Annotated in this window: 102 protein-coding genes and 13 pseudogenes (1 of these 115 only partly in view); 55 read left to right on the top strand and 60 right to left on the bottom strand. The window is 68.5% G+C overall.

Translation table 11 applies throughout. From position 1 onward, the window contains the following. The 4 genes in view from K7C20_RS36850 to K7C20_RS36835 are tightly spaced (each overlapping or abutting the next) and all read left to right on the top strand, a layout consistent with a single transcriptional unit that may run on beyond the window. Positions 1-357 carry the final stretch of an ABC transporter permease gene (locus tag K7C20_RS36850; RefSeq protein ID WP_053209642.1) on the top strand. It extends 588 nt beyond the left edge of the window, so 357 of the gene's 945 nt are visible here — the last part of the coding sequence; its start codon lies off the left edge, out of view; its stop codon occupies positions 355-357. Further along, positions 354-1340, top strand: coding sequence for an ABC transporter permease (locus K7C20_RS36845; protein WP_053209641.1), 987 nt, complete (start codon positions 354-356; stop codon positions 1338-1340). Before K7C20_RS36850 ends, K7C20_RS36845 begins: the two co-directional genes overlap by 4 nt. Next, positions 1340-2344, top strand: coding sequence for an ABC transporter ATP-binding protein (locus K7C20_RS36840; protein ID WP_030075138.1), 1005 nt, complete (start codon positions 1340-1342; stop codon positions 2342-2344). Before K7C20_RS36845 ends, K7C20_RS36840 begins: the two co-directional genes overlap by 1 nt. Next, complete coding sequence (locus K7C20_RS36835) at positions 2341-3321, top strand: ABC transporter ATP-binding protein (protein ID WP_030075139.1); 981 nt, start codon at positions 2341-2343, stop codon at positions 3319-3321. The genes K7C20_RS36840 and K7C20_RS36835 overlap by 4 nt, the downstream gene beginning before the upstream one ends. A gap of 56 nt (positions 3322-3377) precedes the next feature. On the opposite strand, the gene K7C20_RS36830 is transcribed toward K7C20_RS36835, so the two are convergent. Then, positions 3378-4589 carry a M6 family metalloprotease domain-containing protein gene (locus tag K7C20_RS36830; RefSeq protein ID WP_053209683.1) on the bottom strand — a complete coding sequence of 404 codons (1212 nt, stop codon included), beginning with the start codon at positions 4587-4589 and terminating at the stop codon, positions 3378-3380. Between the two features lie 142 nt (positions 4590-4731). Here K7C20_RS36830 and K7C20_RS36825 point away from each other — a divergent pair, with 142 nt between their 5' ends. Next, the gene (locus K7C20_RS36825) at positions 4732-5706 is read left to right on the top strand and encodes a LysR family transcriptional regulator (RefSeq protein ID WP_030075141.1); all 975 of its coding nucleotides are present in this window, start codon (positions 4732-4734) and stop codon (positions 5704-5706) included. Positions 5707-6086: 380 nt separating this feature from the next. After that, positions 6087-8060 carry a collagenase gene (locus K7C20_RS36820; protein WP_030075142.1) on the top strand — a complete coding sequence of 658 codons (1974 nt, stop codon included), beginning with the start codon at positions 6087-6089 and terminating at the stop codon, positions 8058-8060. Between the two features lie 599 nt (positions 8061-8659). Here K7C20_RS36820 and K7C20_RS39725 read toward each other — a convergent pair. The 4 genes from K7C20_RS39725 to K7C20_RS36805 all read right to left on the bottom strand — a co-directional run bounded on the left by K7C20_RS39725 (position 8660) and on the right by K7C20_RS36805 (position 11629). After that, positions 8660-9094 carry a WYL domain-containing protein gene (locus K7C20_RS39725; protein WP_457852761.1) on the bottom strand — a complete coding sequence of 145 codons (435 nt, stop codon included), beginning with the start codon at positions 9092-9094 and terminating at the stop codon, positions 8660-8662. A gap of 5 nt (positions 9095-9099) precedes the next feature. Further along, positions 9100-9780, bottom strand: a complete 681-nt coding sequence (locus tag K7C20_RS36815; RefSeq protein WP_030075143.1) for a restriction endonuclease — start codon at positions 9778-9780, stop codon at positions 9100-9102. A 65-nt stretch (positions 9781-9845) separates the two neighbouring features. After that, a complete protein-coding gene (locus K7C20_RS36810; RefSeq protein ID WP_030075145.1) occupies positions 9846-10055 on the bottom strand; it encodes a hypothetical protein in 210 nt (69 codons plus the stop codon). A 608-nt stretch (positions 10056-10663) separates the two neighbouring features. Beyond that, positions 10664-11629, bottom strand: a complete 966-nt coding sequence (locus tag K7C20_RS36805) for a helix-turn-helix transcriptional regulator (RefSeq protein WP_030075147.1) — start codon at positions 11627-11629, stop codon at positions 10664-10666. A 63-nt stretch (positions 11630-11692) separates the two neighbouring features. Here K7C20_RS36805 and K7C20_RS36800 point away from each other — a divergent pair, with 63 nt between their 5' ends. The 7 genes from K7C20_RS36800 to K7C20_RS36770 all read left to right on the top strand — a co-directional run bounded on the left by K7C20_RS36800 (position 11693) and on the right by K7C20_RS36770 (position 17392). After that, positions 11693-12079: a VOC family protein gene (locus K7C20_RS36800; protein ID WP_030075148.1), complete on the top strand. Its 387-nt coding sequence runs from the start codon at positions 11693-11695 to the stop codon at positions 12077-12079. Between the two features lie 976 nt (positions 12080-13055). Next, on the top strand, positions 13056-13220 hold the full coding sequence (locus tag K7C20_RS36795) for a hypothetical protein (protein ID WP_160328742.1): 165 nt from the start codon (positions 13056-13058) through the stop codon (positions 13218-13220). After that, positions 13217-14569 (top strand): ice-binding family protein, encoded by a 1353-nt coding sequence (locus K7C20_RS36790; RefSeq protein WP_052414220.1) that lies wholly within the window; start codon positions 13217-13219, stop codon positions 14567-14569. The genes K7C20_RS36795 and K7C20_RS36790 overlap by 4 nt, the downstream gene beginning before the upstream one ends. A 540-nt stretch (positions 14570-15109) precedes the next feature. Beyond that, positions 15110-15286: a DUF7196 family protein gene (locus K7C20_RS36785; RefSeq protein ID WP_167352523.1), complete on the top strand. Its 177-nt coding sequence runs from the start codon at positions 15110-15112 to the stop codon at positions 15284-15286. A 99-nt stretch (positions 15287-15385) separates the two neighbouring features. Then, the gene (locus K7C20_RS36780; RefSeq protein WP_030075149.1) at positions 15386-15808 is read left to right on the top strand and encodes a YjbQ family protein; all 423 of its coding nucleotides are present in this window, start codon (positions 15386-15388) and stop codon (positions 15806-15808) included. A 233-nt stretch (positions 15809-16041) separates the two neighbouring features. Beyond that, positions 16042-16632 carry a DUF5994 family protein gene (locus K7C20_RS36775; protein ID WP_030075150.1) on the top strand — a complete coding sequence of 197 codons (591 nt, stop codon included), beginning with the start codon at positions 16042-16044 and terminating at the stop codon, positions 16630-16632. Between the two features lie 277 nt (positions 16633-16909). Next, positions 16910-17392: a hypothetical protein gene (locus tag K7C20_RS36770; protein WP_245171474.1), complete on the top strand. Its 483-nt coding sequence runs from the start codon at positions 16910-16912 to the stop codon at positions 17390-17392. Between the two features lie 554 nt (positions 17393-17946). Here the strand turns inward: K7C20_RS36770 and K7C20_RS36765 are convergent. The 8 genes from K7C20_RS36765 to K7C20_RS36730 form a co-directional block, all read right to left on the bottom strand. Beyond that, positions 17947-20562: a SpoIIE family protein phosphatase gene (locus tag K7C20_RS36765; RefSeq protein ID WP_063781288.1), complete on the bottom strand. Its 2616-nt coding sequence runs from the start codon at positions 20560-20562 to the stop codon at positions 17947-17949. 1344 nt (positions 20563-21906) lie between these two features. Next, the gene (locus K7C20_RS36760; RefSeq protein WP_030075154.1) at positions 21907-22971 is read right to left on the bottom strand and encodes a D-alanyl-D-alanine carboxypeptidase family protein; all 1065 of its coding nucleotides are present in this window, start codon (positions 22969-22971) and stop codon (positions 21907-21909) included. Positions 22972-23424: 453 nt separating this feature from the next. After that, positions 23425-24072: a class I SAM-dependent DNA methyltransferase gene (locus K7C20_RS36755; RefSeq protein WP_030075155.1), complete on the bottom strand. Its 648-nt coding sequence runs from the start codon at positions 24070-24072 to the stop codon at positions 23425-23427. Between the two features lie 646 nt (positions 24073-24718). Next, complete coding sequence (gene tpg / locus K7C20_RS36750; protein WP_030075157.1) at positions 24719-25276, bottom strand: telomere-protecting terminal protein Tpg; 558 nt, start codon at positions 25274-25276, stop codon at positions 24719-24721. 9 nt (positions 25277-25285) lie between these two features. After that, a complete protein-coding gene (gene tap, locus K7C20_RS36745) occupies positions 25286-27394 on the bottom strand; it encodes a telomere-associated protein Tap (RefSeq protein ID WP_030075158.1) in 2109 nt (702 codons plus the stop codon). A gap of 56 nt (positions 27395-27450) precedes the next feature. Further along, positions 27451-27891 (bottom strand): transposase, encoded by a 441-nt coding sequence (locus K7C20_RS39580; protein WP_078953350.1) that lies wholly within the window; start codon positions 27889-27891, stop codon positions 27451-27453. Between the two features lie 160 nt (positions 27892-28051). Continuing rightward, a complete protein-coding gene (locus K7C20_RS36735) occupies positions 28052-28825 on the bottom strand; it encodes a helix-turn-helix transcriptional regulator (RefSeq protein ID WP_030075159.1) in 774 nt (257 codons plus the stop codon). A 31-nt stretch (positions 28826-28856) separates the two neighbouring features. Continuing rightward, complete coding sequence (locus K7C20_RS36730; protein ID WP_053209639.1) at positions 28857-30560, bottom strand: amidohydrolase; 1704 nt, start codon at positions 30558-30560, stop codon at positions 28857-28859. Positions 30561-30777: 217 nt separating this feature from the next. Here K7C20_RS36730 and K7C20_RS36725 point away from each other — a divergent pair, with 217 nt between their 5' ends. Next, positions 30778-31518, top strand: a complete 741-nt coding sequence (locus tag K7C20_RS36725; protein ID WP_053209638.1) for a class I SAM-dependent DNA methyltransferase — start codon at positions 30778-30780, stop codon at positions 31516-31518. A gap of 26 nt (positions 31519-31544) precedes the next feature. Here K7C20_RS36725 and K7C20_RS36720 read toward each other — a convergent pair. Beyond that, a pseudogene (locus K7C20_RS36720) lies at positions 31545-31897 on the bottom strand (transposase); the annotation flags it as partial. On the opposite strand from K7C20_RS36720, the pseudogene K7C20_RS36715 reads away from it, so the two are divergent. After that, positions 31893-32139: pseudogene (locus K7C20_RS36715) on the top strand (IS5/IS1182 family transposase); the annotation flags it as partial. The pseudogenes K7C20_RS36720 and K7C20_RS36715 sit on opposite strands and share 5 nt — an antisense overlap. Before the next feature lie 43 nt (positions 32140-32182). Here K7C20_RS36715 and K7C20_RS36710 read toward each other — a convergent pair. From K7C20_RS36710 to K7C20_RS36700, 3 genes are all read right to left on the bottom strand, one after another. Next, on the bottom strand, positions 32183-32611 hold the full coding sequence (locus tag K7C20_RS36710) for a VOC family protein (RefSeq protein WP_030075162.1): 429 nt from the start codon (positions 32609-32611) through the stop codon (positions 32183-32185). Between the two features lie 523 nt (positions 32612-33134). After that, complete coding sequence (locus K7C20_RS36705) at positions 33135-33392, bottom strand: META domain-containing protein (protein ID WP_150127291.1); 258 nt, start codon at positions 33390-33392, stop codon at positions 33135-33137. 62 nt (positions 33393-33454) lie between these two features. Then, positions 33455-33793 (bottom strand): hypothetical protein, encoded by a 339-nt coding sequence (locus tag K7C20_RS36700; RefSeq protein WP_150127290.1) that lies wholly within the window; start codon positions 33791-33793, stop codon positions 33455-33457. 540 nt (positions 33794-34333) lie between these two features. Here K7C20_RS36700 and K7C20_RS36695 point away from each other — a divergent pair. After that, on the top strand, positions 34334-35038 hold the full coding sequence (locus K7C20_RS36695) for a Clp protease N-terminal domain-containing protein (protein WP_048828545.1): 705 nt from the start codon (positions 34334-34336) through the stop codon (positions 35036-35038). A 216-nt stretch (positions 35039-35254) separates the two neighbouring features. After that, a pseudogene (locus tag K7C20_RS39575) lies at positions 35255-35434 on the top strand (helix-turn-helix domain-containing protein); the annotation flags it as partial. Positions 35435-35568: 134 nt separating this feature from the next. Here the strand turns inward: K7C20_RS39575 and K7C20_RS36690 are convergent. Continuing rightward, positions 35569-36012: a MarR family winged helix-turn-helix transcriptional regulator gene (locus K7C20_RS36690; protein ID WP_030075165.1), complete on the bottom strand. Its 444-nt coding sequence runs from the start codon at positions 36010-36012 to the stop codon at positions 35569-35571. 112 nt (positions 36013-36124) lie between these two features. On the opposite strand from K7C20_RS36690, the gene K7C20_RS36685 reads away from it, so the two are divergent. Beyond that, positions 36125-36682: a quercetin 2,3-dioxygenase gene (locus tag K7C20_RS36685; protein WP_030075166.1), complete on the top strand. Its 558-nt coding sequence runs from the start codon at positions 36125-36127 to the stop codon at positions 36680-36682. Positions 36683-37342: 660 nt separating this feature from the next. Here K7C20_RS36685 and K7C20_RS36680 read toward each other — a convergent pair. Both K7C20_RS36680 and K7C20_RS38785 read right to left on the bottom strand, forming a co-directional pair. Beyond that, positions 37343-37575: pseudogene (locus K7C20_RS36680) on the bottom strand (trypsin); the annotation flags it as partial. A 141-nt stretch (positions 37576-37716) separates the two neighbouring features. Further along, positions 37717-37914 carry a hypothetical protein gene (locus K7C20_RS38785; protein WP_245171471.1) on the bottom strand — a complete coding sequence of 66 codons (198 nt, stop codon included), beginning with the start codon at positions 37912-37914 and terminating at the stop codon, positions 37717-37719. 456 nt (positions 37915-38370) lie between these two features. Here K7C20_RS38785 and K7C20_RS36670 point away from each other — a divergent pair, with 456 nt between their 5' ends. Further along, positions 38371-38925, top strand: a complete 555-nt coding sequence (locus K7C20_RS36670; protein WP_053209637.1) for a DUF6328 family protein — start codon at positions 38371-38373, stop codon at positions 38923-38925. A 227-nt stretch (positions 38926-39152) separates the two neighbouring features. Here the strand turns inward: K7C20_RS36670 and K7C20_RS39150 are convergent, their stop codons facing one another. The 3 genes and pseudogenes from K7C20_RS39150 to K7C20_RS36655 form a co-directional block, all read right to left on the bottom strand. Then, entirely contained in the window at positions 39153-39614 is a 462-nt protein-coding gene (locus tag K7C20_RS39150; protein WP_280922013.1) for a CGNR zinc finger domain-containing protein, read from the bottom strand. Between the two features lie 531 nt (positions 39615-40145). Then, positions 40146-40324: pseudogene (locus K7C20_RS39570) on the bottom strand (ATP-binding protein); the annotation flags it as partial. A 577-nt stretch (positions 40325-40901) separates the two neighbouring features. Beyond that, a complete protein-coding gene (locus K7C20_RS36655) occupies positions 40902-41675 on the bottom strand; it encodes a hypothetical protein (RefSeq protein ID WP_030075169.1) in 774 nt (257 codons plus the stop codon). Positions 41676-42194: 519 nt separating this feature from the next. On the opposite strand from K7C20_RS36655, the gene K7C20_RS38770 reads away from it, so the two are divergent. From K7C20_RS38770 to K7C20_RS36635, 4 genes are read left to right on the top strand one after another with little or no spacing between them, the layout of a single operon-like run. Further along, on the top strand, positions 42195-42458 hold the full coding sequence (locus tag K7C20_RS38770; RefSeq protein WP_078953347.1) for a hypothetical protein: 264 nt from the start codon (positions 42195-42197) through the stop codon (positions 42456-42458). 40 nt (positions 42459-42498) lie between these two features. After that, on the top strand, positions 42499-43449 hold the full coding sequence (locus tag K7C20_RS36645) for an alpha/beta fold hydrolase (RefSeq protein WP_222892707.1): 951 nt from the start codon (positions 42499-42501) through the stop codon (positions 43447-43449). Then, the gene (locus tag K7C20_RS36640) at positions 43389-45248 is read left to right on the top strand and encodes a class I adenylate-forming enzyme family protein (RefSeq protein ID WP_053209636.1); all 1860 of its coding nucleotides are present in this window, start codon (positions 43389-43391) and stop codon (positions 45246-45248) included. Before K7C20_RS36645 ends, K7C20_RS36640 begins: the two co-directional genes overlap by 61 nt. Then, the gene (locus tag K7C20_RS36635; RefSeq protein WP_245171468.1) at positions 45245-46015 is read left to right on the top strand and encodes a hypothetical protein; all 771 of its coding nucleotides are present in this window, start codon (positions 45245-45247) and stop codon (positions 46013-46015) included. The genes K7C20_RS36640 and K7C20_RS36635 overlap by 4 nt, the downstream gene beginning before the upstream one ends. 221 nt (positions 46016-46236) lie before the next feature. Here K7C20_RS36635 and K7C20_RS36630 read toward each other — a convergent pair whose 3' ends face one another. Continuing rightward, the gene (locus tag K7C20_RS36630; RefSeq protein ID WP_030075173.1) at positions 46237-46758 is read right to left on the bottom strand and encodes a MarR family winged helix-turn-helix transcriptional regulator; all 522 of its coding nucleotides are present in this window, start codon (positions 46756-46758) and stop codon (positions 46237-46239) included. 40 nt (positions 46759-46798) lie between these two features. Between K7C20_RS36630 and K7C20_RS36625 the strand changes: the two genes are divergently transcribed. From K7C20_RS36625 to K7C20_RS36615, 3 genes are all read left to right on the top strand, one after another. Next, positions 46799-47422, top strand: a complete 624-nt coding sequence (locus K7C20_RS36625; RefSeq protein WP_030075174.1) for a DsbA family protein — start codon at positions 46799-46801, stop codon at positions 47420-47422. A gap of 7 nt (positions 47423-47429) precedes the next feature. Further along, positions 47430-48659 carry an MFS transporter gene (locus tag K7C20_RS36620; protein WP_048828548.1) on the top strand — a complete coding sequence of 410 codons (1230 nt, stop codon included), beginning with the start codon at positions 47430-47432 and terminating at the stop codon, positions 48657-48659. Positions 48660-48860: 201 nt separating this feature from the next. Then, entirely contained in the window at positions 48861-49145 is a 285-nt protein-coding gene (locus K7C20_RS36615) for a hypothetical protein (protein WP_048828549.1), read from the top strand. Between the two features lie 396 nt (positions 49146-49541). Here K7C20_RS36615 and K7C20_RS36610 read toward each other — a convergent pair whose 3' ends face one another. From K7C20_RS36610 to K7C20_RS36585, 6 genes are read right to left on the bottom strand one after another with little or no spacing between them, the layout of a single operon-like run. Next, positions 49542-49853 carry an antibiotic biosynthesis monooxygenase family protein gene (locus K7C20_RS36610; RefSeq protein ID WP_030075177.1) on the bottom strand — a complete coding sequence of 104 codons (312 nt, stop codon included), beginning with the start codon at positions 49851-49853 and terminating at the stop codon, positions 49542-49544. A 33-nt stretch (positions 49854-49886) separates the two neighbouring features. After that, entirely contained in the window at positions 49887-51134 is a 1248-nt protein-coding gene (locus tag K7C20_RS36605) for an MFS transporter (RefSeq protein ID WP_048828550.1), read from the bottom strand. 13 nt (positions 51135-51147) lie between these two features. After that, positions 51148-52278 (bottom strand): transaldolase, encoded by a 1131-nt coding sequence (gene tal, locus K7C20_RS36600; protein ID WP_030075179.1) that lies wholly within the window; start codon positions 52276-52278, stop codon positions 51148-51150. Positions 52279-52308: 30 nt separating this feature from the next. Then, positions 52309-53142 carry a mycofactocin-coupled SDR family oxidoreductase gene (locus K7C20_RS36595; protein ID WP_030075180.1) on the bottom strand — a complete coding sequence of 278 codons (834 nt, stop codon included), beginning with the start codon at positions 53140-53142 and terminating at the stop codon, positions 52309-52311. Positions 53143-53179: 37 nt separating this feature from the next. Further along, positions 53180-53881, bottom strand: coding sequence for a ribulose-phosphate 3-epimerase (gene rpe, locus K7C20_RS36590; RefSeq protein ID WP_030075181.1), 702 nt, complete (start codon positions 53879-53881; stop codon positions 53180-53182). Next, positions 53878-54543 carry an HAD family hydrolase gene (locus K7C20_RS36585; RefSeq protein ID WP_030075182.1) on the bottom strand — a complete coding sequence of 222 codons (666 nt, stop codon included), beginning with the start codon at positions 54541-54543 and terminating at the stop codon, positions 53878-53880. Before K7C20_RS36585 ends, rpe begins: the two co-directional genes overlap by 4 nt. 832 nt (positions 54544-55375) lie before the next feature. Here K7C20_RS36585 and K7C20_RS36580 point away from each other — a divergent pair. Next, positions 55376-55744, top strand: coding sequence for a hypothetical protein (locus tag K7C20_RS36580; RefSeq protein ID WP_048828551.1), 369 nt, complete (start codon positions 55376-55378; stop codon positions 55742-55744). A gap of 764 nt (positions 55745-56508) precedes the next feature. On the opposite strand, the gene K7C20_RS36575 is transcribed toward K7C20_RS36580, so the two are convergent. Further along, positions 56509-57417, bottom strand: a complete 909-nt coding sequence (locus tag K7C20_RS36575) for a LysR family transcriptional regulator (protein WP_030075185.1) — start codon at positions 57415-57417, stop codon at positions 56509-56511. A gap of 87 nt (positions 57418-57504) precedes the next feature. Between K7C20_RS36575 and K7C20_RS36570 the strand changes: the two genes are divergently transcribed. The 3 genes from K7C20_RS36570 (at position 57505) to trxA (ending at position 59815) form a co-directional block, all read left to right on the top strand. Then, the gene (locus tag K7C20_RS36570) at positions 57505-58833 is read left to right on the top strand and encodes an aspartate aminotransferase family protein (protein ID WP_030075186.1); all 1329 of its coding nucleotides are present in this window, start codon (positions 57505-57507) and stop codon (positions 58831-58833) included. A 190-nt stretch (positions 58834-59023) separates the two neighbouring features. Next, positions 59024-59410 (top strand): MerR family transcriptional regulator, encoded by a 387-nt coding sequence (locus K7C20_RS36565; protein ID WP_030075187.1) that lies wholly within the window; start codon positions 59024-59026, stop codon positions 59408-59410. Between the two features lie 48 nt (positions 59411-59458). Further along, positions 59459-59815, top strand: coding sequence for a thioredoxin (gene trxA / locus K7C20_RS36560; protein WP_030075188.1), 357 nt, complete (start codon positions 59459-59461; stop codon positions 59813-59815). Between the two features lie 46 nt (positions 59816-59861). Here the strand turns inward: trxA and K7C20_RS36555 are convergent. The 6 genes and pseudogenes from K7C20_RS36555 to K7C20_RS36535 all read right to left on the bottom strand — a co-directional run. Continuing rightward, positions 59862-60379 (bottom strand): annotated as a pseudogene (locus K7C20_RS36555) (sigma-70 family RNA polymerase sigma factor); the annotation flags it as partial. A 356-nt stretch (positions 60380-60735) separates the two neighbouring features. Continuing rightward, the gene (locus K7C20_RS36550) at positions 60736-61086 is read right to left on the bottom strand and encodes a hypothetical protein (protein WP_030075189.1); all 351 of its coding nucleotides are present in this window, start codon (positions 61084-61086) and stop codon (positions 60736-60738) included. A gap of 332 nt (positions 61087-61418) precedes the next feature. Then, entirely contained in the window at positions 61419-61589 is a 171-nt protein-coding gene (locus K7C20_RS36545; protein WP_030075190.1) for a hypothetical protein, read from the bottom strand. A 479-nt stretch (positions 61590-62068) separates the two neighbouring features. Continuing rightward, a pseudogene (locus K7C20_RS38765) lies at positions 62069-62194 on the bottom strand (kinase); the annotation flags it as partial. Between the two features lie 171 nt (positions 62195-62365). Continuing rightward, a pseudogene (locus K7C20_RS36540) lies at positions 62366-62695 on the bottom strand (transposase); the annotation flags it as partial. 75 nt (positions 62696-62770) lie between these two features. Next, the gene (locus K7C20_RS36535; RefSeq protein WP_048828553.1) at positions 62771-63349 is read right to left on the bottom strand and encodes a TetR/AcrR family transcriptional regulator; all 579 of its coding nucleotides are present in this window, start codon (positions 63347-63349) and stop codon (positions 62771-62773) included. An 85-nt stretch (positions 63350-63434) separates the two neighbouring features. Between K7C20_RS36535 and K7C20_RS36530 the strand changes: the two genes are divergently transcribed. Beyond that, entirely contained in the window at positions 63435-63881 is a 447-nt protein-coding gene (locus tag K7C20_RS36530) for a DUF6463 family protein (protein WP_052414221.1), read from the top strand. Positions 63882-63909: 28 nt separating this feature from the next. Further along, positions 63910-64341, top strand: a complete 432-nt coding sequence (locus tag K7C20_RS36525) for a DUF3995 domain-containing protein (protein WP_030075195.1) — start codon at positions 63910-63912, stop codon at positions 64339-64341. 158 nt (positions 64342-64499) lie between these two features. Here the strand turns inward: K7C20_RS36525 and K7C20_RS36520 are convergent, their stop codons facing one another. Next, positions 64500-65096, bottom strand: a complete 597-nt coding sequence (locus K7C20_RS36520; protein WP_030075196.1) for a TetR/AcrR family transcriptional regulator — start codon at positions 65094-65096, stop codon at positions 64500-64502. Positions 65097-65198: 102 nt separating this feature from the next. Between K7C20_RS36520 and K7C20_RS36515 the strand changes: the two genes are divergently transcribed. After that, positions 65199-65888 (top strand): nitroreductase, encoded by a 690-nt coding sequence (locus K7C20_RS36515; protein ID WP_030075197.1) that lies wholly within the window; start codon positions 65199-65201, stop codon positions 65886-65888. A gap of 265 nt (positions 65889-66153) precedes the next feature. Beyond that, a complete protein-coding gene (locus K7C20_RS36510; protein ID WP_150127289.1) occupies positions 66154-67212 on the top strand; it encodes a Vgb family protein in 1059 nt (352 codons plus the stop codon). Positions 67213-67487: 275 nt separating this feature from the next. Here K7C20_RS36510 and K7C20_RS36505 read toward each other — a convergent pair. After that, positions 67488-67905, bottom strand: a pseudogene (locus K7C20_RS36505) (hypothetical protein); the annotation flags it as partial. Positions 67906-68380: 475 nt separating this feature from the next. Between K7C20_RS36505 and K7C20_RS36500 the strand changes: the two are divergent. Continuing rightward, on the top strand, positions 68381-69130 hold the full coding sequence (locus K7C20_RS36500; RefSeq protein WP_048828579.1) for a maleate cis-trans isomerase family protein: 750 nt from the start codon (positions 68381-68383) through the stop codon (positions 69128-69130). 337 nt (positions 69131-69467) lie between these two features. Here the strand turns inward: K7C20_RS36500 and K7C20_RS36495 are convergent, their stop codons facing one another. From K7C20_RS36495 to K7C20_RS36485, 3 genes are all read right to left on the bottom strand, one after another. Beyond that, entirely contained in the window at positions 69468-70664 is a 1197-nt protein-coding gene (locus tag K7C20_RS36495; protein WP_030075201.1) for an FUSC family protein, read from the bottom strand. Between the two features lie 569 nt (positions 70665-71233). Beyond that, a complete protein-coding gene (locus K7C20_RS36490) occupies positions 71234-73276 on the bottom strand; it encodes a CocE/NonD family hydrolase (protein WP_030075202.1) in 2043 nt (680 codons plus the stop codon). A 68-nt stretch (positions 73277-73344) separates the two neighbouring features. After that, positions 73345-74655, bottom strand: a complete 1311-nt coding sequence (locus tag K7C20_RS36485; protein WP_030075203.1) for an ATP-grasp domain-containing protein — start codon at positions 74653-74655, stop codon at positions 73345-73347. 412 nt (positions 74656-75067) lie between these two features. Here K7C20_RS36485 and K7C20_RS36480 point away from each other — a divergent pair, with 412 nt between their 5' ends. The 5 genes and pseudogenes from K7C20_RS36480 to K7C20_RS36460 all read left to right on the top strand — a co-directional run bounded on the left by K7C20_RS36480 (position 75068) and on the right by K7C20_RS36460 (position 78640). Further along, positions 75068-75295, top strand: a complete 228-nt coding sequence (locus K7C20_RS36480) for a DUF5133 domain-containing protein (protein WP_030075204.1) — start codon at positions 75068-75070, stop codon at positions 75293-75295. Positions 75296-75447: 152 nt separating this feature from the next. Beyond that, positions 75448-76121: pseudogene (locus K7C20_RS36475) on the top strand (alcohol dehydrogenase catalytic domain-containing protein); the annotation flags it as partial. 174 nt (positions 76122-76295) lie between these two features. Beyond that, positions 76296-76454, top strand: coding sequence for a hypothetical protein (locus K7C20_RS36470; RefSeq protein WP_409351336.1), 159 nt, complete (start codon positions 76296-76298; stop codon positions 76452-76454). Between the two features lie 132 nt (positions 76455-76586). After that, positions 76587-77477 (top strand): SDR family oxidoreductase, encoded by an 891-nt coding sequence (locus tag K7C20_RS36465; protein ID WP_030075207.1) that lies wholly within the window; start codon positions 76587-76589, stop codon positions 77475-77477. A gap of 200 nt (positions 77478-77677) precedes the next feature. Next, positions 77678-78640, top strand: a complete 963-nt coding sequence (locus tag K7C20_RS36460) for a phosphotransferase family protein (RefSeq protein ID WP_030075208.1) — start codon at positions 77678-77680, stop codon at positions 78638-78640. Positions 78641-78932: 292 nt separating this feature from the next. On the opposite strand, the gene K7C20_RS36455 is transcribed toward K7C20_RS36460, so the two are convergent. From K7C20_RS36455 to K7C20_RS36440, 5 genes are all read right to left on the bottom strand, one after another. Next, a complete protein-coding gene (locus tag K7C20_RS36455; protein WP_107083455.1) occupies positions 78933-79472 on the bottom strand; it encodes a cysteine hydrolase family protein in 540 nt (179 codons plus the stop codon). Between the two features lie 14 nt (positions 79473-79486). Next, positions 79487-80509, bottom strand: a complete 1023-nt coding sequence (gene ligD, locus K7C20_RS36450) for a non-homologous end-joining DNA ligase (protein ID WP_053209634.1) — start codon at positions 80507-80509, stop codon at positions 79487-79489. Further along, the gene (locus tag K7C20_RS36445; RefSeq protein WP_030075212.1) at positions 80509-81129 is read right to left on the bottom strand and encodes a DNA polymerase ligase N-terminal domain-containing protein; all 621 of its coding nucleotides are present in this window, start codon (positions 81127-81129) and stop codon (positions 80509-80511) included. The genes ligD and K7C20_RS36445 overlap by 1 nt, the downstream gene beginning before the upstream one ends. A gap of 480 nt (positions 81130-81609) precedes the next feature. After that, positions 81610-81738: an LPFR motif small protein gene (locus K7C20_RS39140; protein ID WP_280922010.1), complete on the bottom strand. Its 129-nt coding sequence runs from the start codon at positions 81736-81738 to the stop codon at positions 81610-81612. A 140-nt stretch (positions 81739-81878) separates the two neighbouring features. Then, complete coding sequence (locus tag K7C20_RS36440; RefSeq protein WP_030075213.1) at positions 81879-82223, bottom strand: STAS domain-containing protein; 345 nt, start codon at positions 82221-82223, stop codon at positions 81879-81881. A gap of 618 nt (positions 82224-82841) precedes the next feature. On the opposite strand from K7C20_RS36440, the gene K7C20_RS36435 reads away from it, so the two are divergent. The 4 genes and pseudogenes from K7C20_RS36435 (at position 82842) to K7C20_RS36420 (ending at position 85014) form a co-directional block, all read left to right on the top strand. Next, positions 82842-83273: a hypothetical protein gene (locus tag K7C20_RS36435; protein ID WP_209443972.1), complete on the top strand. Its 432-nt coding sequence runs from the start codon at positions 82842-82844 to the stop codon at positions 83271-83273. A gap of 541 nt (positions 83274-83814) precedes the next feature. Next, on the top strand, positions 83815-84372 hold the full coding sequence (locus K7C20_RS36430) for a hemerythrin domain-containing protein (protein ID WP_053209633.1): 558 nt from the start codon (positions 83815-83817) through the stop codon (positions 84370-84372). Between the two features lie 107 nt (positions 84373-84479). Next, positions 84480-84581 (top strand): annotated as a pseudogene (locus K7C20_RS36425) (CBS domain-containing protein); the annotation flags it as partial. Between the two features lie 106 nt (positions 84582-84687). Further along, complete coding sequence (locus tag K7C20_RS36420) at positions 84688-85014, top strand: plasmid stabilization protein (RefSeq protein WP_222892706.1); 327 nt, start codon at positions 84688-84690, stop codon at positions 85012-85014. Between the two features lie 434 nt (positions 85015-85448). Here K7C20_RS36420 and K7C20_RS36415 read toward each other — a convergent pair whose 3' ends face one another. After that, positions 85449-86543, bottom strand: a complete 1095-nt coding sequence (locus K7C20_RS36415) for an NAD-dependent epimerase/dehydratase family protein (protein WP_053209632.1) — start codon at positions 86541-86543, stop codon at positions 85449-85451. Between the two features lie 1204 nt (positions 86544-87747). Between K7C20_RS36415 and K7C20_RS36410 the strand changes: the two genes are divergently transcribed. Together K7C20_RS36410 and K7C20_RS36405 are read left to right on the top strand one after the other, a co-directional pair. Further along, positions 87748-88017 carry a DUF6343 family protein gene (locus tag K7C20_RS36410; protein ID WP_030075221.1) on the top strand — a complete coding sequence of 90 codons (270 nt, stop codon included), beginning with the start codon at positions 87748-87750 and terminating at the stop codon, positions 88015-88017. A gap of 406 nt (positions 88018-88423) precedes the next feature. Continuing rightward, the gene (locus K7C20_RS36405; RefSeq protein WP_053209631.1) at positions 88424-89023 is read left to right on the top strand and encodes a DUF488 domain-containing protein; all 600 of its coding nucleotides are present in this window, start codon (positions 88424-88426) and stop codon (positions 89021-89023) included. A 138-nt stretch (positions 89024-89161) separates the two neighbouring features. Here the strand turns inward: K7C20_RS36405 and K7C20_RS36400 are convergent, their stop codons facing one another. After that, entirely contained in the window at positions 89162-91420 is a 2259-nt protein-coding gene (locus K7C20_RS36400) for a catalase (protein ID WP_030075223.1), read from the bottom strand. Positions 91421-92154: 734 nt separating this feature from the next. After that, entirely contained in the window at positions 92155-92715 is a 561-nt protein-coding gene (locus K7C20_RS36395; RefSeq protein ID WP_030075224.1) for a hemerythrin domain-containing protein, read from the bottom strand. A gap of 412 nt (positions 92716-93127) precedes the next feature. Between K7C20_RS36395 and K7C20_RS36390 the strand changes: the two genes are divergently transcribed. The 3 genes from K7C20_RS36390 (at position 93128) to K7C20_RS36380 (ending at position 95046) form a co-directional block, all read left to right on the top strand. Further along, positions 93128-93658 (top strand): hypothetical protein, encoded by a 531-nt coding sequence (locus tag K7C20_RS36390; RefSeq protein ID WP_053209630.1) that lies wholly within the window; start codon positions 93128-93130, stop codon positions 93656-93658. A gap of 371 nt (positions 93659-94029) precedes the next feature. Then, entirely contained in the window at positions 94030-94599 is a 570-nt protein-coding gene (locus tag K7C20_RS36385; RefSeq protein WP_030075226.1) for a hemerythrin domain-containing protein, read from the top strand. A 30-nt stretch (positions 94600-94629) separates the two neighbouring features. Continuing rightward, positions 94630-95046 (top strand): CBS domain-containing protein, encoded by a 417-nt coding sequence (locus tag K7C20_RS36380; protein ID WP_030075228.1) that lies wholly within the window; start codon positions 94630-94632, stop codon positions 95044-95046. Between the two features lie 125 nt (positions 95047-95171). Here K7C20_RS36380 and K7C20_RS36375 read toward each other — a convergent pair whose 3' ends face one another. From K7C20_RS36375 to K7C20_RS36360, 4 genes are all read right to left on the bottom strand, one after another. Further along, positions 95172-95855 (bottom strand): UdgX family uracil-DNA binding protein, encoded by a 684-nt coding sequence (locus K7C20_RS36375; protein ID WP_030075229.1) that lies wholly within the window; start codon positions 95853-95855, stop codon positions 95172-95174. Positions 95856-96076: 221 nt separating this feature from the next. After that, the gene (locus K7C20_RS36370) at positions 96077-97693 is read right to left on the bottom strand and encodes a sodium/solute symporter (RefSeq protein ID WP_030075231.1); all 1617 of its coding nucleotides are present in this window, start codon (positions 97691-97693) and stop codon (positions 96077-96079) included. Beyond that, positions 97690-98139 carry a DUF485 domain-containing protein gene (locus K7C20_RS36365; RefSeq protein WP_030075232.1) on the bottom strand — a complete coding sequence of 150 codons (450 nt, stop codon included), beginning with the start codon at positions 98137-98139 and terminating at the stop codon, positions 97690-97692. The genes K7C20_RS36370 and K7C20_RS36365 overlap by 4 nt, the downstream gene beginning before the upstream one ends. A gap of 330 nt (positions 98140-98469) precedes the next feature. Beyond that, entirely contained in the window at positions 98470-99246 is a 777-nt protein-coding gene (locus tag K7C20_RS36360) for an Fpg/Nei family DNA glycosylase (RefSeq protein WP_030075233.1), read from the bottom strand. 882 nt (positions 99247-100128) lie between these two features. Between K7C20_RS36360 and K7C20_RS36355 the strand changes: the two genes are divergently transcribed. Next, positions 100129-101037: a universal stress protein gene (locus K7C20_RS36355; protein WP_030075234.1), complete on the top strand. Its 909-nt coding sequence runs from the start codon at positions 100129-100131 to the stop codon at positions 101035-101037. 312 nt (positions 101038-101349) lie between these two features. Continuing rightward, positions 101350-101754 carry a LysR family transcriptional regulator gene (locus tag K7C20_RS36350; RefSeq protein ID WP_030075235.1) on the top strand — a complete coding sequence of 135 codons (405 nt, stop codon included), beginning with the start codon at positions 101350-101352 and terminating at the stop codon, positions 101752-101754. Between the two features lie 51 nt (positions 101755-101805). On the opposite strand, the gene katG is transcribed toward K7C20_RS36350, so the two are convergent. The 3 genes from katG to K7C20_RS36335 form a co-directional block, all read right to left on the bottom strand. Further along, positions 101806-103995: a catalase/peroxidase HPI gene (katG, locus tag K7C20_RS36345; protein ID WP_053209629.1), complete on the bottom strand. Its 2190-nt coding sequence runs from the start codon at positions 103993-103995 to the stop codon at positions 101806-101808. A gap of 287 nt (positions 103996-104282) precedes the next feature. After that, positions 104283-104678 (bottom strand): hypothetical protein, encoded by a 396-nt coding sequence (locus K7C20_RS36340; RefSeq protein ID WP_150127288.1) that lies wholly within the window; start codon positions 104676-104678, stop codon positions 104283-104285. A 913-nt stretch (positions 104679-105591) separates the two neighbouring features. Further along, entirely contained in the window at positions 105592-105927 is a 336-nt protein-coding gene (locus tag K7C20_RS36335; RefSeq protein ID WP_150127287.1) for a hypothetical protein, read from the bottom strand. 142 nt (positions 105928-106069) lie between these two features. On the opposite strand from K7C20_RS36335, the pseudogene K7C20_RS36330 reads away from it, so the two are divergent. The 4 genes and pseudogenes from K7C20_RS36330 to K7C20_RS36315 all read left to right on the top strand — a co-directional run. Continuing rightward, positions 106070-106497, top strand: a pseudogene (locus K7C20_RS36330) (transposase); the annotation flags it as partial. A gap of 310 nt (positions 106498-106807) precedes the next feature. Further along, positions 106808-107047, top strand: a complete 240-nt coding sequence (locus tag K7C20_RS36325; RefSeq protein ID WP_342452584.1) for a polyprenyl synthetase — start codon at positions 106808-106810, stop codon at positions 107045-107047. After that, positions 107040-108092: a polyprenyl synthetase family protein gene (locus tag K7C20_RS36320; protein ID WP_030075240.1), complete on the top strand. Its 1053-nt coding sequence runs from the start codon at positions 107040-107042 to the stop codon at positions 108090-108092. Before K7C20_RS36325 ends, K7C20_RS36320 begins: the two co-directional genes overlap by 8 nt. A gap of 26 nt (positions 108093-108118) precedes the next feature. Further along, on the top strand, positions 108119-109282 hold the full coding sequence (locus tag K7C20_RS36315) for an oxygenase MpaB family protein (protein ID WP_030075241.1): 1164 nt from the start codon (positions 108119-108121) through the stop codon (positions 109280-109282). Between the two features lie 662 nt (positions 109283-109944). Here K7C20_RS36315 and K7C20_RS36310 read toward each other — a convergent pair. From K7C20_RS36310 to K7C20_RS36300, 3 genes and pseudogenes are all read right to left on the bottom strand, one after another. Further along, positions 109945-110517 carry a dihydrofolate reductase family protein gene (locus K7C20_RS36310; protein WP_030075242.1) on the bottom strand — a complete coding sequence of 191 codons (573 nt, stop codon included), beginning with the start codon at positions 110515-110517 and terminating at the stop codon, positions 109945-109947. A 462-nt stretch (positions 110518-110979) separates the two neighbouring features. Then, positions 110980-111462 carry a hypothetical protein gene (locus K7C20_RS36305; protein ID WP_052414222.1) on the bottom strand — a complete coding sequence of 161 codons (483 nt, stop codon included), beginning with the start codon at positions 111460-111462 and terminating at the stop codon, positions 110980-110982. Positions 111463-112184: 722 nt separating this feature from the next. Then, positions 112185-112944, bottom strand: a pseudogene (locus K7C20_RS36300) (GNAT family N-acetyltransferase). Between the last annotated feature and the right edge of the window lie 93 nt (positions 112945-113037).

Genomic DNA, 113037 nt, shown 5'->3' with positions numbered 1-113037 from the left:
ACGCTCTCGCTCAAGCATCGCGAGTATGTCGACGCCGCCCGTGTCGGCGGGGCCGGCCCCTGGCGGGTGCTCACCCGCGACATCCTCCCGGGCGTCGCCGGGCCCGTCATCGCCTACACCACCCTGATCATCCCCGGGATGATCGCCACCGAGGCGGCCCTGAGCTATCTGGGCGTGGGCGTTCGCCCGCCCACCCCCTCCTGGGGCCAGATGATCGCCGAGAGCGTCGCCTTCTACGACACCGACCCCATGTACTTCGTCATCCCCAGCGCCTGCCTCTTCCTCGCCGTGCTTGCGTTCACGCTGCTCGGCGACGCGCTGCGGGACGTCCTGGACCCGAGGGGAAGCCGCACATGACCCTCTACCTCGGGCGCCGGATACTCGGCGTCATCGGCGTCCTGATCGCCATCGCCGCCATCACCTTCACCATCTTCTACGTCCTGCCGTCCGACCCGGCGGCCGCGGCCTGCGGCAAGTCGTGCAGTACCGAGCGGCTGGCGGCGATCCGTGAGCACATGGGCCTCGACCAGCCCCTGTGGCGGCAGTTCGCCGACTTCGTCACCGGCATCTTCACCGGCCGCACCATGGGCACGGGCCAGTACGAGCTGCACTGCCGCTTCCCGTGCCTGGGCTACTCCTACGAGAACAGCGAAGCGGTCTGGGACCTGCTGATGGACCGTCTTCCGGTCTCCGCCTCGCTGGCCTTCGGCGCCGCGGTGATCTGGCTGGTCCTCGGGCTGTCCGCGGGGGTCGCCGCGGCCCTGCGCAAGGACACCCTCACCGACCGCGCCCTCATGGTCGGCGCGGTGGCCGCCGCTTCGCTGCCGGTCTACTTCACCTCGATGATGCTGATCTACGGGGTGATCCGGTTCGCGGGCCTGCTGCCCTACCCGCAGTACGTGCCGTTCGGCGACAACCCGCTCGACTGGGCGTCGAACCTGCTGCTGCCCTGGCTGGCGCTGGCCATCCTGTACGCGGCGATGTACGCACGGCAGAGCCGCAGTTCGATGATCGAGACGATGGCGGAGCCGTACATCCGCACCGCCCGTGCCAAGGGCCTGCCGCGCCGGACGGTCGTGGTCAAACACGGGCTGCGGGCCGGTATGACCCCGGTCCTGACCATCTTCGGCATGGATCTGGGCGGACTGCTCGCCGGCGCGGTGATCACCGAGTCCATCTTCGGGCTCCCCGGCATCGGGCGGCTCTTCTACGGAGCGCTCTCCAGCGGCGACCAGCCGGTGATCCTCGGAGTGACGCTGCTGGCCGCCACCTTCATCGTCGTCGCCAACCTGGCCGTCGACCTGCTCTACGCCGTCGTCGATCCCCGAGTGAGGTACTGATGAGCGCTCGCGAACCCGTGCTCTCGGTCAGGGAGTTGGCGGTCACCTTCCCCACCCCGCGCGGCCCGGTACGGGCCGTGGACGGCCTCGGCTTCGAGGTGCACCAGGGGCGAACCCTCGGCATCGTCGGCGAGTCAGGCTCCGGCAAGTCCGTCACCTCCCTGGCGGTGATGGGGCTGCACACCGGCGCTTCGGTCACCGGATCCATCACCCTGGGCGGCCGGGAGCTGACGGGCCTGCCGGAGCGCGACCTGAACCGGCTGCGCGGCCGGAAGATGGCGATGATCTTCCAGGACCCGCTCTCCAGCCTCCACCCGTACTACACCGTGGGCGAACAGATAGCCGAGCACCACCGCGTGCACTTCGGCAGCGGCAGAAGGGCCGCCCGCGAGCGGGCCGTGGAAGCGCTGGGCGAGGTCGGTATCCCCGAACCGCGGCGCCGGGCGCGGGAGTACCCGCATCAGTTCTCCGGCGGCATGCGCCAGCGTGTGATGATCGCGATGGCCCTGGCCTGCGAACCCGAACTGCTCATCGCGGACGAGCCGACCACCGCCCTGGACGTCACCGTCCAGGCGCAGATCCTGGAGCTCATCGCCCGGCTCCAGGAGGAGCGGGGACTGGCCGTCATCATGATCACACACGATCTGGGAGTGGTCGCCCGGGTCGCCCACGACGTTCTGGTGATGTACGGGGGAAGAGGCGTCGAACGGGCCCCGGTGGACACCCTGTTCGCGGAACCGGCCCACCCCTACACCCGCGCCCTCCTCGACTCCCTTCCCCGTCTCGACGACAGCGACGAGGAACCGCTGCGGGTGATCCCCGGCAGCCCGCCGTCCCTGCTCACCCCGGCCCCCGGCTGCGCGTTCGCGCCCCGCTGCCCCCGGCCGGCCGACGCCCCCGCCGAGGAGCGCTCCCGATGCGAGAGCGAAATCCCCCTCCTCGACGGCCCGACCGGGCATCCGGCCGCCTGTCACTTCCCCGCGTACGGAGGCATGGCTCCATGACCACCACGACCACCGAACCCCTGTTGTCCGTGCAGAACTTGACGGTGACGTTCGCCGGGAGGAAGCGATCCGCACCGGTCCGGGCCGTCGACGGCATCAGCTTCCACGTGGCGGAGGGCGAGACGCTGGGCCTCGTCGGCGAGTCCGGCTGTGGCAAGTCCACCACCGGACGCACGATCGTCCGGCTCCTGGAACCCACCGCCGGCTCCGTCACGTACGACGGACGGGACATCAGCCATCTGTCGCAGCGGGTACTCAAGCCGCTCCGCAAGGACCTGCAGATGGTCTTCCAGGACCCGCACTCCTCGCTCAATCCGCGCCAGACGGTGGCCCGGGTCATCTCCGATCCGCTGCTCGTCCAGGGCAGTTCGGCAGCGGGCGCCCGCAAGCGTGCCGCTGAGCTGATGGAGCTGGTGGGACTCATCCCCGAGCACATCGACCGCTATCCGCACGAGTTCTCCGGCGGCCAGGCCCAGCGCATCGGTATCGCCCGCGCCCTGGCCACCGGCCCCCGCCTCGTCGTCGCCGACGAGCCGGTCTCCGCGCTCGACGTCTCCGTCCAGGCCCAGATCGTCAACCTGATGGAGCGGCTCCAGCGCGAACTCGGCCTGGCCTACCTCTTCATCGCCCACGACCTGTCCGTCGTCAAGCGGGTGTGCGACCGGGTTGCCGTGATGTATCTGGGCCGGATCGTCGAGATCGGAGCGAAGGAACAGGTCTACACCGCCCCGACGCACCCCTACACATGCGCGCTGCTGTCCGCCGTCCCGCTGCCCGACCCGGCCGCCGAACGGGGCCGGGAGCGGATCACCCTGCTCGGGGACCCGCCCAGCCCGGCCGCTCCCCCACCCGGCTGCACCTTCCACCCTCGCTGCCCCAAGGCCCAGGAGATCTGCCGCACCGAGGCGCCCTCCCTGCGGAACACGGCACCGGGCCCGGCGCGGCAGGTGGCGTGCCATTTCCCCGAAACGGCCTGAGCACGGCCATGCCCCGGCTCCCGCCCGGGAACCGGGGCACGACCGCCCGCGTCACGCTACGACTTGGTGATCCGCACGGTCTCGCCGTTCCCGTCGGCGCTCAGCACCTCGATCCGGACGCCCGCGGCGGAGTCGGTGAACGTCTCCCCGGCCCGGAACGGGCCGTCGTCCAGGGGGCGACAGCCCGACGCCGGGGTGGCACTCGGCTTGGCGTCCATGACCCGGATCGGCCCTTCACCGGACTTCACGGAGGAGTCGACCTTGTAGACCAGCGCGCCGGCGGCGCACAGGCCGGTATCCGCCTGGACAGCCCGCCGCGACTCGACGACGTACGCAGTGGAGGGGCCGGTGGGTATCACCGCCATCTTGGTGCCGGACCCGTACTCGACGGCGGTGAGGTGCACGGTATCGCTGCCCGCCGAGGCCCGGCACACGACCTGGCTGTCATCGGTCCAGCCCAGCTTCCAGGAGTGCCAGGCGAAGTACTGCGGCCCGGCCCCGCCTATCAGACCCATCACGTCCCATCCGCCCACGAAGCGGTGGTCGTCGTCGCCCTTGTCGAAGGCGTACAGATCGGGCAGCCCGAAGGTATGACCGGTCTCGTGGGCCACCAGCTTCTTCCCCCAGTGCCACATGTCCTGGCCGAAGGTGACCGCCCACTTGACCCGCCTGCCATCGGCGACGACGCCCGCCGTTGCCGGCTCGTACACATAGGTGGGGGTGTAGGAGACCGCCGACGCGTTCTTCGTCGGTACGACATAGACCATGTCGTACCGCGAGAAGTCCACGTCCGGATCGGCCGCCGCGACCGCGTCCTTGAGGTACGCCTCGTGTTGCTCGTGCGTCATCCCACGCTCGTATCCGTAATCGGTGGAGTTGTGCGGCATCCTCGCCCAGCGCCGGTGCTGGGTGATGTCCAGCCATGCCTTGCCGTACGAGGCGTTCCACAGCCAGTCCGCCCCGGGCGTGACCTGTGCGGCGTCGTCGGCCGGGGACTCGGCGGAAGGGGCAGGGGCATCCGGGAAGTCCACGAAGACCATGGCTGCCTTGATTGTTCCCGCCGGGCGCTGGAACACGGAGAAGTCCGTGTCGTGCCCTTCGTCCGTCCAGCCGGTGGTGCCGCGCAGCGCACAGTCCGACGCGCTGTCGGCGGCCGGGGCGCCGACAGCGGCCGGGGCGCCGACAGCGGCCGGGGCGCCGAGGAGGAACGAAAGCGGGAGCAGGGCGGCGAGCAACACCAACAGAAACGCCGACCGTGTTCCTGGCACCCACCGTGCACCCGGCAAGAGATCTGGCCGTCTCACGTCATCACTACCTCTCCATAAATACCCATCGCGTGTGTCATGTCACATAAGACTGCGGACGCACGCCCCTGTCCGAAAGCTGTCGTCAGTCCATAACATCCGCGCCATGGACCTGGAGATACGGCATCTGCGGGTGGTGTGCGCGATCGCCGAGGCGGGGAGCCTCACCCGCGCCGCCGCCTCGCTCCGTATGACCCAACCAGGACTCAGCGCCCAGTTGCGCCGCATCGAGGCCGCTCTGGGCGGGCCCCTGTTCGACCGGCGGCAGTCGGGCACCGTCCCGACGCCCTTCGGCGAGCTGGTCATCGGACGGGCGCGCGCCATACTGCCGGGCATCGACGGAATGCTCTCCGACACGGCCCGTGCCGCCCGCCGCATGACAGCCGCGGACCGGATCCGCGTCGGCTCGGTCGGCGCCCCGCTTCTGGGGCACCTCCTCCTGGCCGTCCGAGCACTGCTGCCCGACGCCGACCGGACCTGCCGTTGCCAGTACTCCCCCGTCGCTCTGCTCGACGACCTCGCCGCGCGCCGCCTGGAAGCGGCGGTACTCGGCGACCACCCCGGCCAGGAGCTGCCGCAGCATGCGGGCGTGGCACTCCACACGATCGTCAGCGAACCGGTCTTCGCCCTCCTGCCGGCGGCCCACCCGCTCGCCACGCGGGACGAGGTCCCGTTGGCCGACCTTTTGCAGGAGGACTGGGCGGTCCCCCGGCCCGACAGCGACCGGACCCCCGAGTACTGGGCTTCCGTCTGCACCTCGGCCGGCCGCGCTCCCTTCGCCCCCTATGAAGCGGAGGGGCGGCAGCTGATCGAGATCGTGCGGGCAGGCCTGGCCGTCAGCCTCTGCCAGGCCACGTTCACCGAGGTACCGGGCGTCTCGGTCCGCCCCCTGGCCGAAAACCCCCTGTGGTACCGGCACATTCTGGCCTGGCACCACGACGGCCCGCTCGCACCGTACGGCACCGAAATCCTGCGCCGAGTCGCCGACGGCTATCTGGCCACCTGCAGCGACAGCCCGGTGTACGCGCGCTGGCGTGAACTGAACCCGCACGCGGCCCGGCCGGTGACGGTCGCGCCCTGACCCACCCGGGCCGGCGAACGGCGGCGGCGCTCGGGCGGCGGCCCCCCGCCACGGAGGGGCTCCCCGGACAGCACCGGCTTCACGGCAAGTCCCGAAAAGCCACCACGTCAAGGCCGTTGACGGGCCGGCCTCTCCGTCGAAACCAGCGCCGCGGCGCTCACCGAAGCCCGGCGAGACGGCACTGGAGGGACGAAAAAGGGGCTCGTTCTGTTACGTGCCACCCTCTTCTCACTAACACGTGAACTGTGACATTGTACGGTCACACTTTTCGCGGGCATGACAGCTCCGAGAGTGTTCAACTCCCGTTGCCAGCAAGGTCCGCACCCCCACACTTGCCGTGCCCCTCGCGCGGCTGCCGACCGGCCCTGGAGGCCATCGCTATGCGTAGACCCCCCACAGCGAAGAAACTCGCCCAACTGCTGATATCCACCGTGGCCGCCGCCGGCCTGGGGCTGACGATGCTCGCCCCCAACGGCGAGGCGGCACCGGCCGACGCCGGGGCACCCAAGCCCGCACCGAGGTCGGCCCCCGCCCCACAGCCCGCCTCCGCCACCGTGCTCGCCGCCGATCTCGCACCCGGACACGCCGCCGCCCCCTCGCGATCGGCCACGAAGCCCGCGAACTCCGCGCTGCACCCTCCGCTCCCCGCGGCCCAGAACGCCGCAGAACGCAAGAAGGCCCGCTCCGCGGCGAAGGCCGTGGCGGACTGCAACGTCAGCGACTTCACCTCGAAGACCGGCACCGAACTGGTCGAGCAGATCAAGCAGTCGGAAACCACCTGCATCAACACGCTGTTCAACGTGTCCGGTGAGGACTCCAAGGCCCTCTTCCGTGAGGAACAGATGGTCACGGTGGCGAACGCGTTCAAGGATGTCGCGGCCAACTACCCTGGGGACAACAGCACTTCCGCCGCCCAGGCGGTGCTGTACCTGCGGGCCGGCTACTACATCCAGTACAACCAGCCGGAGAACGTCGGCGAATACGGCCCGGCGCTGAAGAGCGCCATTCAGGGCGCCCTGGACGGCTTCTTCGGCTCGTCCCACGCCTTCGATGTCACCGAGGCCAACGGAGAGACCCTGGCCGAGACGGTCACCCTGATCGACAGCTCCGAAGAGAACGCCCGGTTCCTCGACGTGGTCAAGCGTCTGCAGAAGGACTACAACTCGTCGTACGACCAGTTCTACGGAATGCTCGCGGCGGTCAACAACACCTACACCGTGCTGTTCCGCGGCCACCAGCTGCCGGAATTCGTGGAAGCCGTGAAGGCCGACCCGAGCGTCCTCACCGGACTGCGTGACTTCGCCGTCGCCCACGACGATCTGCTCGGCACCGACAAGTCCTACCTGGCCAGCAACGCCGGACGGGAACTCAGCCGCTTCCTGCAGCACGCCGAACTCAAGGACACCGTGAAGCCGTTGGTCAAGGAGCTGCTCGGCCGCAGCGAGATCACTGGGCGCACCGCCCCGCTCTGGGTCGGCCTCGCCGAGATGACGAATGAGTTCGATAAGGCGAACTGCGCCGAGTACGACACCTGTGACCTGCAGAACCGCGTGCGCGACGCGGTTCTGACGATCAAGCACGAATGCGGTCCGAGCGCGAAGATCCTCGCGCAGGAGCTGAGCGCGTCCGAACTCTCGGCCACGTGCGACAGCATCCTCAAGCAGGACCCGGTCTTCCACGGCATCGTCAAGGACAACGGCCCGGTCAAGGACGACAAGAACACCAACATCGAGATCGTCGCCTTCAACTCCAGCACCGACTACAAGACCTACGCCGGTGTCGTCTTCGGTATCGACACCAACAACGGCGGCATGTACCTGGAGGGCGACCCGGCCGCTGAGGGCAACCAGCCGCGCTTCATCGCCTACGAGCAGCCGGCCCAGGACGGCGCCTTCCAGATCTGGAACCTCAACCACGAGTACACCCACTACCTCGACGGTCGCTTCGACATGCACGGCGACTTCGCAGCCGGTCAGACCACTCCGACCGTGATGTGGGTCGAGGGCTTCGCCGAGTACGTCTCCTACTCGTACCGCGGCATCACCTACGACCGGGCGATCGAGGAGGCGGGCAAGGGCACGTACCAGCTGAGCCAGCTCTTCGACACCACCTACGACAACGCCGACACCACCCGTATCTACCAGTGGGGCTACCTGGGCGTCCGGTACATGCTCCAGTCACACCCCGAGGATGTGGCCACCCTGCTCGGCCACTACCGCGCAGGCGAGTACGACGCCGCCCACAGCCTGCTCCGCGACACCATCGGCACCAGGTACGACGCCGACTTCACCGACTGGCTGAGCAAGTGCGCCGGCGGTGACTGCGGCCAACTGCCGGCCCGGAGTGCACGGTGACCGACACCTCGGTCACCGGCAAGAACTGAGCCAAGAGAACACCGAGCCATGAGAACCCGGTGTCCCGCGCACCGTGCGCGCGGGACACCGGCTGCACGACTGTCCAGCTCCTGCATCGCCCGCTCCCCAGCCGCGGGCACCGTGCTCTCCACCGACTGCGTTTCACGACGGACCGAGCCACGGACGGAACGGGGAGCTCGGAGGACACTTCCAGAGGCGCTGGGGTATTCGCGGGCCAAGGCCTACGACCTGGTCCAACGGCGCCCGAGCCGGATGCTGTGCACCGTCGCGGCCGTCCTACTTACCGAACCGCTGGTGCCGGCGCAGGGCGCCCAGGTTCTGCCACAGGGCGGGCTGTGGTCCGCGGTCATCACCCGGTAGGCCGGGCGCCATGAGGCTCCACGTACTTCCAGTCCCCGACCAGGAAGCCCGTTCTCTCCAGCTCTTGGATGACCGCACGGGGCTGCACTGTCCACAAACGCATGTCCTGATTCTGACGGGTCTTTCCCCTCACCCCCGCCCTGGGATCGGAAACAGGTACTCAACGGGGCATGCCCATGTCGGCCGGGGGTTCCATAGGGTCTTGCGCGCAGTCGCCGTCACTTCACCGCGCGTTCCCCCGATCGATTGCCTGCATGCGGTGCCGCACTTCGCTTCCAGCCGTTCGGCGACGCGCTACGGGCCTGTCTCTGCCCCCCTCCCGGTCGCCTAAGTGAAGTGCTGTCGGCGGGGGTTGATAGGCCATGGGGTCGAACTCTACGTGGAGCCGCACCCCGGCTCACAGCACTGCTCGATGGGGGCCTGCTGGTCTCGCTCAGCATCGCGTCGAGGACTTGGGTGCCCCGGTAGGTCCCGGTCCGACTCTCCGCAGCGGTCACGAGATACCAGATGCCGGACTTGAGTACCAGGCCATAGGGGCGAAGGCGGCGACGCACCGCCTTCGCAGCGCCACGGGCAACAGCACGGTCCGGGCCCGAAGGAGACCCACGGTCTTCATCAAACCGCCGACATCGACATGCCTGCACCCTGCCCATGGTGGTCAGGCTCCCCAGGGCGGACGGCCGCCGGAGACCCACCGGGCCAGGGCCCGGCCGTCGATGAGGCGCAGCGGATGATCGAGTTCGGCGTTGGCGCGTTGCGCGTCGGGAGTGAATGAGCTGGTGGTGACGATGACGGCTTGGTCGCAGCGATGGTAGGCGCGGTAGGTGCCGTTGACGGCGTAGATGACGGGAGCACCGACTCGGTTTTTCGGGGCATGGCGTTTGCATTGGATGGCGATGCGGCGGCCGTCGGTGAGCTGGACGAGGACGTCGAGGGCGCGGTCGTTGCTGCCGCCGGAAACGGTGGCGGTGCGGACTGTGGGGTCGCGGCGTGCGAGGTCGGCGATGGCGTGCTCGAACTGCGGGCCGGTCAGGTGCTGGTACGCGGCGATGGCGTGGGTGCAGTCCGCTCGACTGGTGGCGGGGCGCGTGAGGAGGCGGAGGTGCCCGGTGCTGACGAGGAAATAGACCGCGGCCGCGGCGAGGACGAGAGCGGTCAGGAGACTGCTGGTGACCGGGTATTCCCGGAAGGCCGCGATGGCAAGCGCCAGGGCGAAGGCGGCTGCGAGGAGGCGGTTGGTGGCCGCCTGACGCGCACGGCGCCGGACGGTCGGGCGGCGCGGTTTCCTTGCGGGGCGGCGGGTGCGGGCAGGACGACGTCGTCGTGCTGGTGCGGCCAAGGCTCCCCCTATGTGGTCGTGCGGCTCGGGGCCGGCGGTGTCCCGGCGCTGTCCCGTCTCCGGGTTCACGGGCCGGCGCGCGTAACGCCGTTGACCAACTGGGTGAGGAAGTCCAGGATTCCGTGCCCCACGGGCGTCGGGGCGATCAGCACGCCCAGCGCCAGCACAATCACCACGGTCAGCTTCTCATCGGCCCGGCTTCTGGCTTCGGTTCGGCGACGAAGCCGCAGGATGACGATGACAGTGAGCAGTACGACCACGTTGATCGTGAGCAAGCGTCCGGACCTCCCCCGAGAACCCTCACCGCGCCGGAATTCCGGCGCGGCATGCCAGCCTCATGTGTAGCCCGGTCACTGCCGCACTATGTGGAGGTCGGTGGCAATTGGCGATATAGCGATCTCCTGGCTGGATCCTGCGGTGAACGACCTGCGATTCCCGGCCACCGGCTCTCGCGAACGCCTCCTGGCTCCGCAGCAGCGTGGGATCTGGTTCGCACTGCGGGACAGAATCCGGGGGCTCTTCCCGGAGGGGTGGGGGCCGGCTCTTCCCTTCAGGCGCCCTGGCGCTGCGCAAGCGGCTTCTGGAGCCGACGAACGACCAGGAGTTAGCCGACCTCGCAGCTCAGGTCACGGCCGCCCACTTCGGCGGCATCCTGCGCACACTTCGCGTGACGCCCGAACTGGTCATCAGCCTGGTCAGGCACCCTGATCGGATCAACACTGCGATCAGTCTGCTGCCCTGCCTGTACGAGCATGTTCTCGAGTACGTTGCCACCCACTGGGACCTGCACCGACCGGGCACCGACGAACTGGGCAGCGTCTCTGCGATCAGTAGCTCGTTGCTCGCGTCATCTGGGTTCGGCGCTCGTTCTCATGCAACGTCGCTACCCTGGCTGACCATTTGCGTTGTCCTCGAAGAGTTCCTGGGTACGGCGCAGCAGGGCTTGCCGTACAGCCTCCGGTGACAGGACCCGCAGGGGTGTGGCCAGGCTGAGGAGATACCTGGCGAGCCCGTCTGCGTCGGGACCGCCGATGTCGACGATCGTGGCGTCGGGGCCTTCGGGATGGTGGGTACCGACTGTCGACGGGATCAGCCGCAGAGCTTGGTCCATGGACACCGGGAGGCGGATGGTCGCGGAGAGCGGGTAGGGGCCGGTCGCGACGGAGCGGGAGACGAGCAGCGCCGGGTCGGGCGGGTCGATGAGTTCCACCGGGTGCCCGGTTGGCTGTAGTTGGCCGACCCTGTCGGCCCGAAAGGTCCGCCATTGGCCCTGCGCCACATCTCGGGCGACGAAGTACCACCGGCGTCCGGTGTGGACGAGGCGGTACGGGTCAACGTCCCGGACCGTGGCCCTTCCTTCCCAGTCGCGGTACGACAGGCGGGCGCGCTCACCCTGGCGGCATGCGGAGGCCAGTTCCAGCAGCATGCCGGGCGTGATCTGCGGCTCGTCGGGTCTGGGGGTGTGCACGAAGGCGGCGTCCATCTCGCCCAGCCGGTCCGCGATCCGCTGCGGCAGAACCTGCCGCAGTTTCAGCAGCGCCGACAGTGCGGCTTGGTCGCCGCCGAGAGCACCGCTCAGCGCAGCCTCGCGCAGCCCGACGGCCACGGCGAGTGCTTCTTCGTCATCGAGGATCAGCGGTGGCACCCGGGAACCGGCACGGAGGCGATATCCGCCCCATGGCCCAGGCTCGGACTCGACGGCGTAGCCGAGTTCCCGGAGCTTGGCGATGTCCCGCCGCACCGTGCGGTCGGTGACCGCCATCCGGTCGGCCAGCTCACCGCAGGTCCACAACGGCCGGGCGACCAGCAAGGAGACCAATCGCAGCAGGCGGGCGGATGCGCTGATCACATGTTGAAGTGTTCCACATGACCAGGACTGAATCTGTCCTGGTCCCGCCGTAGCGTCTTCTCCATGCACACGGGAAACACCTCCGCACCCACGTTCCGCTACTCGGCCGTCACCTTCGATTGCCCGGACCCCGCCGAACTCGCCCGCTTCTACGGCGAGGCCCTCGGCCTGCCCACCGTCTTCTCCACTGACCACTTTGTCCTGCTCGGCCAGGAGGGCGCGGCCGGACTGGGATTCAACCGGCTGGCCGACTACCGCCGTCCCACCTGGCCGGACCCTTCCCAGGAAAAGCAGGCCCACATCGACCTGGGCGTCGATGACTTGGATGCTGCCCAAGCCCGGCTGCTCGCCCTGGGGGCCGTCAAGCCCGAATTCCAGCCGGACCCCGACCGGTGGCGGGTCCTGCTGGACCCCGCAGGCCACCCGTTCTGCATCTCCACCCTGGTCTGAGCATGAGCCGCAAACCAATGACGACGATCACGCACCCCGGCAGGCGCAGCGAACTCACGCTGTCCGGCCGGGGCCCGGAGAGGTTGCAGGGCGTCCCAGTCAGCCGACGTACCTGATCAGATAGCGCCAGTTGCTCCGGCCATGATCGCAGCCAGATATGGAGTGCGGCTGCGGAGACGGTGCCCAGGAAGACCTACCCGCGATTGCCATAGCGGGTGACGACGGCTCTGAACTGTTTAAGCAGCCGGTGATGCCTTAAATAGCAATAGTGAGTCCGAAGGTCGCCCATCCCTCTCGAGGACTCATGTGTTGCCGGTTGGCCGGTAGAGGTCAGCGGCGTTTCCTGATGGGTGCTCCTTGGACGGCTGGTCAGTTGCCCCTCCCAGCTGTTGGCTGACTGACGGTCAGCCTGTGAGGAGCCCCGAACTAGTTCCATACAGACCTAGATCGCGAGGGCTCGACATGGGCAAGGGCTTTCAGCCGAAAAGGCAGCAACTGCCGTAGTTCGTGGTGAGCGGAAAACAACTCACGCTGCCGACTCCGCTGCGTCCGACCGTACCGGAATTGGCGGATCCCATCTCCCACCGGGCTCCACCGACCGCTGGCACGCCCAAGCGACCGACTCGGGCGACAACTCCGCCGGTTTCCAGGCTCCCCCAGTTCTCTATCAGTCCTGGATCCCGGACACCCTCGGTGTCCGGCACAGGCGACGATCCGGCATCAGGGACCTCCGGTGCAGCGTCACCAGGAGCACGCGGTACGAGCGCCGACGGCTGAGTGCGCTCAGGCAGCTGTGGCGAGTGCGCACACCACGCTCGGTCGAAGCCTTTATGTTCATCCCGGCGCGCAGCACATGGCACACAGCTCACCCCGTATGCCCAAAGCGCCGGTCACAAGCGGTGCAAGCGCGCCGAACTCCCACAGTTCCAGGGCGGCATCAGGGTTGCCCCGGAAGCCCCAGAAAAGGAAATCCACGATGGCAACACTTGTACCTCTGGGTACCGCCTCCACCTACGGGGTGCTCGCCAACACGGCGATCACCAACACCGGCCTCACCGTGGTCAACGGCGACCTCGGAGTGAGCCCCGCCGGTGCGGTGCCGGGTTCCCTCCCGGAACGGTCACCGGAACCATCCACGTGAACGACGCTGCCGCGGCGCAGGCCCAGGCCGACCTGCTCATCGGGTACGGAAACGCACTTGTGCAACCGGTCACGGCCACTGTCGCGACGGAACTCGGCGGGACCACCCTGTTCCCCGGCGTGTACAACTCCGCCTCCGGCACGTTCACCCTCAACGGGACACTGACCCTGGACGCGCAGGGCAACCCCAACGCCGTCTTCATCTTCAAGACGAACACCACGCTCATCACCGGAGCCACCGGCAACGTCAACCTCGCCGGCCTCGCGCAGTCCAGCCACGTCTTCTGGCAGGTCGGCAGCTCCGCGACGCTCGGCGCCGGCTCCACCATCAGGGGCAGCATCCTCGCCAACACCTCGATCACCGCCACCACGGGGGCCATCGTGGACGGCCGGCTGCTGGCTCTCGGCGCCGCCGTCACCCTGGACACGAACGCGGTCACCGTCCCGGCCCTGTCCACCTGCCAGGTCGTGGTCCAGCCGGTGGTCGGACCTGTGGTTGCCGGCCAGCCGACCCCCATGTCCGCTGTAGTGACCTGCAACGGTCTGCCGGTCTCGGGTGCCTCCGTAACCTTCAACGGTGGAGCGGCCCCGGTAACCGCCACCACCAACGCGGCCGGTATCGCCACCGGATCGCTGACCTTCAACACCGCCGGAACCGCCACGGTCACTGCCACCGTCACCGCGGCCGACACCGCCTGTGCGTGCACCGGCGTCGTCTCCGCACCCCTCACCATCACCGTCACTCCGCAGCCGTCCTGCCAGGTGGTGATCCAGCCGGTGGCCGGACCGGTGGTGGTCGGGCAGCCGACTCCGGTCTCGGCTGTGGTGAGCTGTAACGGTCTGCCGGTCGTGGGTGGGTCGGTGACCTTCACCGGTGGTGCGGTCCCGGTGACCGTCACCACCAACCTGGCGGGTGTCGCCACCGGATCGCTGACCTTCAACAGCGCCGGGCCCGCCGTCATCACTGCCACCGTCACCGCGGCCGGCACCGGCTGCGCGTGCACCGGCGTGGCCTCCGCGCCCCTCACCACCACCGTCGTACAGCAGACGGGCCCGCTGAGTGCGTCGCCCGCCTGCTGGCGGGCCCACCTGCCCATCCCGATTCCGCACCTGTTCGTGGCGACGTTGACGGCCACCGTCAGGCCGGCGCAAGCGGGGGTCCCGGTCACCTTCTTCGTCTCGGGCCTGCCGGTCGGCACCGCGGTGACCAACGCCGCCGGTGTCGCCACCCTCAACGCCGGCCTGTCCATCCTGCAGATCAGCGCCAGCAGCTACACGGCGACCGCCACCGTCGGCGGCGTCCCGGTCCAGGCCACCAACACCCTGAGGCCCTGCTTCCCGCCGGCGTGACCGGCCTGCGCCCGATCGACCGGGGCGGCGTGACGGGTCCTGGTGCGGTACTGGCACACAGGTCTGGTCCACGCAGTGCCGCCCCTGACCTGAGGGCCTTCCGGTAAGCGGCCTGCCCCTCAAGGGCTGTCCCCCGTCGTGGAAGGACGGGGGACAGCCCCTCGAACTTACCCGTGAGCCGGCCGACTCCACGCCACCGGCAGGACAGAGACCGGGGGTGTGACAACCCCGGCTGTCGGTGCGCGGACGGCTCACAGGTGAGTGAGGACGGGGCCGGTGCTCCCCTCCGGCATCGGCCCCGGACAGCCGAGCGGCTCTCACAGCCCCAAGGCCCCGCGTGGAGCTGGCAGGGCCGCCTCCATGGTTCCAGCTGCGGCGACTGCCCCGACCATCTCCTACCTGGCGGGAGTCGCCTCACGGTGGCCGGCCTGACCAGCGCCTCCCTACCTGTTCGTTGCGCGGCACCTCCCGGAGAGACGCACACGGACCGCGGAGTCAGGCAACGACGCCCGGCCCAATCCGGCACTGAAGAACCGAAACGTGAAAGGACGGCAGCCATGCCATGCAATTGCGGCGGGGGGATCCCCTCAGACCGTCGTCGGCTACCGATGGGACCTGCCCGACGGCACCATTCGTCAGTACGTCACCTACCAGGAAGCCGAGGCCGCCAACCAACGAGCCGGCGGCACCGGATCGATCACCATCGTCATGCAGTGAGGCCTGGCAGGCGGTCCGCCCTCGGCCTTGCGGCGGAGTTCGGGGGAACAACCCATCCGGCCGTCAGTGCTCGGGCTGTGCGACGGGTACCGGTGAACCATGGCTGGAACCTTCACCACCCGCACGATCACCATCACCACCAGCTCCGCCGAGACGCTGCACGACCTCACGAACGCATGCTCCGCGTTCCTCCGGGAGGCCGCTCACGGGCACAACGGACTGCTGAACATCTTCACCCGCCACGCCACGTCCGGCCTGGCCATCATCGAGACCGGCGCAGGCAGCGACGATGACCTGTTGGCGGCCCTCCGCGACGTTCTTCCCATGGACGACCGCTCGCAAGACCGCCCCCGCAGTCCTGGTCACAGCATCGCTCGCATGCTCCCGGCTCTGGTCCCACCACACGCCACGCTGCCCGTGGTCGATGGTGAGCTCGAGCTGGGGGCCTCGCAGTCCGTCGTGCTGGTGAACACCGACCGGGACAACCCGGAACGCCAGGTCCGGCTGTCATTCCTCAGCTGACCACACGGCCCTACGCGTGGTCTTCGTCTCCCTGGCGAGGCCATGCTCAGACGGCCCACCCCAAGGTCTCCTGCGCCCTGCACTCGCTCGCTCCGGATCGGTCCGGCGGGCCTTAACGGGAGTAAGCTGGACCTACCGAGAGTAATTCGTACACCAGCTCCCAATGCTCGTGTCGTTTTCGGCGATTCACGACACCGGGCCGGTTCCGGTCGGCCCGGGGCAGGGTCCGCGTCATGACCACGACCATTCGGTATTCGCCAGCGGTCGAAGACCGGACCGCTTCGCTGCCCCTCCGACTCATGCTGGCGCCGGCCGGCACCGCTCCGTCGCTGCTTGACGGTGCGTGGTGGCCCCGCTCCCATGACCTCACGGCGGAACTTCCCGCGCTGACGGCCGCCCTCGACCCGCTGTGGGGGCGGATCACCCACGTCACGGTGAACCCCACGTTCTGGCCGGTCATCCCTCGGAAGGTGCCCGTCAACGGGCATGTGGTGGGTGTCGGCTGGTTCAACGCCGAGCAAGATCCCCACAAGCTGCTGCTGCTCTCCTACGGCGTCGGCCGTTGGGACCTGCTGGTGATCCCTCCGGAGACCACCCCCGCCGCAGCCGCCCGGCTCATGGCCGAGGCCGCCGACCCACTGGGCGCCCTCACCGCGAGCGCCCTGATGGACGAAGCGGAGCAACGCCGGATCGCGGAGGAGACGGAACTGTCCCTGGTTTCGGTCTGGGACTCAGAAGGCGGCCATGGCGCAAGCCTGCCGACCTCGCGTTCACCCGCCCAAGCAGTCGTTTCCCAGGCTCCGGATACGCCGGAAGGCAGCTGAGCATCGTGGCAGCCTTCGAGAGCGGGGTTCGGTTCCCCTCCCCACTCCGGAAGCGAGCCCCAGGCCAAGCACCCCATCGAGCACTTGCATCAGCACCACCTCGATGGACGCTTGTCCCCTTGGGCCCTTGTGCCCTTGTGCCCGTCCGCGCGCCCACGAGGGCAGCTCGGCGTCACATCAGCCGTCTCCGACCGGGCCATGCCCGCGGCATGCCCTGGCAAGCGGTGAACCGCGGTCAATGCGAGTGCCCAGTCCACGCAACTCACGATGATCAACGGTGGCCGCAGATGCCGTGCCGGCCTGCAACGCCATGCATTGGTTCGACATGACCGTCGCGGGATCCGAGATCGCCAGGGTCTTCGCACCCGGCGGCACCCTGGCCGGCCTGTGGAACGTCATGAACGACCGGGTCGAGTGGGTTTCCGGGCTCGCGCGGGTCAGCGGGAGCGCGGCCGTCGGCCCGCGCGACACGCCCATCAGCTGGCGTGCCGAGTCGGCAAACATGCACCTTCCGAAGGCTGGTGTGGCCGCCCGGCTCGGCTCACCGGAGCAGGCCGAGTTCCCCCACGGGCAGCGCCGCACCGCCGACTCCCTCGTCGCGACCATCGCGACGCGCGCGGGAGTGCTGGTCATGCCAGAACAGGAACAAGAAGCCACGCTGGGCCGGATCCGCGCTTTCCTGGCGAGTAGGCCGGAGACCGCCCACGGCGAATTCACCCTGCCGATGCTGACCGGCGTGTTGCGCGTCCGGCGGCTGTGAAGCATCACTCGACAATGATCGATGACACGCCGCACACAGTCCTACAACGGCTCATCCGCAGTCTTGTCCAGTGCTGACAGCCGGTCCGCATCGCTCGGAGAGCGGCAGCAATGACCAACGCCAACTCGCGTGCCCGCTCGCTCGCCACTTGAGGCGCCGAGATACAGATGGCAACCAGTCCTTGAAGTGCCATGCACCACTGGCACTCTCGCCCCACCAGCAAGATCACGATCTACAGCTGGAGTACTAGCTGCCACTGGGACACGTTGCACCGGCTGCCGCTGACGGAGCCGCACCGGGCGGAGCACCTGGACCACAGGCGGGCGCATGAAAGCGTCCTGCGGCCCACTCCAGGAACTCGCCCATCAGCCGGCCGCCGATACCTTGACCTTGACGCTTTCCGCATCGCCGTCGACAAGATCAAGACCGAAGCCCAGCGCAAGGCCCATGCCGAACCCGAGAAGTAGGCCGTCAAGGGCCCCGGGAAGATCGCCCGGGGCCAGTGCATGTGCTGATTTCCGGCGGGGCCTCTGAGGCGTTTGACTGCAAACGCCTCACGGCAACGTCAGCGGACGACGACTGCGGCGGGTGGGGCGTCGCAGGTCGGGCTGAGGGCGCCGCTCAGGGTGTCGAGGGGCTGGCGTTGGAGGCGGAGTCGGCGTTGGAGGCGGAGTCGGAGTCGGACGTGGGCGTGGGCGTGGATTCGGGAGCCACAACGCGTCTAGTCCGTATTCCTCCCCCCTGGCCGCCGGCTCCAACGGCTGCTCCGCCCAGATGGTCTTGCCGTTGCGTACGTAGCGGGTGCCCCAGCGTTCGGTGAGTTGGGCGACCAGGAAGAGGCCGCGGCCGCCTTCGTCGGTTGTGGCGGCGTGGCGCAGGTGCGGCGAGGTGCTGCTGGTGTCCGAGACCTCGCAGATGAGGTGGTGGTCCCGGATGAGCCGGAGGGTGGCCGGACCGCTGCTGTAGCGGTAGGCATTGGTGACCAGCTCACTGACGATCAGCTCGGTGGTGAGGGCCGTTTCCTCCAGGCCCCAGTCGTCGAGCTGGGTCGCCACGAGCTTCCGGGCCTCGGCGGCCGCGGTCGGTTCGGCCGGCAACTCCCAGGTGGCCACCTGGTGTTCGGCCAGGCAACGGGTGCGGGCTGCGAGCATCGCGATGTCATCGCTGGGGCTCTCGGGGAGCAGGGCGTCCTCCACCGCCTTGCAGGTGTCGTCCAGCGAGCGGGCGGGATCGCTCAGCGCTCCGCGCAAAAGAGCCAGACCCTCGTCGAGATCGCGGCGCCATGCCGCCAGGAGTCCATCGGTGTAGAGGACGAGCAGAGAGCCCTCGGGCAGTGGCAACTCGACGGTTTCGAACGGCAGCCCGCCCAGGCCGAGCGGCGGGCCGGCGGGCAGGTCGGGGAAGTCCACCCGTCCGTCCGGTGTCACCACCGCGGGCGGCGGGTGACCGGCACGGGCGAGGGCGCAGCGCCCGGAGACCGGGTCGTAGACCGCGTACAGGCAGGTCGCGCCGATCACCTGCGGGGAGCGCTCGCCGGTCGCTTCCTGCTCGGCAGCCAGCCGGTCCACGAGGTCGTCCAGGTGGGAGAGGACCTCGTCCGGTGGCAGGTCGAGGTTGGCGAGGGTGTGGACTGCGGTGCGCAGTCGACCCATGGTGGCCGCGGCGTGGATGCCGCGACCGACTACATCTCCGACGACGAGGGCGACCCGGAGCCCGGAGAGCGGGATGACGTCGAACCAGTCGCCACCGACGCCGGTGGTGGCGTCGGCGGGCCGATACCGGTGGGCGATCTCGACCGCATGGTGCTCGGGCACCTCGCGCGGGAGCAGACTGCGCTGCAGGGCGACCGCGGCCTGTTGCTGCTGGGTGTAGCGGCGGGCGTTGTCGATGCACACGGCGGCGCGGGCGGCGAACTCCTCGGCCAGCGTCAGGTCGTCCTCCTCGAACGGCTCGGGCCGGCGCCACCGCCACAGGCTCACCACGCCCAGCACGAGGCCGCGCGCGACCAACGGCACCGCGATGAGCGAGTGGACACCCAGGTCGCGGATCCGCTCGACCTTGTCCGTATCCAAGGACGACCAGGAGGGGGAGCACTCCAGCACCGCTTCGAGGACGGGACGACGCTCGGCCAGACATCTGGCCTGCGGTGCCTCCGGAGGGAAGTGCATCGTGTGGCCCACCGGGAACATCACCGGTGGCGCCTCGGGCGGGACGCTCCGGACGGCCGTCCTGCGCAGGGCTGCCGACGGCTCCTGACCAGGCTCCTCACCGCGGGCCACCGGTTCGAGCAGGTCTACGGAGGCACAGTCCGCGAGGTCGGGGACCGCCACCTCGGCCAGCTCGCGCGCCGTGACCTCCACGTCGAGGGTGGTGCCGATACGGGCACCGGCCTCATTGAGCAGCGCCAGTCTCCGGCGCGCCCGGTAACGGTCCGTGACGTCCTCGACGAGCTCGGTGACACCGAGGATCCGGCCGGCCGAGTCCTGCATACGGAAGGCCGAAACGGAGACGAACATTTCCCTGCCAGGGTCATGCCGCAGGTGGCAGGGCTGCTCGGTGAAGATCAGGGGTTCACCCGTGTCGACCACCCGCCGCAGCCCCGACTCCACCATGGCCGTGTCCCGGTCGGCGACGAAGTCTCCGATGCGCATCCCCGGGTAGTACTCGGCCGGAATGCCGCCGAACCGTGCGATCGCCCGGTTCACCCGTAGAAGGCTCAGGTCAGGGGCGAGGACGGCAAGACCGATCGGGGACCGGCGGAACATCCCGTCCAGGACCGACCGGTCCGTCTCCCACTGGATCACCTGCTCCGCGGGCGCGCTCACGAGGAGCCATTCGATGCTGGTGCCCGACCGCACCGCCGCCCGGGCCCGGCAGCCCAGCTCGACCCGTTTGCCACTCCGGTCCCTCACAGGAATGACCCCGAACCAGCCTCCGGCGCTCACACAGGCCGTCACCGCCGCCATGACGACGTCTTCATCGCACGGGTCCAGCAGGAGGTCGCGGGCCGTCCGGCCCAGTGCCTCCTCAGGCGAGTAGCCGAGCAGCGCCTCGGCACGCTCGCTCCAGCCGACGACCCGCCCTTGGCCGTCTAGCACCGCGGAAGCCGAGCGACGCACCGCGAACGGGTCGTCCGGGCTCTCACTGAACGTCGTCACCGGTGTGTCCATCACTACCACCCTCGTACCGTCCCGGCGAGATCGCGCGTCGGAGCCCGGAGCGCTGCTCGCTCCGCCCGGCAATCCGTCCGGTCTGCGGCGTGGCAGTGCGCGTTCCGGAGGGCAATTGCATTGCCTCGGGCAAGTTATCCACTGCGTAGGAGATGGTGAGTGAAGCGGCACATCTCATCCGCTTTTCGATCGCCCTTGGCCAAACGCTCCGGAACCCTCGAAGCGCCCCCGCCCCACACCATGCTCTCCCACGCCCTGTCCGGCGGCGTTTTTTTATGTGACTTGCTCCACCACAGGCTGCAGATCAAAGAAATGCCGGGCAAGGTTTGTCCTTCGAACTGACCGAAATCTCCTGGCACCTCATCCTGGAAGAGCCCTCAAAAGCCTTCGGTGTCCAGTTCGTTGGCGTACTGCTCGTGGGCGCGCCCAGCATGCCGTGGAAGTCCGGGTCGACAGTAGTCACGCCGGTCGGATAGGCGGCCTCCCGGTCATCAGGATGCCGACGCCTGCACCGTCGCCACGGCACGCAGAGCGATGATCGCGATAGCAGAGCCGGGCACAGGTTGCGGCCAAATCCGCCGGTAGCCGCGATGACCGCCAAAAAGGCCAAGCCGCTCGCCGGCAGAAGGGCACCTGGGAGGCAAAGCAGACATCGGCGGCCCGCCCAGAAGGGCGTACCCGGGCCAGCGCGACGAGGCACCCGGTTACCGCAGCAGCATGGCTCCTCACCGCACCGAGAACACGGTGCGCTGCCCATAGTGCCGTCAGGAACCGACGGATGCCCGCGCGATCTTCAGGTCCTCCGCGAGCGGCATCATGCACCAAGGTCCGGACCATGTGGATGGGGCCGGCTTCCGACGGTGCGTCCCGCTGCACGGACCATCCCTGGGGAGAATCTGGGGAGTTTGGGCGTCCGTGGGAAGCCCGGGGGGAATCGGCTGCGTAACGCGGCACGAGCCTGAAAGACGCTGAAGGAATCATCTCCGCAGGTCAGAGACATGCATGACCGCATCACCCCAGGTCAGGACAGCTAGGTAGAGGACTTCATGATGAACCTCGGCAGTTGGTCGTCGGTCAGCTCCAGGGCCTGAAGGTCGGGCGCAGCATGTCCCGGTCGACGGCAGGGCGGGGGGTGGCGGGCCGTGCACGGGCGGTGCGCGGCTCGGCGGGGAGGACGGGTGTTGCGCCCGACGCGGCGCGTCGGCTCACGGCCGATCCCGCAGACCCGCCGCACCCCACCTGACACGGGAGATAGGGGAGTGATACCGCGCGTCCCCCTGCGCGACGACTGCGCAGTCCTCGTCGGCACCGCGGTGCGCTCAGCGCCGGGAGGGCCCTGTCTGTTCAGTGGGCGAAGCCCCAGTCGAGCATCTTGGTGGCGTCGTCGAAGCGGCCGTTGTCATCCTTGAGGATCGCGCCGACCAGGATGCGGTTGTCCCGCTTGGCGGCGAAGACGAGGGAGTAGCCGGCCTCCGGGCCGCTGCCCGTCTTGATGCCCAGGGCACCGTCGTAGCTGCTCAGCAGCTTGTTGGTGTTGTCCCAGGTGTAGTACCGGGTGCGGCCGTTGGCCGCCGGGGCCTCGGTCTTGAACTGCTTGTTCTTCACGACATCGGCGAACACCGGCTGCAGCATGGCGCGCTGGCCGAGCCTGGCCAGGTCGCGGGCAGTGCTGTGGTTGTTGCCGTGAGAGATGCCGTCGAAGCTGTCGAAGTGCGTACCGGTCAAGCCCAGTTGTTGCGCCTCGGCGTTCATCTGGTTCACGAAGTCGGCGATCCGCGCGTCCTCGGTGTCCCCGGAACCGAGGTTGTCGGCCAGGGCCATTGCGGCGTCGTCGCCGGATGGGATCAGCATGGCGTGCAGCAGCTGCTCGACGGTCAGCGTATCGCCGGTCTGGAGGTCGGCCGTGCTGCCGCCGACCTTCTGGACGTAGTCCCGGTACTCCTGCTTCACCGTGATCTGCCGGTTCAGCCACTCCGGGTGCTTGAGCACCACAATGGCCGTCATGATCTTGGTGGTGCTGGCCATCGGCACGCTCTCGTCCGCCTTGGCCCCGCCCCACAGCTCCCGCTCCTGGCTGCCGTCGCGGGCGTCCAGCAGGAAGGCGTGGTCGGCGTTGACCTGGGGAGCGGCCTGGTCCTTCGCGTTCTGCGCATCGACTGCCTTGTCCTTGACAGCGTGCTGTGCCGCCTGGGCAGGCTGGAACTGCTGCTGCGTGCCCTGCTTCTGGCCGGCAGTTGTGGTGGCCTCACTACCCTGCTGGTCGTTCTCGTCTGCGGAGTGCGTGGCGCTGGGGGTGGCCGCCTCGGCGAGGCCGCCGGCAGTGATCGGCAGGGCGGTACCGACAAGTGCGACCATCGCGATCCGGACTCCGGTGCGGTGTATTCGGTTGGGTCGGGCGTGGGAACCCACGTGGCGTCCATCCTTCCGGCGAACGGACGCCGGTGCATAGTAGAACTCGGTTCACAGCGAACCTACTTGTGCGATGACGGCGACTCAACCCGGCTATGTCATAGCCGCGTAACGGGGTTCGTCTCTGTGGATGTGGTGTGCAGGTGACTGGCGGGGTCCCGTGAGGGCGCTCGCGCGCAGCGCCCGGCCATCTCCCCTGGGTTACGGGTTCGCTGCCGGTGCCCGCCCACCCCGCACGCCCGCCAACTCCGACGTGTCCGGTGTGTTTTGTCGGCCCGGCGACCCGATGCACCCTGCTGCCCGATCGGCAGCGCCCGGTGGGCGAGGAAGACCCGTGCGTCGGCCGCGGGTTCGGCGCGCGCCCGGCTCACTTCGTCTTCACGCCCTCGTTCCGGAGATCCCGCCCGATCCCCCGCCCATCGGTCCGAGCCGACGCCGTCACATGATCGAGGTCTACGCCTTGCAGGCGAGGAGCTGGACCTCTTGGAACTGCCGACGATCGGTGGGCTTCGGCTCGATCACCGTACGGGCTGCCTCAGCCAATCCGTGGTCGCGCAGGAGCGCGGCGAGACGGTCGGGGGACCAGCGGTAGGCCGTTGTCACCGCATGGTCGTAGGCCTGCGTCTCGTGGTGGGGGCCGTCGGTGGCGGGAAAGTCGATCAACAGGTGCCCGCCGGGAGCCAGGATCCGGGCGATTTCGGCCAAGACGGCGGGCACGTCCTGCGGCGGGGTATGGATGACGGACCACCGCGAGAGCACCCCGCCCAGCGCGCCGTCCTCGATGTCCAGCGCGGCCATCGAGCCGACCTCGAAGCGAAGTCCGGGGTTCGCCTCGCGAGCGAGCTCGACCATCACGGGGGAGGCATCGACACCGAAGACATTCAGGCCCAACTCGTGCAAGTGAGCTGTGACGTACCCCGGCCCACAGCCGAGGTCTGCGACTTCGCGGTCATCGTTCGCCCGCACCAGCTCCGCGAATGCCCTCAGGAGGGCGCGCTCCAGGGGACGGTCGCGCAGGGAGTCGTGGAACAACTGCGCGTAGGTGGGTGCGATGGCGTCGTAGGACTCACGGGTGGCTCGCAAGGTCTGAAGTTCGGTCACCCGGAGACCGTAGTGGGTGGAGCAGGCATGCGCTTCAAGAACGTTCGACGGAGGACCTGCGCGGCCGATGACGCGCGGAGCCAGATGACGAGGGGAGCTGCGGTGACGTACCGAGGAACTTGTAGCCGCGTTCGTCGTAGCGGGTGGCCACGGCCCCGTTTTCTTCAGCTTGTTGAGGGCCGGTTCGACGGTGTTGCGTTTTTGTAGCGGCCCTCGTCGAAGCCGGTGGCCGCCCACCTTGTGATCCCATGCGGAGGCGGGCGCCGCGGGGCGGTGTTGCCCCGTCCCGCCCTCGCGGTGATCCATCGCGTGGATCGTGGACGGCTCAGAGCCAGGCCGCGCCCGCGCTCTCCCGCCAGAGCTCTAGCCTGAGAAGGACTGGCCTGCGAGGGCCGGGCGAACGACTGGGACGTGCACGAGATGAGCGTCATCATCCAGCAGCCCGTCGGCGACTACCAGCCCGGCCAGTTCGCATCACCCGCCTGGCCGCCGGCCGCGAGCCGGCCGGAGCCCGCGGAGTACCCGCGGACCGTGCCGCGTCCGGCGCAGTGTCGTTGGGTGAGTGCGTCTTTATGCCCGTCCCCCGCGCAGACACGTATGAGGGCCTGGAAATCGTCGGTTCCAGGCCCTCACGCATGCCGCTGTTTCAGAAGTCCATCTCGACATAGTCGATGTCGGTGAACTCCACGAGAAGGCCGTCGGCGCGGCGCCCGCGGTCCTTGAAGTAGATCTCCTGCAGGCCTTCGGCGGCGATGTTCTGCAGCTGCTGCTCGGTGGCGCCGGTGGCCTGGGCGTCGAAGAGGCGGGCGGCGTAGGCGGGCGGGAGGTGCTGGGTGATCAGGCGGATGCGGCCGTCGTCCGTTGTTCCAGGGGCGGCGGTGAAGCCGAAACGGGCCCGGGTCTCGAGGGTGATGCCGCCGGTCTGCGCGGCGCGGCGCTGGGCTTTTTCGCGCACCTTGGGCTGCCAGCGGCGGCGGACCTCGCGCTCTATGCGGGCGGCGAGGTGTTTGCGGGGCCGCTTGATCTGGTCTTTGACATAGCGTTCCACGGTGCGCTGGGAGATGCCCAGGAGCTGGGCCACGGCTTTGGTGGAGCCCTTGTGCTGCTTGACCAGGAACCGCATCTGCGCGCCCGCGGACTTGGGGATGGGGCGGGTGGCGTTGGCGGCTGCGGCCTTCTCCAGGCTGTCGCCGAGGATGCCCACGTCGGTCTCCTACTCTCCGCTGTCGGGGGCGTCGTCGCCCTTGATGTGGCGGGCCGGGTTGATCCGGTCGTCCTCGATGGTCTGGGCGAGCCAGAGGAAGTCGCGGGTGCCTTCGTGCTTGACCATGCCGGGGCTGACGCCGAGGCGGAATCCTCCGGGCAGCGGCTTGCCGTCGGGGGTGCGGGGCATGAAGTCCAGCGGGCTCGGGCCGTGGGAGAGGTAGACGGCGCAGTCGGACAGGATCGCCACCGGGAACAGGCCCGCGCGTGCCCAGGCCGTGAGCTTACGGTGCTGGTTGGTGCGTGCCTTGGCGATCAGCTCGGCGCGGGCGTGGGGGCTCCAGGTCGGGCGCTGGAGGGCCGGCCACGGCTCGCCGAACTTGTGCCTGATGCCCTGGGGGCGTTCGCGCAGCTTGCCGATGCCGCCCTTGACCGTCGACTTGATGGCCGAGAGGACCGCTGCCTGCCCCGGGTCGATGTCCTTGTGCCGGGCCATGGCGGCGAGGAAGTCGGCCTCGCTCATGCCGGCTTCGACACCGAGGTCGGCCATGGTGGCCATGTAGGCGTTGCGCAGGTGGGTGTACCAGGCGTCGAAGTAGGCGCCGTGTTCGCGGCGGAGATATGCCTCGGACGGCTGGATGGGGGCGCCGAGTTCGACTGCGTAGGCGACGGTCGAGGTGGAGTACCAGGCCGGCCCGGTCGGGCGGGTGCCTGTCGGCGTGAACGGGCTGGGCAGGCGCGGGTCGGTCTCGATGTGGGAGAGGTCGACGAGCCAGGAGCCGGGCAGCTTCGCGTCGAACGCCGGATTCTTGACGTGGGTGGCGGGGCCGGTGCCGATGACGAGGCGGTTGGCGGCGGCGGCAAAGGCCATGTTGACGTCGATGCCGACGGCGTGAGTGTAGCCCTGGGTGCACTCCTCATCGGTCAGCGGGCGGAACCAGTCGTATGCCTCCTCGTCGATGACCTGGTCCGGGGTGCGGACGTGATGGCGGGGGTAGAGGGCAGCGACCAGTGGATGCTCGGCAGGCGCCTCAGGCGGCGCAGGGTCGACCGGCTCTGTCAGCGAGCCCGGATTCGGCCCGGACACCCATGAGCCCGTGACCGCATCCTTGACCGCACGAGTCGGCGGACGCAGCGCACTCATCAACTCCAGCCCGCACACAGCGGTCGAGCCACGCGGGGTCAGGACGCGAGTGGCGTAGGTGCCGAGCACGGCGGCGACGTCGGCCGGCGGGAGCTGTCCGGTGTCGCCCCAGGAGCGGGTGTCGAGCGCGCCCCACGGCAGGATCGCGAACTGTACGCACTGCCGCTGGCCGCCCTCGGCGGGGCGGTAGACCCGGGGCCAGGGGCCGAATCCGCGCTTGGTCAGTTTCCACTTGGCCTTGGTGAGCTGCTTGATGACCTTGTGGTCGTCGGGCAGGCGCAGGCCGCGCCGGTCTTCCAGGACGGGGGGGAGGCCGAGGTGTTCGGCGGCTTCGTCAGTGAGGACGATCAGCGGGTCGGCGTCCTTGCCGTTGCGGTTGAGTCTCGGGGCGCCCAGTTTCGCCTCGTTCAGGGCCCATTCGACCAGCGCCGGGAAGGTCTTGGCCGGGCAGTCCAGGACCAGGCCACCGACGCAGTACGCCGAGCCGTCCCCGTCCAGCACCGCGAGCGGGCCGTGCGCGAACCGCTCATCGACAGCGGCCTCAGCCGCAGGGGGCTTCGGGGCGGCCTTCTTCGCGGCCGGACGACGCGAGGCCGACGGCCTGACGGGACTCACCGCGCGCACGGGATCTGGAGCCGACGCCGCGGAGGGCTGGGCCGGTTCGTCCAGGGCCTGTGGCGCGGCCGGCTGCTCCACAGAGTCAGGGAGCGTCTCGGGTACCGGCGCGAGCGGGTACTTGGCCGCCCAGCCCTCCAGCAGGCGCTGATAAGCCTGCAGGCGAGGCGGCCGCGGTTCGCTGCGACCGTTCTCCCAGTTCTTCACCGTCTGCGTGGTGGACTTCAGAACCTGGGCCAGGCGTGCCTGGGTGACACCGGCTGCCTCCCGGAGCCGGGCCCGCTCCGCCGGCGACGGCAACTGCGGCTCGCCTTCCAGCAGCGCATCGACCGCCGTGAACAGCTCTTCCTCGGTGGGCATACTTCACCTCCACCCCAAACCCTAGCACCCCTTTAACCTCAGACTTATCTTTGGATTTAGCCAGTCAATCGAGGTCTGACAAGGGTGCTGCCCGAGAGATCCGGCCCCTGGCGTCGCGCGATGTGACTGAGCGTTCCACCGGGCGGATGGGTGCTTGAGTTGGCGGACTGAGCATGTGCGTTGGGGCAGGTGCGACTTTTCGAGATGGGTGACACCCCTGAGAAACGCCGAAGCCGTAACCGGATTTCTGCTGTACCCGTTCCCTCGGCCCGCAGAGCGCCGGCGCTGGGCCCGTGATCGTATGACATCGCGCCGGAAGCGTCTGCAGACCGTCTTCCGAGGCCGTAGCGCTCGGGCAGATCCCGCCATGCGATACCGGTGCGGCTCTTGAACACCACGCCGTTGAGGATGCGCCGGTCGTCCACCGGGGGCTCGGCCGATTCCGCCCCGGGGTACCAGGGGGGCGAGTAACTCCCGCTCCACGTCGCTGAGTTCATGTCGATGCGTCTGCCATGAGCACAAGAGCGTCCAGCCTGCCGGCGTTGGAACCACACTGGCCCTGCCTCGCCCCTCTGTTGTCGCCCCAGCAGGTGTGCAAACGGGGTGTCCCGCCCGGGCGCGCCCGCGGTCCAAGCGCTGTGCGTTGTGGGGCTCGCGTCAGCGGGCGAGTTCGATTCCCCAGACGGCGGCTCGGGCGGCGGCGGCCGCGCGGTTGGGGAGGCCGAGCTTGGCGAGGATGTGCTCGATGTGGGTCCCTACGGTGCGCGGCGTGATGTACAGGCGCTCGGCGATCTCCCGGTTGGTGCGGCCGGTGGTCAGTTCGGCCAGCACCTGGAGCTCCCGCGGCGAGAGTCCGCCCGGCCGCCGCGCGTTCGCGGCGGGGCCGGCCGCGGCGGTCTCCTCGGGCGGCGGGCCCGAGCGGGGGTCGACGGCCGCGGCGAGGGCCTCGGTGAGCAGGGTGACCACGGCGCGCGCCGGATCGGGCGCGCGCCGCGGCCGGCGGGTGCTGACGTTCAGCATGCCGACGTACCGGCCGTCGGCGGCGAACAGGCACTGGGCCACGCCGTCCTCGATACCGAGGGGACACAGCACCTCCTGGAATCCCGGGGATGTCGCCAGGAGCTGCCAGGGGACGTCCCTGAGCCAGAGACCGCCTCGGGCCGGGCTGCGGAGCACGGGAAACACCGGGTCGTGGTGGAGGCGGGTCTCGATGTAGGCCGTGGCGTCGTCCGGGTAGCTCCCGGCCAGGGTGGTGTGGCGCCTGCGCAGCGGATCCCAACGGGCCAGGGAGGCGTGGTCGTACTCCATCACCTCCGACAGCGCCGCCAGGACCGTGCCGACGCCGGTCGCGCCGCTCGTGGCGCTCCTGGCGGCCTCACGGACACGGACGGCCGCGTCCACGATGTCCGCCGTGCTCCGCTTCGCTGCCATCCCCCAAGGATGATCACGTGCCCGGAATACGTCAATCGCGAAGGGTGTCGTGCACGACCTGCCCGTCCACGACGGTGAGGACGACGGGCATCTCCGGGATGTCGTGAGGGTCGGCGGTGAGCAGGTCCCCGTCGAGCACACAGAGGTCGGCGACCTTGCCCGGCTCCAGGGAGCCCTTCCAGTCGTCGGCGAAGTCCTGCCAGGCCGCGTCGATCGTGTACGTACGGATCGCCTCGGCCAGGCCGATGCGCTGCTCGGGGCCGCTGACCCGGCCGGCTGCCTTCGACTCGCGCAGCACCATGGTGGCGACGCCCTGGCGCCAGTCCGGATACGTGACGGGGGCGTCGGACCCGCTCGCGACCCTTACGCCGGCGTCGATGGCATCGCGGTAGGGCCATGCGTACGCGGCCCGTCCGGCGCCGACGAACTCCTCCTCCATGTCGGCGACGGTCCACTTGATGGTGGGGTTCATGTTGACGCCGAAGCCGTGCGCGGCCAGCACCTTCATGCTGTGCGCGGTGAGGAAGTCGCCGTGGATGACGTAGTGGCGGGCATCGGGCCGCGGGTTCTCGGCCATGGCCGCGGCGAAGGCGTCCGCGACGGTGTCGCAGGCCCGGTCGCCGGTGACGTGGACGCCCAGTTGGTGCCCGGCGACGTGGGCGTGCCGGATGATGGCGTCGATCTCGGCGATCCGCTCGTCGTCGGTCTCGCCGCCGACGCACAAGGAGCCGCAGCCGCCGCCGACGTACGGCTCGTGCATCCAGGACGTCTTGTTGGGGACGATGCCGTCGGCGAAGATCTTGACTCCGTGGATCGCGAGGCGGCGCGGATCGGCGTCGCCAATCTCGCCGAGGGCAGTGAGGGTGCGGGCGAACTCTTCGGCGGTGCTCGCCATTCCGGTGGGCAGGAGCAGGACGCCGAGGCGGACGGTCAGTTCGCCGTCGGCCAGCAGCCGGCGGTAGATGTCGAGGGTTTCCGCGCCGAGCGCGCCGCGCATGATGCCGTCGCCGCCGGGGCCGAGACCCGGCTCGGTGTAGCTGGTCACGCCGAGCCGGGCGAGCGTGGCGAGGGTCGATCTGATCGCGTCGGTCCGCTCCTGCCGGCTGAGTGGCGGCAGCGCGTTCTGGACGAGGGCCTGGGCCCCCTCGTGAAGCAGCCCGGTCGGCTCCCCCGCTTCGTCGGCAACGATGGCCCCGCCGGGCGGCGCGACGGTGTGCCGGTCGATCCCGATGAGCTCCAGTGCCTTGGAGTTGACCCAGGTGGCGTGCCCGGAGAAGGAATAGAGGACGACGGGGTGGTCAGGACTCACCGCGTCGAGGTCGCACCGCGAGGGCAGCCGCGACGGATCGGAGACGCACTCGTCGAGGTAACCGGTGTCCCAGCCGTGCCCTGTGATCCACTGCCCGTCCGGAACCCGCCCGACGGCCTCCCGCACCGCCTCGACCACGTCCGCGAGGGAGGACACGGCGGGATGCCCGAGGTCGAGGGAGAGCGGCGGCGTCGCCATGCCGAAGGCGCAGCCGTGCAGATGGGAATCGTTGATACCGGGAAGAAGTGTGGCCCCCCGAAGATCGACGAGGCGGGTGCCGGGTCCGACGAGCGGCGCGACGTCGTCCTGCCCACCGACGGCACTGATGATCCCATCGGTCACCGCCAGGGCCGAGGCGACGGAGAACTCCGCATCGACCGTGACCACCCGTCCGCCGAGAAACACCAGATCCGCATACGTGCCCACAGAAGTTCCTTTCGAAAAACGGGTGCATCACGGCCACCCGCGAACGATCTCCCGAGGACTATGGCCAGGTCCCCACCTCCCGCACATCGGTCATCCCACCGATACGCGCTCGCGCAGTGGCACTGACGGCCGGCCGGCATCGCATCATGTGTGGTCGGAGCCGGTGGAAGGCAAATGCGTCGACAACGCCCTTCGTCACCCGGCAAAGTGGCCGCCCGTGACGAGCAGTGAGCTGTGGACCCGTGCGACCGCCGACCGCTACGACGCCGCGGAGACCGAGATGTCCTCGGCTGCCGTTCTCGGACCGGCTCTCGCCTTCCTCGCCGAACTCGCCGGGGAGGGCCGGGCACTGGAGTTCGCCATCGGCACCGGACGAGTGGGCGTCCCGCTCCGGGAACGCGGCGTGCCGGTAGTGGGCATCGAACTGTCCGAGCACATGGCAGCGGTACTGCGGTGCAAGACCGACGAGGGCACGCTCCCGGTAGCCATCGGGGACATGGCTACCACCGTCGTCCCCGGCGAGTTCACCCTGGTCTATCTCGTCTACAACACCATCACCAACCTGCTCACGCAGGACGAACAGGTCGAGTGCTTCCGCAACGCCGCACGTCATCTGGAGCCCGGCGGCCGATTCGTCATCGAGCTGGGCGTGCCGCCGCTGCGGTTCCTGCCGCCCGGCCAGGTAGCGGTGCCGTTCGACGTATCCGAGCAGCATCTCGGCTTCGACACCTTCGACCTGGTCGAGCAGATGCTCGTCTCGCACCACTTCACCCGCGACGGCGACGACGGCCGCTACCGTCGCGGAAACTCCCGGCACCGGTACGCCTGGCCGGCAGAGCTCGACCTGATGGCACGGATCGCCGGGCTCGAGCTGGAACGTCGCGTCGCGGACTGGGACGGGGCGCCCTTCACCCAGGACTCCGCGAAGCACATCTCCGTGTGGCGCAAGCCAACCTGAGGTCGGCCACCGGGCTGTCAACGTAAGCCGTGGGCGGTGCCCTTCCGGACGGCCTCCGGTGGGATGCCGCCGGCCCGGAGAAGTCGGCGGTCCTTGTTCGTAGTCGTAGCCGCGGTCGGCGAACAGTCGGCCTGGCCGGTGACGTGGCCGGCCACGTGGTCTACGAATGCGGGGAATCGCGTCCAGCAGGGGCATCAGTTGAGTGACATCGTGATGATTCCTGCTGGTCAGCGAAACGGCCAGAGGAGTGCCATGGCGGTCGACGATCAGATGGTGCTTGCTGCCGGGGCGGGCCCGGTCGACCGGCGAAGGTCCGGCGTGAGGCCCCCTTCAGCGCCCGGACGTGCGAGCCGTCGATCGCGGCGTCGTCCATGTCCAGCAACCACCAGGTCGTCATCGAGGCAGACACCCGACTCGTCGTCGCCGCCGTCGGCCGGCCGACCGGCCGACCGGCCCGTCACAGGCAACGGGAACGACTGCGCGGCGTGGGAACTGTCCGGTGCGAAGGCCGCCGTCGGCCGGGCCACGGCCAGCGCGGACGGCGGGTACCGGGGCACCGGCCTGCTCATCCCGCACCGCCGTGAACGCGGCCCGACCGAACTGCCAGCTTGGCAGGAGGAGGTCCAAGGGAGGCGGCTCCCCACCTCACCAGCTCGGAGAATGCTCAGTCGACACAGAACTCGTTGCCCTCGATGTCCAGCATCGGGATGCACGAATCATTTCCGTCGTACAGCGTTTGCACGTGTACCGCGCCGAGCGGGACCAGTCGTGCGCATTCGGCCTCAAGTGCGGCGAGGCGCTCTTCACCCACGAGTCCCGTACCGACCCGCACATCGAGATGCAGCCGGTTCTTGGCGGCCTTCCCTTCGGGGACGCGCTGGAAGTACAGTCGCGGGCCCACACCTGAGGGATCACTGCAGGCGAACCATGAATCCCGCTGCTCAGGTGGCTGCGAGCGCTTGAAATCGTCCCAAGTGGCAAACCCCTCCGGTGGTGGCGGCACGACGTACCCCAACACCTCACACCAGAAACGAGCGAGGCGCTCAGGTTCTGCGCAGTCAAAGGTGACTTGGAACTTCCTGATCTCTGACATCGGCGCACCATACCAGGGGCTCTCTGCCGCACCTGGCGACGGAGCCCACCGATGGCCCCCAGGATCCACTCCTGGCCAACTACCCTCATGCCAAAGGCCAGTTACGGGATCGCCCTCACCCGACGACGGGGTCCCGAGCGGTTGCTGGGCTCTATGCCCTTGCGTGCGATGCGAACGTCGACTGTCTTGCGCCCCAGCGCCCTGCGGCCGCACCTTCGACGGAGGAATCAGCGGCTTCGCGAACTCCCACAACCCCTCCGGAACAACCAAACTCCACCCACCCCGCCCCATGTTGATTCCAGCGAGCCTTCACCGCACAGGGCCCCGTCAAGCCGTTCGGCCAACCCGAGCGGACTGTCCCAGGACACCACCGTGAACACCAGCAGTATCTTCCGCGCAATATCGACGGCTAGTGCGGGCGTGTGGGGCGGTTGCAACCTACCGGGCTGCGACGGGCCGGAAGACAAGACCTGTGGCCAGATCCTCGCTGGTGTGGTCGTCCCTCATGTAGATCCCGCCACTGTCACCGGTATAGCGGTAGTTCAATGAACGCTGCAGCGTCTTGAAGGCGGATGCCTCGTCCTCCATGTTCTGTGCTGCGCAGGTGCGGTGAGTGGTGAGTGGTGAGTTGGGCGTCGCGGAAGAAGACGTGGGAGCCGTTGAAGAAGACTTTGGCGGTGAAGTCGTTGCAGCCAAGCTTGCCGGTGACGGTGCCGTCGCGGTGGAATGCGAAGGAAGTGTCCTTGGCGGACTTGACGTCATCGGAGCTGTCGTAGGCCATCCGCTCGTCAAGTTGGAACTTGGTGTCGAAGATGCCCGGGGATCTGACGAGGGTGAGGGTGGCTACGTCACCGTGCTTGTTCCGCAGTTGCGGCAACGAGCCGGGAGGCGGCCCTCAGGTTGCTGCTCCAGTTTCTTCTCGGTGATCTTCAGCGGGCCTCGGTGGAAGAACTTCTTGACCTTCGACTCGAAATCTGTCAGCTCCGAGTTCCGTGGTGTGAGGCCCTCCGCTTTCGGATTGTGCGCGTCCGGACCCGTGGAGCCCGCGAGGTCCTTCTGCCGCTTCTCCGGCGTCGGGCATGAGGCCGTCTCGTCGGGCGGAGCAGGCGTCGCCGAAGGAGGGGGCAGCACCGGAAGGTCTTCACCCAATGTCAGCGTGGTTGCCTCCAGTTCGGCTTTCACTCGAAACGGGGTGCAGCCGTAGTCCCCTGCGACTGTCCCGTCATCGCGGAACTCCACCCACGGACTGGCGGTCTGGGGCCCGTGCACCTCTTGTCCGTCCACCGTGAGCGTGAGGCCGTCGAAGGCCCAGATCCCACCGAACAGCCTGCCTCCGGAACCTCCTGGCCCCCTCTTCGTGGGGGAAGCGGATGCCGTACCATCCCCGCTCCGGCCGCCCTCATCACCTGAGGCCGCCCCACAGGCCGAGACCCCGCCGCACCCCATTGCTATGCCGGCGACGATCCCCGCAACACGTCTTAGAGAGATCCGCATGCCTACCTGAACGCCTTTCGTGGAGATCCAGTTCCACCGCCTGCGGTGACAACCCAGGCGTGTGCAGGTGTAGATGGCCGAGTCGCTCCACCCATGGGACACGGTCTTTGTGGGTCGCGATCGGGCCCGAGCTGCACCGGGCCATCGCGTACGAAGCCGCGGGAGCAGATCCAGAACTAGCGTCAATTACAAGTTGACGATGCGCGATCGTCAACTTAAGATTGACGCATGAGTCCACTCGACATCAGTCTCGCCGACCTGATCGCCCGTCTCGACGAGGAACTCCCCGACGCCAACGAACTGGCCCGCATCAGCGAGGCGCGACTGCGCGCTCAGACCCTGTCCGACCTCGGTGACCAGCTCATCGACCACTACGTCAGCAAGGCCAAGCAGACCGGCGCGTCGTGGACCGAGATCGGCGACGCCATCGGGGTGTCCAAGCAGGCCGCCCAGCAACGCCACGCACCCGGCCCTTTCGAGCGGTACACCGACCTGAACCGGCACAGCATCGTGCTGGCGCAGGAGGCCGCCCGAACGCACAAGCACGACTTCATCGGCACCGAACACCTCCTGCTCGGCCTGCTCGGCGAACCGCGGGGCCTGGCATACGAGGTGTTGATCGCGAAAACCGAGTCGGAGCAACGCATCCGCGACGCAATCGAGGAAGCGATGCCGCCGGCCGGCGCGAAGGCGCTGCGGGGTCACATCGCTTTCCGGCCGGAGAGCAAGGAGGCCATCGAGCAGGCACGCCGCGCGGCGGCCGACCTCGGCCACGACTGGGTCGGCACGGAACACGCACTGCTGGGCCTGATCCGCACCGAGGAGAGCCCAGCCGCGCAGATCCTGCGCAACCTCGGCTTCACGTCAGACGAGCTGCGCGAGACGATCAAGACCGAGATCACCAAACGGTCCGCCGCGCGCGACAAGCAGTAGCGAAACGATCAGTCGCCGCGGCGGACCGGGCAGGCACAGCCTTCCCACCCGACACGGGATGGTGCGCGGGCGGACACCTCGCCTAACCGCACGGGTGTCCGGGGAGCGAGTCGCACGGTTGCATCTGCCGGGTCAACATGGACGCATGACGCGGCAGTTGACGTCTGCAGACCGGCGACGAGGAGGAGGAAACCGGATGCAGAGGCCCAGCCGAACATGATGCTTCGGCGCCTGGGCGGTGCCCTCAAAACCCCGCGGCAACGCACCGGCATGAACCTCGACGATGCCGCCGCCCGGATCGGACTTCCCAGCGGAACCACCCTCGGCAAAGTCGAGAACGCCAAACGGCTCGTGTCCACCACCGCCCTGGACGCGTACTTCACCGCCTACTGCGTCGGCGAAAAGGACGCCCGCCGCGAAGAGATCCGCAAGCTCGCCACGCTCGCCGGCTCCACCCGCCCGCGCCAACCTCCTGCGCCGGTACGGCGATGCTGTACCCGATCCCTATCCGACGGGCAGCACCGGGCGCCTCACTCCGAGCTCGGGAAGGGCGGCCGCCCCCATGGCGTCTCCAGCACCGTGCGCAGGGCATCGACCTGCCCCCGACCGATCCGCTCGGCGAGCTGCTCCTCCAGCCGCTCAAGGATGTGGCAAGCCTGACGGTGTGCACGTTCCCCCTCCACGGTGCGCCGGATCAGCCGCCGGCGGGTGGCGGCGGGATCGGGGACCTGTGCGAGAAGCCCGGCGGTGACCAGGCCGTGCACGGCCTGATGCGCGGTCTGTCGGGTGACGCCCATGCGCCGGGCCAGCTCCGACACCGTGGTGCCCTGGTCGTCCAGCACCGCGAAGAGCTGCGCCTGTGCCGGGGATACTCGTGCGGCGCCACCTGCTTCCAGGGCTGCCAACAGCCCCTCCTCGAACCAGCGCCGGGCGTCACCGAGCAGCTGAGGGAGATTGCGGGGAGTGGACTGCATCTGTTCCTCACGATGGCGGAAAGGGGGCCGGGCCACTTCGACGGCTTGCTCGCCCGAACTTGTAATGTCAGGCTACCTGACATCCTGGCAGGGGTAGATCCGAGGAGAACGCATGACCATCGAGTACGCCACCCGCTACCGGGGGGCCTCACGCATACCCGCGGAACCAGGCACGCCCTACTTCATCGAGAAGGGCGAAGGGGACCGCGCACACCTGTTCGGCGATCTGATCACCATCTACGCCGGTGGCGAGCAGACCGAGAACACCTTCAACTTCTTCACCGTCGAAGGCCCCAAGGGCGATCTCATCCCGGCCCATCTGCACACCGACACCCACGAGATCTTCTACGTCACTGCCGGCGCCGTCCGGCTCTTTGTCGAGGACACCCGGGGCAAGCAGCAGGAGAAGCTGCTCACCCCCGGCGACTTCGGCTTCGTGCCCAAGAACTGCCCCCACGCCTACCGTATGGAGCGCCACCACAGCCAGGTCGTCGGCGTCGCCGCCGGTCCCGGCGGCACTTTCGAGCGGTTCTTCGACAGCCTCGGCGCGCCCGTTGAGCAGCTCGGCCTGCCCGCCGAGCCAGTCATCCCGGAGCCCGGCAGATTCGCAAGCGTTCCGGAGCAGTACGACGTGCGATTCCTTCCCGATCATCGGTGGCGGGCCCGCTGAGCGCCGGGAACGGCCATACGATCGGCGTGATCACCGCATACGGCAAGGGCATCCAAGTGGCATGCAGCGCTCAGTAACTGCATTGGGCTGTGGTCACGTTGCTGAAGGGCAGGAAGACGGCGCGTGCGCTAGATGGCGCGGCCTCCGGGTACGCACGAGCCACTCGTGCGCGGCCGGTGTCCGGTTGTGCCGCATGTCGTCGGAGATGAACCGGGGCCGGTGACCGCTGTCAGTGGCCGGGGGGGGACGATTCCGATCGTGACCACGACCTTGCCCTTGACGTTGCCCGCCTCCCTGATGGACACCCCTCGTGTCGACCCCATCGTCGACGGCTGGGCCTGCCGCTCGGGCAACCGTGGCCGAAGGCCCCCACGCACTTCGCCCTGCTGGACTGCACGCCCGCCGGCGAACTACTCCTGGCCCACCACAAGCAGCACCTGCTGCTCCGCGTGCGGTGCCCGGTCCCGTCGCGCAGCCGGCGACCCGTTCAGCTCGGTCGAGAGCAGCAGGTGCCCGTCCCGATCTCGACGATCACCACCCTTGCCGCGCCGCGGATCCGGTGATGCCGACGACGGGCGGATGGGGCGTCGTACGTCGAAGTGTCGAGCGTGGCTGCCGTACCCGGGCGTCGGCGGCATCCGCTCGTGCCCGCGCTCTGCGCTATCGCCGGGTGACTGAGCGGATCCAGGCGAGTTGCTGGGAGATCTCCCCTGCCTCGGCGATCTTCTCCCGGTCGGAGCCGTCAAAGACGCCGAGGAGGGTTTCGGTGCCAGGTGGGGCGATGCTCATCACCGGGCCTCCGGAGTCGCCGCCGGCGGGAATCCCGGACACCTTTTCCATGCAGAAGTCCGAGCGCCCGGTGCGGTGTGGCCGTCGCACCGGGGATCCAACGGCCAGGGCGCTTTTTTCGGCTCTTCGCAGACGTCATGGGAGGGGCGGGCCGGTGCCGAGGGGGCGCCCTTACCCGCTTGTTCAGGCCAGCTCCGGTGCCGGGCGCCGCCGGTGTGTGGAGGACCGTTGGCGCCCGGTTGTGGTCAGGAGCAAGGCTTGTAGAAGTGCTTCCAGCCGTCGCTGGGCATGGCCGGCGGCTCCGGCGTGGTCCCGAACTCGCCGTACTTCTGCTGCAGTTCGTAGTCGTAGTTCCCCGGGCCGCTGCCGGCAACGGTCAGGGGCAGGGTGACGGCCGCGACCGGCACGGCGATCAGGCGTACGAAGCATCTCGAACTCCTCATGTCGTTGCTGCGAGGGGAGATGCCGGCAGCGCCCTGGGCGTTGATGCCCGGATCGCTGCATTACACAGCCGTGACGTGCGAACGGGAGCACGGAGCACGGGACGATCCTGCTGCTCGGCGGAGCAGGCCGCCGGACGGGGACGGGCGACAGGCGACAGGCGACAGGCGAGCGTCGCCGACGGAACGGCCGGGCATCGGTGTTCATGCTGCTGCGACCGGGTCGCGGTAACGGCGGGAACCGAGCTGGCCGCTTCCGCCACTCCCGCACCACCAAGGCGGCGGCCCGGGGCCGCTTCGTTGAACGAGAAGCTAAGCACGCACCGGCGCGAGTCTGTCGCGGATCGCGACCGGCCTTCGCTGACAGGCCTGACGTGCGTTTTTTGGGGGCGCAGGGACGTGAATCCGCTGCGAGGGGGAACACGGGTTTCCTCAGTTTTTCTCAGTTGGGAGGATGTCATGACCGTGACGGGTCCGTCGATGCCATACACGTCGCAGCACGACTCTCTCTCCTGCCACGGGTCGGCTCCCCCGCCGGTCGAGGAACGGCAGGAGACTGCGCGGGAGCGGGTAAACCGAAGGTGGAACGAGATTCTGCAGGAGACGAGAGTCGCGCAGACCGGCGTACAGATCCTCTTTGGTTTCCTGCTGAGTGTGGCGTTCACTCCGTATTTCCACGAACTGGGGACCTTCGACCACGTCGTCTACGTGATCACCGTGATACTCGGGGCTTCCGGCACCGGAGCACTGATAGCGCCGGTGTCGATCCACCGTTTTCTGTCCGGCCAGCGCATGAAGGACGACGTCATCACGATCGCGGGCCGGCTGATGGTGTGCGGCATGGTCCTCCTCGCGTTGACAATCGGCGGCACACTCCTCCTGCTCCTTCACGTCGTCGTACCGAGCCTCCTCGCAGAACTGCTCGTCGGTGGTGTCATGATGTGGTTCGCCCTGTGCTGGTACGTACTGCCTGTATTGCTTCGTCGGCGCTCTGCCCGCCGAAACAAGGCGTAAGGCGGCGCACCTTGCCGCCACCTCCGCGGCGATGGCCGGCGTCGAGCCTGCAGCCGGATCAGTACCGCGTGGGCGCGCTCTGGATGGATTGATCACGAGCGGTGTTAACAGCCGCCAGGCGCAGTGCGGGCAGACCGCTCGCCCGACTACAGTCGTACAGTTGTGTCGGAAGGGACGTGAACACCCCCAACGACGCACGTCTGAAGGCCAGACGGTCGACGGGCCGATCAGGGCTTGAAGCGTGAGCGTCGGGAACGGTGTCGCATCACTGCTTCGGTGTTTCCGCAGCGTGCTGTGCAATATCGCCGTTGCCCGTTCCTGGACGTGTCCACATAGGCTCGGGAACACTCGGAGCGCATGCATCGCCCCAGCCGTGCTCCTCCTTCCCAGCACAGGACGAAGGCAAGGCCACCAGCGGTGACTGCCTTGACCCGGGAAAGTACGTCAGCCGAGTCGGGCACGAAGTGAAGATGGGGCTGAAGGCCGTCGTGGGTGCTCACCCAGGGGCGGATAGTTGCCTCCACCAGCAGGTCGTTCACCGCTGAGCACTGCTCAGCCGCATCCCTGCAACCAAATACCCGAGCCAGTTGATCTCGCCAGCGCGCAAAGCACTCCACATCGGCATCAGTGATTTCTGCGCGCCGGATCTCGTGTGTCTCGAGCAGCCTTTGGATGCTCGTAGCGCTCATCTCGGGCAGATTGATCAAATCTGCGGACAGTACCGCCCCAAGGCGGCCGTAATGATTTTGCTTCACGTGACCTTCTCGGACGTCACGAAACCCCACGCGCCGCGGTCTGGCGGTCTCCGCTCTGCTCGCTCACCTGGATCAGCTGAATGTCGGAGCAAGCGATCATCCATCCACTGGTGGCGCACCACAGGTACCGCACCATTCCTTCGGACGTGAAGTGTTCTGATACCGGTCGGCAGGATGCGGAGCAGAGCCCACATGAGGGGCACCACCACGATCCAGGCCGCACATCTGAAATTCGTGCCATGTCCGCCAGGGTGCGGTCACGGGTCAAATACATTCAACCATTACATCCACGGCGCGCGAAGGCGCTGGTCACCTCACGGCCAGAGATCGAAAACACCTACGGACAGCAGATGATCTCTCCTCCGGGCCGGGCGGCGGACTCGTGCAGCCAGTGGCGTTCTCTGGCGGCAGCGGGCCGGGCCCGGGTGCCGGCGAGCCGGTAGGGCTTTCCGGTCTCGTTGCTGTTGCCGCCGAAGGTGCGCTGTTCTTCTCCTCCCGCTCGGTCAGCACCTGGAGCAGCAACTCCGCGCCGCAACGGTCCAGTTTGATGTAGCCGACCTCGTCGATGCGCAAAAGATCGACGGGTCCGTAACTGGCGATGGTCTTGGTCAGCACCTTCTCGCGTCCGCGGCCTCGACCAGCTCGTACGGGCCTACGCGCGCATGAAGGCGCAACGGCGAGCCCTGGCGGGGGCCGCCCGTACCTTCCACGTCAACATGGATCTGCTCGATCCGCGCATGCCCGAGGTGTCGGACGGCGCAGCGCGGCGATCGGACGGCGCGGCGCTGCGAGCCGTCGCCGAGGGCCCGACGGGGTGGTCCGCCGGGGTGCTCGGCGGGGTGCCGCCAGGAGCCCATCTCCGAGATCAGCGAACCCGAGCAGGACGTGCGCGAACTCATCGCCCTCGCCAACGGCTCCGGCAGCCCGGCAACATCAAGGGCAGCCAGCACACATTGCGACCGGCGCCCCGGCGTCTGCTGGCTTGGCTCCGTAGGTTTCACACTCGTCGAAGCCTGGCCTTGGAGGCGGGGCTGTTGCGGCGGGCGCGGCGTCTCGGCGGAGAATTCACTCACGACTGGCCGCGCCCTGGCGGAGTTCTGCGGGCAGGAGGATGGCTCGGCGGAGGACGAAGGCCGCGCGGCGTGGTGCAGAACATGGCACGCATCGGCAGGCGGTTAGGGCTCGACCGTGACCGGATTCTCGGCACGCATCGGCAGGCGGTTACGGCTCGACCGTGACCGGCTTCTCGGCACGCAGATCGCTGACGAAGCCGCCGTTGACCACGCGCATCCAGTAGGAGTGCGTGCGGTCCGCGGGGGGAATGTCGGGGTGACGCTCCAGCTTGCGGTCCATCGACGTGGCGCCCGCCTGGACGTTCCGTTGGAACGTGTAGGGATGCCACAGGCCGAGCTCGCTGGAGTAGAAGGGCTTGCGCTCCATCAGGATGACCTGGTCCGGGTTGCCCTGCGCGGGCTTCCACGTGACGCGGACGGTGGCCGGGTCGAGGCGGTCGACGGACGTCGGCCCCGGCGCCTTCGGGATCACCGATGAGTCGGCGGGCTTGAGGTCATCGCTGTGGATCATCCGCGGTACGGAGGGATCGTAGTTCTCCGGATTGTCCAGCTTCCCCGTGACGCGGAGCGCGGTGGGGGCCTGGCCCCGCTCGCCCGCGCACGCGTCGACCTGGACGACCTTGCGCCAGTCGTCGGAGAACCTCACGTAGTCCTCCTTCTGGGGCGTCAGCTCGCGGGCGCCGCCGCCGAAGACGCCGCTCACGGAGTAGACGTAGCGGGAGTCGTGGGAGCGGACCACCTGGTAGCTGCACCGGTCCACGGCCGCGGCGCGCGCGTCGATCACCGGCCGGAGCGACCGCGCGTCACCGGCAGCTCCGGCGGCGGGGGCCGGCGGGGCCGCTGTGGCGACGCCTGCGCCCGCGGCGAGGGCACCGATACTCAGCGCGCACGTGGCGACGGCGGCAGCGATACGAGAGGTCATGCATCCTCCGGTGACATCCAATGGCTCACGGGGAGCCGGCGAGCAGATGACGTGCTGGGCCGGCCCGGCCCGCCTGCGTGGCCTGGCCCCTGGTCACGGATACGCCTGCGGGGCGGGACGCCTCGGACAGACGTTGTGTCGGCCCTGGTCGGGGATAGCGACCCGAGCTGGACGCTACCCCCAATTGATAGTCAAGAAAAAGCCAAGCCGCAGTAAAGCGTAGGTTTTGCGTCACCTTTCGGCTGACTCCGTTCACAGCCGGGGCGCCAACCAGCCCCGGTGTCGGCGTATTTGCGTATGTGCAGAGGTAGCTACGGATGAACCTGCAGAGCAAGTAGCCGCCGCATGCCGCTCATTGCCATGCGAGATGATGGGGCGGTGGATCTTCGTTAGTTCAATCGGACCGGCTGGACTGCCATCTTCAACGGCACCGAGACCGAGATCGGCCGCATGGTGCGGGTGGAGGCATGGGACCCCGCAACCGGAACGGCACTTGTCGTCGATCCCAAGCGAGGCGCCATGCGTCCCGTCACGGACTACGAAGACTTCTCCCACCTCGAGAAGGCCGACCAGGTCGTAGCCGCAGTCCCTGGCGGCGGGTGGCGGGCGCAATGGAATGACGAGGGCCCGGGAGATTCCCCGCTCACGGAACAGGTGCTCGCGTGGCTGATCACCTCGCAGGGCCGGGCGACCGCCATCACCATGGACGCTCACGGACATGTCGACGACGCCGATAGCGCCGACGTCTTCATCCCGCCGGGCGAGGAACTGGGCCGGGCTTGAGGCTCCGGATCAGGCGACTGCCATCTCGCGCTCGATGGCCTTGAGAGGTTTTTCAGCCGGGCTGGAGCCGACGATCCGGAACGTCTTCGAGGCGCCCTCCCCCGCCGCGCTGAGCCGACTGCTGGACCGGGACCCGTCCCCGAGCGCACCCGCACACCTCGTGCCGTTCCGGACCGGCGGCCCGGCAGCACCGGTGTTCTGCGTCCATCCGCTCAGTGGGATCAGCTGGCTGTACTCGGGACTGTTGCGGCACATCGACCCCGGCCACCCGGTGTACGGCATACAGGCCGAGGGGCCCGGCGGAGTGGCGGATCTGCCCGACACCGTCGAAGCGATGGCCGAGCGATACCTGGGCCTGCTGCGTGCGGTCCGCCCCAGCGGCCCCTACCACCTGGTCGGCTGGTCCTTCGGGGGACTCGTGGCGCATGCGATGGCGGTCCGACTGCACGAACTCGGCGAGCCGGCCGGATCGCTCTTCCTGGTGGACACGGTCGCCGATACCGAAGCCGGACCGGAACAGCCCATCGACGACCAGCGCATCTTCCGGCTGCTGCTGACGGCCGCGGGGCTCGACGGCGAGCGCTTCGCTTCCGCGGAACTCGACTTCGCCACCGTCTCGGCGCTGCTGCACCAGGAAGGCAGCGTGTTCGCCCGGTTCACCGAGGACGACATCGGCCGCGTCATCGCGGTGTCGCGCCACAACTACAGGCTCGCGCGGGCCTACCGGCCACCGCGCTACCCGGGGGATGCCACCTACATCGAAGCGGCGGCGAACGCACCGCGCCGGGTCCCGCACCATGACCTGTGGCGGCCACACGTCGGCGGCGAACTGACCGTCGGCCACACACCCGCTCCCCACCATCGGGTGCTCCAGCCGCAGCACGTGGCCGAAATCGGAGTCCAGCTCCGCGACTTGCTGAGGGGGCCGCGTTGCTCCGCACCGAGGCCGGCGGCACCCTTGCCGAGTTGCCCGCCGGTGCGCGGGTGGTGATCAGGCTGCCCAACGGCCGCGCACTGGCGGACGTGCTGCTCGCCTGCTTCGACCTGCATCTCGTCGCGGTCCCGCTGCACCCGCGCGCCACCGACCGGGCGGTCGCGGAGATCGCCGAGCGCGTCTCCACGGCGGCGCTGGTGGACATCCACGGCCTGCACCGCACCGCCCTGCCCGACATCCACGCGGCCCCCGACGACCTCGCCTTCATCATGTTCACCTCGGGCTCCACCGGCCCGCAGAAGGGGGTCATGCTCAGCCGCCGGGCGGTCTTGGGCAACGCGGCCAAGACCGCGGCACTGCACGGACTGGCACCGGAGCGCCCCCACGGGACCTGCCTCCCGCTGTACCACTGCAACGCGCTGGTCATGTCCCTGCTCGGCACGCACCTCACCGGCACGCCGCTGACCCAGCAGGCCGCCTTCGACCCGGCCGGCTACTTCGCCGCGCTGGACGCCGCCGGGGCCAGGACCGCCTCCATCGTGCCCGCCCTGCTGGCGGACCTGCTGGAGGTGGGCCCCGACTGGCCGGACGGCCTGGAGTACCTGATCACCGCGGCCGCCCCGCTGACCAGCGACCTCGCCCGCCGTTTCCACCGCCGCTACGGTCCGCGCCTGCGGCAGGGCTACGGCCTGACCGAGGCGGTCAACTTCAGTTTCACCATGCCCCGGCTCGACGACGCCGAGTTCCACGACCAGTACCTGGAACACGTACCCCCCGTCGGGGCGCCGCTGCCGGACACCGAACTGCGACTGGAGTCCGGTGAGGTGTGGATCAGAACGCCGGACCTGATGACCGGCTATTGGCAGGACGGTCGCACGACCGCCGCCACGGTCACCGACGACGGCTGGCTGCGCACCGGCGATCTGGGCGAACTGCGCGACGGCCTGCTCGTACTGCGCGGCCGCGCCGGTGAGCGCATCAACCGGGGCGGGGAGAAGCACTACCCGCTCGACATCGAACAGGGCTGGCGCCGAGCGGGCCTGTCCGGCCGGTTCGCGGCGGTCGCGGTGGACGAACCCGCACTCGGCCAGGACATCGGGCTGGTCGCCACGGAGCAGCCGGTCTCCGCCGTACGCGAACTGTACGAGCGGACGCCGCTGCGCCCGGCGGCCCTCCAGTTCGGCGGCCTCCTGGCGACGTCCACCGGCAAGCCCCGGCGCAAGGCCATGAGCCGGGTACTCGCCGCGCGCCGGCTGGCTCCCGCGCGGTACGAACGGTTGCTGCGCTACGCCGCGGCCACCGCGCACGACCTGCTGCGCTCAGGGGCCGAGCACTCCGGTCTGCGCGCGCTCGCCACGCAGGCGGAGGGCCGCCCGCACGCGCACGAGGAGGCAGTCTTCGGCGCCTTCGACTTCCTGCGCGAGCACTGGCACCACGAGGACGACGCGGAACTGTCCCGGGCCAAGGCCCACTGGCGCACGATACTGCTCACCGAGTGGCCTCTGGCCGTGCACGGCGAGCTCGCCGCGGAGGTGTCGGCCCGCCACGGGTTCGAGGGGCCGTCGGTGCCGTTCGACACCGAAGCCCGGTTCGGCGGCGGCACACTTCTCGTGCTCCCGCACGGGCCCCCGGCCGACGGCCCGGTGTGGCCGCTGGGCCCGCTGCTGTCCTTTCTGGACGGTTCTCCCGCGGACGGCGAGGCGGATCGCTGGACACGGCTGACCCGGCTGCGCGCCCGCGGATTCCCGACCACGGGCTGCTCGGTACTGCGCGCCGGGCGACACGACCTGGGCGGCGTGCTGTGGGCACGACAGCCGGATTCCGGACCGAACGAGCACGCGGGAGCGACTGGATGACACACGGCACCGAAACGACCGGGCGGATGAAGCAGTCCCCCGACCACGAGGACGAGATCCTCGACGTCCGGCGGCACCAGGACCCCGGCCGGAACCGGCTGACTCCGGTCGTACAGCTGCCACCGGACGTCGCCCTGAGCGTGGTCGACGCCCTCGCCGGTCTGGTCCGGGCGGCACACCGCACGGAACAGGCTCGCCCCACCCCCGACGGCGTGCTCGCACAGGCGCAGGAGTTCGAGGAGGGCGACGTCTTCATGCTGGAGCCCCCCTTCGAGGGGTTCTTCGCCGACCGTTACCTGATGGACTTCTACGACACCGCCGAACGCGACATCTGCTCGCGCATGCACCTGCACACCGGGCTGCGGTTCGTGCGGATGATGACCGGTCCGGAGACCACGATCCGGGTCTCCAGCCTGTCCCCGATCACCGTGCGCCCCGCGGCGGCGGGCTGGACCGGTCCGCTGCGAGCTTTCACCGACGCGTTGCCCGGTACGCCCACCGGGGTGCGCCGGGACCGGCACAACGTGATCGTGCCGCCGAACTCCTGGGTGGACATGCAGATCCCGCGCGGGGTGTCACACCAGTTCAACGCGGTGGGACCGAACGCGGTGATCGACTCGGTGCACCCGGAGGAATCCATCGAGACCCTGCGGGAGGGAATGTCGGGGTACCGGATGATGGCGCAGACCATCTTCCTCGCCAAGGACAAGAGCCCGGCCACCACCTGCGCCGACCTCACCGATCCGGACCACACCACCCGCCACTGACCACAACATCTGTCCGGTGCCACACGACATCTGTCCGGTGCCATTTGTCGCCGGGACGCGGCTGCCGGCGGCGCAGCTCCTTTCGCGTAGGCGGGACCGAAGGTTCCCTCCGGAGCTGGGGCCCGGCGGGAGGCGCTGGGGAGGCAGCTCCGCTCCGGACGGTCCGTGGCGCGCGAGGTCCACTTCGGGGGAGCTGGTCAGGGGCCGCAGGTGTGTCTACGTCACGTGACATCGTCTGCGGGTGACCGGTCACCTGCGTCCAGCGTTGAGGCGAATCGTTCGAGCAGGCCGGCAAGCTGAGTTTGCTCCTCCCCACTCAGCCCGGCGAGAAGCCGACGCTGGTTGTCCAGGTGGACGCCGATGAGCTCGTCGGTCAGTTTGACGCCACCGGCGGTGAGGGTGATGAGACGCCCCCGCGAATCGGTCTCGGCCACGGATCTGCTGACCAGGCCACGGGCTTCGAGCCGGTCGACCCGTTTGGTGATCGCGCCGGTGGTGACGAGGACGGTGCGGCTGAGCTCGCCTGCGGACAGGGCATGAGGCGCCCCTGAACGTCGAAGCGCCGCTAGGACGTCGAAGTCGCCGCTCCCCAAGTCTGCAGCGCCGAAGGGCGGGCGTAGCCGTTGGTCCAGTGCGTCGGTGAGCCGGAAAAGTCGGCCGATGACGAGCATCGGTGTCGCATCGAGATCGGGCCTCTCGCGTTTCCACTGTTCGACGATGGTGGCGATGGAGTCGGGCTGCATGCCTTCCACTATACCTTCCATGGAAGCTAATCTAGCTTCCATGGAAGATAATGTTGCTCCTCAAGCCGCCACGGCGGTTGTCTGTTACTTCGACCCCACCTGCCCCTTCGCCTGGGTCACCTCCCGGTGGCTGCTCGAAGTCGAACGGCTTCAGCCGATCGACCTGCGCTTCCGGATCATGAGCCTCTCGGTGCTCAACGAGCACCGCGAACTCGAACCTTGGTACCGCGAGTTCAATGACCGAGCCTGGGGCCCGGCCCGGGTGTGCGCCGCCGCCGAAGCTCTCCACGGAAATGCCGTCCTGCGCGACCTCTACACTGCGCTCGGCAGCCGCATCCACGGGGCGCGCAACAAGGACTACGACGTGGTCATCACCGAGTCCCTCGACGAACTGGGGCTGCCCGCGTCCCTTGCCAAGGCCGCTCACACCGACGCATTCGACGGGCCCCTGCGCGCCGGCCACCAGGCCGGACAGGAAGCAGTCGGCGAAGAGGCCGGAACACCCGTGGTCACCATGGATGGCGCCGGCTTCTTCGGCCCCGTCCTCACCTCCATACCGGAAGGCGAGGAGGCGATCCGGCTTTTCCAGGCGGCTCGGACCCTGGCCGGGATGGACGCGTTCGCCGAGCTGAAGCGGGGACGCGGTGCGCTCGACCTCCGCTGAACCCGGCATGCGCACCCGCCGCCGCCTCATCGCCGCAAGCCTGGTCAGCTCGATCGGTGACGGCATATACGTGCCCCTGACGATGCTGTTCGTCCACTCGCTCACCAACCTGTCGCTGACGTCGATCGGCGCGGGCCTGACCGTCGCCGGACTCTGCGCCCTGGCGTTCATGCCCGTCACGGGCGTCTTCATCGACCGGTTCGGCGGCCGACGGGTGCTCATCGCCGCGCTCGCGTTACGGGCCGCCGGTTTCGCCGCCTACCCGTTCGCCGACTCCTACCCCGCATTCCTGGCGATCGCCCTGGTGGTAGCGGTGGGGATGTGGGCCTCCTCGCCCAGCCAGCACGCTCTCATCGGTGAGATCGCCGAAGGCGCCGAGCGTGACCGGCTGTTGGCGTGGGACCGCAGTCTGCGCAACGCCGGCATGGGATGCGGCAGCCTGGCGGCGGCGGGCCTGCTGGCGTTGAACGGCAACGCCGGCTTCATCGGCGCCGCGGTGGTTCTGGCCACCGTCTTCGCCATCGGCGCGGTGCTGGTGGCCCGGATCTCGGCCGTCCACGGCGGCGACAGGCGGCCGGAGGGAGCACGGGAGGGGTACCGGCAGGTGCTCACCGACCGGCCCTACCTGCTCATCACCGCGGCCAATTTCCTGATCGCCTTCGGCTACACCACCCAGGCCATCGCCTTGCCGGTCTTCCTCACCCGCGACGTCGGCCTGCCCGATGCCCTGGCCGGGGCCGTATTCGCGGTCAACACGGCTCTGGTTGCCGCGCTCGGTGTTCCGGCCGCCCGCCTGACCGGACGCGGAAGGCGCACACGCGCGGCCGCGCTCGGCGCCGTCATCTTCGCGCTCTCCTTCGCCGCCTTCGCGGCCCTCCCCCACCTCATCAGCGGTGCCGACGCCCTCGTCGCCGTCCTGGCGGTCGCGGTCCTCTACACCGCCGGCGAGCTCGTCCACTCCGCACCCTCGCAGAGCCTGTCGGTCCAGGCCGCCCCCGATCACCTGCGGGGACGGTATCTGTCGAGCTACCAGCTCTCCTGGTCGGTCTGCCGCACCACCGCGCCCCTGCTACTGGGTTTCCTGCTCGACGCCGGGCAATGGCAACTGTGGACGGTTCTGGCACTGATGGGCCTGACCGGCGCTGCGGTCCTGTTGTACGCCGAGCGGGTGCTGCCGGCAGACGTGGTCCGTACCCGCGAAGCCACCACCACCGTCCCTCAGGAAGCGACGACCTGATGGCCGAAAGCTTGCGCGAGCTCTCCCCGGCCTTGCCGTTGTGCCACCGCGACGGCCCCCGGGCGAACCACACCATGATCGACCCGGACGTGGCCTGCTCCTGTGCCCCATGCCGGCCGGGAAAAGCTCTTCTGCCGGTCTCCTGGCCCATCGCATCGTGGGTGAATCGCAGTGTGCGGCCGGAGGTGTCACGATCCCCTCATGGCAAGCGCGCAACTACCGGCAAGGTGGACCCTTGAGGAGATCCGCAACGTCTCCGGCGATCAGGAGGCCCTACCTCTCGACACCGATCGCTCCGTCGAGTGGGTGGCCGGGCCAGAAGGCCATGCACGGATCCACCCCGAGATCGTCTTGGGGTTTCATGACCTGTGTCTGGTGAAGCCGGTCAGCGACGAGGACTGGTACATGGGCAGTCTGAACGACGACGGCAGTGTCGACTGCTGGACTGCCTACAGCGATCTCTACGAGGCGCTTCGCGGTCTCTAGCCCAACCGCGTCGCTCCAGGTCAGCACGGGACGTCCCGCCTCAGCTTCCGTCTCATTCAGCCATGTTCACGGCTGGCTCTTCGGACAGGTTCCGAAGCAGGGGCCACCCCATGGGTCTGTCGGCCATGAACGCAGGTGAACGGCGGCCCCGGACAACTCGTCACGCCCACCAACAGACCTGGAGAGCGTGTTGGGCCCCCACGAGTGCGAATCTCGTCTCCTCCGCACTCCCTGAACAGGAAAAACGAAGGGTCCGGCCGCTCAACAGCCGGCCCCTTCGCCATTCCGTGGTCTCAGTTCTGGTCTGAGTTGGGCCTGTCCGCCCGAGCCTTGGTCAGCCTTGGTGCCTTCGCCGGTGTTCCGGCGGTTGACCCCGAAAGCCAAGGCCATACTCGGCTAGCCGACGGGAGGCTGCCCCACGGGCCGGGAGTCGAAGTGCCGCAGGGTGGGCTCGCGGTCGAAGAACTGCTCGATTGCTGCGGCGAACCTCCCGGCCTGCTCGCTCTTGGGGAACTTTTCCAGGTGGTCGTCGAGGTGCGCCCAGCCCACGCGCAGCAGGTAGGACCCTGCGGTCTCCACGTCGCGGTGGAGGTCGACGGACTGGCAGCCCTCGGCGGACTTCAGGATGGGGCTCGCCGCGACGAGCGCCTGCTCGAACTCGTCCTCGCGGCCGGGGGTTATGTAGAGGTAGGCGTATTCGTAGATCACGGGCTCCTCCAGGTGGCCAGGTGATGCGGATGATCAGCGCACGGTCTTGATCCGGGTGACGGTGAGGGCTCCTATGAGCCCGACGACCATCGTGAACAGGTAGAGAGCGGTGTAGTTGTGTCCCGAGCCGACCGCCAGCAGCAGCGGCGCGAGGGCGGGGCCGATGGACTGTGGAAGGACGTCGGCGCTGTTGATGACGCCGAGGTCCTTGCCGACATCGGCGGAGTTGGGCAGTACCTCGGTCGCCAAGGCCATGTCCACGGCGAAGTAGAAGCCGGAGCCGACACCCAGGAGGGCCTGTGCGACATACACCCAGGGCAGTGTGGTCGCGGTCGCCAGGAGGCCGAGACCGATCGCGAGGACGAGCACGGCCGCGATCACGAAGGGCTTGCGGCGGCCGATCCGGTCGGAGAGCCAGCCGCACAGGACCGCGGTCAGGCCGCTGAGTCCGTAATTGATCGTGGTCAGCAGCGCGACCGTGGCGGCTACCTCGCCATCGGAGACCTGCATCTGGGAGGTGAGGTAGTAGGCGAGGTAGGGGACGGGTGCCACGGAGGCGAAAAACGTCAGAAACCGCGTCAGCCATACCCAGCCGAAGTCCGGGTGGCTGCGGGGATCGGTCCAGAAGCTGCCGAGGAACTCCCGCGCGGAGAAGGGAACCTGGTCAGCCGGCGCTCCGCGGTCGCGCAACGGCACGGCGAACAGGGCGATGAGCGCAACCGCCGCCGCTGCGGGGACAAGGAACCCGGCGGTGCCCGCCGAGAACAGCGCTGCCGCTCCCATGCCGATGGGTACGGCCAGGCGCTGGCTGAATCCCACGACGCCGGAGACCATGCCGCGCTGTGGTGCGGGTACCTGCTCGGGCACAGTGGCGGCCAGCGCGGCGATGGTCGCGTTGAAGCAGAGCTGTGCCAGGCACCATCCGGCGGCGACCGCCGCGATGGACGGGATCAGAGCCATGATCGCCAGGCCGAATGTACCGCCGAGCACACCTCCGATGAGCCACGGCCTGCGCCGTCCGAAACGGGACGTGGTGCGGTCCGACAGCCGACCCGCCAGAGGGTTGGCCAGCAGGGCGACCAGGGCCCCGAGGCTCGCCACCACCGCGAGACTGGTCTCCTTGTGCCGCGGATCGACATCCTCGATGCGCAGGGCGAGGGTGACCAGCGCGACGGACAGCACTGCGCTGTACAGGCCCAGGTAGCCGAGCCCGAGCCGGACCACGAATGCCCGCGACACCCGTGGCCCGCTCTCGGTCGCCGATACGCCGGTCGATGTCATCGTGAGCCCGCGCTCATCGCGCGGCCGGTCCGTCGCTCAGGCGCCGGAGAGAACTCTCGACGCTTTCGAGGAGAGCCAGCCACGAGTTCTCGAACGCCTTGACTCCCTCCTCCTCCAGCAGCTCGACGACCTCGTCGTAGTCGATGCCCACTCCGGCCACTCCGGCGAAGACCTCCGCCGCCTGCGCGTACCGGCCGCGGATCGTGTCGCCTAGGAGGTCGGCATGGTCCGCCACGGCGTCCAGAGTCTCTTCCGGCAGGGTGTTGACCGTTCCCGCCGTCACCAGGCCGGTGACATAGCAGGTGTCCGGGTAGGCGGGGTTCTTCGTACTGGTCGAGGTCCACAGCAGCCGCTGCGGATTCGCACCGGCGGCCCGCAGCGCCCGCCACCGCTGGGAGCTGGTGATCTCCTCGTACGCCTCGTGAGCCAGGCGGGAGTTGGCGAGTCCGGTCTGGCCCCGCAATGCCAGGGCTTTCTCGGTTCCCACCTGCTCCAGGCGCCGGTCGGTCTCGGTGTCCAGCCGGGAGACGAAGAAGGAGGCCACCGACTCGATGCCGGACAGGTCGAGGCCCGCTTCGAGAGCCGCTTCAAGCCCGCTGAGATAGGCGTCCGCCACTGCCCGGTACCGCTCGATCGAGAAGATCAACGTCACGTTCACACTGATGCCCTCGGCAATGGCCTGGGTGATCGCCGAGAGACCCGCCCGAGTGGCGGGGATCTTGATGAGCACGTTGGGTCGGTCCACCATCCACCACAGCTGCCGGGCTTCGGCGACGGTGCCCTCCGTCCGGTGGGCGAGCCGGGGATCCACCTCCAACGAGATGCGCCCGTCATGCCCTCCCGTGCGCTCGAACACCGGCCGCAGGATGTCGGCCGCCGCACGTACGTCGGCGGTCGTCAGGACACGCACCGCTTCCTCCGCGGTGACCCCGCGCAGGGCCAGATCCCGCAGTTGTGCCTCGTACGCGGATCCCGAGCCGCCGGCGATGGCCCGCTGGAAGATGGAAGGGTTGGTGGTGACGCCGACCACCGACTTGTCGCGGATGACGGCGTCGAGGTTGCCGGACCTGAGGCGCTCTCGGCTGAGATCGTCCAGCCAGATCGACACGCCTTGTTCGCTGAGCTGTTTTAATCGTTCCGCCATGAGAATGCTGACTCCTCGCTGGTGCCGGGTTCAGGCTTTGATCGCGGCGCCAGCGTCCACCGGCAGGGTCGCACCCGTGACATAGCGGGCCTCCTCGGAAGCCAGCCACAGCACGGCGTTGCTGACGTCGATGGATTCCACCCATGGCACCGGGATGACGCTGAGCGCGGCGGCGGCCTCCGCGAACTCCTCGCGGGTCGGCTTCTCCACGTCAGGCAGCAGCAGCTTGCGCCCGGTGTCGTTCTGCACCATGTCGGTGTCCACGTTGCCCGGGTGGATGCTGTTGACCCTGATGTAATAGGGCGCCAGCTCGTTGGCGAGCGACCGCATAAGACCCACGAGCCCGTGCTTGGATGCCGCGTAGTGCGCCATGTTGGGGCGTCCGAGGGTGCCGGCAACCGAGTTGGTGAAGATGATTGACCCGCCACGGCCGGCTTCGATCATGTGTGGGATCACGGCCCGCACGGTGTTCCACGCCCCCGTCAGGTTGACGTCGAGCATGTCACCCCACTGCTTGTCGGAGAGCTCCCAGGCCCGTCCCAGCGAGCCGATTCCGGCATTGGCGCACACGATGTCGATGTGCCCGAAGTCCGTCAGGCCGGCCTCGACAACCGCCGCCAACTGCTCCGGCACACGGACATCGGCGCTGATGGTGAGGACCTTCCCGCCCTCGTTCTCGACGAGCCGCCGGGTTTCGTCGAGATCGTTGCGCGTCGCCAGCGTGTAGTGCGTACTTCCGACTTCCTCGCATATGTCGGAAGCGATGATGTGCGCCCCTTCCTGTGCCAGCCGGACAGCGTGCGAACGCCCCTGTCCGCGAGCGGCGCCGGTGATGAGGGCGACCTTCCCCTGTACGCGTCCCATGTGATCGTTCCTTCCGAGTGAAGTGGATACAGGCGATTCAGGACGCTTCGGCGACGACGAACTTCGCGTCCTCGGCCTTCGCACGCAGCGCGCGCACAGCGGCTGCGGGGTCGTCAGCGGCGTACACGGCCGAGCCGGCCACGAACGAGTCCGCGCCCGCCTCTGAGCAGCGCGCGATGGTGCTCTCGTTGACGCCGCCGTCGACCTGGAGCCACAGGGGTACATCGCGGCCGCTCACGCGTCGCAGCGCGTCGATGGCCTCGCGTGCCTGCCGGACCTTCTCCAACGTGAACTCCAGGAACTTCTGGCTGCCGAAACCGGGTTCGACAGTCATCACCAGGAGCGTGTCGACCTCCTCAAGCAGCCCTTCGTACGGCGACAGAGAGGTGGCAGGGCTGAGCGCGAGTCCCGCCTGCGCCCCCGCCGCCCGTATCGCCCGCAGCGTGCGGACCGGGGAGTTGGCGGCCTCCGCGTGGATCGTCACGCTGCCCGCTCCCGCCTCGGCGTAGCCCGGAGCCCAGCGGTCGGGATCAGCAACACCAAGGTGGATGTCGAGAGGGAGCCGCACGTTCTTCACGAGGGACTCCACCACCGGAAGGCCCACCGTGAGGTTGGGAACGAAATGGTTGTCCATCACGTCGACATGCAGCATGTCGGCGTCGTTCGCGACCGCGTCCGCCTCGTCGGCGAGCCGGGTGAAGTCGGCCGCAAGGATGCTCGGCGATATGCGCAAGGTCATAACTCAACTCCAGGAATATGTAAGGACATTCCGCCGGGCCGTTCCTGGAACGTGATGGAGCCCACGCCATCCGCCACGGCGTGCGCTCCCTGTAGTGCGCTCTCCTCCTGCCGGAAACGCACCGCGATGGTTGTCATGCCGGCGGCCCTGGCCGCGGCGATTCCCATCGGGGAATCGTCGATCCCCACGGCGGACGCGGGGTCGACACCGATCTTCCGGGCGGCGAGCAGGAACCCTTCCGGATGGGGCTTGGGATGGACGACGTCGTCCGCGCTGACGATCACCTCAGGCGCCGGCAGCCCGGCGCTGCGCAGACGCGCCAGCGCGACCTCCGTGTCGTTCGACGTGACGATGCCCCAGCGATCGGGAGGGAGCGAGGCAAGCACCTCCGCCGCGCCGGGCAGCGCGACCACCTTCGCGACACAGGCGCGCTCGGCGAGCCTGACCCGCTCCGCGTGATCCACGATCTCCCGCTCGGACAGGTGCGGAAGGAGGGTCCGCACGATGTCGCTGCGCTTCTGCCCGTAGAACCTCGACAGGTCGAACACGTCACCTACACCGACGGACTCCGCCCAGTCGCCCCAGCAGTCCTCAGCGTCTGCGTAGGAGTCGACAAGTGTCCCATCCAGATCGAACAAGATCGCGCTGTGAACTTTGCTCATGCACGTGCCTTCCCGCGGGAGGGGGTCTATCAGCTGGCATATTCACCGTATGCAGTTGTTTGTTGACCTCTGCATGGGCGAATCGGCCCTTCCGCATCAGCCGGCAGGAAGCACTTGACCTGCGGAGTCAAGGCCCGCATCAGAAGATTCTGTACCTATGGCCGATTCGGGAACGGCCGGAAGTCCTTGGCCCGCGGTGAAAACGGCGCTGAAGCCGGATGCCGACGGCGGTGCACACACCAGGGTGAGCGACTACTTCTTCACCAGCACTTCGGGTCAGCCACAACTGTCAGACAACTGGTCGCCGAAATCGCCGTATGGTTCCCCCCGTTGTCGGACCCGGCGGTGATGCGGGTAGGCAGGATGCCGGCGGCCGAGTCCGGCTGAGGGCCTGCACATCGTCCCGGCACTGGTCTCACAGTCCCGGGTCGGGCAGTGTGAGCGCATCAGCCAGGCGAACGTCCGCTCCACCGGCCCTTGCTCGTGCAGCACCTGAACCCCGTGGCTTCGGGCGCGCGTTATGACCACGATCAGCGCAAAGCGCCAGACCTTCGGAGGCGTAGCGGCCGACCTACCGAGCGGTCCGCCCAACTCGCGGTCCGGTGCAAACCGCTTCTCACGCTGCAGGTCGCGAAGGGTGTTCGCCGCGCAGGCGGAGGTGGGCCGACGGTCTCCGCCGATAACTTGCTCACTGGCGAGCGCTCTCCGCGCAGACGGAGGTGAGCCGCACCGCGATGGCCAGGCAGGCACCTCAGGGATCTGACTCGTCAAGCCGGGGGCCTCAATGCCTGTGTAGCCTGTCGATCTGTTCGAACAGGATGAGGGCCTGAAGATGGACACCGAGCACCAGCACACGGCGATCCAGCTCCCTGAGGGGTCTTGGTGGGACTGGGAAGTCATTGCCTGGGACGTCGGCCGGCTTCGGTTGGCTGCCGGCCACGACCTCACCTATCACCACGGCTTGGAGCTGGTCTTCGGCGACCCGGCTCTCGTCAGCTATCCATCGTCGTTCCACGAGCCGGTCTTCCGCGCACCGACGGCCGACGAGTTGCTGCGGGTTACTCGTCAGCTCGGTGAAAGGCCCTCCGTTCTGATTGCCTTCGAAGCGGACGCGGACGGCCGGGAACCCGTCTCCTGTCTCATCGCGGCGGAACGGCTGGAGATCGTGCATGGGAAGGTTCTGACCCGCGGGAGGACGTAACCCCCGGTCAGCGCCTCGCTCCAGGGGCCGGCCTCAGGACCGTCAGAGAAAGCGCTCAACCGCGCAACCGGAGGATGCCCCGCGGTCGTAGGTGAGCCTGCAAGAGGACAGGCAGCCGGGTGGATTGAGGTGAGTGCACGGCCGGCGTTCGTTCGACCACGAATCGGAAAGCTGCGTACTACCGCCGCTCCACCGCCGGCCACGGGCTCCGGTCGATCGGCCCGAAGGTTCGCAGCCTGGGAGATCTTAGCCGGTCGGCGATCTCCGGGGGCGTCGCAGTGGACGGTGCCATGTGCTGTTCCCCCCTCGCGACCTGCACCGGAGGACGGCCTCCTCCTGTGCTCCAGGAGACGGGGCCCGAGCCACTTCCCTTCTTGGCGACCGGGCCCACGCCCCCTACCTTCCCCAGGCTGCCGGTCCACACCGGCGAGAACGTCGCCGCGATCGTCACCTCATACCTTGACGAGACTGCGTCGGAAGGGCCGCACGGGTCGGGCGAGTTGTGCGGCCACCTCGCCAGTGCGGCCGGTACCGTCCCGCCCGCGGCCCGGCGGGCGGCAGGCGGCGGGCGGCAGGCGGCAGGCGGCAGGCGGCAGGCGGCAGGCGGCAGGCGGCAGGCGGCAGGCGGCAGGCGGCAGGCGGCAGGCGGCAGGCGGCAGGCGGCAGGCGGCAGGCGGCAGGCGGCAGGCGAGGCACTCTCCGAGAGGGGTGCGCAACCGTGCCCGTCGCCGTGCCAGCGAACATCAGGGTTCGGACTCGCTCTGTCACTCACGACCCAGCAGCGGCAGTCCCGGATTGTGCCGCAGCGCGTCCAACACGACGCGCACCGCCGCGCGAGGTGGTGAGCCGCGGCGGATCGCCGCCGTGATCGTGCGCGTCACAGGGGCCGCGAGCTCCCGGGTGGCGACGCGATAGCGGTGGTCGACCGCCAGGCCGGGCAGCAGCGCGATCGACAGCCCGGCCTCGACGTGCTGAAGGGACATCATGTAGTTGCTGAACCGGCACACCACCCGCGGCTCGAACCCCGCATGTCGGCACAGTCGCAGCGCGAGGTTCGCCATGTAGGACTGTGGCATGTCGAAGGCCCACGGCTCGTCCGCGTAGGCCGCCAGGTCCACCGCGCCGCGCCCGGCCGCGGGATGCTCGGCCGGGACCACCAGCACGATCGAGTCCGTGGCCAGCGGTACGAGGTCGATGTCCGGCCCCAATGGCAGTTCGTCGAAGTCCGTGGTGGTGATGATGATGTCCACGTCCCCGACCCGCAGCGCGGGCATGCTCGCGTGCGGCTCCAGCTCGAGCAGCTCGACGTCCAGGTGTGGATGCTCACGCGCCAGCCGGGTCACCGCCGGCACGGCCATGGTGTGGATCGCGCTCTGGAACGCCCCCAGCCGCACCAGCCCGGCCGGTTCTTGGCCGAACCCGCGCAGCTCCGTCTCGACGGTGTCCATGTGATCGAGGATCGCCCGCGCCCGCCGCGCGAGGATCAGCCCCGCCGAGGTCAGCCGCACCCGGCGTCCCGTCCGTTCAAGGAGCTGTGTGCGCGTCTCGGCCTCGAGCACGGCGAGCTGCTGAGACACGCTCGACGGGCTCAGGTTGGCAGCTTGGGCGACTGCCCGGACGGTGCCCAGCGTGTCCAGCTGGCTCAGCAGCCGCAGCCTCCAGGGGTTCATCATGTCGTCATTGTTGTGCGGTTTTGCCGAACAGGACAGCCGGAATTGTGAGATGGACGTGCCACTCGAGGGCGACCTACGGTCGGGGACATGGCTGCTTCGACCACCACCCCGTCGTCCACCGCAACCTTCTGGGCCGATGCCGAGAGGCATCTCGTACGCTACGGCGGCGACTTCACCCACGAGATCATCGACCGCGCGGCCGGGAGTTTCCTGTACACCGCGGACGGCCGGAAGATTCTCGACTTCACCTCCGGACAGATGAGCGCGATCCTCGGCCACTCGCACCCGGAGATCGTCGCGACGGTCCAGCGGCAGGTCGCGACCCTCGACCACCTCTACAGCGGCATGCTGAGCCGGCCCGTGGTCGACCTCGCCCGGCGGCTGGCCGACACCTTGCCCGCGCCGCTGGAGAAGGCGCTGCTGCTGACGACCGGCGCCGAGTCGAACGAAGCCGCAATCCGGATGGCCAAGCTCGTCACCGGCAGGCACGAGATCGTCTCGTTCGCACGGTCCTGGCACGGCATGACGCAGGCCGCCGCGTCCGCCACCTACAGCGCGGGGCGCAAGGGCTACGGCCCGGGTGCGCCCGGCAACTTCGCCATCCCGGTGCCGAACGCGTACCGGCCCGACTTCACCACCGCCGACGGCTCGCTGGACTGGCGCCGCCAGCTGGACTTCGCCTTCGACCTGATCGATGCCCAGTCCACCGGCAGCCTGGCCGCGTGCCTGGTCGAACCGATACTCAGCTCGGGCGGAATCATCGAGCCACCGGCCGGGTATTTCGCAGCCCTGCAAGCCAAATGCCGGGAACGCGGCATGCTGCTGATCCTCGACGAGGCCCAGACCGGCCTCTGCCGTACCGGGACCTGGTACGCGTTCGAACGCGACGGTGTCGTCCCCGACATCCTCACCCTGTCCAAGACGCTCGGTGCCGGACTGCCCCTCGCGGCCGTGGTCACCAGCGCCGAGATCGAAGAGGAGGCGCACGAGCGCGGGTTCCTGTTCTTCACCACCCACGTCGCCGATCCACTGGTGGCAGCGGTCGGCAACACCGTCCTGGACGTCCTGATCGACGACAAACTCGACGAGCGCGCGCACTCGCTCGGCACGTTCCTCCGCCATGGTCTCGCGGACATCGCCGGCCGCCATGAGGTCGTCGGTGACATCCGTGGCCGGGGCCTGCTGGCCGGGCTCGAACTCGTCGTCGACCGCGAGACGAAGCAGAGCTCGGACGAACTGGGCGCGCGGGTCACCCGGCGCTGCTTCGAACTCGGTCTGCACATGAACATCGTCCAGCTCCCCGGCATGGGCGGAGTCTTCCGGATCGCGCCGCCGCTGACCGCCACCGAGGACGAGCTTTCGCTCGCCTTGACGATGTTGGATACGGCGATCGGCGACGCCTGCGCCGGACTCTGATCACGCTGCCGGCGCCGGTGCCGGCCAGGTGTGTGTCGTGGAAGCCCACGGATGGTCGTTCCCGAGGCGTGGGGCATGTTTGGCCTGCACCTCCTGTCACTTGGCTTGTCGTTCATGACGTGCGGCCCCGGCGCTGGCCTTGACGCCGGTGTCAAGGTCTAGCGTCTCGGGTGAACAGGGAGGAGCTGCCGTGCGGATTGGGGAACTGGCCGAGCTGGCAGGGGTGAGCACGCGGTCGCTGCGTTACTACGAGGCGCAGGGGCTGCTGAGGACCCGGCGGGCCGCCAACGGCTACCGCGAGTACGGGGACGAGGACCTGCGGATGGTGCGGGAGATCCGCTCGCTGCTGGAACTCGGCTTCGGGCTGGAGGAGACCCGGCCGTTCGTCGAGTGCCTGCGCGACGGGCACGAGACCGGCGACCGCTGTCCTGACTCGATCGCCGTCTACCAGCACAAGCTCGCCGAGCTGGACGCCTGTATGACCCGCCTCGGCGAGGTGCGCGAGCGCGTCGCCGGGCAACTGGAGCGGGCTGTTGTGGCCCGAGCGGCCGATCCGCGCTGCGAGTTCTCCCCTTGAGTTTCCGGATGATTCAGACCTGCCCGCCCGAGAGCAAGGGACGCCCTGATGACCACCACCGCCTCCGCCGTCGTCACCGTAACCGACGACACCTTCGACCAACTGGTGCTGCGCAGCGCGCGGCCCGTCCTCGTCGAGTTCTGGGCACCCTGGTGCGGTCCGTGCCGACAGCTGGCGCCGGTCCTGGACCAAATCGCCCATGAGGAGGCCGATCGCCTGACCGTCGCCAAGCTCAACACCGACGAGAACCCCGCCACAATGATCGCCCGCAACGTCCTTGCCGCCCCCACCCTTCAGCTCTACCGCGATGGCGAGCTGGTCAAGGAGATGGTCGGCGCGCGGCCGAAGCGGCGGCTGATGCAGGAACTGGAGGACGTCCTGCCGCACGTCGGTCAGCCGGAGTAACCGCAAGCCGGTCAGAGAAGAAGACCGCCTTACCCGTTGCCTCTCATTCGGATCGCGGACCAGGCCGGTCACGAGATCGAGCGCGATACGTTGGAGGCGACGACTCCCTCCGCCACCTCTGCTTCGTCCAGGTCGAGGTGGGTGGCGAGCTCGATGACGAACGGTTCGTGGACGCCCTGCCCTTCGAGCTGTTCGCGGGCTCGGGCGAGTTCGATAGGGAGTTCCTGCAGGCGCGCCGGGGCACGTGCACCGACCACGTGGTGTCGCGGAACAACCGCTTGATGTCCCCCTGGATGTAGTTGGACGGCCGGCGTGGTGAACTCCCCGCCACGTGAGACGTCATAGCGGCCAATGGCCTTGATCAGACCGATCGTGCCGACCTGCAGCACGTCCTCGGTGGAGTCCCTGCGGCCGGAGAAGCGCGCCGGGCGACGTAGCGCACCAGGGTCAGGTTCATCTCGATGAGCGTGTGGCGCACGTACTGGTACTCGTGCGTGCCCTCCTCCAGCACGTCAAGTCGCAACAGGAAAAGCTTCGTGAGTCACGCGCATCGGCGAGAGACATGTGCTGCGGGTCCTGGACCCGGGGCAGCAGCGTCGGGGCCGGAGCGGCACACACCCTGCGACGTGGTCTCCTGCGCTGTTCCTGCCGTCATGGGGCTGGCTGTTGCTCATGGCCGGTTCGGTTACTGAGCCCCCGCTAGGCAAGCCCCTACCCCTCACCACCAGGAGGACACCCTGCCAGTCGCGTCAGGCGCACATGAGCCCGCCGAAGCGATGCCGGGCGCCTGAGCAGGAAGGCAGTCAAGGCCCTGCCCCACGCACAGCATGCGCGTCGTGCACAGCAGCCGTCAGATCTGTCTGACGGCTGCGCAGAACAGGGAGGCGGTTGGCAAGGTTTCCTGCCAACCGCCCGGTGAGTCAGGCGCGGTGCTGACGCCCGTAGTAGATGCCTACCTGCTCGTGGTATCCGGCATCGCCGAGGTGCTTGTCCTTGTCGAACTCCGGCGCATCCTTGATCTCTGCCTTGGTGCGCTCGACGTAGATCTTCTCTTCCGCGTCATCGATGCGGCTCACTGTCCCGGCGGGCAGCAGTACATGCTTACCGAAGATCCACACTCCGGTATCCACGACCAGATACGAAGCGCCAACTTCGTCCGAATGCTTGTCGACCTTGCCGATGCTTCCGTCGGTGGCCTCGACCTTGTACCCCGTCAGGCTCGCACCCGCGGTGTAACCAGTGGTCGGCTGATAGCCCCAGATGTCGCTCATGAAAACGTCTCCTTCGTTGATGGCGATGAGGGAAACAGTGCTCTCATTGAGGGCGCTTCCTCGCTGTGCGCGTGCCCCGCCTTTGGGACTTAACCCGGTGCCCGTTGAATTTTTTGCATACGTTCGACAACCACCAACCACCGCGGCAGTCCTCACTGAGAGCTGTCTCGAATCCCTGTGGATCACCAAACGGCGTCAGGGTTTACAAACAGTGCCTGATGCGCCGGGAAAAACTCCTGCACCGGGCGTCTCAGAGCCTACGCAGAATTGCACGCACACGGGTGGCCCGACACGTTCGTGCCGGGCGACCCTCGGTATCGAATTGTCATTGCCTACCAGCGGTACCAGCGACCGCGCTTGCCTCCGGCTCCGGCGGAACGCAGTACGAATCCGAGCAGCCACACAGCAAGAACGATCACCGCCACGATCCACAGGGCCTTCAGAGCAAAACCGGCACCGAAGAGGAGCAGCGCGAGCAAAAGAACGAGAACCAGGGGAACCATCGTTATCGACCTCCAGAGCACCGCGTGCCCTCGACAACTCCTACCAAACGCTGCGCCCTTATCCGTTCCTTACCATTGCCGGGGCAGCGGGTTCCTTACCGTCCCCGGGCAGCGGCTTGCGGTTGTCATCGACTGGGTGTTCCGTGTGTTGTGGAAGGGCACGTGCCCCAGGGAGATCGCATTTCGGCCCCGTAACGTGCAACCGTCGCTCGCGATGCTGCCAGAGACCGAGCGTGGAGATTCGGTGGGCGGGGCCCGGCCAGGACCGTGGCGATTGGGCGGGGCACCGGCCAGGACCGTGGCGATCAGCCGCAAAGTCCGGATCCGCGTCCATCTCCGCCCGCCCGAAGCAGCGCTCGCAGTTCCTCCACCGCCGCCGGGCCTCCAGCCTCTCGTCGGCAGCGCGCATTGCTGAACGGCCGCCGTCGCTCCTCGTGAGCCGCTCACGCACTACGTCCGATATCACTTGCCCGACTCCGGCCGCGGTCCAACTCCTCACGCAGGCCGGCCGCGACGGGCGACTTACCCGAGGCGCTGTTGCCGCGCCGCACGACCAGCCGGGTTTCTTCGCGCCCCCAAGACGGCGTGACGTTAGCGGCGGTCAATGACGGCGCTGGGCTCCACGGAAAGCAAAGCCGCCTAGGGTCTGTTCTCAGTTGTGATCAGTGGGGTGGTAGGAGGCCGGCGCTCCAGATCGTCGCGACCCGGAGGTGGACTCTGGCGAGGTAGCTCTCGGAGGTCTTGTCCGTATGGAGCCACGATCATGCACGGCGGCAATGCCCCGAGCAGCGGGCCACCGTGGAATCGACGCTGACCAGGGACAGGTCCGCCTGCCCACGGCGGGCGGCCTCGGCGATCATCCCCTCCAGCAGGGCCTGGAAGACGCCGGCATTGCGCCACTGGGCGAAGCGGCTGTAGACCGTCTGCCAGGCCCCGAACTCGGGCGGCATCTCCCGCCACTGGCCGCCCGTACGAAACCGCCAGATCACCCCCTCGAACTGCTCCCGCAGATACTCCGGGAGGGGGCCGTACTGCCCGATCGGCAGGAACGGCAGAAACGGCTCAATCAACCCCCACTCACCATCGCTGAGTCCACGTCTTGCCACACGCGCGTTCTACCAGCTCGCAGCACCCCCAAGAGTCAGAACCCAACAACCACTGATCACGACTCCGAAGAGGCCCTAGCTCGGAGAGTCGAGCAACCACCTCGTTGTCAGTTCGTGGACGTCGGCACGGCTGCGATCGCCGTGGCCGGCGAATATGAACTGGTCGGCGATGTACAGCGAGAAGGTGATCAGGCAGCGTGCCTCGACTTCGCCCTCGTCGGCGCAGAAGGCGCGGAACAGCGAACGCAGGTAGTCCATGTGACGGTTGTCGACGCGCCGAACGCGTTCGGCGACCGCCGGATCGCGCCGGGCCCAGTCGCGAATCGCCAGGTCGGTCGTGATGTCTGTGTCGAGCCCGTCGCCGGTGTCAACGATCGCGAACAGGTAGCGCAGCCGGGCTTTCGCATCGCCGCCTTCCTTCTCGACGCGTGCTTCCACATCGTCGGTGATCTCGCGTTCCCAGCGATCGAGCATCTCCTCGAGCAGGGCGCGCCGGTTGGCGAAGTATCCGTAGAAGCCGCCCTTGGACACGCCGAGAGCCTTCGCCAACGCCTCGACCTGGACGGCATCCGGGCCGCCTGTCGCGAGCGCACGCAATCCTTCGTCGATCCATTTGTGACGCGGGGTGCGAGCCACCGCCATGATCTGCTCCATTCCGCTCCGAGCACCCATCTATACACCATCGTATAGATGGGTGCTAGGCTTCATTTATACGATGCCGTATAGATAGGGGGGAGCCATGACACTCCCACACGCCACGCGCACATCCCGTCTGAACAAGCCGAAGCTCACGCGCGCGGCCGGCTGGATAGCCGTGGCCTTCGGCGTGATTCACATCGTCGTGTCGCCGCTGGACAATCAGGACGTCTGGTCGGACATCTTTGACCAAGGGCCGTGGCAGACCATCTCGCTGGACGTCACCCCCGAGAACCTGGCCTACTCCGAGGCATTCTGGGTCGCGCCAGGCAGCTTCGGGGTGCCGGTGCTGCTGCTCGGCGCTTTCGTACTGTGGATGGCGAAGCGGGGCGAGCGGGTGCCCGCCCCGTTCGGCTGGGTCATGACCGCCTGGGGCGTGGTTCTGGTTGCCCTGCTTCCCGCCTCACCGGCATGGGCCCTGCTGCTGGTCGGGGTGCTGCTCGTGCTGGCCGCGCGTGGCCCCAGCGCAAGGGACGCCGAAGACCATTGAAAAGCCCACTGAGTCGGAGGAACTGGATATGGTCCGCACTGTGGTGCCTATGGTGTTGACGATTGTCCTCATGGCAATCGGCTTGTTGCACTTCATCTGGGCGTTCTCCCCCTGGCCGATGAAGGATGCAATGACGTTTACCAAGACGATTGGCGGCAGCGACGACGGCAAGATGCCGCCGGCACCGAGCACCGTGCTGGTGGGTCTGGCCCTGATCGGTGGCGCAGCGCTCACCCTCATGGTCAATGAGTCCATCCCGGCGATCGGCCCGGACTGGCTGCGGTTGGTGGGCATGTACGGCCTGACGGTGGTTCTGCTCGCCCGTGGCCTGGGTGGCTACTTCATGAACTCCGGAGCCGCCAGCGAATTCCAGCGGTTGAACACTGTCCTGTACTCGCCATTGTGTGTGGCACTCGCCGCCCTGAGCGGCATTGTCGCGGCAGCCGCGAGCAGGCGTTAGTCTCGATCTTGCATGAAGGCCCGTCAGTTAGCTGGCGGGTCCTTTTCATTCGTCGGTGGCTTGGGTTTCCGTGGGTGGGCAGGCTGGGCAGTTTCGTTTGGATCACCTGCTCGTCCTGGCCCCCATCGAGCAGACCCGTACTGACTACTCCTTCCTCGTCAGGTCGTGCCCGGCAGAGCCTGTTCGAGGAGAACCTCTGCTGCCGCCCGTGCGTGTCGGCCGTAGTCCGCCTCGCCCAGCACCATGGCGCGGCTGGCTGCCCCGTCCGCGAGCGTGGCTAGTTGTTCAGCGAGTGCGACGGGCTCGCGGCATCCCAGCTCCGTCACCAAGGCGGCGATCAGTTGCACCATGCGCAGTTTCTGTTCGCGGGCGTAGGAGTGCACCGCGCTCTCCGGGTCGGGGAACTCCGCGGCGGCATCGATGAACGGACATCCGCGCACCGGAGCCGTGTCCGCCGCCGGCCGGCCGAACAGCTTGAGGATCCGTTCGCGCGGAGGAATGTCCTCGCGGGTCAGCACGCTTTCCAGCGTGGCACCCGACAGTACGAGGCCCTGCAAGTGGGCGATGACCAGATCGTTCTTGGTCCGAAAGTGTGCGTAGAGCGTCCGCTTGGACACCGGCGCTTCCTCCGCGACCTGTTCCATGCCGGTCGCGTTGATGCCCTGGGTCGCGAACAGCCGGGCGGCAGCAGCCAGAATGCGCTCCCGACCTCCACGCCCTCGCCGTTGGGATGCCGTAGCTGCCGTCGTACCCATGAAGCAAGTATACGCATGCGTTTACTTCGGCCGAGGTGCCCTGCTAGGGTCACGCACGTAAGTAAACGGTCCCGTTTACATAAGGTGTTGCTGAGGAGTCCCATGAGCAGGTCGGTTCCCACTGAGCTGAGCGGCTGCGCGGAGAAGCTGATACGCGGCCGTCACGCGACCCGCGCGTTCCGTCCGGAAGCCGTGCCCGAGGACACGATGCGCACGATCTTCTCGCTGGCCGGCGCCGCGCCGTCCAACTCCAATGCACAGCCGTGGCAGGTGGAGGTAGTGAGCGGCGCGGCGCGTCGGCGCCTGGCGGATGCCTTGCAGACGGCCCACACCGGGAGGCACACCTCGGTGGACTTCCCGTATTCCGACGGGATGTACTCGCAGGTGCACCAGACACGCCGGGCGGCGTTCGGCGCCGAGCTGTACGGAGCACTGGGCATTGGCCCTGACGATCACACGGCACGCATGGCCTACGACTCAGAGAGCCTGCGCTTCTACGGCGCGCCACACGCCGCGTTCCTCTTCGTCAACGGTGACGGCGGGGCACGGCTGACCGCGGATGTCGGCGCCTACATGCAGACGCTGCTCCTGGCGATGACTGCGTACGGCGTGGACAGTTGCCCGCAGGGGCTGCTGAGCTTCTACGCCGACACCGTCCGCACCGAACTCGGCGTCATCGGAGGGAGGCTGCTCGTCGGCATCTCCTTCGGCTATGCCGACGAGGCCGCGCCGGTGAACCGGATCACGACCGAGCGGGCTCCGCTCGAGTCGACCACGGCCTTCCATGACTAGGCGGTTGGTTCGGAGCAACGGTCGGACCAAAGATCGGACCAAAGGAAGTTGCCCGCTACATGGAGTCCGGCCGTTCGCATTCGCGTGTACGTCGACAGGCGAACTTCCACCCGCCGAGTTAGCCTCAACCGGGATACGGGCAATTCCGGTCATTTCAAGGAATTCTGGTGGGGTGGGTGCGGCTCCTGGGTGTGCGGGTGTCTGTGGCTTCGCTGCGTTCTCCGATGCTCCCAGGGCTCCGCCTGCCGCGATGGAGGAGTTCACCATGCATCGTGTACTGCAGTTGCTGAGAGAGCGGCGGGTGTCTGTCCTGGCCGCAGCTCTGAGCGTGGCAGTTCTGGTGGTGACCCCCGGCGTGCCCGAAGCGGCGGCCGGGCCCGCGGATCGCACTGCTCCTCCGGTGGGCACTGTGCACGAGTACCGGATGCCCCTCCCCCGGCTGGGCAGCACACATGAGTTGGTCATCGGGCCGGACGGCAACCTATGGGTCTCCCAGCAACTCGAGGACCGCGTCCTTCGCGTATCCACGGCCGGCCAGGTGGTGGGAATCACCGAATTCCCCGGCAACAGCAGACCCCACGGCATCGACAAGGACCGGCGCGGCCATGTCTGGGTCACCGAGGAAGACACCAACGCGCTGGTGGAACTGTCCGCCACCGGCAAGCGCATCGCCCGCTACCCGCTCCCGCGGCCCGGCGCCGGGCCGCACGGCCTGCGCATCGGTTGCGACGGGCACACCGTGTGGTGGACGGGGAAAGCCGACGGAACCATCGGAAGTTTCGACCCCCGCACCCACAGGTGGACCGTGCACCACCTCGCCCCCGACAGTCAGCCGATCTATCTGGCGCGAGGACCCCGCTGCGCCATGTTCTTCACCGAGCTGACCGGCAGTCGCGTCGGCCGTGTCGACGCGAGGGGCGTCGTGCGCGAATACGCCACCCCCACCCCTGACAGCCGGCCCATCGCCATTGCTGCCGGCCGGCACGGCCACATGTGGTTCACCGAGGAGGCCGGCGCTGCCTACGCCGAACTCGACCCCCTCACCGGCCTCATCACCGAACACCGCACCAATGTCGAGGGCGCCGAGCTGGCCGGGCTGGCCTTCGACTGCTTCGGCAACCTGTGGGTGCAGTACAACCAGCCCGGGCTGATCGACCGCGTCCGCCCGGACCTGACCACCAGCCGCTACACACTGCCCACCACCGCCCCGGTCGGCCACCGCATCATTTCCGGCCCGGACGGCTCCATGTGGTTCAGCGAAATGGCTGTCGACATCGTCGGCTCCATCACCACCGGCTGCCCCACCCCCACGCCGGCGTCCTGAGCCGACAGCGTGAGCCGCGGGCAGACATCGAGGAACCGACGGAATCCGTTGACGGTCGTGTATCGATGAATCGCCCGGTGCGTCGCCCCGCCGCCGGCCGAGTAAACCCACTGCCCTTGCGCCGCTGCCATGTTGGACGGGTCTTCCAGGCCGCCGATTTCCGAACAGTCGGCTCTTTCAGCAGACCCTGGGCTGGGCCGGTCCGAAGCTCGGAGAGATCGTGCACCAACTCCAGGAGGAGGGCCGCGTCATCGATACCCAAGGACCTGGCCCACATCTCGCCGTATCACGATGTCGCCGCGCATGCGGGTGGCGTCGTTGAACTCCTCCTCCAGCAGTTCGCCGACCGCTGTCAGGGGCGTCTGGTAGCTGGTGCCGCCACCGAGGAAGGTTTCCGTGAAGTCGAGCACCTGGGTGATGCCGACCGGCCGGCCGGGAAGGGGAAGACCTGGATCTTGTCGGCGGCGGAGAACAGGATGCCGACGAAGTCACGTCCCGCGTGGCGGGCCTGATCCAGCAAGGGCCCAGGGCGCACGCCTTGGCCCACGCCTCCCGGGTGACTCCGCCGGGCCCTTCCATGTACATGGACGAGGTGTCGACGCACGCGATGATGGCGCCCTGGCCGGTGGGCTGCTCTCCCTGGCTGTCGTAGAGAATCAGCTCCCCGGCGGCGTATCGCGCGGCGAACACCGCATCGTGCGGACTCAATGCTGGTCAGGTGGAGCCGGGCTTGGTAATGGCGGCATTCTTGATGTGAGGCGTCGGCGAAATCCGTTGCCGTGACGGGTCCTTGGACATGGGCGATGGACGGCGGTATTGCGTCAAGGAACACGCCCGTGCAAGGCGGATGGCCCCTGATCGCGATCGACAAGATGACCGCGAAGACCGAGCAGCTTAGAGGAGCTGCGGTGGAGGCCTTGGGCCGTGTCGTGGGTAACGAGCGGATGACCGGCACGGCCGCTCCGAGCGCGCCGAGGGCCACCTGCGCGAGACCGCAAAGAAGGCCCGGCGCACGCTTCGTGGGTAGATGGCCGTGCTCGGGGACACCGCCATGGCGTGTTTCTCTTTCTCACGGTTGGACAGGGTGGTGGGCCGGAGGTCTGCTCCGGCCCCTCGCCCTACTGGGAGTGGATCAGCGGCACAACGTGTGGGAGTGACAATGGCGGATATGACAGACCCGGACAACGCGCAGGGTGCGCGCGGCTCGCACCCCCGGTCCAGGGTGGGGGTGGTCGCTTCGTTCGACTTCGACCGGGACCGGGAGATCTGGCGCTGGGCGCCGGAGTCGGCCTCGCTGTTCATCGCGCGTACCGACCCTGTGACGTTCTCCGACAACCTCGAACTGGTCTCGTCCCTCAACCGCCCTGGGTGCGTCGATCGGCCCACCCGTGAGGTCTGCGCGATCGGCTCCCAGGTCGTCACCTACCTTTGCACGGCGTGCAGTTTTGTGGGGGGCGCCGCCGGCGAACGGACACTTCGCAAGGCCATCCGCGCCGCAGGTGCCCCACAGGCGCTGACCTCGGCCGGGTCGGTGGTGGCAGCCTTGCGCGCATTGGAGGCTCGGCGCATCGCCGTGGTGCACCCCTACGAGCCACCTGTGGGCAGGCGGCTGCAGGAGTACCTGGCCGGCGAGGGACTGGAGGTGCTCTCCCTCACCGACCTCGGTCTGGGCTCCGTCCACGAGATCTACGATGTGTCCTATGAGCAGGTGACCGCGGCGGTCCGGGCCGGGGATCACCCGCGAGCGGACGCCGTGTTCATCAGCTGCACGGCGTTACCGACCTACGACCTCATCGCCCCATTGGAGGAGGAGCTCGGCAAGCCCGTCGTCACGGTCAACCAGGCCACGATCTGGGCGGCCCTGCGCGCGGTGGGCGAGCGCGCAGTCGGGCCTCGTCAACGATTGCTGACCGTGTGACTCCGTGGCATGTCGACGACCCAGCGCCGCTCGCTCGGACCAGACCGAGGGAAGGCCCTGCCTGATGGGTCACCTTATGAACTCCTTTGCTCCAGCCAGCAGTTGACGCCTGCGTCCGGCCTGGCCCGGCCCGGCCCGAGCCAGGATGCCGCAGCGTGCGGCCGATACGGTTCAGCGGTGATGCGGCACAGGCTGTGGCACTGACGGTGCAGGTCCGCGTCGGGAAGGTGACGTGGAGGAGCCGGCCAAGGAGGTTGTAGTGGTCGGCGGCTGATCACCAAGTGCCCGTCGAAGGAATTCTTCCTATGGGGCAGGCCGGGATCGCTGCTGTGCTGTCCTACTCGTCGGCGTAGCGCCGGAGTACGTCGCTGGTGTGCTGGAACTCTTCCATCAGCCGGGTGGCCTCCACGACGAGTACGCCGTACGGGCGGGTGGGGTCGGCGAGTGGCAGACCGTCGCTCTCTGCTTGTTCAGTTACCTGCCGGCGGTATCGCTGGGCCCGGTCCGTTAGTTGGCACAGTTCTTCGGCCTGGTCAGCCAAGTGGTCCTCGTCCAGGGAGCTGAGGAGCCGGGCGCTGTCGGCGATGGACGCCAGGAACGTGCTGTAGCGCTCGAGGAATGCGCGGTAGTTGTAGCTGGTCTCGGTGTCGCGCCACTGATCGAGGCTGCGGGTGAGGGAGGCAGCCTGATACAGCGTCCGCTCCAGCGCTTCCAGCACGGCCCCGTAGTTTTCGAAACCGGTGCGTCCGCGATGGCGGCGAAAGAGGCGGCGCGGGTTGTAGTAGAGGCTTTCCCGCGCCGTGCGCATGCCGGCCCGGGCCTGAGTGATCAGCTCACCGGTCTGAGCAGCCCGAGCGCGCCACTGCTCGGTCTGCTCCTCCTCCAGTTCGCCTGCGGACAGCACGGGATGGATGTCTCCGAGCAGATCACACAAGGCGTGCGCGAGGGCGCGGACGCTGTATTCGGCGCTTCGAAACCGCATCGGCGGGAAGACCGCGAGGTTCACCGCGAGGGCCACGACGGACCCGATGAGGACGAGGAGGACGATCTGTCCCAGCTGGGTGATCTTTTCCGGATACCCCGTGGCGGAGGTGTAGGTGGAGAAGGCGAAGAACGCCGCCGTGGGCACCTGACCGCCCTGCGCCCCCAAGGCCGGCCACCGCCCGATCATCAGGGCGACCAGAGCCACCAACGCGAATGTGACCACCTCAGGTCCCACCAGGAAGCCCAGGGCGATCTGTACGGCCACTCCGGCCACCACCGCACCGACATAACGTAGTGACTGCACCAGCGACTGGTAGATGGTGACCTGCATGATCAACACCGCGGAGAACGGTGCGAACGCCGGCGACTGCGCGTTCAACAGATTGTGGGAGATCACCCACGCGATCGTCGCGGCCAGCGTGCTCTTGCCGACCAACAACGCCGTATGACGTTCATAGCCGTCCGACCCCAGGGCCCGACTCCACCACCGACCGATCCGGGCGAACCGGCCTGCCTCCGACGGTTCCGCCTGGCCCGCGCAGCCAGCCATCCACACCCTCCCGCTCCTGCACCCGACCAGGTGCCAAGTCTCCCGCCCAGCTCGTGCCCCGCCACAGCAGACACACCCGTATCGGAAGGCCCAGCTCGTGCCCCGCCACAGCAGACACACCCGTATCGGAAGGTCTTGTCCTTCTCTGCGGGTCAGCTCGGTTGGGGCCCCGGGCGTCGGTGGCCGGGAACAGCGCACCAGCCGGGCCACGAGTGCGGGCCAGGGGTGACAGCTGATTTCCGGCGCTGCCATGCACAGGGCGCACGGCGTCACCGCGCCGCCCGGTGCCAGCGAAGCGGCGGTAACAGCGCGAGATCCCGAATGGGCTGGGCCTCACGTGCCGCCTGCGGCAAAGCGCTGAGGGGATGCGCCTCTCCGCTCCACGCCGAAACCCGGCCGGGCGTCACATGCGCGGGCAGCCGGGCAGCGGGCCGTGGAACGGAAGGGGCAGTCAGTTGACAGCGCTTCACGAAGGTCGCCGGCCTGCGGGGCAGGCAGGGCGCCGGGCGACGTCTCCCCGCGCCACCAAGCCCCCGAGGCGGTGGCCGAGAACGCGGGCGCCCGTCACGTCACAGATGGTCGCGCGGCAGGGTCTCGTTCCAGGTGCGGGAGAACACCCGGCGGTCGTTCTCGAAACCGTCCAAGGTGGCGTCTACGAAGAACTCCGACGCATTGCACCGCAGTACGGTACGGGTCTCGACCCGCACGTCCCAGTTGTCGCGCTGGAAACGCATGGTCCATGCCGCCTCGCCCGAGACGGAGGTGAAGTCATCGGCGACAGCCGAATACCGCTCGTAGGCACGGAGCCCCGTATCCAAGGCAATATCGTCCAGCCGGACCATGCCGCGATCCTTCACGATCTCCAGCTCGGAGTTGTAGCCGACCAGGTCACGCTTGACCTCCCAGCGCTGCTCCGGGGCCGTCAGCTGGGTGCTGGCGAGGGGAGGCGCGCCCTCGGGTTCACCGAAGGGGCGCTGCGGGAGGTGGTCGGGCTCCCGCGTGGGCCGCACCGGAAGTGTGAGGCTGCTGGATCCCTCGTGGACGGTGAGGAGGACCGGCTTGGGCGGCGGCCAGGCCAGCGGCCAATAGGACGTGGACAGCGACAGCCGGATGCGATGGCCGGGCGGAAAGGCCTGGGCGACGCCGTTGAGCTGGACCGTTGCCCGGTAGCGCGTTCCGGGCTCCAGTGTTTCGGGTGCCCCGGTGGCGTTGCGGTGGGTGAGGTTCAGGAGTCCGTAGGTGACGCGGGTGGCCTGGCCGTCGGGTGCGACGTCGGAGAGCCGGGCGGCCACCATCGCCACCGGTTCGCTGACCGACAGGTCCAGTTCGACGGTGGGGGAACCGAGGATCTCGACCGGGTCGGTGAGGACGTCGGTGTCGAAGACGAGTGAGCCGCCGTCCTCCTCGCGCTGGTCGTAGGGGAGGTCCGGTGGCGCGTTGTAGGAGGCCCACTTGCCGGCGAACTGCCCTACGGAGAGCGGCGATTGCACGGTCAGGCCATCACCTTCCTCAGCGTCGTCGCCGGAAGGTTCCGTGGCCGGAGCGCCGATGCGGTGCCGGCTGAGGGGGTGGGTGACGGGCTGGATGTGGGGGGAGGGCCAGGTCGGCTCGCCCACCCAACGGCCGGGCCGGTCTTCGTAGGACGTGGACGGCGGAACGCTGTCCTGCATCCATGTCTGCAGCATGGGGCCGTCCATGACGCCGTTGTCGACACCCTTGAGCCAGTGGTCCCACCAGGCCACGACTTCCTGTAGGTAGCCGATGGCGGGGCCGGGCTCGCCCAGGTGGGGGAACTTGTGCGACCACGGGCCGATCAGCCCCTTGCGCGGTACGTCCAAGTGGGACAGCAGCCGTGTCACGGCGTTGGAGTATCCGTCGGCCCAGCCGCTGGAGGCGAGAACCGGGCAGCGCACGTCCTGATAGTTCTCGCAGACGGAAGCGTGCTCCCAGTACGCGTCGCGGCGCTGGTGGCGCAGCCATTCCAGCGCCCAGGGCTTGGTGTTCTCCAGCCGCTCGTGCCACATCTCGCGCCAGCGCTCGCCGACAACGGCCGGGTCCGGCGGGCAGGTGGCGTAGGCGAACATGGTGCCCGCCTCGGCCAGATTGTCGGAAAGCAGGGCTCCGCCCATGTAGTGCATGTCGTCGGCGTACCGGTCATCGGTGAAGGAAGCGATGACGATGGCGCGCAGGCTCGGCGGCCGTCGCGCAGCGACCTGGAGCGCGGCGAAGGCGCCCCAGGAAATGCCCATCATGCCGGTGCTGCCGTCGCACCAGGGCTGGTCCGCCAGCCAGGCAAGGACCTCCTCGGCGTCGGCCTGTTCCTGCTCCAGGTACTCGTCCCGCAGCACCCCCTCGGACTCGCCGGTGCCGCGCAGGTCCACACGGACACAGGCATAGCCGTGGCCGGCGAGGTAGGGGTGGTGGATGGAGTCGCGGACGGCGGACAGGTCGCGCTTGCGGTAGGGGATGTACTCCAGTACCGCCGGGACCGGTTGCTGGTCCGAGGAGATCGGCCGCCAGATCCGTGCCGACAGGCGGGTGCCGTCGGACATGGGGATGGTGACGTGTTCTTCTTCCGTCGTCTTGTAGGGCAGGTTGCTCACGAAGCGCATGCGGCCTGCTGCCTCCTTCGTTCTCGCGTCAGCCACGAGCTCGTCTGGGCTCGCGGCCGTGGTCGGCGTCAGCCTGCGTTCTGCTCAAGCGCGTCGTCGGGAGCGGTCGCCGTCAGGACGTGACTGAGGGCGGCCACACAGCGGTCATACTTCTCCTGCATGTCTTCCTCACTGTCCCCTCCGGTGAAGATGTGGGCCAGTTCGAAGCTGTAGCTGTCCTGCTCCGGCATCCGTGACAGACGCTGGCCCTCGTCAGGGACCATGTGCAGCCGGACGCCGGGGATGTCCCGCTCGATGCGGTCGACTTCGTCCTGTGTGGGCACGCTGTGCACCAGACCGTCCGCGAACCACCGGAAATACCACTTGGCGGCATGCGTATAGGGGCCGCCGCCGTCGGGCAGACTGGGATCTTCGCCGAGGGCGAGGCTGAGCATGCAGTGGTGGTTGGGTACGCCGTCGACGTATGCGAAGAGTTCCGCGTGCGACTGGGAGTGGCGCGGGTTGATCTCCAGAAGGTTGATCTCGTCGGTCTGCGGGTCGTAGAAGTACTCGATGCTGAAGGTGGCCGAGTCCATGCCGATCTGCCGCATCACCCGCACGGAGACATCGCGCAGCCGCCGCACCACGGGGTCAGGAAGGGCGGAAGGGTACTGGTGGCGCAGGAAGGACGAGCTGTCCGGATAGTTGATGGAGTCCAGCGTCCCGTAGACGGTCACTTCGCCGTTGTGGACGTATCCCTCCACCGCGACCTGGATGCCGGATATCGCTTCTTCGGCCAGACACACCTGTCCGCCCACGCCCTCCATCTCCGGAGGTAGCTCGAGCTGGTCGAGGATGTACTCGAACGGCCGGCCGACGCGGCTGATGCCCTCACGAATCTCTGCCACTGCGGCGCGGAACTCTTCTTCGTTCTTCACGCCGAAGGCCAGCTCCGAGGAGTAGGACAGGGCCGGCTTCAGCCACATCGGGAAGCGGACCCCCTCCGGAGGCTTCGGGTCCTCGGAGTCCAGATCGACCCGGCCGAACCGGGGGTGTTCTGTGATGACCCTCTGCTGTTCCAGCCGGCTCCAGTACTTGTGCTCGCACTTGACCACCGACTCCAGGCCGGTGCTGCGCGTGCCGTAACGCTCGCTCAGGATGGGTACGAGTGTGCTGACGGGAAAGTCCCAGTAGCCGACGATCGCGTCGATACTGCCGTCGAAGCTGTCCAGCACGCCCTGCGCCTTATCCAGCAACCCAGGGACTGACACCTCGCCGACCTGCAACTCCTCCATGGTCAGCAGACCGTGAAAGCGGTACTTCCCCGCCCCGGGGACCTCTCGCAAGGTCGGCAGATTGGCATCGTTCAGGCCAATCACAAAAATGTTCTTCTCGTTCACCGGTACTCCTCTTACCTGCATTGGCCTGTGGTGTGGGCCGAGTACCCGCCGACCCGCAGCTAACACAGGGAGCCCGCCATCAAGGGTTTCCGGTTCCCGTCCACGTCAGAGGGCCGCTCCGGTAGTACCTGGAACGCGGAAGGGCATGCGCCGCACGGCAATCTGGCGCCCTGTGGTGCATTCCAGCCGCGCCCTTGCCTCTACACCACAGCCGCTGACCTGGCATCCCCGGGGGCGGAGACACACGGGGTCTTCCCCTGCCGCAGAGGTGCCCGCCGAAGTCTGGACCCGAGCCGTGCTCAGGAGCGGCCGCTGCGTCACCTCCGTGCGGCCACGAGACATGAGTCTTTGCTTGCCGGGTACCGGCGTGAGTGCCACCTGGAACCTGGAGCCCGAAGCTGAGGAGTCCGACATGCTGATGGCCCACCCTGTAGTGCTGCGCAAGCTCGTAGACGAGTACGAGGTCCTGCAGGCGGTACACGCGGAACGCGGCGACGCAGAGCCGCGTGGACGCATGACCGAGGTCGCCTGCGCCCTGTGCATATCCACCGGCACCTCCGACGTGGATGCGGCTCTGATCGCCGCACAGCACCAACTTCCTGGAGCTCAGGTGTATGACGACTCGCTCCTCGCCTCCTGAGCGCACAAAAACGCTCCCCGCAGTGGGGGCCCCACCACAGGAGGGCGACCGCCCCCTCCCACTGTCGCCGGCGTACTCTCCCGCCCGCCGGTACCAATAGGGGCAAACTGGGTAAAACGCTCTGGCGAGCGCAACGACTCGAAGGAGACGGCATGAGGGCTTTGACGTGGCACGGCAAGCGCGACGTTCGCATCGACACGGCCCCCGACCCCAAGATCGTGGACCCGACCGACATCATCGTCCCTATCACGTCCACGGGGATCTGTGGCTCTGACCTGCACCTTTACGAGGTGCAGGGGCCCTACCTCGATCCCGGTGACATTCTCGGGCACGAGCCGCTGGGTGTCGTCGAGGAGGTCGGGCCGGAGGTCACCGCCGTGGCGGTCGGGGACCGGGTCGTCGTGCCCTTCAACATCTCCTGCGGCACATGCTGGATGTGCACCCAAGGGCTTCACTCACAGTGCGAGACCACCCAAGTCACCGACCGGGGCATGGGCGCCGCACTCTTCGGCTTCTCCAAGCTCTACGGGCAAGTCCCCGGCGCGCCAAGCCGAGTTGCTACGCGTCCCCTTCGGCAACACTCTCCCTGTCAAAGTGCCCCACGGCCCGCCGGACCAGCGCTACGTCTACCTCTCCGACGTTCTCCCGACCGCGTGGCAGTCCGTCGCTTACGTCGGCATCCCGCAGGGCGGGACCGTCACGGTCCTGGGGCTGGGGCCCGATCGGCGACATGGCCGCCCGCATCGCCCTGCACCAGGGCGCCGGCAAGGTCATTGGCGTGGACCTCGTCCCCGAACGTCTGGCGCGGGCCCGGGCCCGGGGTGTGCCTTCGCCACCCACACGCTGCCGCTCGAAGAAGGGCCGCAGGCGTACAAGACCTTCCAGGCCAAGGAGGACGGCATGATCAAGACCGTCCTCACGCCCTGAACCGCCAGGTTCCAGCCGGAAGGGAAGCCGCACCCGGCCACGCAAGACACATCAATTCTCGAGGAGCCCTCTGATGACTCGCGCTTACTGGGTGGGCGAAGCCCACCAGGGGACGGATTACCAGGATCTCGAAGCGACACCGGAATCCGTCACCTCGACGAGTCAGACCCTCGCGGCCAACGCGGTGCACCTTGCCCGCCTCTTGAACGACAACCCCTGTCCGCCCAGCTGACCTAACGCCGGCCCGAGGAGCAGAACAGGCCCCAGGCGCCGAAGTGCTCCCGCCCGGACCGCGCCCGCCCTTGCTTCGATCAGGGGGGCGCCTCACCTATCTCATGGCAAGGAAGAATGAAGGAGGCCTGAAGTGGCACGCGACAACCGAGCCGAGCAGAACCCGGTCACCAAGCACCCTCAGCCGGAGTTCGAGCAGCAAGACCAGGCCCACCCTGGCTGGACGGGGCCCATGGACCCTCCGCCCGACCACGGGGAGGAGTCCTACCGGGGCAGCGGCCTCCTGGAAGGGCGCAAGGCCGTGGTGACCGGCGGGGACTCCGGCATCGGGCGGGCCGTCTGCCTGGCCTTCGCACGCGAGGGCGCGGACGTCCTGTTCACGTACCTCCCGGAAGAGGGCAAGGAAGCCGGTGAGACATCCCGCCACATCGAGGAGGCCGGGCGTACGCCAGTGGCGGTGCCCTGCGACGTCCGCGACGAAGTGCAGTGCGAACGCCTTGTCGAACGGGCGGTGACAGAGTTCGGCAGGATCGACATCCTCGTGAACAACGCCGCGTACCAGATGTCACAGCCCGACGGCATCAGTGCCATCACCACCGAACAGTTCGACCGCGTGGTCCGCACCAATCTTTACAGCATGTTCTGGCTTTCGAAGATGGCCCTGCCGCACATTCCTCAAGGCGGATCGATCATCAACTCCGCCTCTGTACAGGCATACAAGCCCAGCCCGCACCTGCTCGACTACGCGATGACCAAGGGCGCCATCGTCACCTTTACCCAGGGGCTCGCTCAGATGCTGGCCTCCGACGGCATTCGCGTCAACGCAGTCGCCCCCGGCCCGGTATGGACTCCCCTGATCCCGGCGACGCTCCCGGACACCACCACCTTCGGCAAGCAATCTCCCCTGGGGCGGCCGGCCCAGCCTGCGGAGATGGCACCCGCCTACGTCTTCCTCGCCTCACCGCAGGCCAGCTACATCACCGCTGAGATCCTCAATGCCACGGGCGGTACACCACTTCCTTAGGGAGCCGGTGCCCGCTCCGGACGCACTCGGCAACGGCTGACAGCCTTGCGCTCCGTCGCTCAACGGGACCTCTGTCCGGCGCGACTCGTCGCCCGGGATACTCGGTGCCGCTGGTGGATGATCCTGCTGTGCAGCGACTGTCGGGGCTCTCCCGCATAAAACTCTCGCGCGTGCCGCCCTCCGGATGATGAGGTGGCACGGTGACCGACCACGATGAGGCAGCGGCTGTCCGACCATTGACCCTGGCTTGGGTGAGCCGGCACCTGGAGGTCGGCGAACGGATCGTCAGGACCGAGGCGCTGCACGGCGGCATCACTGCCGAAATGCGGAGGCTGACCATCGGCACACGGGACGGATGCACCCGTGACCTGGTGCTGCGGAGCTTCGTCGACCCGTTCTCTGTGGGACACGCCGAGGACTGGCTGGGCAGGGAGGCCGGCGCCCTGTCCCTGCTCACGGGGACCGGCGTGCGGGCTCCTGGACTGGTCGCGGTTGATCCGACCGCCGCGCAATGCGAGTATCCATCGCTCCTGATGACACATCTGGAAGGCCGGACGGTCCTGGCCGATGAGGGATTGGAGACGCGCGTTCCTCTGCTGGCCCGTCAACTCGTGGCGATCCACGCGTTGCGGCCCGCCGAGCGGCCCCGGGAGTATGTGGCGTTGACGACCGCCGACACCGTCGTGACGCCGAAGGGCGCCGACGCGGCGGCATGGGCCGCGGCGATCGACGTGATCCGCCGGCCCGCGCCGCCCTATGAAGGGCGATTCCTGCACCGGGACTTCCAACCCGGCAATGTGCTGTTCGACGTGCCGCCCCCAAGGCCGTCAGGTGCCCGGATCACCGGCGTCGTCGACTGGGCAGCGACCTCCTGGGGCCCGGCGGATCTCGATGTGGCGCACTGCTCCACCAATCTCGCGCTGCTGCACGGCCCGGCGTGGGGTCTGCGGTTCGCAGAGGCGTATGAGGAGGCCGGCGGAGTGCTGGCCACGGCCGCGAGCGAGCGGCTGTACTGGCAGGTGCGGGACGCATTGGCGTGCTCAGAAGAAGTCCAGTTGGTGGCGCAGCCATGGCGGGAGGCAGGGAGGACAGAGCTGACGACGCGAGCCGTGGAGGAGCGGTTGGATGCCTATGTCACCGCCCTGATGGACGCGCTGGGCTGAGCCGAGGCGGTCCGGGACGCGGCCCGGAACTCATCGTTCACCGCTCAGCCAAGCGGAGAATCGAGGTTCGGCAGCGGCGACGTCACGATCGGCGGGCCATTGCAGGCTCAGCCCCCTCCTCGGCCGACGGAGCCAACGAGCCGTCGAAGCCGCCGACGGGCCGGGGGCGCCGTTCCGTTGGTCTTGGTCCGGTACGGGCCCCTGAGCACTGGAGAGACAGGGGAGGTACGCGGCCGGTAGGACGAGAGCAGAACCGTGCCCTGCGGCTCGACGGCGGAGTCTGCTGTCCCGCTCAGAAAATTTCTACGGCGGTGGATCTGACGATTCGGGCCTGCATATTGCGTTCCATCATGCGCAGGGCGGCTTCCGCGAGATCCCGGTGGATATGCGCACAGGCATCCTCGACGACGGTGACACCGACGTGCCGGATATGCGCGTCGAGCGCCGAGTAGAGCACGCATTGTTCGGTGACCTGGCCGCAGAGCACAATCGTGTCGATGCCATGCTGGCGCAGGAGATATTCCAGGGGCGTCTGGTAGAAGATCGAGTGCCGCGCCTTGACCACGAACAGGGAGTTCTCATCGGGCCGGACCGGTTCTACCAGGTCCGCGTGCGGTCCGCTGAGGACGGTGTCCAACAGCTCGTCATGGTGCGAGCGCCACAGCCCGAAATTGTCGTTGACGTAAATGACCTCGATATCGCTCCGCCGTGCACGTTCGATCAGTGAGGTGAGGCGCGGCAGGACCGTGCGCACCGAGGGCAGCAGCAGTTCGGCGTCCTCGTGGTCGTAGGAGTTGAGCATGTCGATCACGACGAGTGCGGTGTCGGACACGGCACGGCCCCCCATCAGCCCCGGACCGGACGTTCGCGGACCACGTCCTCGGGCCGCTTGTCGTCACGCAGCCCGAGGAAGCGCGGATGACGCAGCATGCCGTCCCGGGTCCACTCCGTGAAGCCGATCTCGGCGACGAGTTCGGGACGGACCCAGTGGGCGCCCCGCTCACGGACCGGCCCCGCGAACGGGGAGCATGTGCGGCTGCGGGCATCGAGCAGGGTACGGAGCCGGCGCAGGGTCTGCTGGTCGAAGCCGGTGCCGACCTTGCCCGCGTACCGAAGGGCGCCCTCCGCGTGGTAACCGAGAAGCAAGGCACCGAATCCGACTCGGCTGCCCGCCGGTTCGGTGAAGCCGCCGATGACGAGTTCCTGGCCCTGCGCGCACTTGAGTTTGAGCCAGTCCGAGGAGCGGCGGGGCAGGTAGCGGCCGCCTGCCCGCTTGGCGATCAGCCCCTCCCAGCCATGGGCGCACGCCTCGTCCAACTCGCGGGCGCCGCCGTGGTTGCGGTGCGGGGTGAAGCGCAGCGGCTGCTGGAAGCCGAGCGCCCGGCGCAGCAGGGATTTGCGGGTGCGCAGCGGCAGGCGGGTGAGGTCGCGGCCGTTCAACCGCAGCAGGTCGAAGACGTAGTACGTCACCGCGACACCGCTGGCGCGGGCCTGCTCGGCGTCGGTGAGTTGCATCCGCTGCTGGAGGCGGGCGAAGTCGGTGCGGCCGTGCGCGAAGGCGACGACCTCGCCGTCGACGGTGAAGTCCCGGCACCGCTGGTGGCCGAGGGCATCGACGATTTCCGGGTAGCTGGAGTTGACCTCGCGGCCGGTGCGAGACAGCAGCCGGATGCGGTCCGGCTCGCGGATGCCGAGCGTCCGCACCCCGTCGAGCTTACGTTCGAAGATCCAGCCGTCGTCGAACTCCCGGCGGTCGCTGAGCACGGCCAGCATCGGACGCACCGCGTACTCCTCGCCGGCCGGGGCGTCGTCCAGCAGCGCCCGCTCGGCCGGGGGCAGCGCGTCCAGCAAGTCGTCGGCCCTGCTCATCACGCACTCTCCTGCTCCCCGGCCTCCTCCTGGGTGACGCGACTGAGGGTTCGACCGCTGCGAACGGGCCGGGAGCGGCGGGCGTCGGGGGTGCCACGACGTCCAGCCCAGTGGCCCCCCTCTTTGGCCAGCAGCCAGGGCTCCCGCTCCCAGGGGCCGCCGCCGCGGAAGCGGGTCGGCGCATAGCCGCCGTGCAGCTTGCTGCCATCGAGCCAGAAGGACGCATGGCCCCGCTCCAGTGCCTCGCTGAACGTGCGGCTGGGGCCCTTCTTACCTGGCAGCGGGCGGTAGCTGCCCTCGTCCCAGACGATCACGGTGCCTGCGCCGCACTCCCCTGCCGCGATGGCTCCTTCACAATCCCGGTACTCCAGCGGGTGGTCCTCGGTGCGCATCGCCACTGGCTTGTCCTGCGGGTCGGCGGACGATCCCTTCGGCACGGACCATGACTTCCGTACGCCATCGACCTCCCACCGGAAGTCGAAGTGCAGGGTCCTGGCGTCATGGATCTGCAGCACGAAGCGGGGTGCGTCACCAGACGCGGCCCGCCGGCCCTGCGGCTCGCGGGTCCGGCCGAAGTGCCGCTTGCCACGATACGTAGTCAGTGGATTCCTGCTGGTCACGGATCTGCCCGCCTTTCTTCGGAGGCCGCATCTTTCACTGTGGCGCGCGGCGGACGGCGGCGCATGTGCACTGCGGGCTCGAGCCGCAGCCTTTCGCCTGCCCAGTCCTGCCCAGTTCAGTGGATGACAGGGCACTCGACGGCCGCGGAGAGTTACGGTCCGGACCATACGAGGCGCACTGCTTGAAGCACAGGGCCAGATGACGGCGGCGCGCACCCGCATGCGGCAGGCACCCGGCGACGAGCGCGCTGCGCGGCACCGGGCAACGAAGACAGGAACCAGGCAACGAGCCCCCTGACAACCCAGGGGACGGGCCTCACGGGCTGACTTAGCGCGTCGCTGCCTTCCGGGCAGGTCGGCAAGCGCGAGCCTGGCCGGCCGGGGGTACCAGCCAGGCAGGTCGGCAAGCGCGGGCCCGGCTGGTCGGGGGAACCAGCCGGGCAGTTCGGGGCGTCCGCGCGTCGATGCGCGACTGACCTGTCAGTGGTGTCCGTGAGCGGAGCTTGAGGCGCCGCCGAACAGCCGGGCCACAGCCCTGAACGGCAGGGTGACGACGGTAGCGATGGCCCCGCCGACAGACCGAAGAACATCTGCGATTGCCCTCAACACGGTGAACCTCCGTCCTCCTCCAGCACAGTGCGCCGGATCTGACTTGCCGCTGCACGGCCGATCACTGGTCAGGTGCCCGCCGGCTTGCCCCGCCGCCGCTCGACCGCAGCACCCGCCGTATCCGCCATATACCGGCTCCGCTACTCCCCTATGGTCACGACGGTGTCGAGACCAGCATGCCGCAGGGTGCGCTGAACGGCGCGGCGCGCCCCGCTGACTGTCACGGAGACGGTTTCCGGCGCACGTGTGACCGCGCGGAGCAGGGCGTAAGCGCATGCGAGACCGATCCGCTCAAGGCCGCTCATGTCCCATACCCAGGTGCCTGCTTGCCGCAGGCGCCGGTCACTGAGGAGCTCTTCCAGCTCGGGCAGAGCGTGCGCGTCCAGGACACCGGCGAACGTCAGGACAGCATGCTGTTCGTCAGCCTCGGTGAGCACTACAGGTGTGCGCTCCGACTGAGCGGGCTCAGGGGACTGAGAGGACATGGATGCCACGGCGACCTCCTAGCAACACGGCGCGAACGTACCTCCATATTCTCAACGAACGCAGCAGGTGGCCCGCTGGTCCACCGTGGCTTGGCCATGCTGGGCCAGTCGGCCGGGGCATGCGGGACCTTTCACGGCCCGGGCTCCGCCGGAGCGGCCTTCCGGGCGGGGAGAGAAGGGGTAGTTCTCGACGTAGGTGCTGGTCTTCCCTCGGCGGGAGTGTCAGTGTCCACAGGCGCACTCGGAGATGCCGCTCTTGGGGAAGGGTTTCGCCCGGGTTCGCTGATGGCTCCTGTCCATGGCCGGCAGCGTGGCCCCGCGACCGGAGCCATGCGCGGGAGGAATCCCACCCAGACTCAGCGATCACGAGGCGCGGCGATGTCGTCACTTTGAGCACTGACCCGGTAACTTTTTGTGTCCAGGCCGGTCGGTTTCGCGCGGTCAGTTAGTCCTCTCGGCGAGTGGCGGACGGCCTGGGTGCAGGCCCCCTGTATCTGGCAGCTGGGTTTGCGCGAGCCGTCCCCGCTTCTTCCATGAACCGGGGACGGCTTTCAGGTCTACCGGCTCCGGTCCGGTACCTGCTCCCGGCGCTGCGGCAGGCTGTGAAGGAGGAGAGCGGTGGACGACAGCGAGGAGCCACCAGTTGCTCCGGGGGTGTGCGACCTGTGCGGCATGCCCCTTCCGCCGACCACGCAGATCTACAGCCTGGTCCCCGATTCTTCCTTTATCCACCCGAACGACCCGGACCATGACGGCCTTCGCCGTCTGGCAGCCTGCGGCCCCGACCACCTCAGTGAACTGCAGCAGCAGTACCGCACGCGGCCCTTCGTCAAGGAAGAGCTGTGGGCGGGCAAGGTCGCCCGTGCCCTGCGCACGCAGCCGGACCTTGACGAGGAGGAACTCGCCGACATGACGGGGCTGAACTACCTCCAGATCGAGCGCAGCCTGACGTGGGAGAGCGAATGCTTCCTGCGGGACCGGAGTTTCCCGAACGATCACGACGGACCAACAGGAGAAGCCGGGACGCAGAACACCGAGGAGCCGAACTGAGCCCAGCCGCTGTGAGGGCGGCAGGGGCGGGTGGTGCGTGGCCGCAACTGACGAGCCACCCTGGTGGCCTGGAGCCAGGGTGGCCCTGTTCTCCACTACGGGCTCTGGCACGGCCCGTCTTCTCCGGCCCGCTTCCCGGGGGTCCACCTAGGATGGGCCGGTTGTACGGGCACCGCCCCGAGGCCCGAGGCCCGAGGCGAGCGGCGTTGAGCGCTTAGACGTGATTGACGGCGTATTCGCCTTTCAGCTCGCGCAGGAGTGGAAGCAGCCAGTAGCACGGCGTGGTGCCGTCAGCTCTGCGCCGGGCCGGGGCCCCTGGAGTCGGGCGCAGAGCCGCCGGCCGATGGAGGCCGGGACGAGGAGCGCGGTACGCCACGCACCCGGGTTGGTCTTCCTCGTTCGGGCGTCCTGCGTCTGGTCGCCCCGCCCATTCGTCCGGCAGGGGGCAATTGGGCGCACGACTGCGTTATGTCCCCAGAGGTTCGGGAACCCGTGGTGCGAGAGCCGGACGTGCCGGCTGCACAGCGAAAGGCGGCGTGCCGTGGGGCATGGCGGTGATGTGATCGCGGAGCTGACCACCGACCACCGGGAGGTCGATGAGCTCTTCAAACAATTCGAGGATGCTCCTCCCGGAAGTGAGGACCGCAGGCGCCTGGTGGATGCGTTGACGATCGAGCTGGTGCGGCACTCCGTCGCCGAGGAGGAGTACCTCTACCCGGCGGTGCGTGAGCACCTGGAGGAGGGCGACGCGCTGGCGGACAAGGAGCTCGCCGACCACGCCCGCGTCGAGCAGCTCCTCAATGACCTCCAGCAGCGCGAGGCCGATGATCTCGACTTCGACCGGCTGGTGCTGAAGCTGCGTACCGAGGTGACCGCGCACGTCGATGACGAGGAAAACCACCTCTTCACCCAGCTGCGCACCCACGTGCATCCCTACGTCCTCGAAGAGCTGGGCAACAAGGTCCGGCAGGCGAAGAAGACGGCTCCCACCCGCCCGCACCCCGGGGCCCCCAGCACACCCCCGGCCAACAAGCTGCTCGCCCCCGGCCTGGGAATGGTGGACCGAGTGCGCGATTACGTCTCCGGCCGCGGCAAGTAACCACCTCCATACACAAAGAAGGGCGCACGAGCATGTCTGAGGCACGCGACATCATGTCCGCTTCGGCGAGTGCACCGGCGCTGAGAACAGCGTCCTGGACGCCGCCCGACGGCCACCGCCTGGTCGGCATGGTCGCCGTCGCTGACGTCGCCCGCGCCCTGCCCGACCCACAGGTCGGTGACCTCCTCGCAGCCCTCTCCACCGACTGACGACGGCCGGCGCCGCCCAAGTGGCGGCGCACCCCCACCAGACGTGGACTGGTATTACCCGCAGCAGAGCCGCCAGGAAGGCCGACCGAAGAAAGGATGAACAGCCGTGCCTGCAGGATCAAGCAAAAAGCGTGAACGGCAGTACGAACACATCAAGGAACAGGCCGAGGAGCGCGGCACCTCCGACAAGCGCGCCAAGGAGATCGCCGCCCGCACGGTCAACAAGGAACGCGCCCGCTCCGGCGAAGCCAAAACCGCCAGCAAGACCTCCACCCGCGACCCGAAATCCGCAGCCCAGCGTGGCGGCGAACGCTCCCACCGCGGACCCGGCGGCCCGACCAGAGACCAGCTCTACGAAGAGGCCAAGAAGAAGAACATCGAAGGCCGCTCCACCATGAACAAGGACCAACTGCGCCGGGCCGTCGGCCGCTGAACCACTTGCCCCGCCAGGTCCACATGAAGACGCGCGTCGGGTGTGGCCTGCCGCTTCCCTCGGGAAGCGGCAGGCCACACCCGACAGCCGCACGATCATCAAGAACGGCACCGAGCCCTACCGGCTCGCCTCCACCCGGGCGCGAGTTGAGGAACCGGCAAGGCCGGCTGACCGCCCGAGGCGCAACTCGACGGCCCGCCTCAGGACAACCCCGGGAGGCAAAACAGCCAGACGGGGGCAGGGCCCTGAGGATCTGCCGGATACGGAGCGGCCCGCAACCGCTGAGCGGCGGGAGCTGTAGCCGTAGCCGTAGCCGGGCTGACGCCGGTCAGGTAGCGGCGGTTCGACGGAGCTCCAAGCCTTGTCGCCGCCCAGATGGTCCGGCCGGGCCCGGGGCAGCTCCCCAGCACCAACCGCTGGCGGTTGGCGCCGGGTCATGGGCGTCGGCCGACGCCTGTGACCAGTTCCCTGGCCCGCCCACCGGGCAGCCGGGCGGCCAGGGGGGCCGTGTCCGCTCCGGCGACCTCTTGCAGCCCGTGCAGGAACTCGGTGAGAGCCTCGATCGCGCTGTACTGCGGGGCCCAGTCCAGCTCGGTGCGAGCCCGTGTGGTGTCCAGCAGCGGCAGTCGCAGGACCGCGTCGAAAAGCTGCGGCGAGGCCGGCACGAGATGGAGGTGCCACGCCGCGGCGAGCGCATTTCGTAGCGGCGGCAGCGGGAGCCGCACGGTACGGGCATGGAAGAGACCGGCGAGTTCCTTGGCGTCGATGACCGGGTCGGCGGCGAGGTTGAACGCTCCGTGGACCGGGCGCAGTACCGCGCGGCGGTAGGCGTCGGCCGCGTCGTCGGTGTGCAACGCCTGGAACCGCAGTCCTGGGATATCCGGAAGGGCGGGGAGAAGTGAGGGGCGGGCCAGGCGTTGGGGTAGCAGGGGGCCGGCGAAAAGGCGGCGCTGCTCGGATGCCGATTCTCGTTTGAAGAGAAAGCCGGGTCGCATCCGTACCACCCGGACGAGGGGGTGCTGTTCTTCGAAGGCATCGAGCACCCGCTCCAGGTAGGCCTTCTCCCGGCAGTAGGCCGCCTCCGGCCAGCCGTGGGTGGGCCAGGATTCGTCGACGAACCGGTCTTTCGGCCCGGGTGAGTAGGCGCCCACCGAGGAGGCGTGGACGAGGGCGGGCACATCGGCGGCCGCCACTGCGTCGAAGACCCGCATGCTCCCCGTGACGTTCGTACGCCAGGTGGTGACCGGGTTGTGGGTGGGCTGGAAGAGCCAGGCCAAGTTGATGACGGCATCCGCGCCCCGGAAGTGGCTTTCGAGGTCGGCCTGCGGGTCGCCGACGTCCACACACGCCCAGCGGGTCTTGGCGACCGACAGGTGGCACGGCCGCCGGGCGAGACCGAGGATGGAGCCGACCGCGGACTCCGCGCTCAATGCCCGCACGACACTGGTGCCGACGTTGCCCGTGGCCCCGACGACGACCACCTTCAGGCCGGAGGCGCGGGTCTCGCTGCGGCTGTGGTCGTCCACCATGACGGACTCCTTTCGCGGCCGGCATCCGCCGAGGGCTCGTCGGTGCAAACCTGGCGTGCTCGCTCTCGGAGCCCACCCTTAACAACCCTGGTTCGATTTTCTCACTACCGCGTGCTATGTGGCATTTTCGCTGACGCTCCGGTGCAGCGGATGCGGACTCGGGCCGATGGCCGAGCGAAGGCGTGGGGCGACGGTGAAGCGGTCATCCATACGGGAGGCAGGCTGGAGCACAGCGCCCTGCAGCAGCCGTCCCGACAGCCTCGAAAGCACAAGGGCAGCCGCGCCCGGCACCTGATCGCACATGCGGCTACGCACCCCGAATTTCTCGCCCACCGGACTGCCTTTCTCGGTCGAAGTGACGGCCAAATGGCGCAGCAAGCCAGGTCGCCCGGCTCGAAGAATGAGGTGATGGTGTCCCGTTCACACCAACCGAGGAGTGAGGATGCGCGATAAGCACCGCGCCAAGGATCCCCATGAGACCGAGAAAGGTCAGGGGCCGAAGCGAGCGCCCTCGAAGGATGAGAGAGACCGAAGCGCCGAGGAGGTGAACGCCGACCAGCCGTCCATTCGCGACAGGAAACCGAAAAGAGCACCGAAGCGAGGGGACGACCACCCCGGTGCCGGAAAGTGACCCCTGCTGCACCTCCGGCCCAGCCTGTCCAGCTTCCTTGATCATCTGAGTGGCGATCCAGCCCCTCCTCTCGACCGGAGGCCGGGCCAGAGGAAACTGCGGCGAGCGGAGGTCCCCCGCTTCCGGCTGGAGTCCGTCCGCCGGCCCGGGTCGAAAGAAGCCGGCGTGCGGAGCAACGTCCCCCCGGTGACACTGCGTGACACGGTAGAACTGCCCCGGACGACGACAAGTCCAACTCAAGTCCCACCTGTCCTCTGACGTATGGACGACCGACGTCAACGGCAAGAGAAGCGTCGGCCGTGCCCGAGCGGTCCGCCTACCGGGCCGGGCCGGGACGCGTGTCCGCGTCGTTCTCGCCGCTCCGCGAGCGCCTCCGGTAGCGTTTCGTGTGCAGGCTGATCTGGCCTGGTGCAAGGTTCGGGCGGGCAGCCGGCGCTTTGCGCGAGGCCACCCTCGCCCACGTCCAGGGGATGCGGGGGTGGATTTCACTAGCCCGCATCCCACAGGCCCTGTGCAGGGCAGGAGCAGCATGCGACAGCCCCGGGTATCACCGGATCGGCGAGGAGCGCAGCCATGAGACGTCCACGCACTGGGACTGAGCCGGTAACGGCCCGTAGCCCTCTACGGCTGCGGCTCATCCTTGCTTCCGCCGCGCTTGTGGTCTTCACCGCGGCAACCGTGCGCCTCGCGATGGGAGCGCACTCCGCCGGACCGCACGACTCCCCCAGCGCCACCGTGCTCCTGGTGCTGGCGGTGGTGTGTGGCGTGCTCGCCCTCGCCGCGATTCTGGATCTCGTCGTACTCCGCCGACGCATGCGCAGTCAGAGGACCACGGGCGCGTAGGGCTTGCGCCGCTCGTGCCGAGCCGGTCTGGTGCTCTCGTGCCGCGCTGCCGGAAGGGCCGCTCAAGGGCTCAGGAGGTTGCGGCGGAGGTGGGGCAGGTTCGGAGAAGGGCGGTGGGGTCGGTCTGGAACGGTGGGAGGTGGTCCGGGCGTGGGAGACTCGGGTTCAGGGTGGCCGGGCCCGGGTGCCTGCGGGGCTGCGGGGAAGTGCGGCTGAACGACCCTGCGGTCAAGCGGCGCAAGGGTAGGCCCACGGGTTCGCCCGGCTCCACTGGTCTACCGGGGTGGCACGCCATTGGTGCGGGTGCGGGTGCGGGCGTCCCGAGGCAGTCTGGTGCCATGGGAACCGTGCTCCCCTCCATACCTGTCCCGACCTGTCCCGGCACGGCAACCATCCCGGGGGCAGGATGCCTGAATTAGAGCTGATCACCTTCGGCCACAGCACCGCGGACCGGCAGCAGTTGACGGAGTTGCTGCGCGCGGCGGGCGTGAGGTCTGTGGTCGACGTACGGATCGGGCCCGGCAGCCGTCGCAACCCCGACGTGCTCCGCAGCAGCCTCGCCCACTGGATGCCGCAGGCCGGCCTCCACTACCGCTGGGAAAGGGACCTGGGCGGCTTCCGCAAAGCACCAGCCGACTCCCCCGACGTCGTCTGGCGCAACGCCTCGTTCAGGGGATATGCCGCCTACATGCGTGAGCCCGCGTTCGTTGCCGCGATGGACCGCCTGCTCGACGAAGCTTCTGGTTCACGCACGGCGGTGATGTGCGGTGAGGCGGTCTGGTGGCGCTGTCACCGGCGCCTGATCGCCGACTTCGCCACCGTGGCGAGGAACACCGCCGTGCAACACCTGATGCACGACGGACGGCTTGTGCCTCATCCGCCGATGCCAGGACTGCGGCTGCGGCCGGACGGCTTGCTCGTCTACGACGACACCGCAACCGCAACCGCAACCGCAGCCGCAGCCGCAGCGCCTCGGCCCCGCCACCTCGGATCCGAACGCATATGACCCCGGTGACGGGCGGGTGCGGAATCCTCACGCAATCGAGCGGGATGCCGGACGTGCACGACCTGGGCGGGGGCCGGGCCCGGACCGGGTCGTGGCTCGGGCCCCACCACTATTTTCGTGGCTCGGGCCCCACCGCTACTAGGAGTTCGTGGCGAACCGTTCCCAGACGCGGTGCTTGCCGAGCAGCTGGGTGATCTGGTTCAGCGTGGCGGGGCCGTCGCTCCCAAGGGCCACGCCGGGGGCGGCGGTCGGCACGCCGGCGGCGTGGAAAACCTCCTCGGCTCCGGCCCAGCCGCCGAGTGCCTTGCCATGGCGGTACGCCTCGGACAGCATCAGCAGAACCCGGGGGTCGGTCTCGGTCCGGCCCGCCACGGCGGGGTCACCTGCCTTGGCATCGCGCGCGCCGTAAGCGTCCTTGCCGGGACCCGGAGTTCCGGCAAGCACGACAGCGTCGAATTCGATGGAGCGGGCGGTCGCGAAGGTGCGCTGCACGGTGATCGGGTCGCCCTCGCTGTCGAGCTTGCCGCCGGCCGGCGCGACGACCAGGGGGACCATGTCGTCCTCGAGCACTCTCCGGCGCAGGTCGCGGACCGCGTCCAGATCGCCGTTGTCGTCGGTGACGATGCCGATGATGCGTCCGTCCAGGGGCCAGCTCCGGCCGATCTGGGACAGCGCCGGGCTGGGATCGACGGAGGCGAGGGGGCGGTCGGCCTCGGGGGCCGGGAGCCCGAGCCCCGCGGCGACGCCTTCGCAGAGTTCGGGGTCGATGTTGGCGAGGACCCGCAGGGCCCGCTCCTTGATGGCTTGCTCGTAGCACTTGTTGAGCTCGAAGGTGTACGCGCCGATGATGTGCTCGCGTTCGACCGGGGTCATGCTGAGCCAGAAGCGACGGGGCTGGCTGAAGTGGTCGTCGAAGCTCGCGGGGGCTTCCCGGACCTTCTTCGAGGCCGGGATTTCCACGGGTACCTCGATGTAGGCGCCGGTGTCCGCTCCGGCGAGGAACGGGCAGCCGCCGTCGAGGGAGTTGGGCCGGTAGGGCGCCACCCCGGTATGGACCGCGTCCTGGTGGAAGCCGTCGCGCAGCATGTCGTTGACGGGGGCGTGGGTGCGGTTGACCGGGATCTGGGCGAAGTTGGGGCCGGCGAGCCGGGTGATCTGGGTGTCGAGATAGGAGAACAGCCGGCCGGCCAGCAGCGGGTCGTCGGTGACGTCGATGCCGGGCACGAGGTGGCCCGGGTGGAAAGCGACCTGCTCCGTTTCCGCGAAGAAGTTCGTCGGGTTCGCGTTGAGGGTGAGCAGTCCGATCGGCTGGACGGGTGCCAGCTCCTCGGGAACGATGTTGGTCGGGTCGAGCAGGTCGATGCCTTCGAAGGTCTGCTCGGGGTTGTCGGGGAAGGTCTGGACGGCCAGCTCCCACTGCGGGAACGCGCCGGCTTCGATGGCGTCGGCCAGGTCGCGGCGGTGGAAGTCGGGGTCCATGCCATTGGTGATCTGGGCTTCCTCCCAGACCAGGGAGTGGACGCCCAGCCGTGGCTTCCAGTGGAACTTCACCAAGGTGGTGCCGCCCTCGGCGTTGACCAGTCGGAAGGTGTGGACGCCGAAGCCCTCCATCATCCGGAACGAGCGCGGGATACCGCGGTCGGACATGTTCCACAGCGTGTGATGGGTCGCCTCGGTGTGCAGGGTGACGAAGTCCCAGAACGTGTCGTGGGCGCTCTGGGCCTGCGGAATCTCCCGGTCGGGGTGGGGCTTGCCGGCGTGGATGACGTCCGGGAACTTGATGGCGTCCTGGATGAAGAACACCGGAATGTTGTTGCCGACCAGGTCGAAGGTGCCCTCGGTCGTGTAGAACTTCGTGGCGAAGCCGCGCGTGTCGCGGACGGTGTCGGCGGACCCCCTCGATCCCAGGACCGTGGAGAAACGCACGAACACCGGCGTCTCGACGTCCGCCGCCAGGAACGCCGCCTTGGTGATCTTCGCCGCGGTGCCATAGGCCCGGAAGACACCGTGCGCGGCCGCGCCACGGGCATGGACGACCCGCTCGGGGATCCGTTCGTGATCGAAGTGAGTGATCTTCTCCCTCAAATGGTGGTCCTGCAGCAGGACCGGGCCGCGGGGGCCCGCCTTGAGGGAGTGGTTGGTGTCGTGGAGACGGTTGCCCTGGGCGGTGGTCAGGAAGGCGCCGCCCTGGGCCATCCTGGCCCGGTCCGCGCCGGTCGCCTGCCCGGTGGCGCTGACGGTCTGCGGCGCGTCCTGGTCCGGCTTGGGAGGCAGCGGGCCGTGCACCTCGGTGGGCTCCTCCACCGTCGGCGACTGCGGCGCGGGCTTGCCCGGAATCTCGTTCCCGGGATCGGCAGCCCGCTCCGCGGCGGCGTTCTCTCTGTCCCTACCAGCCATGACCTCTCCACATCGTCGGTGCCGCTCACACATGAGTAACCGGGTGGTCATTCCCCACCGATCGTGCCGACCCTTCTTGCCGAGTGCCCGTCGGGAGCAGGCTCAGTCCCCCGTCGGCGTAGTGACGAGAGGCGTCAGTCCCGAGGCCTTCTCGACACCGGCGTGCTGCTGTTTCTCGAAGCGGGCAGCCCGATGTTTCTCGAAGCGGGCAGCCCGATGGGCCTTCTCCCACGCTCTGCACAGCGCCTCTCGCGAAGACTCGTACTCTGGCCCGGTCGAGTGAGGGCGGCTTCGCCCGACGTTTCTTCGGCCATGGCATAGAGCGCCCCCAGCACCCCTCTGACAGCTGACCGCTTCGGCAGTGACAGGCCCAGCAGTATGTGACGCACCGTCTCCCTGCTCACCGGTCCTTCCCCATGGGCGCTGACGGCTGTTGCGATCTCCCTGAGGCTCGGTTGTCCTGCCTGCGCGTAATGCCGCCAGAGCTCCTCCACGAATGCCCGCGAAGGGCCCTCGGGTAGCGCCTCGACGCTGGGCATGCTCATCTTCTTCACCGGCGACCGCCTCCGGCCCACCGCGCGGCGGTGCGGGTGACGCACATGTGCGCCGAGGGGCAGTGGCATGGGGAGATCTTCGCGGCCCGGTGCCCTCCTGCCGCGGTGCCCGGCGAGCCGCTATCAGGAGCGGCCGGCCGGGCGATCAGGCGTCCCGCGGTTCGTCGAGTCGGCGGCCGCTCAGGACTTTCCACGGCCGGTGATGAAGTCCCGGGCCCGGTCCACTAGCCCGGCCCCCGGCGCAAGGATCTTGTTCGCCGGCGGTGTGACAGGGGCGGAGGGGTGCGGACGAGTGGGAGCCATCTTCTTCGCCGTACGGACCTTCTCACCGAGGGTGTCCAGGGCCTCCGCGGAGCAGGCCATGCGCAGCTGAGGGAAGAGGTTGGCCTCCTCGTCCTGCACGTGGCGGGTGACCGAGTCCTTGAGCGCCATGAACAGCCGATCAAGCTGGGGGTCCTCGGCGGAGCAGCCTTCGAGCTTCTTGAGGATCTTCTCCACTTCGGCGTGGTCCTTGAGCTCCTTGTCGGCCATGGCGTCGCCGTCGGCCACATGCTCGCGCACCGCCGGATAGAGGTACTGCTCCTCCGCGACGGAGTGCCGTACGAGCTCAATGGTGACCTCATCGATGAGGCGCTTACGATCCGGGGCACCGCTGGGCGAGGCCTCGATCCGCCCGAAGAGGTCCTCGACCTCGCGGTGGTCAGTGGTCAGTTCGTCGATGATGTTGCCGCCGTGCGTCATGTGCGCCTCCTGGATCGGTGGTTCGGAAGCCCGCGCAGCGGTGCGGCGGGCGTTCACACGTGTTCCCGTACACAGCGATCGGTAACGGGGGAAAAGCGACCCTTCTCCTGGTTGGTGCCGCGCTCTCACCCGTGCTGCGGCACGTCGGGGCGCGCCGCGTGACCGGAGGCGAGCCGGGCCCGGGACGGAGACACGGGGAGGGGGGAGACACGGGGAGGGGGGAGACACGGGGAGGGCCGGAGACGCGGGGAGGGCCGGACACGCATCTCGCAGCATTCTGCGTGAGCTGCGTCATTTCGCCCGGTAGCCCGTGCGTCTAGGCTTCCGGGCGCCCGGGGTCACGGATGTGACTGTCCGTGCCGATCCGCGACCCGCGGTTACCCTGGGGCGCCAGAGAAGGGACGCCCTGCCGTTGTCCGCCGATATCTCGCCAGTCATAGCCTCCACCGCGCAGTGGCTGCTGCGCTCCTACCCCGTCACCGGCGGCGCCCTCGATGTTGCCCTTGCCGAGGCCCAGGCCCGCCAGGCAGCCACGGCCGCCGCGTGGCTGCGTTACCCCACGGCGGCAGACGCCGCCGTAGTCGCTCTCGTCGGCCCTGGCGGTGCGACCCGACTGGACTGGGTCACCGGGGCCGACACGTCCGGGCCCGAGACATCCGGGGAGCCATGGCGCACCTGGGTCGACGAGGTCGTGGCGAGCTGGGCCGCGTGTCTGCTCACCGTGCCCGAGCTCGCCGACGACGCGGTGGCCGCCGTCACGAGGGGTGAGCATGCCGCCGGGGTGAGCCTCGACTTCCGCCGGCTGACCCGGCCCGACGACGGCGATCGCCGGGCGGCGGCGCTGCTGCGCCATCCGGACCTCCTCGGCCCCGTCGCCGACCTGCACCGCGCCGCGCTCGTACGACATCTGCAAAGCGACCAGCTCGACGCAGACCGCGTCTAGTACTGCCACTGGTTCGAGGTGACGCGGCCCCCGGCTCCACGGGCTGCCGCCTCGTCGTTATCGAGGGGCGGCGCGGGCCCTTCGTCCGGTGCGTGACCGCTGCTCCCGATGCCGCCGTGGCCCGCGATTCAGCAGAAGGGGCCGCGGCGGGGCAGGCGTGCGACGCTGGATGGGAGGGCCCGCCCTGCGGAGCGGTAGCTGTCGCGGACCTCATACCGTTCCCCGGCCCCGTGTGGAGACCGGATGACCGGCCGGAGCCGGATTGCCGCGACCCCGGATACGCGTCGGGACGAGCCGGCTGCCGGGGCGAAGCCATTGCGCCGGCGCGCCCGGGAACGGCAGCCGCAGCGCCCCGGAAAGGCAGGCAGATCATGGAGCACGAGGCCGACCTCATCGAGGAGCTGATCGCCGACCACCGGGAGATCGACGGGCTCTTCGAGCAGTTCGATGAGCGGCCGCCCGGATGCATCGAGCGCAAGCTGCTGCTGGAGGCTCTGACCATCGAACTGGTCCGCCACGCGGTCGCCGAGGAGATGCATCTCTACCCCGCCGTGCGCGAACACCTGGAGAACGGCGCCCCCCGGGCGGACTACGAGATCGCCGAACACAGCAGCATCGAAGAACGGCTCAAAGACCTCGAAGGGCGCGACGCTGAAGACCGTGACCTGGACCGGCTCGTACGAGAACTGCGCACCGAGGTCAGAGCGCACGTGGAGGACGAAGAGCGCCATCTCTTCCCCCAGTTGCGCGACGGCGCCCCTCCCTTCGTCCTGGCACAGCTCGGGCAGAAGGCCCGCACGGCGAAGAACGCCACTCTCCCCCGCGGTCACCCCCGGGCGCCCGGCATCGCGCCCCTGAACGAGATCCTGGCCCCCGGGGTGGGGCTGGTCGACCGCGTGCGCGAACAGGCCACGAACCGCGGCCACCCCGTCACCAGCTGATCGAGGCAACGCTCAGGAAAGGTGGGAGAGATGCCAGCGGCACGCGACATCATGACCTCCGGAGCCGAATTCATCGGGACAGAGGACAGTGCCCTCGACGCCGCCCGCAAGATGACCGAGCTCGGCGTCGGAGCCCTCCCGATATGCGGCACGGACAACACCCTCCAAGGTGTTCTGACGGACCGCGACATCGTGATCAAGGTTCTGGGCCAGGGCCGGGACCCACAGCAGACTTGCGCCAGTGACCTCGCGCAGGGTGAAGCCGTCACCATCGGCGCCGACGACAGTGCGGACGAAATCTTCGCGACCATGGCTCGCTACAAGGTCCGCCGCCTGCCAGTCGTCGACGGCAACCGGCTCGTTGGCATGGTCGCCCTTGCCGATGTCGCCCGCGCGCTGCCCGCCCCCCAGGTCGGGGGCCTCCTCGCCGCCCTCTCCGCCGACTGACGCGTGCCCCCGCCGCCTGCCGTAGGAAGGAGGCACCAGGAAAGGGAAGGGGATCGAGGGCCCGGGACCACGGCCTGCCCGCCGCGCTCCTACGCCCTGTACGTGAAAGGCGGTCCGCTCCCGTCTCAGTCCAGCGCGCCGGCAGCCACCCGGAGATCTGACACGAGCCCCGCGTATGCCGCTTCGCGCTCATCGGACCGAAGGATCGCCGAAGGATGAACAGTGGCGACAACCAGCCCCGGTTCTTTACCGGCTCCCCCGGCCGTGCCTTGCTCCTCTTGGGGCAGCGGAAGGAGAGCACCCCGGTCCTTTGTGACCCGGAACGACGAGCCGAGCAATGCCTTGCCCGCAGTCGCACCGAGGGCCACCACGACCTCAGGGTGCACGAGACGCAACTCGGCACTCAGCCAAGGGCGGCAGGCCCGCATCTCCCGCAGACTCGGCGGCTTGTGAATCCGTCGCTTCCCCCGCTCCGCCACCTCGAACTTGAAATGCTTGACCACATTGGTGAAGTACGCATGATCCTCGGCGATTCCCACCTCGCCCAGCGCAGTCCGGAGCAGGCGCCCGGCGGGCCCCACGAACGGCTCACCCGCCCGGTCCTCCTGATCTCCCGGCTGCTCGCCGACGAACATGATCCGCGCAGAGGATGCGCCCGCCCCGAAGACCGTCCCGGATGCGCGCTCGAACAGCGGGCAGCCCTGACAGCGCGCCGCAGCACGCCGATGCGCCGGGAGGCCACCCCGTCGCGGCAGAAAGGGAGTGGCGTCGTAATCGTCTCCTGCTTCCGGTGCTGCCCCTGTGACCATCGATCTCACCTCCTGCACACTCAAGTGCACTCCCTCGAGGCGCTCGGCGCCAACGGAAGAGCGGAGGCTCGGGCCGAGGCCCGCGCCTCCCGCCTGGCCATGCGACACGACAAACCCGCCATCCCGTACCAGGCCGCACTCCGCACTCCACCTCGCCGCCCTCCTCATCCGGACCCGGCGCTGACCAAGGAGACAGAACCAAGACGCCAACACGCCCGTGGTCATTCGGCTGAGGCGAGCAGCCGTGCCTCGCTCTCCTCGTACAGCCGCCGGGTCTCGCGGCTGTCAGCGGCGCGGCGCCGGTGGTCCAGACGGCTGCCCAGCCAGCCCGCCAGGTAACCGAACGGTACGGACACCAGGCCGGTGGAGCGCATGGGGAACAGGGCGAAGTCGGCGTCCGGGAAGACGGCGGACGGCGTGCCGGAAACGGCCTTCGAAAAGACCATCAGCAGCAGCGCGCAGGCCGTGCCGCCGTAGAGGGCGGCGAGCAGGCCGGTGCGTGTGAATCGTCGCCAGAACAGGGAGTAGGTGAGCGCGGGTGCCACCGCCGATGCCCCTATGCAGATTGCCAGAGTGGTCAGCACGCCGATGTCCCACTCCTGGACCAGGATGGAGAGCCCCATGGCAACGGTTCCCACGACCACACTCGTCCACACCGCCACCGTCATCTCCGTACGCGGCTCGGCCTGTCCCCGCCGCGCCACATGGGCGAACAGGTCGTGGGCGAGCGACGAGGCCGCGGCCAGGGTCATCCCCGCGACCGACGACAGGAGGGTGATGAACACCATGCCCGCCACCGCCGAGTAGAGAATCGTCGCGCCCGGCGAGGCGGCGTCGCCGCCGAGCGCCCGCGACAACATGAGCACCGACGTCCTGCCCTGCGGGTCGGCCGCGGTGATGTGTTGCGATCCCACCAGCGCCGCGGCGCCCGTGCCCATGATGATGACGAGCAGACAGAACGTGGTGACCGTGCCGACCGCCCACGACATGGAGCGACGCACGGCCGGCACATCCCGCGCGGAGTACAGGCGCATCGTGACGTGCGGCAGGCAGGCCACGCCAAGGACCACGGTGATTTGGAGACTGATGAAGTCCAGCCGGCCACCGGCCGAGGTGCCCAGTTGCAGACCCTGCTGGAGGAAAGCGGGGCCCGCTCCGCTGCCGTGCCGGGCGGCGCGGAGCAGCTCGCTGGAGCTCCAGTCGAAGCGGTTCAGGACCAGGGCGGCGACGGCGATGCTGGTGAGCAGCAGGAGCACGATCTTGATCATCTGGATGATCGCGGTGCCCCTCATGCCGCCGATCGCCGCATAAATGATCATCAGGCTGCCGACGAGGACGATGCATACCGTCCTGGCGCCCGCCAGGTGCGGCATGCCCAGGATGAAGGTGAGCAGCGACCCGGCCCCGGAGAGTTGAACGACCAGGAAGGGAAGGGTCGCCGAAAGCGTCACCACGCAGGAGGCGACACGGACGGCCCGCCCGGGCATGTTGCGGGCCAGGACGTCGCCCATGGTGAACTCGCCGACGCTGCGCAGGGGTTCGGCCAGCAGGAACATCAGCAGCACCAGCGACATGGTGGTGCTGACCGCCAGCACGTAGCCGTCGTATCCCGCGAGGGCGATGATGCCTGTGGTGCTCAGCACCGTGGCAGCGGAAATGTAGTCGCCCGCGATCGCCAGGCCGTTCTTGAGCGGCGTGAGCGAGAGGTAGCCGGTATAGAAGTTCGTCAGGTCGTCGCGATCCGGTCCCGCCATCACGCAGATCAGCAACGTGAGAGCGACCAGGGCGGAGAACAGGGGCAGGACGGCGGCCTGCGACCCGGCGCTGAAGTCGTTCATCTCGTCACTCCGGCTTCCCTAGCGGCCCGCTGCCTGACCACCCGCGCCAACGGGTCCACGGAGCGTTGTGCGCTGCGGCCGTACCAGAGGACCGCCGCGAAGGTGACGACGAGCTGGAGGACCCCCAGGACCATGCCCAGGCTCAGCTCCCCGGCGATCTTGGACCCCATCAGGCCCGGCGCATAGCAGGACAGCACCACGTACGCGACGAAGGAGCCGAGCGCGGTGAGCGTGGAGACCCGACGGAGTAAGCGGTAGGCCGAGCGGAGGGCGGCGAGGTCGGCACTGCGCCGAGGAGTCTCGTGCACGGACGGCTCGCGCCGAGGAGCTTGCCCGTACGAGTCGTGGGGAAAGGCTTCGTATCCGTACAACTGGGGCTCGGTGTGCGGCAGCGGCGATCCCGTTGCTGGTGGTGGCGGGTACCGGTTGTCGTCCGCGTATGTCATCGCCTGGCCTTCCCCTACGGCTCGGATCCGTGGAGCGGAACTGGGAGGAGTGCTCCGCCGGCGCACGATACCGACTGGTCGGAACGCTCGTAAGCCTGCTGTGCGTTACATTTCGGGGTCGATGCGGATCCCCGGGGCATCGTTCGGCCGACGGCTACGTTCAGGTTGGCGCTTGCGGGGCGACTGGTGAACTCCGAACGCCCCCCTTCAGTCGCCAACGTGAGGTGGTAACTGGTCGCAGGCGCCCGGGACTTCGCCTCGCAAAGGCCCAGGCTGCGGCATCGAGATCTGCACGGGCCGCACGCCCGGCCCGGCTCACAGGAAAGCCGTTCAGGGCTGGCATCGTGGACACCAGACGGTGCGGCGTCCGGCGATTCGACTGGAGCACAGCGGCCGGTTGCAGCGGGGGCACAGCGGCTCTCTGTCGTCCCTGCGCCCCGTGAGCCAGGAACGCCGCGGCGGCACGCATCCGGCGCGCACGGAGCTGCGGAGCACCCGGCCCATCTCCGTGTGGAGGCGCCGGTACGCCGTCCCGCTGAGGTCCCGCGCCGGCGTCCGGGGAGCGACGCAGGCCCTCCATAGGATCTCGTCACACAGAAGATTTCCGAGTCCCGCGATCACGGACTGGTCCATCAGCGCACTCTTGACGGCACCACGCCGCCCGGACAGCAGGTCAGCCAACTCCCCCCGGTCCACGGTCAAGGCGTCGGGCCCCAGCCGGTCCAGTATCCGGCCGACGCCCGCCTCGTCGACCAACTGCACTCCCTGGAGCTTGCGTTGATCGCGGAAGCGCAGGCTACGGGCGCCGTCGAGATTCAGCACGAGACGGTCATGCGCGGCGAACGGCTCGTCGCGGGAGCAGCACCACAGTGATCCCGTCATGCCGAAGTGGAAGACGAGGGTGGGACCACCGTCCAGGGGCGCGAACAACCACTTCCCGTGCCGCCAGGCCCTCCCGAGCCGCCTGCCCTCGCCTTCCTTCCGGAGCCGTTTCACGGTGACCCCCCGCAGCACCCCCGCGTCACGCACCTCGATGTCCGAGACATACCGCCGGCCGCAGGCGCTCAGCGCCCGACGGAATCCCTCGACATCCGGCAGCTCGGGCATCATTCCCCCGTGGCTCTACCCGGCGCGGGGGCGTGGCGCGCCCGGCCGGAGTGGGGGCGCGGCGTCACCCGACGTCCTTCAGCCGCCGGCATGCGGCCCGGACCGAGCAGCGGTCCGCAGTACACCCCCCAGGGCGGCCGCAGGCGCCGGGCGATCACATCGATGGTCAAGCTGCCGGTAGTACTCGGCCAAATCCCCAGGGTGATGTCGCGGGAGGGAAACAGCGCCTTGCCGGGCCGGCTGACCGGCACGCCTCGGCGGCCGACGCGGAGGTGGAGAGTATTGCTCATCACCGTCCTCCCTCTGGATCCCTCACGGACCACATTGCCAGGACGCCCGTGGTCACGCAGCCCCAAGAAGCGGAAACTCGATCGGCGCGGTCCGAACGGCGAAGCAAGCCGGGCCATCAGGCCTGGTACGCATGGCCATGTTGGTGGAGGCCGCCTCGATCCAACCGGGCCGCCACGCCGTCTGCGCCAACGGCCTGATGGCTGTCCCTCGGCCGTTGCGATGGCCTACTCCAGCCTTCAGGTAGCCGGCGTCAAGATCCGGACCAGGGCCACGCTCTGGCGCCGGCGTCACAGCAAGCCTTTCAGCAGGTCAGCGCCATAATCAGCGCTGCACCGCCGGCAGACGAAGAACAGGTCGGTGAGCGGACCTCGCTGCTCTGCCTAGTTGCCCGCCATGTTCCAGAACCGTCGGCCGCCGCTGCGGTGCCGCTGCCCCCACCACTTGTAGCGGTGTCCGCTCGCCGTGTCCGGGTCGAGGGCGGACGGAGCGCTACGCAAGGTGCTTAGAGCCGGCAGGCACGGGTACGCGGCTGGGCCAGGTGGCCAAGAGGCGGACCTGCTGCCGTAACCCATGAGGTGAGGAGCTCACTTGATGTCTGGGTCCAAAACATCAAGCCGCCCCGTTTTGGTGGGGGTTGAGGAGGAGAGCGACGCGGTGCGCGGCGTGGTGCGGCACGCGGCACGACAAGCAGAGCTGCACGGCAACCCACTGCACCTTCTTCACGTCTTCGGGGGGTCGCCCTCTGAGGGAGCGTCGGGCGAATCCAGCGGGCGGACACGTGCGAAGGCACAGGACGCGGCCGTCGTGGAACCGCTCGCGGCATGGGTCCACTCGGAGTTCCCGAACGTGGCGGTGACAGCGCAGACGACCCCCGGCCGGGCCGCCGAAGAACTCCTTGCACGCTCCGCCGAGGCGGCAACCCTGGTCCTGGGGCACCGCGGCACCGGCGGATTTGCTCGGCTGCCGCTGGGCTCTGTCAGTTGGCAGGTGGCCACGCACGCCGCGTGCCCGGTCGTCATCGTTCGGCCGGGAGAAACGGCTGAGAGGCCGGAGGCCAGGGTCGTCGTCGGGGTGGACATCAACGACGTTTCCGAGGAGGCCGTGGACGCGGCCTTCGCGGAGGCCGCACTCCGCGGGGCCCGCCTGGAGATGGTGCATGCGAACTTGCACCTCAGCGAGATGCCGGTCGGGCCGGGGATGGCCGCGCCGGACTTCAAGGCTCTCGACGACGCGGCTCGGCAGATCCTGAACGCCGAGGCGACCCGGCGCACCGAACGCTACCCCGGCGTCGAAGTACTTACCCGCGTGGAGCGGGTGCGCCCGTCGACCATTCTGGCGGAGGCCTCACGACGCGCCTCCTTGCTCGTGGTCGGCTCCCACGGCCGCACCGGGCTGCGCAGGCTGATGCTCGGCTCCGTGAGCGCCGAGGCCCTCCATACGGCCGCCTGCCCCGTCATGGTGGTCCCCACCGTGGACGACAACTGCCTCGGGGAGTCCTGAGCCGATCGGTTTCCCTCTTCGGCCACTGGTGGGATGGGCCGAGGAGTCGGAGGCGGCGTCGCCGGGTGGCGAGGCGGCTATCCCGGGTGGACCTGCGGTGGCGGAGGTGGGACTGCGCGGGCTTCTGGATCCAGGAATGGTGGGCTGCTGGCTCCAGGAATGGTGGGCTGCTGGCTCCAGGAATGGGGGCTGGAGTACGCAGGTCAGCGCTGATTTTCTCGGCCTCCCCACCGAGTCCTGACGGCGAACGGCACCGGACTCAGCAGTCGAGTAGGCGCAAGCTCCGGTGAGGTGAGCTGGTAGGCGGACGGGATGGAGATCCGCACGATCCGCTACTTCCTCACGGTGGTCGACACCGGGTCCATCTCGGCGGCGTCGCGAGCCCTGCACGTCGCCCAGCCCTCGCTGTCCCGGCAGATCCGTCAGCTCGAGACGTCCCTGGGTTCCGAGCTCTTCGTACGACACCGCGGAAGGCTGCACATCAGCCCGGCCGGAGCCCGCCTGCTGCCCGTCGCCCGCGATCCGGTGACCCGGCACGACCAGGCGGTGACGATGATGCGCGCCCTCGCCGAGGGACGCGAGCCGCGCCTGACGGTCGCCTGCACGGTGGTCGTGGCGGCTTCGGTGAAGATACGCGCGATCGAACCAGTGCGGGCACTGACCGCACGTCCCGGCACGGGCAGCTCGTCGTCGAGGCGAACGGCAATGCTGACCTGATCCCGCGGATGTCCCGGGTCGGCCGATGAGTGGCCGACCCGGACATCGGGCTCAGGCCAGATCGAACCGATCGAGGTTCATCACCTTGTCCCACGCTGCCACGAAGTCGCGCACGAACTTCTCTCCCGCGTCCGCGGACGCGTAGACCTCCGAGACGGCTCGGAGCTGAGAATGCGAACCGAAGATGAGGTCGACGGCGGTGGCGGTCCACTTGGCCTCGCCCGTGGCGCGATCCCGGCCTTCGAATACGTCCTCAGATGAGGCCGACGCCTTCCACTCCGTGCCCATGTCGAGCAGGTTGGCGAAGAAGTCGTTGGTCAGTGTCTCCGGCCGGTCCGTGAAGACGCCGTGCATGGACCCCGCGAAGCCGGTGTTCAAGGCGCGCATCCCGCCGAGCAGTACCGCCATCTCGGGAGCGGTGAGCGTCAACAGGGTGGCGCGGTCCAGCAGGAGCGTCTCCGGTGACAGCTTCTCTCCCGCCCGGAGGTAGTTACGGAACCCGTCCGCCCTGGGTTCGAGCACGGCGAACGACTCGACGTCGGTCTGCTCCTGCGAGGCGTCCGTGCGCCCCGGTGCGAACGGGACGGTGATGTCGTGCCCGGCGTTCTTCGCAGCCCGCTCGACGGCCGCGCAACCGCCCAGGACGATCAGGTCGGCGAGGGACACCTTCCTTCCGCCGGTCTGTGAGCCGTTGAAGTCCTGCCGGATCTGTTCGAGGGTCTGCAACACCTCGGCCACCTCGGGCAGGTCGTTGACCTCCCAGTCCCTTTGCGGCGCGAGGCGAATCCGGGCCCCGTTGGCCCCGCCACGTTTGTCGGTGCCACGGAAGCTTGCCGCCGACGCCCAAGCGGTGGTGACCAGCTGGGAGACGGACAGCCCCGAGGCGAGGATCCTGCCCTTGAGGGCGGCGATGTCCTCGTCCGCAACCAGTTCGTGATCGACCTCAGGTACGGGGTCCTGCCACAGCTGCGGCTCGGCGATCCACGGGCCGAGGTAGCGCGAGAGGGGTCCCATGTCGCGGTGCAGCAGCTTGTACCACGCCTTGGCGAACGCCACCGCGAGCTTGTCCGGGTTCTCGTGGAAGCTCTTCGTGATCGGCGCATAGACCGGATCCAGCTTCAGCGCGAGGTCCGTCGTCAGCATCATGGGAGCGTGCCTCTTCGACGGATCATGAGCGTCGGGCACGGTGTCCTTGGCCGACGGGTCCGTGGGAGTCCACTGCTTCGCGCCGGCCGGACTCGTCGTCAGCTCCCAGTCGTACCGGAACAGGTTGTCCAGGTACCCGTGGTCCCACGTCGTCGGCTTCGAGGTCCATGCGCCCTCGAGGCCACTGGTGAGCGCGTCGGCGCCCTTGCCGCTGCCGTGGGTGTTCCGCCAGCCGAGGCCCTGCTGCTCGAGGGGGCCCGCCTCGGGTTCCGGGCCGATGTACGAGGGATCGACCGCGCCATGGCACTTCCCGAACGTGTGGCCGCCGACGATGAGCGCAACCGTCTCCTCGTCATTCATCGCCATCCGACCGAAGGTCTCGCGGATGTCCCTGGCCGCAGCCATCGGATCCGGGTTGCCATTGGGCCCCTCCGGATTGACGTAGATCAGCCCCATCTGCACGGCACCGAAAGGGGTGGCGAGATCCCTGTCGCCGCTGTAGCGCTCGTCTCCGAGCCAGGTGTCCTCGGGCCCCCAGAAGATTTCCTCGGGTTCCCAGATGTCCTCTCGCCCGAAGCCAAATCCGAACGTCTTGAACCCCATCGATTCCATGGCACAGTTGCCGGCGAAGACCAGAAGATCGGCCCAGGAGATTTTCCGGCCGTACTTCTGCTTGACCGGCCAGAGCAAACGGCGTGCCTTGTCGAGGCTCGCGTTGTCCGGCCAACTGTTGAGAGGGGCAAAGCGCTGCGCGCCGGCGCCGCCACCGCCCCGGCCATCGGCGATGCGGTACGTTCCCGCGGCATGCCAACTCATCCGGATGAAGAGCGGCCCGTAGTGCCCGTAGTCGGCAGGCCACCATTCCTGAGATGTCGTCATCACCTCAAAGACGTCCTGCTTCAGCGCATCGAGATCGAGGGTCGCGAACTCTTCCGCGTAGGTGAAGTCCTCGTCCATCGGATTGGACCGGGATGAGTGCTGGTGGAGAATCTGAAGGTCCAGCTGATTCGGCCACCAGTCCCGGTTCGACCGGGGCCGAGTCGACGTGGGGGCCGGGGAGGGGATTACTGGGTTCTCGCTTTCGCTGCCGGACACGTCCGTCCTTCTTCCTGTCTCGGTGTTTCTGCTGGCTGCTTGCTCTTGCCCTCGGTTGCTTTGCTGGTGTCGAGCACTGCGGGCCCGCGCTCGTAGCGCGCCATGGCGCCCTCCGGCTGGAAACGCCTGACCAGACCGGCGGCAGTCGATGCGGGCCAGCGGCCAGCGAGAAACTTCCCTCATGCACGACGCCGATGATCGAGCCTGGGCCAGCGTCCGTATGGTCGCGCACCGCAGACCGCACTGCCACGAGAACACGCAGAGCACCACCGCGTAAGACTCGAAGATCAAATACGGTCCGGCCGGCTTGGCGGCACCATCGCCGTCGGCGAACGCGGCCTGGCCTGCTCGAGCGGCACGGCCGGCACGCCGAACGCTTCCCCCGCCATCATGGCCAGGCACCACACCCGGAAGAACGCCCTCGACCCCACGACCCTCTGCACCCCGGCAAGGTCATCGACGGCGCGCCCTGCCCCCTGAGCAACAGTCGCAATCGGCCCGCGGCGAAGGCCATGGTGGCTGCCGAACTCATCGGCATGGATGATGGGCACAACCCGCGAAATGACTCCCGAGGTCGTCGGCAAACGACTCGCGTTCTCGCGTACCCAGCCAACCGTCCCCGGCACGAAGAGGATGGCGCGGGGGTGGCATTCGGCTGCCGCCGGCCGCAGCACCCGCCGCACGCCTCCTCAATGGTCACCACGGTGCCGAGACCGGCATGCCGCACGGTGCACTCAACGGCACAGCGGGCCCCGCGGATGGTGACGGAGACCGCAAGTCTTCCTGGCGGACGGCGTGGAGTCATTCGGGTAGCCGTTCGCCCTGGCGCTCGCTTGGTGACCATCTGGGCGAAGAAGCGGACGTGACCGCCGCGCGGCAGGCCGCGTAGAGGGCCCCGAGCCGACGATCGGCTCGGGGCCCCGGCAACTGCTGGGATCTGCGTGATCAGTGTCTGTGGCACACCAGGTGGCTCCGGTGCCAGGTCCGGGTCCAGTGGCCCGGGTGGCGGTGGCCGTGCCGGTCCCGCCAGGCCGGGTGCCAGACGCGGACCCAGTGTCCATGAACCATGTGACACCGGCCCCTGTCGACGTGCCTCGTGGGGGAATGGTCGCCGTGGTGCGACGGCGTGGCCGAGGCGACTCCCACCGAGGAGAGGGCCGCACCTCCGAAGAGGGCCACGCTGGCGGCGCCGAGAGCGATGGCGCGCTTGAACCCGTCAATCATTGAGGATCATGCCTTCCTGCATTGCGGTGATGTTGGCTGCCCCGCCTATGGCCGGGCAGGAAGGACCATGCACCTGTGACGCTCTCTTCATCCCGTCAACGCCCATGGTTTTGCACGATGCAGACGAAAGCCTGAGAAAAGCAGAAATCCTACGAATAGGGCCGTCAAACGGGAACCCGCAGGAATACGAGCCGGTCCCGACCCCCTGGGCCGGGGCGCGAATTGAGTCTTGTGTGCCCCCGGGCCGGACCGCCTCAATCCGGCACGTACTCCTCCAGTCGCGCCACGATCGCGCCCTGCCCGCCCGCTCGGCGGCCTCCTCGAAGCCCTCTCCACCGACGGGACCGACGTGGCAGTTGACGTGACAGAGGGTCATCCGGGAGAGCCGACCGGCCTCCAGGATGACGCGAGCGTTCCTTCGGACGTGGAGTAGAGAGGCGCATCTGGCGCCCGGGAAGAGTGCCACCCCACAGCGCCGGGCGCGCCCAGCCAGCAAATACCGGAAGCGGCGGGATCAGACGTCGGGCCTGGGCGGGGGGTCCGCGTGGTGAGCAGGGTGGGAATGCCGATGATCGGCAGCACGTCCAGCCCCAGCATCATGCTCTCCAGGAACTTGTCTTCCTGCCGATCCGTCTGCGAGATAGCCACCCAGGCTGCGGTGTGGATGAGCACGTACATGAGCACGCACCACCCCATCCGGTCCAGCACGGGCCCCAGCCTCTGGGCGTCTCCCTGCTGCACTGCCATCCACCCCACGACCCAAGCCCCTGGATGTGAACGCATTCAACGTAGCCCATGGGTTCGCTTGCAAGGCGAACGCGTCTGGGTCCGCGACGGCCACTGAGAGGCGACCGACCGTGGCAAGCCGGGATCGAAAATCCACCTGGTCACGGACCGGAGCGGTCTACCGCTGCCGCTGGGCATCTCCGGCGCCAACATGCACGACAGCCTCGGCTGGAACCACTCGTGCGCGGGGTCCCGCCCCTCCGCTCCCGACGCGGACCGCGCCTCCGACGCCCGGCCAAGCTCCATGCCGACAAGAGCTACGACTACGACCACCTGCGCCGCTGGCTCCGCAAGAGTGGGAGCCGTCACCGGATCGCCCGCAAAGGCATCGCGTCCTCGACACAGCTGGGCCGCGACCGCTGGGTCGTCGAGAAGACAGTCCCCTGGCTCACCGGCCGCCGCCGCCCGCACCGCCACTACGAACGCAAGCCCGAGCACTTCCTTGCCTTCGTCGGCACAGCAGCCACCCTCATCAGCCACCGCGGACTCACCGAGAGAAACAGCGTCTTAGGCTCCCCGGCCCGCGTCGGCTGTTCCCGGACACGGGCCGGCGTCGAGGGCACTGCAGGCGACGCTGCCGGCCAACCCCATACCGGGTTTTAGGATCTTTCCGAAAGATCACTCGATAGTGCATAAGAGCCACACGGCTGTTGCTCGACGGTCACACTCGAATCGCATTCTGCCGAACGCCGCCTGAACTGCTCCGCGCCAACCGGCCGGAGTCGGGGCGGGCATTGCCCTGCAGAGGGGACACGCTGTGACACATCACGATGGCCGCGGGCCGGGCCTGACCGGGGATGCTGTGGCTCTGGTAACCGGCCTTGCCGACCTGGCCGTGTCGGGGCTGAGCAGCGCGCTGAGCGGAGTAAACGGCCTGCTGCGCCGAGCTGACCTCGGGGATCTGCTGGCTGAGGGACAGGAGGAGGCCACGGCGCGCGGCCGTCTGCTCCTGGACCGGTATGCGGCCGCGCCGCCGGCTCACCTGGAGGTGCTCGCGCACACTGTCACCGCTCGCGGCCAGGCGGAGAGCGGCAGTGACTGAACTGGATGAGCACGCCGTGCTGAAAAGCCGCATCGATCAAGTCCTCGACGAGTTCGTTACCGCCGAAGCGCAGGCGCTGGAGGACATCGACACTTCCTTGGCGCCGGTCGCCGATCAGCTGCGCGTGGCGACGGAGCACGGCAAACGGTTCCGGGCGGCGTTTTGTTACTGGGGCTGGCGCGGGGCGGGCCAACCCGACAGCGAGGCGCTGGTACGCGCCGCCGGCGCAATCGAGCTGGTGCACGCGGCAGCCGTCGTCCACGACGACCTGATCGACCGCAGCCGTACCCGCCACGGCCGACCCACCGCGCACATCGCCCTGCGCGACGTGTTCACCCGCCCTGCCCGGCGCAAGCCCAGTGCCCGGGCTCTGGCCCTGCTGACGGGGAACCTGCTGATATCGATGGCCGGCCAGCTGTTCACCACCTGCGGCCTGCCCAGCGCCTACCTGAGCAGGGCCCGGCCCGTGTGGGGAGTGCTGGCCCGTGAACTGGTGGCGGGGGAATGCCTGGAGATCCTGCGCACCGGCGCCGAGCCGGACCCGGAGGCCTCAGTGAAGGTGATCCGCTACAAGACCGCCAAGTACACCGTCGAACACCCCCTGCATATCGGCGCCCTCCTGGCCGGCGCACCACCGGGGCTGCTTGAGGCCTACAGCAGCTATGGCCTGCCGCTGGGCGAGGCATTCCAACTGCGCGACGACCTCATGGGCCTGTTCGGCGACCCGGCACGCACCGGAAAGAACCCAGCCGACGACCTGGCCGGCAACCGCCCCACCGCCCTGATGGCCCACGCCATGCAGTCCGCCGCCCCGGGAGAGCGCCGTGAACTGCACCATCTGCTGGGACACGGAAAACCGAGCGAGCAGCAGGTGGAGCGGGTACGGGCGATCGCTCACCGCACCGGAGCCGTCGCGCGCGTCGAAGACATGATCGCCGCCCGACTGCGTGAAGCACACGAGGTTCTGGCCGACGCTGACCTGACCGCCGAAGCACGCCGTGCCCTGTCCGGCCTGGCGACGTTCGCCACCGCCCGCCGCCACTGACCGCCGCCTCCCTGGGAGCGACACCGATGACGTACACCCAAGCATCCATGGACGCGCTGCGGCGGGCCGGTGACGAGCTGGCCGACGCGACCGTGGCAACCCTGTTCGAGCGCGGCGAGGTGGGCAAATTCAACTCCCTCATGCGTTACGTCTCCACCGCCGGCCAGGAACTGCCCGAGGGCCTGCCGGGAGTGGCCCGGGAGTACCTGCATGAGACCAGCGCTCCCCCTGCCTGGGTGGACTGGGACGAGATGGAGAGGGCCCGGCTGTTCTTCATCGACAACAACGTGCACATCTCCACCGCCTTGTCCTTCGCCTCCATGCCCGCCTGCTACGTCGTGCCGCACGTCGCGAAACTGCTGTCGGCCACCCATGCGCTGAAGTACCCCTCCAAACGGATGGCGGAGACCGGGCAATTCACCGTCTACCTCATGCAGCCCGACGCGTTCGAGGCCGGCAGCCGTTTCCTCCCCGCCGCCCAGAAGGTCCGCCTGCTGCACGCCTCCATCCGCCACCACCTCACACGCGAAAACCAGTGGGACACCGCCGGCCTGGGTACACCGATCTGCCAGGAGGACATGATCGGCGGGCAGATGATGTTTTCCCTCCAGGTCCTGGACGCCCTGCACCGACTCGGCATCCACATGAACACCGAAGGCGCCGACGCCTACTACTACGCCTGGCGGGTCGTCGGCGCCATGCTGGGCATCGACCAGAACCAGGTGCCCAAGGACCTCGAGGCCGCCCGCGAGTTCTCCGACCTGTACATGACCCGGCACATGGGGCCGTCCGAGGAAGGCGCTCAGCTCACCCGCCAGCTCATCGACCTCTATGAAGACGTCGTCCCCGGCACCTTCTTCGACCCCCTCGTCGGCGCCCTTATCCGCTATCTCATCGGCGACACCTGCGCCGACTGGCTCCAGGTTCCCCGGACCCCCTGGGACACCGCTGTCAAAGCCGCGCCCGCGCTGCTCAGTATCTTCGAGACGATCGAGGACAGATCCCCCTTCGGAGCCTGGGCCCTGGACCGCCTCGGCCACATCACCACCCTCTTCGAACTCAGCTCCCTCACCCGCGGCCGCGTCATGCACTACGCCATCCCCGAACAGCTCAAGAAGGACTTCGGTGTCAGCAGCACCGTGCCGGCCGCAAACCGCTGGACCCCGCCCCCGGCAACCGTCAGCGGGTAGGAACTGCAGCCGCAGGCGCCACGAACTGCCGTGCGCGGCACCGTCCGACCCCTGCAGCACTCCAGCGCCACCAACAACGAATTCGGGTGGGTGCAGGGTCGGCTTCGAGTGGATGCGCTGCCAGGGGTAGTTCGAGCCGGTGCCCGACGGCCGTATGCCGTGCGGTGCCACCCGGGCCGGCAATGTGCATGTGCCCCGGTGCTCCACCGGACACATCGAAGACCTGCCCCAGCAACATTCCGACATGACTGGCCCGCGCTACGCACCCTGGGCAAGGGCCAATGCTCCGTGGGCAAGGGCCAACGCTCCCGCTGGCCGCCCAGGCGCCGGGCAGCCGTGCCCAGCCTGGCGGGTGCGACCCCCGGCCGTACTACGTCCCGCTACGGAACCGGGGCGTATCCCGGCACTCCTTTCCGGCGCGGGCCGGGACGAGCCGAGCCCGTCCAAGCGAGTATCGGGCCGCGAGGGAGGCGTCCTGGCACGCGAGAACTCTGGCGTGCCGTCATGGAAGACGCCCGATGCGCGAGCCGCTGCTCCGCGTGGTCCACCAGCTCGCCTCCGCCGCTTGGCGCTCCTGCCTGTCGGCGCGCTGATAGGCAAGACAGAGGCAGTGGCGGCCAGTTGGGGAAAGGAAGCAGGTGAGGGCAAGTGCGGGAGCCGTGTCAGTGGACGACGTCGAAGACGTTCTTCTGCAGGCCGTTGGCGTAGACCTCGTGCTCGACGAGCTTCAGCTTCTGTGTGTCCTTGTCCGTGGCGCTGAAGAGCCGCTTGCCCGCACCGAGCAGCAGCGGGAAGACGATCAGGTGGTAACGGTCGATCAGGCCGGCATCCGAGAGGGCTTGGTTCAGGGAGGCGCTGCCATGGACGATGATCGGCCCGCCCTCCGTCTCCTTCAGCGCGGCGACCTCGTCGAGTGAGCGCAGAAGCGTCGTCTCGCCCCAGTTCGACACCAGGTCGTCCTTGGTAAGGGTGGTGGAGACGACGTACTTCGGCATCACCTTGTAATCGGCGAAGTCCTCCATGCCGGGCCACACCGGGCTGAACGCCTCGTAGCTGGTCCGGCCCATCAGCATCGCGGTGGCTTCCTTCTGCTCCCGGCCCTTGAGGTCGAATGCCTGGGGGAGGAACTCGACCTCCTTGAAGGTCCACCCCGAGTTTCGGTAACCGGGCTCGCCGCCCGGGGCCTCCACGACACCGTCGAGCGATATGAAGGCGGTGCTGATCAGAGTGCGCATCTAAGTTTCCTCGGTGTCTCGTGTCTGGTTCTCAGCAGATCCAGTCGGTGCGCGATTGGACCACACTCGCGGCTGCAGCGCACCAACCGTGTTCTCTGACTGCGGATCACGGAGAAACTCATCGGTCGTCGCCCGCTCTTCCCAGCGGCCTCGCACCTGGGAGAGCCACCCACGTGCCTCACCCCGAGACCTAACAGCAGCGCAACAACACCGAGCGCAACAACACCGAGCGGTGCATCACCGCCTCAACGGGTGGCGCCGGCGCCTTGATGTAGTCGGGGCTTCGTGATCTCAACGAAACTGCACAAGTCACCACCACCCACCCAAGCCGAGGGCTAGGAGGGCCGGGCAGGCCACTGACGGGACCGGCGGATCTGCAGAACAGATCGAGGTCGGCGCAGGCTGGCGGGTAGCCGGCGTACGCCGCGGCGGTCGACAGACGTCCGCGCCAGGTTGCCGCCTTCAAGCGCGACTGGCCTCGACCTCCAGGTAGCGGCGGCCGCCGGGACCACGGACCTCCAGCGCCTCGAAACCCCAGCTGCGCAGTACTTCCTGGCACCGCCGAAGGTGCTCTTGATCCTGGTAACGCGTGCCGCTCCCCCTCGGCCCCACCCAGCACACCAACACCGTTGCAAGCCGGTCCCCTTCGCATGTGCGGTAGCCAGTCCGCACCGGATCGCCGCTCTCACCGGCGGCTGAGGGGGGTATGCCTTCGGCTTCCAGCAGCAGGCTTACCGTGCGCAGCAACCGGCGCCGCTCCCACTCGGCAGGGCGCGCCTCCGGATTGGCACCAAGGTTGGTGAGGTGACGGATGCTGCGGATGCTGTCGAGCGCGGCCCGCAGCTCAGCTGTCCGCGCGCTGGTGTCCGTCGCTTCTGCCTCGGTGGACGGTTCAGCACCGGTGCGTACGCGCAGGCGGTCTGGCTCACTGCCCGGTTCCTTCATCGTCCTGGTCCTTCATCGCCACCCAGACTGGTTCGGCTTCCTCTGGCACGACGGTACGCCCGCTGGGACCGGCATGGTGGTGCCGGCGAGGCCGTGCCGTTCCGGTCTCTTGGGCCCCTACGTAGCGACCGGGCAAAGGTGCAGCTCAGTGCGCCGGTCGGCGTGAGTCATCGAGAGTCTGTTTCTCGTCGCTTCGCTTCTGGGTGCCGTTGCCGACGGCGAGCTCACCAGGCGAGATATCCCTCGGAGCCGCCTGGCCGCCCCGAAGAGGGCGCCCCCCGGGGCTCCTGGACCACGCAGAGAGCGAGGTGTCTCTGCACGCCCGGGTGCGGCCCTCAATCGTCCGCATCAGGGCGGGACGAGACGGCCCCCTCCTCCGTCGGCACCCACACCATCCCCAGGGGGAATGGGGTCGTTTCCTGTCACGGTACGCCCCAGGGGGACCAGCAGCGGCTGCAGCCGTAGTTCAGCACCTCGGAGATGTCGACCTCAGCGTTGGCCGAGCTCGGGACCGTCAGCCCGGATGGGCTTCATGGACGGATAGCCGGCGTCCTGCGCAGGTGTCTTCGGCCTCAAAGTTGACGAATTGCCCGCCACGACAGCGCAGTTCGCCGGTTCGGGCACCATCGACCAGGTCCCGCAGAACGCGTGGAGGGCAACGAGGACGTCACCGTGCTGCTAGTCCGGCTGACGAGACTTGTGCACGATCGGCGAGCGCGCGGTCAGAACCAGTGCAGGCAGTGCGGGGGGCGCTCGGCGCGGAAGAGGACGTCAGCGAGGGTGGCCGCGCCCGGGCGGTGGGCCCGGATGTGTCCGGCACGTACAAGTGTGCTCGGGGCGGTGCCGCCCAGGTAGACCGAGCCCAGGTCGCGCACGTCCAGGGACAGGTCGGGCTCCCGGTCCGTCGGGACGCAGTCGGCCTTGCTGTCCCGGACGGTCAGCAGGTAGCGGCCGTGCTCGCCGAGGAACGGGTCCTCGACGTCGAGGACGAGCTCGCCGTCCATGAACCAGCCGCGCGCGGTCAGAGCACGCGGGACATCCAGCAGCCGCACCCAGAGCCAGTCGGTGTCCCCACTCACCTCACCGGCGCGGAAGTCCGCGAACTGCCAGCGCAGCGGGTGCTCGGGCGGGACGTGCTTGAACAGAGAGGAACTCCCCGCGGGCCCGCAGCTCGGCGAGCTGCTGCCGCATCATCGCGCTGAGCACGCCCTGGCGCCGATGCGAGGGCAGGACGCCGACGGCGGTCACCCCGGCGGCCGGGACGAGGGTCTCACCGGGCAGGGTGAGCTCGAAGGAGTGCGCGGCGGCGGTGCCGACGGGCCGCCCGTCCGCCGTCAGGGCGAGCAGGCCGCGGTCCATTTCGAGCGCCGACCACCAGAGCCCGCCGCCCTCGATCGGGGCTTCCGGGAAGCGCCCGAACGCGGCATGGACTGTGTCGACGAAGACGTCAAGGTCCTCATCGGTCGTGGAACGTATCGCCATCGCCGCCGCTGCCTCCTCGAAATGCCGGGCACCACGACTCGTGGTGTCTGGCCACAGTGCAACGTTGGCCCGGGGCCAGGACAAGCGAATTAC

The sequence above is a fragment of the Streptomyces decoyicus genome (assembly GCF_019880305.1).
GTDB lineage: Bacteria > Actinomycetota > Actinomycetes > Streptomycetales > Streptomycetaceae > Streptomyces > Streptomyces decoyicus.
This window is presented reverse-complemented; position numbering and strand designations above follow the sequence as displayed.

Bases quoted from the DNA above. Each gene is read 5' to 3' on its own strand.
- K7C20_RS39150 (WP_280922013.1), bottom strand. From the start codon at position 39,614: ATGAGCGCTACGAGCATCCAAAGGCTGCTCGAGACACACGAGATCCGG.
- K7C20_RS36595 (WP_030075180.1), bottom strand. From the start codon at position 53,142: ATGGGACGCGTACAGGGGAAGGTCGCCCTCATCACCGGCGCCGCTCGC.
- K7C20_RS36365 (WP_030075232.1), bottom strand. From the start codon at position 98,139: ATGACATACGCGGACGACAACCGGTACCCGCCACCACCAGCAACGGGA.
- K7C20_RS36825 (WP_030075141.1), top strand. From the start codon at position 4,732: ATGGACCTGGAGATACGGCATCTGCGGGTGGTGTGCGCGATCGCCGAG.
- K7C20_RS38770 (WP_078953347.1), top strand. From the start codon at position 42,195: ATGCGTCCCGTCACGGACTACGAAGACTTCTCCCACCTCGAGAAGGCC.
- K7C20_RS36695 (WP_048828545.1), top strand. From the start codon at position 34,334: ATGAGTCCACTCGACATCAGTCTCGCCGACCTGATCGCCCGTCTCGAC.
- K7C20_RS36535 (WP_048828553.1), bottom strand. From the start codon at position 63,349: ATGGAGCAGATCATGGCGGTGGCTCGCACCCCGCGTCACAAATGGATC.
- K7C20_RS36490 (WP_030075202.1), bottom strand. From the start codon at position 73,276: ATGCGCTTCGTGAGCAACCTGCCCTACAAGACGACGGAAGAAGAACAC.
- K7C20_RS36520 (WP_030075196.1), bottom strand. From the start codon at position 65,096: ATGGGTACGACGGCAGCTACGGCATCCCAACGGCGAGGGCGTGGAGGT.
- K7C20_RS36515 (WP_030075197.1), top strand. From the start codon at position 65,199: ATGAGCAGGTCGGTTCCCACTGAGCTGAGCGGCTGCGCGGAGAAGCTG.
- K7C20_RS36630 (WP_030075173.1), bottom strand. From the start codon at position 46,758: ATGCAGCCCGACTCCATCGCCACCATCGTCGAACAGTGGAAACGCGAG.
- K7C20_RS36795 (WP_160328742.1), top strand. From the start codon at position 13,056: ATGGCAACACTTGTACCTCTGGGTACCGCCTCCACCTACGGGGTGCTC.
- K7C20_RS36635 (WP_245171468.1), top strand. From the start codon at position 45,245: ATGACACACGGCACCGAAACGACCGGGCGGATGAAGCAGTCCCCCGAC.
- K7C20_RS36375 (WP_030075229.1), bottom strand. From the start codon at position 95,855: ATGGTCACAGGGGCAGCACCGGAAGCAGGAGACGATTACGACGCCACT.
- K7C20_RS36710 (WP_030075162.1), bottom strand. From the start codon at position 32,611: ATGTCAGAGATCAGGAAGTTCCAAGTCACCTTTGACTGCGCAGAACCT.
- K7C20_RS36525 (WP_030075195.1), top strand. From the start codon at position 63,910: ATGGTCCGCACTGTGGTGCCTATGGTGTTGACGATTGTCCTCATGGCA.
- K7C20_RS36620 (WP_048828548.1), top strand. From the start codon at position 47,430: ATGCGCACCCGCCGCCGCCTCATCGCCGCAAGCCTGGTCAGCTCGATC.
- K7C20_RS36585 (WP_030075182.1), bottom strand. From the start codon at position 54,543: ATGAGCAAAGTTCACAGCGCGATCTTGTTCGATCTGGATGGGACACTT.
- K7C20_RS36545 (WP_030075190.1), bottom strand. From the start codon at position 61,589: ATGGTTCCCCTGGTTCTCGTTCTTTTGCTCGCGCTGCTCCTCTTCGGT.
- K7C20_RS36835 (WP_030075139.1), top strand. From the start codon at position 2,341: ATGACCACCACGACCACCGAACCCCTGTTGTCCGTGCAGAACTTGACG.
- K7C20_RS36840 (WP_030075138.1), top strand. From the start codon at position 1,340: ATGAGCGCTCGCGAACCCGTGCTCTCGGTCAGGGAGTTGGCGGTCACC.
- K7C20_RS36685 (WP_030075166.1), top strand. From the start codon at position 36,125: ATGACCATCGAGTACGCCACCCGCTACCGGGGGGCCTCACGCATACCC.
- K7C20_RS36440 (WP_030075213.1), bottom strand. From the start codon at position 82,223: ATGTCCTCTCAGTCCCCTGAGCCCGCTCAGTCGGAGCGCACACCTGTA.
- K7C20_RS36530 (WP_052414221.1), top strand. From the start codon at position 63,435: ATGACACTCCCACACGCCACGCGCACATCCCGTCTGAACAAGCCGAAG.
- K7C20_RS36495 (WP_030075201.1), bottom strand. From the start codon at position 70,664: ATGGCTGGCTGCGCGGGCCAGGCGGAACCGTCGGAGGCAGGCCGGTTC.
- K7C20_RS36735 (WP_030075159.1), bottom strand. From the start codon at position 28,825: ATGGCAGCGAAGCGGAGCACGGCGGACATCGTGGACGCGGCCGTCCGT.
- K7C20_RS36370 (WP_030075231.1), bottom strand. From the start codon at position 97,693: ATGAACGACTTCAGCGCCGGGTCGCAGGCCGCCGTCCTGCCCCTGTTC.
- K7C20_RS36550 (WP_030075189.1), bottom strand. From the start codon at position 61,086: ATGAGCGACATCTGGGGCTATCAGCCGACCACTGGTTACACCGCGGGT.
- K7C20_RS36615 (WP_048828549.1), top strand. From the start codon at position 48,861: ATGGCAAGCGCGCAACTACCGGCAAGGTGGACCCTTGAGGAGATCCGC.
- K7C20_RS39725 (WP_457852761.1), bottom strand. From the start codon at position 9,094: ATGGGCAGGGTGCAGGCATGTCGATGTCGGCGGTTTGATGAAGACCGT.
- K7C20_RS38785 (WP_245171471.1), bottom strand. From the start codon at position 37,914: ATGAGGAGTTCGAGATGCTTCGTACGCCTGATCGCCGTGCCGGTCGCG.
- K7C20_RS36315 (WP_030075241.1), top strand. From the start codon at position 108,119: ATGACGTACACCCAAGCATCCATGGACGCGCTGCGGCGGGCCGGTGAC.
- K7C20_RS36385 (WP_030075226.1), top strand. From the start codon at position 94,030: ATGGAGCACGAGGCCGACCTCATCGAGGAGCTGATCGCCGACCACCGG.
- K7C20_RS36510 (WP_150127289.1), top strand. From the start codon at position 66,154: ATGCATCGTGTACTGCAGTTGCTGAGAGAGCGGCGGGTGTCTGTCCTG.
- K7C20_RS36350 (WP_030075235.1), top strand. From the start codon at position 101,350: ATGGAGATCCGCACGATCCGCTACTTCCTCACGGTGGTCGACACCGGG.
- K7C20_RS36705 (WP_150127291.1), bottom strand. From the start codon at position 33,392: ATGGCCTACGACAGCTCCGATGACGTCAAGTCCGCCAAGGACACTTCC.
- K7C20_RS36625 (WP_030075174.1), top strand. From the start codon at position 46,799: ATGGAAGATAATGTTGCTCCTCAAGCCGCCACGGCGGTTGTCTGTTAC.
- tal (WP_030075179.1), bottom strand. From the start codon at position 52,278: ATGGCGGAACGATTAAAACAGCTCAGCGAACAAGGCGTGTCGATCTGG.
- trxA (WP_030075188.1), top strand. From the start codon at position 59,459: ATGACCACCACCGCCTCCGCCGTCGTCACCGTAACCGACGACACCTTC.
- K7C20_RS36500 (WP_048828579.1), top strand. From the start codon at position 68,381: ATGACAGACCCGGACAACGCGCAGGGTGCGCGCGGCTCGCACCCCCGG.
- K7C20_RS36480 (WP_030075204.1), top strand. From the start codon at position 75,068: ATGCTGATGGCCCACCCTGTAGTGCTGCGCAAGCTCGTAGACGAGTAC.
- K7C20_RS36690 (WP_030075165.1), bottom strand. From the start codon at position 36,012: ATGCAGTCCACTCCCCGCAATCTCCCTCAGCTGCTCGGTGACGCCCGG.
- K7C20_RS36400 (WP_030075223.1), bottom strand. From the start codon at position 91,420: ATGGCTGGTAGGGACAGAGAGAACGCCGCCGCGGAGCGGGCTGCCGAT.
- K7C20_RS36765 (WP_063781288.1), bottom strand. From the start codon at position 20,562: ATGGACACACCGGTGACGACGTTCAGTGAGAGCCCGGACGACCCGTTC.
- K7C20_RS36845 (WP_053209641.1), top strand. From the start codon at position 354: ATGACCCTCTACCTCGGGCGCCGGATACTCGGCGTCATCGGCGTCCTG.
- K7C20_RS36395 (WP_030075224.1), bottom strand. From the start codon at position 92,715: ATGACGCACGGCGGCAACATCATCGACGAACTGACCACTGACCACCGC.
- K7C20_RS36380 (WP_030075228.1), top strand. From the start codon at position 94,630: ATGCCAGCGGCACGCGACATCATGACCTCCGGAGCCGAATTCATCGGG.
- K7C20_RS36570 (WP_030075186.1), top strand. From the start codon at position 57,505: ATGGCTGCTTCGACCACCACCCCGTCGTCCACCGCAACCTTCTGGGCC.
- K7C20_RS36405 (WP_053209631.1), top strand. From the start codon at position 88,424: ATGCCTGAATTAGAGCTGATCACCTTCGGCCACAGCACCGCGGACCGG.
- K7C20_RS36355 (WP_030075234.1), top strand. From the start codon at position 100,129: ATGTCTGGGTCCAAAACATCAAGCCGCCCCGTTTTGGTGGGGGTTGAG.
- K7C20_RS36820 (WP_030075142.1), top strand. From the start codon at position 6,087: ATGCGTAGACCCCCCACAGCGAAGAAACTCGCCCAACTGCTGATATCC.
- K7C20_RS36780 (WP_030075149.1), top strand. From the start codon at position 15,386: ATGGCTGGAACCTTCACCACCCGCACGATCACCATCACCACCAGCTCC.
- K7C20_RS36775 (WP_030075150.1), top strand. From the start codon at position 16,042: ATGACCACGACCATTCGGTATTCGCCAGCGGTCGAAGACCGGACCGCT.
- K7C20_RS36575 (WP_030075185.1), bottom strand. From the start codon at position 57,417: ATGATGAACCCCTGGAGGCTGCGGCTGCTGAGCCAGCTGGACACGCTG.
- K7C20_RS36655 (WP_030075169.1), bottom strand. From the start codon at position 41,675: ATGACCTCTCGTATCGCTGCCGCCGTCGCCACGTGCGCGCTGAGTATC.
- K7C20_RS36410 (WP_030075221.1), top strand. From the start codon at position 87,748: ATGAGACGTCCACGCACTGGGACTGAGCCGGTAACGGCCCGTAGCCCT.
- K7C20_RS36470 (WP_409351336.1), top strand. From the start codon at position 76,296: ATGACTCGCGCTTACTGGGTGGGCGAAGCCCACCAGGGGACGGATTAC.
- K7C20_RS36670 (WP_053209637.1), top strand. From the start codon at position 38,371: ATGACCGTGACGGGTCCGTCGATGCCATACACGTCGCAGCACGACTCT.
- K7C20_RS36605 (WP_048828550.1), bottom strand. From the start codon at position 51,134: ATGACATCGACCGGCGTATCGGCGACCGAGAGCGGGCCACGGGTGTCG.
- K7C20_RS36305 (WP_052414222.1), bottom strand. From the start codon at position 111,462: ATGAAGGAACCGGGCAGTGAGCCAGACCGCCTGCGCGTACGCACCGGT.
- K7C20_RS36580 (WP_048828551.1), top strand. From the start codon at position 55,376: ATGGACACCGAGCACCAGCACACGGCGATCCAGCTCCCTGAGGGGTCT.
- K7C20_RS39580 (WP_078953350.1), bottom strand. From the start codon at position 27,891: ATGAACTCAGCGACGTGGAGCGGGAGTTACTCGCCCCCCTGGTACCCC.
- K7C20_RS36800 (WP_030075148.1), top strand. From the start codon at position 11,693: ATGCACACGGGAAACACCTCCGCACCCACGTTCCGCTACTCGGCCGTC.
- ligD (WP_053209634.1), bottom strand. From the start codon at position 80,509: ATGAGCAGGGCCGACGACTTGCTGGACGCGCTGCCCCCGGCCGAGCGG.
- K7C20_RS36415 (WP_053209632.1), bottom strand. From the start codon at position 86,543: ATGGTGGACGACCACAGCCGCAGCGAGACCCGCGCCTCCGGCCTGAAG.
- rpe (WP_030075181.1), bottom strand. From the start codon at position 53,881: ATGACCTTGCGCATATCGCCGAGCATCCTTGCGGCCGACTTCACCCGG.
- K7C20_RS36360 (WP_030075233.1), bottom strand. From the start codon at position 99,246: ATGCCCGAGCTGCCGGATGTCGAGGGATTCCGTCGGGCGCTGAGCGCC.
- K7C20_RS36310 (WP_030075242.1), bottom strand. From the start codon at position 110,517: ATGCGCACTCTGATCAGCACCGCCTTCATATCGCTCGACGGTGTCGTG.
- tap (WP_030075158.1), bottom strand. From the start codon at position 27,394: ATGCCCACCGAGGAAGAGCTGTTCACGGCGGTCGATGCGCTGCTGGAA.